The sequence below is a fragment of the Haloactinopolyspora sp. genome (assembly GCF_027324685.1).
Classification (GTDB): Bacteria; Actinomycetota; Actinomycetes; order Jiangellales; family Jiangellaceae; genus Haloactinopolyspora.
In genome coordinates, this window is record NZ_DAHVSH010000092.1 from 1 (window position 1) to 83,411 (window position 83,411).

The following is an 83,411-nucleotide window of genomic DNA, read 5'->3' on the forward strand; positions in this document are numbered from 1 at the left end:
TCGCCGGACCGTTCGACGCGTGGCTGGTGCTACGTGGGCTCAAGACGCTCGGCGTGCGTATGGACCGGCATTGCGACAACGCCGAACGGGTCGTGGCGCTGCTCCGAGAGCACCCGCGGGTGAGCCAGGTGCTGTACCCCGGCTTGGCCGAGCACCCTGGCCACGATGTTGCGGCCAAGCAGATGAGCCGGTTCGGCGGCATGGTCTCGTTCCGGGTCGACGGTGGCGAGCAGGCCGCGATCGACGTGTGCAACCGGGCACGGCTGTTCGTCTTGGGCGAATCGCTCGGTGGAGTCGAGTCGCTGATCGAGCACCCGGGCCGGATGACGCACGCCAGCGCGAGCGGCAGCCCGCTGGAGGTGCCGGGCGACCTGGTCCGGCTTTCGGTCGGTATCGAGACCGTCGACGACCTGCTCGCCGATCTGACCCAGGCCCTGTCCTCCGACTAGGCCGCCCACTCGCGCAGGGCGGGCAACACCTCGGCGCCGATGCGCTTGATGGTGCCGGTCGGGTCGGTGCTGGCGACCTGAATCGCGACGTAGTCCGCGCCGACGTCGTGCACCAACGGCCGATACGCCTCGGCGAGCTGCTCGAGATCACGCACGATCGTGTACTTGCCGAGAATCTCCGCACGGTCCATCTCGTCAGCGCGCTGACGCAGGACCATCGGGTCGGCGACCTCGAGCCGGCCGGGAGCGCGAAGACCGCGCATGGACGCCAAGGCTTCCCACGCTTCGTCGTCACTACCGGCCAGGACAACCCACCGGGTCGCCATCACGGTGGTCTTGGCGCCCCGTTCGGCGGCTGCCTGCCGGTACGGTTCGATGACGCGCTCGACGGTGTCCTGCGGGTCCTTCACGCTGGTGATGAGGCCCTCGGCATGTGTGCCGGCGAACGTGGCGGACTTGGGCCCGCCGGCGGCCATCCACACCGGAACCGTCCCGACCGGTGGGCTGTACAACTTGGCGGTGCGCGCTTGGTAGTACTCACCCTCGACGTCGATCTTGTCGCCGGCCAACAGGCCGTGCATGATCGTCATCGCTTCGGCCATGCGAGCGATGCGTTCGGCATAGCCGGGAAACTCGTAGCCCAGCGGCGCCTCGTTGATGGCTTCGCCGGTGCCGACGCCGAGGATGAACCGTCCACCGGACAGCCGGTCGACCGTGGCGGCGGCCTGGGCGATCAAGGCGGGGTGGTAGCGGAACAGCGGTGCCGTGACGCTGGTGGCGAGCTCGACGCGCGAAGTGGCCTGCGCGACCGCGCCGAACCAGGTCCACACGTAGCTGGCCGCGGCCTCGTCGTCGACCCACGGATGGAAGTGGTCGGCGCCGGTGACGACGTCGAAGCCAGCCCGCTCGGCGAGAACCGCGTGCTCGAGCAACGTTTCGGGCTGATAGGACTCATGACTGCACAACCAGGCGAGTTTCACGTCCCACACTCTACGAGTTGACAGTGACAGCGGCGTGAGCCCATCCGGGCGCAGGGTGACAGGATCAGCGGTGAGGGGCCGAATCTCACGAGGAGGATGGCGGGCGTGGTAGAGACCGTTTCGATGGCCGATGTGGACGCCGCGCGGGAGCTGTTGCGTGACGTCGTCCGGCCGACGCCGCTCGAAGACTCGCGTTGGCTGGCCCACCGCGTCGGCGGGCCGGTCCACTTGAAGTGCGAGAACCTGCAGCGCGCGGGGTCGTTCAAGATTCGTGGCGCCTACGTGCGTATCGCCGGGCTCTCGGCGGCTGAGCGGGCCAACGGGGTCGTCGCCGCGAGTGCGGGAAACCACGCGCAGGGGGTGGCCCTGGCGGCCAGCATGCTGGACACCCAGGCGACGGTGTTCATGCCCGAAGGTGCGGCCATCGTCAAGGAGCGAGCGACGCGCGCCTATGGCGCCGACGTGCGATTCGTGGGCTCCAGTCTCGACGAGGCGCTGCTGGCTGCCCGAGCGTTCGCCGCCGAGACCGGTGCCGTCCTCATCCACCCGTTCGACCATCCTGACGTCGTAGCTGGTCAAGCCACTGTGGGTACCGAGATCCTGGAGCAGTGCCCGGACGTGCGCACCATCGTCGTCGGTACCGGCGGCGGAGGCCTGACGGCGGGCATCGCGCTCGCCGTCCACCACAACCGCCCGGACGTGCGGGTCGTGGGTGTACAGGCTGAGCGGGCAGCGGCCTTCCCGGGCTCGCTCGAGGCCGGCCGGCCCGTGCCGTTGGAGCAGATGGCGACCATGGCCGACGGCATCGCCGTGGGCTGCCCCGGCGAGCTTCCGTTCGACATGATCCGCAAGTACGTGGACTCCGTCACCACGGTGTCCGAGGAGGCGCTGTCGCGGGCGCTGGTCCTGCTGCTCGAACGCGCGAAGCTGGTGGTCGAACCCGCCGGTGCGGCCGCGGTGGCCGCCGTGCTCGAAGATCCGGGGGCTTTCGAGCCACCGGTGGTCGCCGTTCTGTCCGGCGGGAACATCGACCCGCTGCTGCTGCTGCGGGTGATCCGCCACGGCATGGCGGCCGCGGGACGCTACCTGTCCCTGCGCGTGCGCGTGCCCGATGCGCCGGGCGGGCTGGCCGGGCTGCTCAGCGTGCTGGCAAGCGTCGACGCCAACGTGCTGGACGTCGTCCACGAACGAACGGGTGCGAGTCTGTCGATCGACGAGGTCGAGATCGCGTTGCAGGTCGAGACGAGGGGACCGGAGCACTGCGACCGGGTTCTGGGGACGCTGGGTGAATCCGGCTACGCGGTGACCATTATGGAAAACTGACTTATCGCTTCGTAAAACAGAGTTGACGTTTTGGTAAGTCGTGGCGCACCATGGAGCCATGACGACGCTCTCATCGCGTGAGATCCTCGAGCAGGTGGCCGCCGGGCAGCTCCATCCGGCCGAAGCGGCTCGCCTGCTCGACGAGATCGAAGCGGCCGAGTCGGCCCGGACCGATGCTGGCGCCACCCGGACGGGGTCCGGCGCCGGTGCGGCACGCGCTGACGTCGTGCCTCAGATCACCAGGGTCCAGGTCCGCGGAACGTCGAGGCGGGTCCGCATCGTCGGTGACCCCACTGTGGCCACCGTCGCCGTCGACGGCCAGCACACGGTACGCCGTGACGGCTCGACTCTGAACATCACCGGCGAGACCGAGGCCGTGCCCACAGAAGGCGCGTTCGTGCTGCTCGCCGGGGGACGCTGGCGAGAGGTCGCCGACCGGTTCCAAAACGTCGGGCAGGATCTCGAGCTGCGTGTCCGGGTCAATCCCGGGCTCACGGTCGGGGCTGAGGCGATCGCCGGCTCGTTGCGGGTCGACGACGTTCCGGCGCTCGATCACGTCCGGGTGACCGCGGGTTCGCTACGGGTGAGCGGCCTGCGCAGCCCGGTCGACCTCTTGGTGCAGGCCGGCTCAGCGCAGGTCGAGACGCTGCAGCTGGCCGGGCATTCGCGGATGCGCTGTGAGTCGGGGTCGATGCAGCTGACATTGCTCGAAGGTTCCGACGTAAGGGTGCGCTCAGACGTTCAGCTGGGCCGGTTCACCACCGAGCACGAACGGCCGAAGTCGCAGCGTGACCGCGACATCGTGCTGGGCACTGGTGCGGCCGAGATCGACGTCGAGGTCGTGATGGGGAACGTGACGGTGAAGCTTCCGGAACCGTCGAGTGGAGGGACCCGGTGATGGTTTCGGACCCGCACCGCCATCTGCATCAACCGCCAGGAGACTGCCCAGTGTGCGGTGCGGAGCTGCACGTCACGAGGCTGGGATGCGAGTCCTGCGGCACTGAGCTGTCCGGACGGTTCGCCTCGTGTGCCTACTGCTCCCTTGACGCGCAGGACCAGAAAATTCTTGGCACCTTCCTCGTCTCTCGCGGCAATATGAGAGAACTGGCGCGCGAGCTCGGTGTCAGCTACCCCACGGCGCGCCAACGATTCGCGGAATTGCTCCAGCGACTCGGATTGGAGGACACGGGGGACGCCGCGGCCGCGCCGGCCGAGGTCGATCGCGAAGCGGTGCTGCGCAAGCTCGCCGCTGGTGAGCTCGATCTCGACCAGGCCACCGCGTTGCTCAGCTGAGTTCGAAACCCACGGCGGAGTCGGCATCGCTCGCTGCGGCGACCTTGTCGGTGGCGTCTGACAAGCTCCAATCATCATCACAGAAGGGACACATCGTGAACGCGATCACTGCCGAAGGCCTAGCCAAGACCTTCGGCTCCGGGGAGAAGGCCGTCAAGGCCGTGGGGGGTGTCGACCTCGAGGTGCCCGAGGGCACTGTGGTCGGGCTGCTCGGCCCGAACGGCGCAGGTAAGACCACGGTGGTACGGATGCTGACCACTCTGCTGCGACCTGATGCCGGCCGCGCGGTCGTGGCCGGGCACGATGTCCTGTCAGAGCCGCAAGCCGTCCGGTCCAAGATCGGCCTGTCCGGGCAGTACGCCGCGGTCGACGAGACGCTCACGGGGCGGGAGAATCTCTGGCTCTTCGGCCGCCTCTACCAGCTGTCGAGCAAGCAGGCCAAGAAGCGAGCCGACGAATTGCTCGAGCAGTTCTCGCTGACCGATGCAGCAGACCGGATGCTCAAGACGTACTCCGGCGGCATGCGCCGGCGTCTCGACCTGGCCAGCAGCTTGATCGTCCAGCCCGAGGTCTTGTTCCTGGACGAGCCGACCACCGGCCTCGATCCGGCGAGCCGACTCGACCTGTGGGAGGTCATCCGCGAGCGCGTGGCCGGTGGCGCGACCATCCTGTTGACCACGCAGTACCTCGAAGAGGCTGATGCGCTGGCCGACAACATCATCGTCATCGACCTCGGCAGGGTGATCGCCCAAGGCACCGCCGACGAGCTCAAGACGCAGATCGGGGGTGAGCGCATCGAGGTGGTGGTCCACGATCCCGAGCAGGCCGGGCGCGCTGAGCAGATCCTGAACCTGAACAGCGGGGGACAGTGCGAGCATGACGAACACAACCGCAAGCTCACGGTGCCCACCCACACCGGTTCCAAGGGATTGATCCAGGTGATCCGCGACCTCGACGAGGCCGGCATCACCATCGACGACATCGCGCTGCGCCGGCCCACCCTTGACGACGTGTTCGTGAAGCTGACCGGCCGGCACGCCGAGGACGAGACCGAGAAGCCTGAGCTGGCCGGGAGGAGTGCATCGTGACCACGACCGATGTGAAGCGTGAGTCGCCGGCACGTCCCAACCGCGTAGGGCCCAAGCAAGCGGTCAACGACGCTTTGACCATCACGTGGCGCAACATCCGTGGCGGCTGGCGGGTGCCGGACAACCAGATCTACATGTTCATCCAGCCGATCATGTTCGTGCTGTTGTTCGCCTATGTGTTCGGCGGAGCCATCCCCATTCCGGGCATGGAGGGCGACCCGACGGCCTACAAGCGCTATCTGATGGCCGGTATCTTCGCCCAGACGATGGCCTTCGCCGTAGCTCCGGCGAGCGTCGGGCTGGCCGACGACATGGAGAAGGGCCTCATCGATCGGTTCCGGTCGCTGCCCATGGCGCGGTCCGCGGTCATCTCCGGACGGGTCATCGCCGACCTGGCCAATCAGGTCATCGTGCTGGCGATCATGATCCTGTGCGGGCTCCTCGTGGGTTGGAAGATCGAGAACGGCGCCCTTGGCTTCATCGGCGGGGTCGGGCTATTGCTGTTGTTCGCCTTCGCCATGTTGTGGGTCGGGGCGTTCATCGGACTGTCCGTCGGCAGCCCGCAGGTGGCAGCCTCAGCTGGGCTGATCTGGCTGTTCCCCCTGGTGTTCTTGTCCAATGCGTTCATCCCGACCCCGACCCTGCCGAACTGGCTGCAGCCGGTGGCGGAGTGGAACCCGGTGAGTGCGTTCGTGGCCGCCACGCGTGAGTTGTTCGGCAACCCGAACTTGTTCTCGACCGACAACTTCCCGGCGCAGCACCCGGTGCTGCTGTCGCTGATCTGGGTCGTGATCATCGTCGGCATCTTCGCCCCGCTGGCCATCCGCAAGTACAAGGCAGCCGCGACCAAGTAGGCGCCCCGTATCGGTCGCCGACGTAGTCGGCCCAGGCCGCAACAGTCCACGGCGGTGTGCCCCCTTCGAAGGGGGCGCACCGCCGTTTGGTTGCCTGGTGGGGCGCCGGCACAGTTGGCTTGCCCGAGGGCGCGCTTCCGCGTTTGGTTGCCTGGTGGCGCGCCGGCCCAGTTGGCTTGCTCTAGGGCGCGCTTCCGCGTTTGGTTCGCCGGGCGGTGGATCGCTGTTTGGTTCGCCGGGGGCGGTGCGCTGTTTGGCTCGCCTGCGGTGGATCGCTGTTTGGTTCGCTCGGCGGCGCACCAGCCGCGTTGGCTGCCTGGGCAGCGAACCGCTCTACCAGCCGGCGTGGCCGTCAGGGCGGCCGGCGTTGCCGGCGGGCTGCGGCGATGCACGCGGGGCGCGGTGGCCCGGTCACGGCCCGGCTCGGGCGCGCGCGGCCAGCATTGCAGTACGGCTGCCATTGCAGGTGCGGAGCACGAGGATTCTGACAGCTCCACGAGGCGTGTAAGCCTGTTGATGCAACAGATCACCTGGTGGTGTGTCTTCGTCGTCGTGCGTGAATCAGCCGCTCTAGTCGGCCCGAATCGGCACGACGATCTTCACGACTGGGTCGGTTTGCGCACGATGGTCTTCACGACCGAAGAAGCACAACGCGTCCAGGCAAGATCATGAGGCGCCCACGGCGCTCGAGCGCCGCAAACTGCTCATGATCGTCCACCCACGCGATCGCGGCGGCGAGGGCGATCTCCCTGGACGTCGGGAGAGCCCCGTTCACGGCGACAGGAGTTGCCCCTGTTCACGACGACCAAAGCGCGCCCGTTCACCACGACGGCCACGATCCCGTTCACGACGACCAAAGCGCGCCCGTTCACCACGACAGGCGCCTCTTCACGACGACGGACCGCCGCCGAAGTTCACGGCGACGGCCCGCTACGACGATGTTCAGGCGCCGTACGGCTTGGCGCCGACGATCTCCACGGTGATGGTCTTGCCGTTGGGCGCCTCGTACGAAGCGGTCTCTCCGACCTTCTTGCCGTTGATGGCCGAGCCCAGCGGTGACTGCAGCGAGTAGACGTCGAGCTCGACCGAGTCGTCCAGCGAGGCGAGTTCACGGGAGCCGAGCAGGAACTTCTCGACCTCGTCGTCGCCCTCGAACCGGATTTCCACGATCATGCCCGGTTCGACGACCCCGTCGTCCTGTGGAGTCTCGCCCACCTTCGCCCGCTGGAGGAGCTGCTGCAGCTGATTGATGCGGGCCTCTTGCTTGCCCTGCTCCTCTTTGGCGGCGTGGTATCCACCGTTCTCCGACAGGTCACCCTCGGCGCGAGCTTCCTCGATTCGCTTGGCGATGTCGAGGCGAGCGGGGCCCATCAGGTACTCGAGCTCCTGCTTGAGGCGGTCGTAGGCGTCCTGGGTGAGCCAGGCGACGTTATCGCTGGTCGCGGTCACGGCATCTGCTCCTTGAAGTATCTTTACGTCGGTCACACGCGTTGTAGGTGTGCTTGACCGCCGGGCCCTTCCGCCCGGAACACGTGATGACGGGGAATCTACGAGGATAGCAAGCTTCTCGCCTTCAAGGCGATATCCGCAGGTCAAGCAGGTGGTTCAGTTGGTGATGCGACATTCGCGCAACTCCGGCGCGATGCCATCACCCTTCAGCGGGATGTCAGCCGACATTCGGAAATGATCCTCGGGCCCGGCCGGAATCTCCAACTCCAACTGTCCTACCACTATCATCCGCTCGTCGAGGGCCACAAGGTCGCAGGTCGCGGCCACTCCGGGGTCGCGATCGATCTCGATGGTGGTGGTGAGAGCGGCGCCTTGCGGCTCGTCCCACGAATGCACCGCCACCCGCAGTGGATCGTCGACCGAGCGGAAGGCGAACCACCCGACGACCACGGTGAGCACGATGACGGCAGCGGTCACGGCGATGGTGACGCCGCGGTCGGACGAAGGCCGCCGACCGTAGCGCTCGGCGAGGTGATCGCTGTTCTCGGCCTGGTTGTCGGGCATGCGCGGGGTCCTGGGGTGGAGTCTTCGATGTCGGATGCGTACGGCACCATTATGTCTCGTCGGTGGCGACGCAGGCCGATCTTCTCATTGACGCGGTGCGGGAAGGGCCCAGGGCACAAGTTGTCGGCTGCAAGCGTTGTCCTAGGAGTATTCGGAACTGAAACGATGGGGTACCGGTGGCTGAAGCGTTGCGACTGATGCATGTCCACGCACATCCCGACGACGAGTCGAGCAAGGGTGCGGCGTCGACGGCTCGCTACGTCGCCGAAGGCGTCGAGGTGCTCGTGGTGACCTGCACCGGCGGTGAGCGGGGCTCCATTCTCAACCCGAAGATGGACCGTCCCGACGTCCTGGCCAACATCAGCGAGATCCGCCGGCAGGAGATGGCCGCCGCGCGTGACATCCTCGGGGTGCGTCAAGAGTGGCTCGGTTTCGTCGACTCCGGCTTCCCGGAGGGCGACCCGCCTCCGCCGTTGCCCGAGGGCTGCTTCGCGCTGATGCCCGTCGAGCAGGCGGCTGAACCGTTGGTCGAGATCATGCGCCGCTTCAAGCCTCATGTGGTGACCACGTACGACGAGCGTGGGGGCTATCCGCATCCTGACCACGTCATGTGCCACCGCATCAGTGTCGCCGCCTTCGAGGCGGCCGGCGATCCCGAGCGGTATCCGGAGGCGGGCCCGGCCTGGCAGCCGGCGAAGCTGTACTACCACCACACCTTCCACCGGCGTCGGATGGTCGCCCTGCACGAAGAGATGATCCGGCGTGGCCTGGAGTCGCCGTACGTCGAACGCCTGGCTGACTGGAAGCCCGATCCGGAGTGGGACGACCGCATCACCACCAAGGTGGAATGCGCGGAGTACTTCCCGGTGCGCGACCGCGCCCTGCTGGCTCACGCCACCCAGATCGATCCCGACGGGCCGTGGTTCGCGGTCCCGCTCGAGGTCCATCAAGCCGCTTGGCCCACCGAGGACTACGAACTCGTGCGCTCCCTGGTCGACCACAAGCCGCAGGAGGACGACCTGTTCGACGGATTGCGTGCCACGGTGGGAGACTGGACGGGGATGAGAGGCGCCTCGTGACACTGATCGCAGCGGTCTTCGCCGAGGGATCCACGAATGTGGTCCCCGGACCGGGGGTGCTCGGGTTCCTGGTCATCGTTTTTCTGGCCCTGGCGTTGGTGCTGCTGTACCGCAGCATGCGCAAGCAGATACGCAAGGTCGACTACAACGATCAGGGCGTCACCGACGAAGAGCGCATGCGCCGAACCGAGCGGACGGACCACAACGGGTCGGGCGGTGACTGACCCGACGGCTCGGCCGATCCCTCAACCGGCCCCGGCTGTTGGGCGGGCTCGGCGTGTCCGGGCGCCGGTGGGTTCGGCCGCGGTGGCTACCCTCGTCGCGGTGCGGCGAGCCCGGGACTACATCGACCGGCACTACGCCGAACCGCTCGAGCTCGATCAGGTCGCCGCAGCAGCGGGGTACTCCCGCTTCCATGTCGTTCGAGCGTTTCGTGCCGCGTACGGCGAGACGCCGGGGCGATACCTGACCAGGCGGCGGGTCGAGCGGGCGCAGGAGCTGCTGCGTTCGTCCGACCTGACGGTGACCGACATCTGCCATCGCGTCGGGTTCGCCAGCCTGGGCTCCTTCAGCACGCTGTTCAACGAGCTCGTCGGGGTGACCCCGTCGGCCTTCCGGCGCTCGGCTCGGAAGGTGGGTCCGTTGCCGATTCCTGCGTGCCATCTGTTCATGGAAGGCGGCCCGCGCCCGCGTTCGATGCAGCCGTCGAACCCAGCAATCTCGGAGAAGCCCACGCGGGTCGGCTGACCTTAGTGTCGGAGCATCCGACGAAAGGTAGGCACCATGATCACCAAGCTTGGCGTGGCGAGCGTCTACGTCGACGACCACGACAAAGCGCTGGCATTCTTCATCGACAAGTTGCACTTCGAACTGAGAACCGACGTCACGATGGAGAATGGCTACCGGTGGCTCACCGTGGGTCCGCCGGCCAGCCCGGAGTTCCAATTGGCGTTGAGCGTTCCCGGCCCGCCGATGCACGACGACGAAACCGCGGCGATGATTCGTAGTCTGCTGGCCAAAGGTGCCTTGAGCGCCGGGGCCTGGAATACCGACGACTGCCGGCGGACGTTCGCAGAGTACTCCGCCCGTGGCGTGGAGTTTCTGCAGGAGCCGACCGAGCGGCCGTATGGCGTGGAAGCCGTGTTCCGCGATGATTTCGGCAACTGGTACAGCCTCAACGAACTGAACGACAAGGCGTTCGATGCGCAGGCGATGGCCGACGCCTTCGAGCCTGGTGCCTGAGCCGCGCGGGCATTCGGAGTGTGAATGATAATTGAATTCTCGTCACGCTGATCGTCACATCTTCGACAACTTAGAACGTGCTTTGTGGCGTATTGACACTAATGCGGCCAGGGGTGCATGATCACCATGGTCGTCAACTGAATGAATGTTCTCTTCAGAAGGCGACGGGCCTTCGCTGGCGCATGCGAGTGAGGGCCCGGGGGGCAGCCGCCCTTCGGTGCCGAATCATCGGCACCGAAGGGCGACGAACCCGCATCTGACGCATCGCGCAGACGTCACCGATGGCCAGGCGCCACGAACGTGGCAGGCTGGAGAACGTGGCGAATCGACTGGCGAACTCCCTGAGCCCGTACCTGCGGCAGCACGCCGACAACCCGGTGGACTGGTGGCCCTGGGGTGACGACGCCTTCGCCGAGGCCGAGCGGCGCGACGTGCCGGTCCTGCTGAGTGTCGGCTACGCCGCGTGTCACTGGTGCCATGTGATGGCACACGAATCGTTCGAGGACCCCGACGTCGCGGCCTACATGAACGAGCATTTCGTCGCGGTGAAGGTCGACCGTGAGGAACGCCCGGACGTGGACGCGGTGTACATGGAGTCCGTGCAGGCGTTGACCGGGCAGGGCGGATGGCCGATGACCGCGTTCCTCACGCCCGCCGGCCGGCCGTTCTTCGCGGGCACGTACTATCCGCCGCAGCCGCTGCACGGGATGCCGTCGTTCACGCAGGTCCTGCAGGCCGTCGTGCAGGCGTGGACCGATCGTCGCGACGAGGTGACCGCGGCTGCGGGCCAGATCGCCGCCAGCCTGGGTACCGCCGGCCCGACGGGTGCTGCCCAGGCCCCCGACGCCGAGCGACTCGACGCGGCGGTATCGCGGCTGGCCGCCGAATTCGACCCCGCTGCCGGTGGCTTCGGTGGGGCGCCGAAGTTTCCGCCGTCGATGGTGCTCGAGTTCTTGCTGCGTCATCACGCGCGTACCGCGAACGAGAAGGCGTCGACCATGGTCGACGTGACCTGCGAACGCATGGCCCGGGGAGGCATCTACGACCAACTCGGCGGTGGCTTTGCTCGCTACAGCGTCGACTCCGGCTGGGTGGTCCCGCATTTCGAGAAGATGCTCTATGACAACGCCTTGCTGATGCGCGTGTACGCGCACTGGTGGCGGGCAACCGGTTCGCCGACGGCGGCTCGGGTCGTGCATGAGACCGCGCAGTTCCTGCTCGACGAACTCGGTACCGAGGACGGTGGGTTCGCCAGCGCCCTCGACGCCGATTCGCCGCACCCCGAGACCGGCGAATCACGCGAAGGCGCGTACTACGTGTGGACGCCCGACGAGCTTCGAGCGGTGCTCGGCCCGGATGACGGCGACTGGGCCGCGCAGCTGTTCGGGGTCACCGCAGCCGGTACGTTCGAGGACGGGGCATCGACCCTGCAACTACCGCACGATCCCGATGATGCGCAGCGCTGGCAGGAGGTACGTCAGCGGCTTCGCGCCGCGCGGTCGCGGCGGCCGCGGCCCGCGCGCGACGACAAGGTCGTGGCGGCATGGAACGGCCTGGCGATCGCGGCCCTGGCCGAGGCCGGAGCGCTGTTCGACGAACCGGCCTGGGTGACTGCGGCGGCGCGCTGTGCGGAGCTGCTGGTGCGGGTGCACCTCGGCGACGACGGCCGGTTGCGACGGATCTCGCGCGACGGCCGCGCCGGCGATCACCCGGGTGTGCTCGAGGATTACGGCGACGTCGCCGAGGGCTTCCTGACGCTGCTGGCGGTCACGGGCGATCCGGTGTGGCTCGCCCGGGCAGAGCAGCTCCTCGAGGTCGTGCTCGCCTCGTTCGCCGATGGCCACGGCGGGTTCTTCGACACCGCGGCCGACGAGACCGACGTACGACTCGCCGACTTGCGCCGCCCACAGGACCCGACCGACAACGCGGCCCCAGCCGGGTGGTCTGCGGCCGCTGGTGCGCTGTTGCGCTTCGCCGCCTACACCGGCTCGGCGAAGCATCGGGCCGCTGCGGAGAACGCGTTGGGCATCTACGACGCGCTGGCCGCTCGCGCGCCGAGATTCGCCGGCTGGGGGCTGGCTGTCGCCGAAGCCGTCCTCGCCGGACCGGTCGAGGTGGCCATCGTCGGACCCGCCGACGATCCGCGAACGACGGCGCTGCATCACACCGCCTTGCGCCATACGTCCCCCGGGGCGGTCGTGGTGTCAGCAGCACCGGAATCCGCAGTCGCCGATGAGCCGGCTGTCCCGCTGCTGCGTGGGCGTGGGCTGGTAGACGGGGCGCCGGCGGCGTACGTGTGCCGCGGATTCGTCTGCGACCGGCCGACCGGTGATGTCGACCAGCTCCGGGCTCAGATGTCCGCGTCCAGGTGACTCTGAACTCGTCCCGCCACCGTCATGTCGCCGCGACCGCACCCGCGCCGCCGAAGGCAGCGAGCCAGATGCCGACATGATGGCTGGCGAAGCCAGCGAGCGTGAAGGCGTGGAACACCTCATGGAAGCCGAACCAGCGCGGGGACGGGTTCGGCCTGCGCATCCCGTAGACGATGGCGCCGAGGGTGTACATCAGCCCACCGACGATGATGAGCGTGACCACGGCAGCGCCGCCATTGGCGGCGAACTGCGGGATCCAGAACACCGCAGCCCAGCCCAGCGCGATGTAGATGGGTACGTACAGCCAGCGCGGCGCGCCCACCCACAGCACGCGAAAACCGACCCCCAGCAGCGCGCCCACCCAGACCAGCGTGAGCAGGATCTGCGCCTGAAGCTGCGGTAGTAGGAGCAACGTGAACGGGGTGTAGGTGCCGGCGATGATCAGGAAGATGTTCGCGTGATCGAGGCGCCGCAAGACCGCTTGGGTGCGTGGTGTCCAGCGGCCGCGGTGATACACCGCGCTCACGCCGAACAACAGCGCCGCGGTCACGGTGTAGATCGCGGCGCTGATCCGGACTTGCAGTGAGGGTGCGACGACGACCAGCGCGATTCCGGCCACGACCGCCAGCGGGAAGGTGGCCATGTGCAGCCAGCCGCGAAGGCGGGGCTTGACCGCGGCGACGGCGTCGCGAAGGTGATCGTCGAGGGACACCCCATTCACGGTAGTGGAAAACACCGGCACCAACGACCCGGAGTCGGTCACGACGGCGCCACCGGAAGGGAATTCACGTCATCGGCCGTGGGTGGGAGTAGTCTCTGCGCCTAGAGCGGTACCGGAGGTATCGCCCATGGCGGCTGATATCCGTCCCGGTCGCCGATGCCCGCGCGAAGGCTGGAGGTGCTGCGGTCGATGGGTCTGAGCGACCTCGTCTACCGGCTCTACGAGCGGCGAATCCGCAAGAGCCTCGACCGCCAGCGCTTACCGGGGCATGTCGCTGTCTTGATGGACGGCAACCGGCGTTGGGCCCGCGCATTCGGCGCACCCACGTCCAGCGGGCATCAGGCGGGTGCGGCCAAGGCACGAGAGTTTCTGGGCTGGTGCGACGAACTCGATGTCGGCGTGGTCACGCTGTGGATGCTGTCGACGGACAACTTGAACCGGCCTGAAGACGAACTGGTGCCGCTGCTCGGCATCATCGAGAACCTCATCGACGACATCGCCGCCACCGGGCGGTGGCGGGTGCATCCGGTCGGCGCCCTGGACCTGCTGCCCGACCGCACCGCGACGGTGCTCAAGGATGCCGCCGACCGCACCCGTGGGTTGTCGGGTATGCACGTCAACGTCGCGGTCGGCTACGGCGGCCGGCGCGAGATCGCCGACGCCGTACGAGCGTTGCTGCACGAGCACGCCGCCAAAGGCGCCTCGCTGGAAGAGGTGGCTGAGATCATCACCGTCGAGGGCATCGCCGAGCACCTCTACACGAAAGGCCAGCCCGATCCCGACCTGGTCATTCGCGCCAGCGGTGAGCAGCGACTGTCCGGGTTCATGATGTGGCAGAGCGCCAACGCGGAGTTCTACTTCTGCGAAGCGTTGTGGCCGGACTTCCGCCAGGTCGACTTCCTGCGGGCGGTTCGCAGCTACACCGAGCGCGAACGACGGTTCGGGCGCTGAGCGGCCCTCAGCGGCCCATCGCGGTGTTGAGCAGGGCGAGGACGACGAAACCGACCGTCGCCCAGATCACCAGCTTGTACGCGGCCACCGCAGCCCGCGTGGAGGCTGTGGTCCGGTGATGCAGGCTCGGCGTCGACGCCGAGAGGTTACGGCGGGCGCCGTGGGCAGACGGGTCCTGGTGACTCGATGTCGTGGACATGACTTCCTCTACCGGTCGCGCTGCATGGATACAGCGTTGACGTAACCGAGATGGGTGACGAGCGTGGCGTGGACCGAGCAGGTGCTGCGCCGCCACCAACGCAGCAGGCCCTTGGGGCGGCAGATGGCGCACCGGCCGTGATCGTCGACGTCGTGACTGCGGTGCAGTGACACGACCGCGCCGAGCACGCGCAGCAGGCGCTCCGAGGCCGCCCGATCCAGTACGGCTTCGCCGGTGATCACGGTGTCGGCGACACCCTGGAGATCGTCGTCCACCAGACGGTGTTGCAGGACCGGGCCTGCGTGCGCAACAGCCTGTCGGTGAACGGACTCGACGCCTGTCGCCGCGTCCCCGGAACGCGGCGACAGGTCGCCGTCGTCGGCCCAGTCGAACTCGCCGTCTTTGACGCCGGCCGCAAAGGCCTCCATCTCGGCGCGGGTGTAGACGAGCGCGGGCCCCTCCGGATCGCGAGAGCTGCGGACGGCGACGTCGCCGCTCGGCAACTCCGCCACTTCGACGTAGGTGTCTTCCGTGTCGCTATACGAACTCTTGCGCCATGTCACGGGGGCGAATCGTCCCGCCAGCATGCCGTTGAAGATCGCGTTCACGAAACGTCACACCTTCCTGCACGTCCCAAGTGGGAGCTGCGTCTGCACATGCACCAAGATCCACTGAACCTAGCACGGGGACGCGCTTGTGTGAATGCACATGCAGAAATTCCTTGCAAGAGAAGGTGCAACCGGGCCGACCCATCCGGTGACCTATGGGTTGACATGCGAAAACGCAACGTCGGGCCGAGGCTGTCACAACAAGCAGCACCGGGTGCGTACCGATACATCGGTACGCACCCGGTGCTGTGTGCAGTGTTCCGTACCGAGTAGGCCGAGCCAATTCGGTATCGGTCTGCAGTGATGACGACCATTCGCCGCTTCCCAGGTTGCGACGAGTAGGCGGCCTCAGTTCGCCCAGTCGAACTCGCCGTCCTTGATGCCGGCGGCGAAAGCCTCCATCTCCGCGCGGGTGTAGACCAGCGCCGGGCCGTCAGGGTGACGGGAGTTCCGCAGGGCGAAGCTACCGCTGGGGAGGTGTGCCACCTCGACGCAGTTGCCCTGGGCGCCGCTGTACGAGCTCTTCCGCCACACCGCTCCGGGCACCTGCTCGGCAGGCATGCCGTTGAAGACTTCGTCCACGATGACCTCCATGTCTCTGACATCCCAAATGGGGGATGCGATTGCACGTGCATCTAGCTGTGCAACAGAACTTAGCACGAGCGAACGCAGGTGTGGATGCATATGCAGAAATCCGTGCACCCGAATGTGCGGAGAGATGTGCAGACGCACGAGACTCGGGGCATGACAAAGAGCAGGCGACAGCCGATGGCTGTCGCCTGATGAACTGTCAGCTCGCGGGCGAATAGCCCGGCATGGCTAAATTTCCGTACGCCTCTTCGAAATCAGCTGCCGACTCACTTCCGGAGTCTCGGCGTCGACGGCGAGCCGGTCGAGGGCGCGCCCGTACGCTTCGACGTCTTCCAGGCTGTCGAGGTACATGCCGCCGGTCAGGTGCTCCACGAACACCACGGTCGGCAGCTCGCTCTCGGCGAAGCGCAGCATGGAGAACGACCCCTCGGCGGCATAGCCGCTCTTGGCGTAGGTCAAGATCTGCAGCGAGACGTTGGGCTGGCTGCTGAGTTCGAGCAGAGCGTCGAGTTGCGCCTTCAAGACGCTGGGCCCACCGATGGGCCGATAGAGCACCGACTCGTCGATGACCGCCCACAGGCGCGGCGCGTCAGGACGGGTCAGGTTCTTCTGGCGGCGTAGCCGCAGATCCAGCCGTCGCTCGACGCTCTCGCCGGATTTCGCGCCGCCATGACCGACCACGGCTGCGGCGTAGTCCTCGGTCTGCAAGAGACCCGGAACGAACTGAAGCTCGTAGGTCTGGATCCGGGAGGCGGATTCCTCGAGCCCGACGTAGTTGTTGAACCAGCCGGGTATGACGTCTGAGTAGCGCTGCCACCAGCCGGGCTGGCTGGACTGCTTGACCATCTCGAGGAACGCCTCGCGCTCGGCGGGATCGTCCACGCCGTACATGGTCAGCAAGTCGGCGACGTCGCGCTCTTTGAAGCCGACGCGGCCGAGCTCGATGCGGCTCATCTTCGACTCGGAGCTGCGAATCCGATAGCCGGCGTCGGCTCGTGAGATACCGGCTGCCTCACGCAACCGGCGCAACTGCGCCCCAAGGACCATCCGCCGCGCTGTAGGCGCGCCGCCCAGACTGCCACCGGACGTGCTGTTGTCCGAAGGACCTACCGTCATCGCCGACCTTTCTTATGTCGCACTCTCGCTGGTCAACCACCCCGAGCTGGCCTCAGCACGGCGCCGAACTCGTGGTCCACCCTAGCGATCAGCCGAAAGTGCTACCGCCCACCCAACGAACGTACACGTTGTCGATCATCCGTCAAGACCTTTCGGCACGCTGATCATTTCGATGATCACCGCGCCGATCGCTAACGGTTACGCCTGAACGTCGCGCGATGTCAAGTGCGGTCTTGGCGATTCGCAGCATCGGTGTGTGCGCGTGTCCGGTCGCGTAGATCGCGTGTCGCGGTAGCCTTGTGCATGACGGTCGGGGTCCAAGCCGACCGTCCGGGAGGCCCGTCCTACGTGCTGCTACCTCGGCGCGAACGGAGGGCCGGCACCCGGCCCGGTGGGCCCGGTCCCGGTTCTCCGCGCGATATAGACGCCTGAGCCGTCAGGGTGCACTCAGGCGTGAGGGAGACGGACGTGGCCGCTTCCAAGAATCACACTCGCCGCCGTACCGCCAGCGCCGACACCGGCTGCCGCACCTACGTGCTCGACACGAGCGTGCTGCTGGCCGACCCGTGGTCGATCTTGCGCTTCGCCGAACACGAGGTCGTTCTGCCGATCGTCGTCGTCACCGAACTCGAAGCCAAACGCCACCATCCCGAGCTGGGATTCTTCGCGCGATCCGCCTTGCGGCTGCTCGACGAGCTACGCACCGAGCACGGTCGCCTGGACGTCCCGCTGCCGGTGGGCGACGAGGGCGGCACGGTACGCGTCGAGCTCAACCACACCGATCCCGACGTCCTGCCGGCCGGCTTCCGGCTCGGCGACAACGACTCGCGCATTCTCGCCGTCGCGCGCAACTTGGCCGCTGAGGGCGCTGATGTCACCTTGGTGTCCAAAGACCTGCCGATGCGGGTCAAAGCATCGGCGGTCGGGTTGCCGGCCGAAGAGTACCGCGCCGAGTCGGTGGTGGAGTCCGGCTGGACGGGCATGTCCGAGCTCGAAGTCGGTGGCGTCGTCATCGACGAGCTCTACCGCTCCGGCTTCGTCGACCTCGAGCCGGCGCGGGAACTGCCGTGCCACACCGGCTTGGTGCTGCACAGCGAGCGCGGTAGCGCGCTGGGCCGGGTCACGCCGGACAAGCACGTGCGCCTGGTGCGTGGCGACCGGGAGGCGTTCGGCTTGCACGGGCGGTCAGCCGAACAGCGCATCGCGCTCGACCTCCTTCTGGATGACGACATCGGGATCATCTCCCTCGGTGGGCGTGCTGGTACCGGCAAGTCCGCCCTGGCGTTGTGCGCGGGGCTCGAAGCGGTCCTGGAGCGCGGAGCGCACAAAAAAGTCGTCGTGTTCCGGCCGCTGTACGCCGTCGGCGGTCAGGAACTCGGCTACCTGCCCGGTAGCGAGGCCGAGAAGATGAATCCCTGGTCGCAGGCTGTTTACGACACGCTGGGCGCGTTGACCACCCAGGACGTCGTCGACGAGGTCGTCGAACGGGGCATGCTCGAGGTCCTGCCCCTGACACACATTCGAGGCCGGTCGTTGCACGACTCGTTCGTCGTGGTCGACGAAGCTCAGTCGCTCGAGCGCAACGTCTTGCTCACGGTGCTGTCGAGGATCGGATCCAACTCTCGGGTCGTTCTCACCCACGACATCGGTCAGCGCGACAACCTCCGGGTCGGGCGCCATGACGGCGTCGTCGCCGTGGTGGAGAAGATGAAGGGCCATCCCCTGTTCGCGCATGTGACGTTGACGCGGTCGGAACGCTCGCCGATCGCGGCATTGGTGACCGAGATGCTCGAGGATCTGCCGCGCTGAGCCATGTGGTCGCCGGGGCGGCGCCTTGATCCCCTACAGGATGCCGCCCCGGCGTGTCAAACGTCACGTTGTCACGATTTGGTATAGATCTTGCTTCTGTAGCACCGTGTTGGAGCCCTACGGAAAGGTTCCAACGACGTGCATAGACGACGCCGTGACTTCCGCCGGAAACTCACCGGCCTCGGATTCTTCTTCACCATCGTTGCCCTCGCGGCATTGGTGGCCAGTGCCACGAGTGACACCCCCAGGTCGGGAAAAACCACCGCCGACCTGGGGTCGACCATATATTCCGGGCCCGGCATCACCGGGCAGGACGACCGGACGACCCTCGCAGAGAAGCTGAAGGCCGGCGCTCAGCCGGAGGCCGAGCAGAAGGCCGAGGCCGAGGAACAGCGCAAGGCCAAGGCCGAGCAGAAGGCCAAGGCCGAGGAACAGCGCAAGGCCAAGGCCGAGCGCAAGGCCAAGGCCAAGGCCGAGCAGAAAGCCAAGGCCGACGCCCAGGCGCGGGCCGAAGCCGAACGCGAGGCTGCGGCCAGGTCCGCTGCCCGCTCCGTCGAGCGGGCGGTTTCCGACCCGCAGGCCGTGGCGCACGAGCTCATGGGCGACTACGGCTGGGGCGAGGAACAGTTCTCGTGCCTCCAGGATCTCTGGACGAACGAGTCGAACTGGGACTACACCGCCGAGAACCCGTCGTCCGGCGCCTACGGCATCCCGCAGTCGCTGCCGCCGGAGAAGATGGCCGAGTTCGGCGACGACTACCGCACCAACCCGATCACCCAGATCGAGTGGGGCCTGGCCTACATCGACGAGCGATACGGCACGCCCTGTTCGGCCTGGAGCTTCTGGCAGTCCCAGTCGCCGCACTGGTACTGATCCACACGCGCATGACCCACCCGCTCACGGGTGGGTCATGCGCAAGACGTCGAGCGCTTCGTCGAGCTGGGCCTCGGTGAGCGACCCGTTGGCCACCAGGCCTCGCTCGACGACGACCTCGCGGATCGTCTTGCGCTCGGCCAGCGCCTGCTTGGCCACCTTGGCCGCTTCCTCGTAGCCGATGTAGCGGTTGAGCGGCGTGACGATCGAGGGTGAGGACTCCGCGTACTCGCGGCAGCGCTGCTCGTTGGCTTCGATCCCGTTGACGCAACGGTCGGCGAACAGCCGCGAGATGTTGCTCAACAGCCGGATCGACTCCAGCACGTTGCGGGCGATGACCGGCAGCATCACGTTGAGCTCGAACGAGCCGGAGGCGCCGGCGAAGGTCACCGCGGCGTCGTTACCGACGACCTGGGCGCAGACCATGCACAGCGCCTCCGGGATGACCGGGTTGACCTTGCCGGGCATGATCGACGATCCGGGCTGCAGGTCCGGCAACGCGATCTCGGCCAGTCCGGCACGGGGTCCGGAGCCCATCCAGCGGATGTCGTTGGAGATCTTGGTCAGCGACACCGCGATGGTGCGCAGTTGCCCGGACAGCTCCACCAGGCCGTCGCGTGCACCCTGGGCCTCGAAATGGTTGCGCGCCTCGGTGAACGGCAACCCGGACTCGGCCGCGAGCCGCTCGACGACGGCGGCGGCGAAGCCGTGGGGGGTGTTGATGCCGGTGCCGACCGCGGTGCCGCCGAGCGGAACCTCGGCGACGCGGGGCAACGCCGCCTCCACGCGCTCGATGCCATAGGCCACCTGGGCGGCGTAGCCGCTGAACTCTTGGCCGAGAGTGACCGGGGTGGCGTCCATCAGGTGCGTGCGCCCGCTCTTGACCACCGCGCCGAACTCCGCGGCCTTGCGCGACAACTCGCGCTCGAGGTGCTGCAAGGCGGGTACGAGCTCGCGCACCACGGCCTTGGTGGCGGCGACGTGGATCGCGGTGGGGAAGACGTCGTTGCTCGACTGCGAGGCGTTGACGTCGTCGTTGGGGTGCACGGGGCGGCCGAGTCGCTCGCCGGCCAGCGTCGCCAGCACCTCGTTGGTGTTCATGTTGCTCGACGTGCCCGAGCCCGTCTGGAAGACGTCGACCGGGAAATGATCGTCGTAGCGGCCCTCGGCCACCTCGGCCGCGGCGTCGCGGATGGCCTTGGCGACGTCGGCGTCGAGTACTCCGAGCTCGGCGTTCACCGACGCCGCGACGCCCTTGATCGTGGCCAGGGCGTGGATCAGCGACGGCTCCAGCGGGGTGCCGGAGACCGGGAAGTTCTCCACGGCTCGTTGCGTCTGTGCGCGGTACTTCGCCGTCGCCGGTACCAGCACCTCGCCCATGGTGTCGTGCTCGACGCGGTACTCCTGCTCACTCGTTCCCACTGGCCGTACTCCTGTTCTCATCGCTCGGGCCTCCATCATGGCGCGTCTGGGCGCGAGCCTGGGCGGCGGCGTCGTCGTACACCTCACGCGCGGGCCGACCCAGCGCCCGGGCCGCCGCGCTCACGTCGTCGTACTCCGGGGCCAGGCGCACCACGGCGCCGTCGGCCTCGGCGATCTTCACCCGCACGGTGAAGCCGTCGACCACGGTCTGCGTCCACCGTCGCTCGAGCGGATGCTTGGTGACGTGGTGCCAGCGAACGCCGAACGTTCCGCTCTCGCGGGACAGGATCTCGCGAAGCTCGGCCAGGGCGCCCGGATCGGCCAGCGCGGTGAGCGTCCAGCCTTGCCGCCCCTTCTTCATCAGCGCCGGAACCGCCCAGGCATCGTGTGCGCCGTACTCGCGCAAGGTGTCGAGGACATACGGGACGAGCTCGGGGCTGAGGTCGTCGACGGTGGCCTCCACCACCACGGCCGCGGTGGCGGCTGCATCGTCGGCCTCGCCCACCAGCAGGGTCAGTGTGCTGGTCCCGCTGGCGCGGGGCGCGGCGGCGCCGGTGCCGGTACCGGTGAGCTGCATCGGCCCGAGCGGGGCGGGCGTGGTCAAGGCGGCGAGCAGGGCGGCCCCGGTGGGTGTGGCGAGCTCGCGCGGCTGGTCGCCCTGCACGACGGTGAAACCGGTGAGCAGGTGGCGTACCGCGGGAGGCGGCACGGCGAGGCGGCCGTGATCGGTGTTCACGCTGCCGGAGCCGACGGCCACCCGGCCGGCGGTGAGGCGCTGTAGCCCCAGGTCCTGCACTCCTGCGCACGCGCCGACGATGTCGGCCACGGTGTCGGGGTGCCCGAGCTCGTGGAAGTGCACGGCATCCAGTTCACTGCCGTGCGCTGCCGCCTCGGCGTGCGCGAGCGCCCGGAAGACCTCCATCGCCACGGTCAGGACGGGGGACGGCGTGCTGGCGGCGGAGAACACCGCCTCCACCTCGCGCATCGTCCGCAACCGGCGAACACTGTCCGGCACCCGGACCTCGACACGGGTGCCGGCCAGGCCGTGCTCGGTGACCGGCGTGGCCACCAGCTCGATGTCGCCGAGCCCCAGCCCGTCGACCGCCGCCTGCATCGTCTCGATGCGGGCGCCCGCGTCGACCAAGGCCCCGAGCCACATGTCGCCGGAGACGCCCTGCTCGCACAGCAGATGGCCGGCCTTCACGACCGCGGCCTTCGCGCCGTCAAGATGCGGCGGGCGACCATGGCCGCGCCGAAGCCGTTGTCGATGTTGACGACGCTGACGCCAGGCGCGCACGAGGCGAGCATGCTCAGCAGGGCGGCGAGGCCGCCGAACGTCGCGCCGTAGCCGACACTGCTGGGTACGGCGATGACCGGTTGGGTCACCAGTCCCGCCAGAACCGTCGGCAACGCGCCTTCCATCCCGGCCACCGCCACCACCACGTCGGTGTCGGTGAGCGTCCGGGTGGCGGTCAGCGTGCGGTGCACGCCGGTGACGCCGATGTCGGTGACGAACCGCACATCGACGCCGAACGCTTCGAGTACGGCGGCGCATTCGCGGGCGACCGGCATATCGCTCGTACCGGCGGTGACGACGGCCACCGTGCCGGGCGGAGCGTCCTCGGGACGGGCGCTACGCGCGACGACCAAGCGCGCCAGCTCGTCGTAGTGCGCCTGCGGCGCGACCTCGCGCACGGCTGCCGCGGCCTGCGCATCCGCCCGCGTGACCAGCACCGGAGCTTCGCCATGCAGGAGTTCGGCCACCGCCCGGGCGCATTGGTCCGGAGTCTTCGCCGCGGCGAGCACGACCTCCGGCTCACCGGTTCGATCAGGCCGTCCATGATCAGGCCAGATGTCCGTATTGCGGCCGAGCCACGCTTCGACGGTCGACGCCGCCGACTCGGCGCTCACTGTGCCGTCGGCGACCGACTTCAGCAGCAGTTCGAGGTCAGATGGCGATGGGTACACTGGCACGCGTCCGGCACTCCCAGCGAAGGGGAATCTGATCGACGATGCTGAGCATACCCAGCCCCGATCTGGGCGTCGCCCCAGGTCGGTTGGGCGTTCTGCGTGACATCGTCGCTGGTCTCGACTCCGTCGTCATGGGGTTGTCCGGGGGTGTCGACTCCAGCCTGCTGGCGCGGGTGTGCCGAGACGTCCTCGGTCCTGACCGCTCGCTGGCCGTCATCGCCCGCTCCCCGTCGCTGCCCGGCGGCGAGCTCGAGGCCGCGCTGGACGTCGCGCGGGCCATCGGTATCCAGGCGCAGGTCGTCGACACCGACGAAGTCACTGACAGCCGCTACGCCGCCAACCCGCGCAATCGCTGCTACTTCTGCCGCGACGAGCTATTCGGGCGGCTGGAACGAGTCGCCGAAGAGCGCGGGTTCGCCACCGTCGCGTACGGCGAGATCGTCGACGACGCCGGCGACCACCGGCCCGGCCGGGCTGCGGCCATCCAGCACGGCGTGCGCGCGCCGTTGCGAGAAGCTGGCCTGACCAAGGCCGACGTACGCGAGTTGGCTCGCGAGCTCGAGCTGCCGGTCTGGAACAAGCCCGCGATGGCGTGCCTGGCTTCCCGGATTCCCTACGGCGACCCGGTGACTCCGGAAAAGCTGCACCAGATCGACCTCGCCGAACGTGTGCTGACCGACCTGGGGTTCCAGCAGGTGCGGGTGCGCCACCACGGTGACTCCGCGCGCATCGAGGTCGCGCCCGACGACGTCGCCGCGGTGCTCGAACGCGGAGACGAGGTCAGCGCCGGCGTGCGCGCCGCGGGGTTCGAGCACGTGACGGTCGACCTCGACGGCTACCGACCGGGCAGCCTCAACACCAAGGGAGCGCGACGCTCCCTGCCCCTGGTCTGAGGGAAGCGGCCATGCAAACGCACAGGCAATCGAGCTCTGAACACCACAACGTTGCTGGGGGACCGGATGGCTGCTGACATCGTCGACGACGGTCCCGCGGCGGGGCCCGGCGAGCATCTCGCCGGCCGGCATGTCCTGCTGACTGGCGCGACCGGGTTCCTCGGCCAGGCCACGCTCGAGAAGCTGCTGTCCACCTACCCGGACACGCACGTTTCGGTGCTGATCCGTCCGCGCGGCAGCATGACCGGCGCCGAGCGGCTGACCAAGCTGCTGCGCAAACCGGTGTTCCGGAAGTGGCGCGAGGCCGTCGGCTCCGACGAGGTCGAGCGCGTCGCCGCGCAGCGGGTCACCGTCATCGAGGGCGACCTCGGCACCGTGGCCGAGCTGCCCGCCGATCTCGACGTCGTGATCCACGGCGCGTCCACCGTGTCGTTCGACCCGCCCATCGACGAAGCCTTCGACACCAACGTCGCCGGGGTCGTGCAGTTGTACGAGACGCTCGCGGCCAGTGGCGCCGACCCGCACGTGGTGCACGTGTCCACGGCCTACGTCGCCGGCGTGCGCAAGGGCGTGGTGACCGAAGCCAGCTTGACGCACGATGTCGACTGGCGAGCCGAGGCCGCGGCCGCGGCAGCCGCGCGCGCCCAGGTCGAGACCGCCTCGCGGCGCCCCGAGGTGCTGCGCAAGGTGATGGCCGAGGCGCGCAGCGAGCATCGTAAGGCCGGCCCGCAGGCCGTCGTGGAGTCCGCCGAACCGGCCCGCATCGAGTGGGTGAACAAGCGCCTGGTCGACTACGGCCGCACCCGCGCGCAAAGCCTCGGCTGGCCCGACGTGTACACGCTCACCAAAGCGCTGGGCGAACGTGCCGCTGAACAGATGTGGGCCCAGACCGGGCACCGGCTGTCCATCGTCCGCCCGGCCATCGTCGAGAGCTCGCTGCGCTACCCGTACCCGGGCTGGATCGACGGGTTCAAGATGGCCGACCCGCTGATCATCGCCTACGGCCGCGGCATCCTGCCGGAGTTTCCCGGCCTGCCCGACAGCGTGCTCGACCTGATCCCCGTCGACCTGGTCGTCAACGCCATCCTGGCGGTGGCCGCCGCACCACCGGAGCCGCGCGAGCCTGGGTATTACCACGTCAGCTCCGGTGCCCGTAACCCGCTGCCGTTCCGCGGCATGTACGAAAACGTGCACGCGTACTTCAGCCGGCACCCGATGCCGGACAGCGAACGTGGCCACATTCAGGTGCCGTCCTGGCAGTTCCCCGGCAGCACACAGGTCGAGCGGATGCTGAAGACCGGCGAACGCGCCGTCGAGTTGGCCCAGCGCACACTCATGCGGGTGCCGGCCTCGGACCGCACCCGCACGTGGATGCGCTCGCTGCACCGGCGCCAGCAGGATCTCGAGGTCCTGCGCACGTACGCCGACCTCTACCAGTCCTACACGCAAGCCGAGGTCATCTACGACGACAGCCGCACCCGGGCGCTGCACGAGTCGCTGCCGCCGCAGCGGCGGCTGGTGCACGGCTTCGACGCAGCCGAGATCGATTGGGAGCACTACCTGCAAGAGGTGCACTTCCCCGGGGTCACGGCCTCCATGCGGGCGTTCTCGTCGCGTCCCCGGGCCAAGTCCGGTGGCGACGCCGCACTGCCGCAACGCACTGATGTCGCCGCCGTGTTCGATCTCGAGGGCACGGTCGTCGCGTCCAACACCGTCGAGCAGTACATCTGGGTCCGTCTCGCCGCCATACCGCGTTCGCAGTGGCCGCGGGAGCTGACCGACCTGCTGCGCTCGTTGCCCCGGTACCTGCTGGCCGAACGCCGCGACCGTGGCGACTTCATCCGCACGTTCATGCGGCGCTACGAGGGCGTCGACGAAGAGCAGTTGCGAAAGCTCATCGACGAGACCCTGGGCGAGGCGTTGCTGCAGCGGGCGATGCCCGAGGCGATCCGGCGCATCCGGCAGCACCGCGCGGCCGGGCACCGCACCGTGCTCATCACCGGCACCATCGACGTGCTGGTGGAGCCGATCGCGCCGTTGTTCGACGAGGTCGTGGCCGGCCGGATGCACAGCCGCGACGGCGTCTGGACCGGCTACCTCGACAGCCCGCCGCTGGTGGACGAAGCCCGCGCGGCCTGGCTGCGCCGCTACGCCGAGTCCACCGGCGTCGATCTCGCCCAGTCCTACGCCTACGGCGACAGCTACTCCGACCGGGCCTGGCTCGAACTGGCCGGCAAGCCGAACGCGGTCAACCCGGATCCCGCCCTGTACCGGCACGCCAAGCGCAAGCACTGGCGCGTGCAGAACTGGGGCCAGCACACCCGCAGCCGGCTCGAGGCGCTGGCCGTCACCGGAAGCTCGGAGGTGAACCGGTGATCCTGTCGCTGGAGTACCGGCACTCGTCGGCTCGCTACCTCGCCTCCCGGACGGTCACGTCCACCAAGGCCGGCAGTCGGCTGTCGGCGATGGTCGCGGGCAACATGTCGCCGTTGCGGCTGATCAATCTCGCCGCGCCTGTCGTTCCTGGTGAAGGCTGGACGCGCGTCGCGCCCCGGCTGTCCGGCATCTGCGGATCCGACATCGGGTTGCTGACCGGACGCTCGTCGCCGTATTTCTCTTCGGTGTCGTCGATGCCGTTCGTCCCGGGACACGAGGTCGTGGGCGAAACCCTGGACGATCTGCCCGACCTGCCCGCGGGTTCGCGGGTGGTGCTCGATCCAGTGCTCTCGTGCGAGCCGCGCGACATCGAGTCGTGCCGGTGGTGCGCCGACGGTCGCGAGAGCCGCTGCGATCACGTGACGACCGGCCGGCTGGCCCCGGGCGTGCAGACCGGAAGCTGCTCGGAGACCGGCGGCGCGTGGAGCCGGCAGTTCGTGGCGCACCGCAGCCAGTTGCACGTCGTCCCTGACTCGCTGGACGACGAACGGGCCGTGCTCGTCGAGCCGCTGGCCTGCGCCGTGCATGCTGCTCGGCGGGTCGACATCGACCCGGGTGCGACGGTCGTCGTGGTCGGCGCCGGCACCGTCGGGCTCATGACCTTGCTGGCGTTGCGCGAAGTGGCGCCCACCGCGCCGATTCACGTCATCGCCAAACACCGTCACCAGCAGGAACGTGCACTCGCCCTGGGCGCCACCGCGGTACACGAGCCGTCGCACGCCGTGCGCGCCCTGCGGCGCTCGACGACCGCACGGATGCACAAGCCGGAATGGGGCCGTGAGTTCCTGCTCGGCGGGGTCGACGTGGTGTTCGAATGCACCGGAGGGGCGAGCGGACTCGACTCGGCCCTGCGCCTCGCCCGTGCCGGCGGTACGGTCGTGGTGTCCGGGATGCCTTCGGGCAGTGTCGATCTCGCGCCGTTGTGGCTGCGTGAACTACACCTGGTCGGTGCCTATGCGTCGGACTCCGGCGGCGGCAACGGGCAGCGGTCGGACTTCGCCGAAGCCATCGAGCTCGCCGGCGCGGCGCCGATCGACGGGTGGGTCGAGCCGCCCTACCCACTGCGCCGGTGGCGCGAAGCCATGGCACATGCCGTCGACGCCGGCAAGCTCGGCAGCGTCAAGATCGCGTTCGCTCCGGGCAAGGACTGAGGAGGAGACATCCATGAGCAGGCCAGGCTTCGTCCTCACCGTCGACGAGCGCACGCCGCCACTGCTGGTGCACCAGGGGGAGGGGTTCCGCCTCGAGCGGCTGCCGCTGGGTAGCCGGGTCATCTATCCGCCGGACTCGTTGAAAGGCGTACGCAACGTCGACGCCGAGATCCAGCATGCGCTGCTGAATCCGCTGGGCATCGAGCCGCTGCCGGAGCTGCTCTACCCGAACATGCGCCTGACCATCGTGTTCGACGACCTCTCGTTGCCGCTGCCGCAGATGCAGACCCCGGACATCCGGCAACGAGTCATCGAGCACGTCCTCGAACTGGCCGCGGCCAAGGGCGTCGACGACGTCGAGCTGATCGTCGCCAACGCGTTGCACCGGCGGATGACACCGGCAGAGATCAAACGCGTGGTGGGCGAACGGGTGTTCCGCTCGTTCTTCCCCGAGCATCTGCGCAACCACGACGCCGAAGACCGCGCCAATCTCGTCGAGATCGGCAAGACCAAGCACGGTGAGGTCGTCGAGCTGAACCGCCGGGCGATGGAAAGCGACCTGATCGTCTACGTCAACATCACCACGACGCCGATGAGCGGCGGTCCGAAGTCGGTGTCGGTGGGCCTGGCCAGTTACCGCAGCCTGCGTCACCACCACAACGTGCACACCCTGCGGCATTCGCGCTCGTTCAACGACCCGCCCAACTCGGCGATGCACCATTCCTACGAGCGGATGGCCGACCTGATCGGCGGGCACGTCAAGGTCTTCACCATCGAGACCTCGCTGAACAACGACACGTTCCCCACGGCCACGAGCTTCCTGAACAAGCGCGAGTGGGAGTGGAACGTCGCCGACCAGGCCAGCTACCTGGCGGTCAAGCGTGGCAACGAGCTGATGCCGGCTCGCGCGCGTCGCAAGGTGTGGCAGAAGAACGTCGCGCCGTACGCCGTCACCGGTGTCAACGCGGGCCTGCCGAGCGAGGTGCACCCGGTCACGCTGGACAACGTCCATCGCCAACAGGTCACCGAAGTGCAGGGGCAGGCGGACGTCGCCATCTTCGGGCTGCCCTACATCTGCCCGTACAACGTGAACTCGATCATGAACCCGATCCTGGTGATGTCGCTGGGCCTCGGGTACTTCTTCAACCTGTACAAGAACCGCCCGATCGTCCGGAAGGGCGGCGCGGCGATCTTCTATCACCCGGTGGAACACGAGTTCCACCCGGTGCACCACCCGAGCTACATCGACTTCTTCGACGAGGTGCTCACCCAGAGCACCGACCCGGTCGTGCTGGAGACGAAGTACGAAGAGCAGTTCGCGACCGACCCCTGGTACATCCAGCTGTACCGCAAGAGCTACGCCTACCACGGCGTGCACCCGTTCTACATGTGGTACTGGGGTGCGCACGCGCTGGAGCACCTCGGTGAGGTCATCTTCGTCGGCGGCAACCGTCGTACGACCGCCCGAATGGGGTTCAAGGCGGCTTCGACGCTGGCCGACGCGCTCGAGATCGCCTCGCACACCGTGGGGCGCAGCCCGTCGATCACGTACCAGCACGCACCGCCGCTGGTCGTGGCGGACGTTCGGTAGGTGAGACGATGACTGAGCGGACGAGCCTGCGCGACGAGTTGCGACTGTTGCGGCACGGCCGGGACTGGCGTGGGCGCTCGACCGTGCCCCGGTCGGCCGACCCGTGGATTCTGGACGGCAAGCCGCGTGATCTCAGCAATCAGTGGGCGCGCAGCCGCCCGGCCGTGGCCGCGCGGGCGATGCTGCGCGGCGGGCTGCTGCGCCCGGTGACGTGGAGCCAGACGCAGCCGGTGGTCGAAGGCAGCGACTACCTCGAGAACCTGCGCGGTCCGGTCGTGTTCGTGGCGAATCACTCCAGCCACCTCGATGCGCCGTTGATCGTCGGATCGCTGCCGAAACGGTTCGCCGACCGGTTGGCCGTGGGTGCCGCGGCGGACTACTTCTTCGACGCCCGGTGGCGCGCGGTGACCTCGGCCCTGTTCTTCAACACCTTCCCCGTCGAGCGGCATGGCGCCGGGCGCCAGCGCAGTCAGGCCGTCGAACTGCTGGAGCAGAAGTGGAGCCTGTTGCTGTTCCCGGAGGGCACCCGCTCCGAGGACGGCACGATGGGGGTGTTCAAGGCCGGGGTGGCGCAGCTGTGCGTGGCCAACCAGGTGCCGGTGGTGCCGGTTGCGCTGCGCGGTGCCTACATGGCGATGCCGCGGGGGCGCAACTGGCCGGTGCCGGGCCGGCCGCGGGTGGCCGTCCGGTACGGCCGGCCGCTGTACCCGGCCGAGGGCGAGGGATTCCGTGAGCTGCGCGACCGGATGATGCGGGCCGTGGCTCGGCTGGCCGCTGAAGAGGACCAGGGGTGGTACGGCGCGATGCGGGCAGAGATCGACGGCACGCTCGAGGTGCCGAGCCGTCGTGGCGACGTGCCGAAAGCCAGCCGGTGGCGTCGCACCTGGGAGTCGACGAGGCCGCTGGCCGATCGATCCAGGCGGCGCGTCTGGACGTGGTGATTCCGCTGTTCCTCAACGTGGTGGAACACCTGTGCTCAGGACGAATGTGCCTTGTATCACCTTGCTGTGAAACCTGCCCAGAAGGCATACTGATCGCATAGCGAATGATCCTTCTTTTTAGGCTGTAGGAAAGGGGGACGAGGTGAGCCGTCCGTCCGGACCTGCTCGTCTCGCGCTTCATGGCCTTCGACATCCGTGAGTACACACGCACGTCCGAGGGGGTCAAATGGCAGGATCTCCCGCTCGATGACTTTCACGACAACCCGCTGCCGCCTGACACGCTGCGCACGCTGCGCTACATGTGTGACGTCGAGTATCACACCGTGTGTTATCTGCGCGACATGCTGGTGACGCCGTCGCACCAGGATCCTGAAATCACCGCGTTCATGACCATGTGGAACGTGGAGGAGTTCTGGCACGGCGAGGCGCTGGCCGACGTCCTGGCCCGCCACGACGTCACCATCGACTTCGACCACCTCAAGTCGGTGCGCCTGAAGATGGGCTGGCGCGACAAGTTCGACCCCATCAAGCAGTCGATGCTGGCCAACCTGGTCGGTATCGACTTCGTCGCCGTCCACATGATCTGGGGCGCGGCCAACGAATGGTCGGCCATCACCGCCTACAACCGGCTGGCTGAGATCAACGAGCACCCGGTCCTGGCGGAACTGCTCAAGCGCATCGCCAGGCAGGAAGCCAAACACGTCGCCTTCTACGCCACCCAGGCTCGCGAGCGACTGGCGCGCAGTACCAAGGCACAGAAGCTGGCCCGTTTCGCGCTGCGCAGGTCCTGGGGTCCGGTCGGCACCGGAGTGATGGCCGAGTCCGAGGTCCGCCATGTGCTGAACCACTTGATGAGCGGCCCGGACGGGCGCAAGGCTGCGCGCGCCATCGACGGTCACATCTCGAAGATGCCGGGCCTGGCCGGCCTGCGCATCGTCGAGGATGCGCTCGACGCGCGCGGCATCCCCGCCTGACTTTCGTCAAATGATCATGTTCACTAGGCAAATCCCTGCCACACCACCCATACACGCCTGGTGATGCGCCACAACGCCTCGTGGTGTGAGCCTTCGCCGAGAGATCGGTCACGGCGGCCGGGACGACGGGAGCGGTCAGCTGATCCGAGTGCGGCAGTTGACACCACGAGGTGATCTGTCGCATCACCAGGCGTGTATGGGTGGTGGGGCAGGCAGTCACCAAGTGAACATGATCATTTCCGAACGGCGACGTAAATGTGGTAATCGACGTCGCGGCCCTCGCGACGAACTGTGCGCATGATGTGGTCGACCGGGCCGACGGTCGCGGACAAGGTCGACGACAGCGCCGGCGACGGCGTCGACGACCACACCGCCACGACCCCGCCGGGTCGCAGCGCCCGCGCCGCCGCGGAGGTCGCGTCAGCCTCGTAGACCTGCGCGTTCGCCGCGTGGATGAGGAAGTCCGGCCCGTTGTCGACGTCGAACAGGATGCCGTCGTACGTGCCGGGCTGCACGGTGGGCAGCATCGCCAGCACGTCGTCGGTCACCACCTGGACCCGCGGATCGGCCACGACCTCCTGGGCGTCCGGCACGATCCCGGCCCGGACCAGCCGGACCAATTCCGGCTCCAGCTCGACGACGTCGACGTGCTCGACCCGCGAGTCCGCCAACAGCTCACGCACGGTGAATCCGAAACCCAGCCCGGCCACCAGAACTCGCCGGGGTGAGCGGTGGTGCTGCAGCAGCGCCGCGGCCAGCAGTTGCTCCGTGGACGTCTCAGCGGTGTCCATCGCGAACGCGCCGTTGATGATGAGTTCGTAGACGACATCGTGGTCCGAGCGCCGACGGCGCACGACGAGCTCACCCCCGACGCCATCGACCCGAACGAGGGTCTCCGCTACATCGTGCACAACCCGAAGCCTAAACGAGGCCGATCTTCTGGTGCGCCCGTGCAGATGCGCGTAATCTGCGTCACATCGAGCGCTCCGATGTCGTAGCGGTCACTTGGGGCGCTTCAGGACGGCTCCTGGGAGGCTGTGCGTGGGCAGACGAAGCGCAACGTTGGCCGTGGCGAGCCTGATGGTGCTCGGCCTGGCAGCGTGCGGGGGCGGAGACGACGGCCCGCCGACGCTGACGTGGTACATCAACCCCGACGACGGCGGGCAGGCGGAGCTGGCCGCGCGCTGTACCGACAGCGCGGACGGCGCCTATCGCATCGAGACCTCGTTGCTGCCGCGCGAGGCATCCGCACAGCGCGAGCAACTGGCGCGACGGCTCGCGGCGAACGACTCGTCGATCGACCTCATCAGCCTGGACCCGCCGTTCATCCCCGAGTTCGCCGAGGCGGGCTTCCTCGCCGAGATCCCCGACGACGTCGCCGACGCCGTGACCGAGAACGTCGTGCAAGGCGCGATCGACGGCGCCACCTGGAAGGACGAGCTGGTCACGGTCCCGTTCTGGGCCAACACCCAGCTGCTGTGGTATCGCAAGTCCGTGGCCGAGGCGGCCGGGCTGGACCCGGAGAACGAACCGGTCACCTGGCAACAGATCATCGACGCCGCCGCACAGCAGGACAAGTACCTGGGCGTGCAGGGAATCCGGGCCGAAGCCCTGACCGTGTGGATCAATGCCCTGGTCGCCTCAGCCGGTGGCGAGATCATCACCAACCCGGAGGCCGATGTCGCCGACGTGCAGCTCGGTCTCGAATCCGAGGCCGGACAGCAGGCTGCGGAGATCATCGGAACCATCGGCCGCGAGGGCCTCGGCGGTCCCGGGTTCGCCAACGAGGACGAGAACGCGTCGATGCTGCTGTTCCAAGGCGACCAGGGTTCGTTCATGGTCAACTGGCCGTTCGTGTGGGCGGCCACCCTGGCTGGTGTCGAGGCCGGCAACCTCGACTCGGGGTTGGTCGACGACATCGGCTGGGCGATGTATCCCTCGGTGGCCGAAGGCGAGGAGGCGCGTCCGCCCTACGGCGGCATCAACCTCGGCATCGGTGCGTTCGGCGATCACGTCGACGAGGCCTTGGACGCCGCGCAATGCATCGTCAGCGTCGAGAACCAAGCCTTCTACATGGTCACCAACGGCAACCCGGCCTCCAACACCGAGGCCTACGACGACCCCGAGGTGCAAAAAGCGTTCCCGATGGCCGATCTGATCCGTGAGTCACTCGAGCAGGCCGGCCCGCGGCCACAGACGCCGTACTACAACGAGGTCTCCACCGGGCTGCAGAACACGTGGCATCCGCCGAGCTCGGTGCAACCGGACTCCACACCCGAGGCGGCCACCACCTTGATCACCGAGGTGCTGAAGGGGGAGAGGCTGCTATGACCACGACACGTGTGCCGGACAGCGCCGCTGAGCAGGAAGCCGTGGCGGCCGCGCTCAGCGATCGCGCCAGAGCGGAGCGGCGCCTGGGATGGTGGCTGGCCGGCCCGGCCTTCGTCGTCATGCTCCTGGTGACCGCCTACCCGATCGTCCAGGCGTTCTACGACTCGTTGTTCCAGTTCCGGCTCACCGACCCCGACGCCCGCGAGTTCAACTGGCTCGGCAACTACTGGGTGGTCTTGACCGACAGCGTGTGGTGGCAGGCCGTTGGGGTGACGGTCCTGATCACCGCCATCACCGTGGCCGTCGAAGCAGTGCTGGGCTTCGCGCTGGCCCTGGTGATGCACCGGGCGCTGCGAACGTTGCGCCCGGTGCTGCGTACCGCGATCTTGGTGCCGTACGCCATCATCACCGTCGTCTCGGCGTTCGCGTGGTTCTACGCGTTCGACATCAGCACCGGTTTCGTGAACTCGTGGTTCGACTGGCTGCCCGGCATCGGTGCCGACACCAACTGGTTCGGCGAGTTCTCCACGTCGGTCACGGTGATCATCGCGTCGGAGATCTGGAAGACGACGCCGTTCATCTCGCTGCTCCTGCTCGCCGGCCTGGCCCAGGTACCCGAGGACCTGCAGGAGGCAGCGAAGGTCGACGGCGCGACGTGGTGGCAGCGCATGTACAAGGTCACGATCCCGAACATGAAGGCTGCGATCATGGTCGCGCTGCTGTTCCGCACGCTGGATGCGTTCCGGATCTTCGACAACGTGTTCATCATGACCCAGGGCTCGAACAACACCGAGGTCGTGTCGTTCCTGGCCTACCGGCAGACGATCAGCCGGCTGGAGATCGGGCTGGGCTCTGCGGTGTCGGTGCTGCTGTTCCTGTGCGTGGTCCTCATCAGCTTCACGTTCATCAAGTTGTTCAAGGTCGACCTGGCCAGCGCGAGGGGTGAGCGGTGATGGACGAGAGGGATCTGCCGACCCGCGAGAAGGTCCTGTGGTGGATCGCCGGTGTCGTGGTGATCGTCTACGCGCTGTTCCCGGTCGTGTGGATCGTCGCGCTGTCCTTCAAGACCCCCAGCGACCTGGGCAGCAAGCGGTTCTGGCCGACGAGCTGGGTCTGGGAGAACTACGACAACATCCTCGCCGGTGACGCTCAAGAGCTGTTCTTGTCCGCGCTGCGCAACTCCATCGGGATCTCGCTGATCGCCACGTTCATCTCCGTCGTCCTGGCGACTTTCGCGGCGTACGCGATCGCCCGGCTGGATTTCCCGGGCAAGCGCGTGATCCTGACGACGGCGTTGGCCGTGGCGATCTTCCCGGTCATCTCGATCGTGACGCCGTTGTTCAACCTCTGGCGCAACATCGGCCTGTACGACACCTGGCCCGGATTGATCATCCCATACCTGTCGTTGACGCTGCCGATCTCGATCTGGACGTTGTCGGCGTTCTTCCGCCAGATCCCGTGGGAGCTCGAACAGGCGGCCCAGGTCGACGGCGCCACCACGTGGCAAGCCTTCCGCAAGGTCATCGTGCCGCTCGCGGCGCCGGGTGTGTTCACCACGGCGATCATCTCGTTCTTCATCGCGTGGAACGACTTCGTCTACGGCATCTCGCTGACCTCCACCGAGAGAGCACGTCCGGTGCCGGCGGCGTTGGCGTTCTTCACCGGAGCCTCGCAGTTCGAGGACCCGGCCGGGTCGATCGCCGCCGCGGCCGTCATCGTGACGATCCCGGTCGTGGTGCTGGTTCTGCTGTTCCAACGCCGGATCGTCTCCGGTCTCACCCAAGGCGCCGTCAAAGGCTGACGTCGTCGCGACACTGCTGAGGAGCAACCTCATGGCGGCTATCACGCTGAAGAACATCAACAAGCAGTACGGTGACGGCTACCGGGCGGTCAAAGACGTCAACCTCGACATCGCCGACGGCGAGTTCGTCATCCTGGTCGGCCCGTCGGGATGCGGCAAGTCGACCCTGCTGCGGATGATCGTCGGGCTGGAGGACATCACCAGCGGCGAGTTGCTGATCGGTGGCGAGCGGGTGAACGAGAAGGCCCCGCGTGATCGCAACCTGTCGATGGTGTTCCAGAACTACGCGCTCTACCCGCACCTGACGGTCTACGAGAACATCGCCTTCCCGTTGCGCCTGGCCAAGGCGCCGGACTCGGAGGTCGACGAGCGGGTCCGCCACGCCGCGGAGCTGCTGGAGCTGACCGAGCATCTGGACCGGAAGCCGGCCAACCTCTCCGGTGGTCAGCGCCAGCGGGTGGCGATGGGGCGCGCGATCGTGCGCGAGGCGCAGGCGTTCCTGTTCGACGAGCCGTTGTCCAACCTCGACGCGAAGCTGCGTGGGCAGATGCGCACCGAGATCTCGCGGCTGCAGAAACGACTGGGCATCACCACGGTGTACGTCACGCATGACCAAGTCGAAGCGATGACGCTGGGCGATCGGGTGGCGGTGCTGCGTAAGGGTGTCCTGCAGCAGGTCGCCTCGCCGCGCGAGCTCTACGAACGCCCGGTGAACCTGTTCGTCGCGGGCTTCATCGGCTCGCCGCCGATGAACTTCATCCCGGCCACCGTCGAACGCGACGAACTGCACACCCCGTTCGGGCAATGGCGGTTGCCGGAGGGCAAGCGGCCGGACCTGTCCGGACACGAGATCGTCCTGCTCGGCGCGCGTCCGGAGGCGTTCGAAGACGCGGCCGTGGTTTCGGAGACCATCCGCGACCACGGGGTGGAGTTCGAGGCCCACGTCGACGTCATCGAATGGCTGGGCAACGAACAGTACGCCTACGTCCCCTACGAGGCCCCGGACGACATCAGCGCCCAGCTCGCCGACTTGGAGCGTGAGCTGGACAGCGAAGCGATGCGCACCCAGTTGGTGGTCTCGCTCGACGCCACGAGCCGTATCCCCGAGGGCTCCACCGCCCAGCTCTGGCTCGACCTTCGCAAGGTGCACGTGTTCGATCCCGCGTCGGGCACCAACCTGACCGTCGCCCAGAGCTCCGGCAACGGGGCGGCGAAAGCACCGGCCGGTGATGCGTCCGCAGCGGCCGTGGACGAGTCCGCGGACGGCAGCGCGCAGGGCTGACCGGGCAGGTGCTCACGCAGTCCGCACGGGGGAGATGTCAGGGTTTTCTCCTCCCCCGGGATGGGTGAGTCGTTGCTAAGGTCGTCAGTTGTGGAGGAGACTCGAGACCAACGTGCGATGCGGGCGTCCGACGCCGATCGTGACCGCATCGCCGACGTGCTGCGCCAGGCCGCGTCGGACGGTCGGCTGAGCCTGGCCGAACTCCACGAACGTATCGACGCGTTGTACGCCGCCAAGACCTATGGCGAGCTCGAGCCGGTCGTGCGTGACCTGCCGGACGCATTGCCCGACGCGCCGGCCCCGGTGCACCCGCCTGCGGCTGCGCCGTCGGCGGATCCGGTGCCCAGCGGCCGGGTGGGAGGGCGGCCGGCCCGTCGCGAAGGCAAGGCCGTGTTCTCCGGCTTGCTTCGGCGTGGTCAGTGGGTGGTGCCGTCCGACTACCGGGTCAAGGCCGTGTTCGGTGGTGTCGAACTCGATCTTCGCGAGGCGCAGCTTGAGACGCGCGAGGTCCACATCCGGGCGAAGGCCGTGTTCGGCGGGGTCAACATCATCGTGCCTGACGACATCCGGGTGGACGTCGACGGCGACGGCGTGTTCGGCGGTTTCGCCGACAATGCCAGTACGCGGCAACCGCCCAGCCAAGCGCCGGTGCTGCGGGTGTCCGGCAAGGCGGTATTCGGTGGCGTCAATGTGCAGCGTAAGTCGATCGGAGAGAAATGAGCGAGGTGCCCGACCATCCGAAGCCGGCGCCGGACGTCTCGCCCAGCCCTCATCCCGGGGTGGAACTGCCCGACGTTCGCAGCGGCGCTGACCTGCGCTGTTCCGACGTCGACCGGGAGCGGGTGGCCGAGGCGCTGCGCCAGGCGGCGACCGACGGACGACTCACCTTGACCGAGCTAGAGGAGCGTCTCGACGCCACGTTCAAGGCCCGCACCTACGGCGATCTGCAACCCATCACCCGCGACCTGCCGCAGGGGCCCTACCCGATTCCCGGCGGGTCGAGCACCACGCAGTGGCAACCCAGCGCCTCTGATGGAGCGGCCGCACAGCAGGCGGGCTCGGCGTACCCGGCGCAGACCCAGGCATCGGCGGCGCCGGCGCGGCCGAGCGAGCGCATCACCGCGGTGCTGAGTACCGAGAAGCGCAAGGGCCGCTGGGAGGTTCCGGCGCGCATCGACGTCACGACCGTGCTCGGCGAGGTGGTCCTCGACTTCTCCGAGGCGATCGTGCGCTCGGGTGAAGTCGACATCTATGCCGGTGTGGTCCTGGGCAACGTGACGTTGATCGTGCCTGAAGGCATCGACGTACGGATGGAGCAAGGCGCGAACATCCTCGGTGACCGCAAGATGAAGCTTCGCTCCGAACCGACGCCGGGCGCGCCGGTGTATCGGGTGCGTGGCTTCGTTCTGCTGGGCGAGATCACGGTCCGCCCGCCGCGGCAGTCGCTGGGCTCGATGTTCGACCACTGACGTCGAATCACCGCGAATCTCCCGCATCTGCGGGTGTAATCTCGATTTCATGCCGCATTTTCGGGTATCCGAGGCAGCTCGCATCCTCGGTATCAGCGACGACTCGCTGCGCCGCTGGGCCGACACCGGGAAGGTGGAGCTGAGCCAGGACGACGCCGGCCGGATGGTCGTCGACGGTGTGGAGCTCGCCCGGGTCGCCCGAGAGATCGTGCCGAGTGAGTCGGCACTGCCGGTGCCGCGGGAGTCCGCGCGCAACCACTTTCCGGGCGTCGTCGTCGCTGTCCGCAAAGACACCGTGATGGCGCAAGTGGAGATCCAAGCCGGTCCACATCGGGTGGTCTCCCTGCTCAGCGCGGAGGCCGTCGACGAGTTGGGCTTGGCCGTGGGTGTGGCGGCCATCGCGTCGGTGAAGGCCACGAACGTCGTCATCGACCTGCCCGGTGATCACCGATGAGGGGTGTGCGGTTGGTGTCCGTCCTGGCAGCCGCGATCATCGTGACCGGCTGTGCCGACGACGAGCCGGAGCGGGGCGGCGAGGTGACGGTGCTGGCCGCGGCTTCGCTCACCGAGCCGTTCGAGGCGCTCGGCGAGCGATTGGCCGAGGACTACCCGGATCTCGACGTCACGTTCTCCTTCGGTCCCAGCTCCGGCCTGGTCGAGCAGGTGATCGCCGGTGCTCCGGCCGACGTGCTCGCCACGGCCAACACCGTGACCATGGACAACGCCACCGCGGCCGGGATGCTGGCTGCCGAGCCGCAGGTGTTCGCGCGCAACCAGCTGGCCCTGGCCGTCCCGGCGGGCAACCCCGGCGAGGTCACCGGTCTGGTCGATCTCGCCCGCGGCGAGTTGCGGATCGCGCTGTGCGAGCCACACGTTCCCTGCGGTGCCGCAACAGCGGCGTTGCTCGACGCCGCCGGCGTCGACGCCGCGGCGGACACCCTGACCACCGACGTCAAGGAAACCGTCGCGTTGCTGACCTTGGGTGAGGCCGACGCTGGGCTGATCTACCGGACCGACGCGGTAGCAGCCGACGATGCGGTGGAGATGGTCGAGGTCGCGGAGTCGGACAGTGTGGTCAACGATTACCCGATCGGTGTGCTGGCCGAGGCGCGCAACCCTGAAGGAGCACAGATGGTGGTGGATGCTGTCGTGGGTGAACTCGGCCGGGACGTGCTCGGCGAGGCTGGGTTTCTCGTCCCGTGAGACGAGTGCGGCGGCCCCGCGACGGACGGGTTCCGGTGGTGCTGCTGGTGCCGTCCCTGCTCGGTCTCGCGCTCCTCGTCCTGCCCATGGCCGGGTTGCTGGTACGGGCGCCGTGGGGACGTCTACCAGCGATTCTGTCGTCGGCCGACGTGCTCACCGCCGTGCGGCTGTCGCTGGTGACAGCCACGGTGGCCACGGTGGTGTGCCTGGTGTGTGGGGTACCCATCGCGTGGGTGCTCGCACGCACGGCGTGGCCCGGCCGGTCGTTGTTGCGCGGGGTGGTGACCGTCCCGTTGGTGCTGCCGCCGGTCATCGGGGGGATCGCGCTGCTCATGGCGTTCGGCCGACGCGGTGTCGTCGGCGGCTGGCTGGACGAGACGTTCGGCGTGAGTCTGCCGTTCACCACCGCCGGTGTGGTGATGGCCCAGGCCTTCGTGGCGATGCCGTTCCTGGTGGTCGCCGTCGAAGGCGCGTTGCGCACGTCGGATCGCCGCTACGACGACGTGGCAGCCACTCTGGGGGCGTCGGCGTGGACGACGTTTCGCCGGGTGACTCTTCCCTCGGTGGCACCGGGCGTCTTGGCCGGCGCGGTGCTGTGCTGGGCCCGCGCGCTGGGCGAGTTCGGCGCGACGGTGACCTTCGCCGGCAGTTTCCCCGGTACCACGCGCACGCTTCCGCTGGAGGCCTACGTGGCGATCGGCTCCGGTGACACCGACACGGCGATCGTGTTGAGCCTGCTCATGATCGTGGTCTCGGTGGGCATCCTGGTGGGTTTGCGCCGGCACTGGGTGGGCACCGCATGAGCCTGCATGCCGAGATCGAGCTCACGCGCGGTGATCTGGACGCGCAGGTCTCCCTCGAGGTGCCCGCCGGGCAGGTGGTTGCCCTGATCGGACCGAACGGGGCGGGCAAGTCGACCGTTCTTGACGTGCTCGCAGGTTTGCTGCGTCCTCAGGCCGGGCGAGTCGTGCTCGACGACATCGTGCTCGACGATGTCGCAGGCGATGTACATGTGCGTTCGCAGGACCGCCGAGTGGGCATCGTCGTCCAGGACTATCTGCTGTTTCCCCGCCTGAACGTCCTCGAGAACGTGGCCTTCGGCCTTCGGGCCAGGGGAGTCGCTCGCGCCGAGGCGCGAGCGCGGGCACGTGAGTGGCTGCGCCGGATGGACCTACTCGGCTATGAGCGTCGCCGCCCCGCGTCGTTGTCCGGTGGGCAGGCGCAACGGGTGGCGCTGGCCCGGGCACTGATCGTCGAGCCCCGGCTGCTCCTGCTGGACGAGCCGCTGGCGGCGCTCGACGCCGGCACCCGTCCGGCGGTGCGTGCGCAGCTACGCCGGCACCTCGCCGGCTACGACGGGTGCGCGGTCGTGGTCACCCACGACCCGCTGGAGGCGATGGTGCTCGGCGATCGCATGGTGGTGATCGAACGCGGCCGGGTCGTCCAAGAGGGCACCCCGGCCGAGGTCGCCGGACGGCCGCGCACGGAGTACGTCGCTCGGCTCGTGGGGCTGAATCTCCTGCGTGCCACCGCAACCGGCCGGGTGGCCGAGGTGAGCCGCTCCGGCGACGGCGCGGCGGACGGCACCGCGTCGGTGACCCTGGCCCACGACGCGCACGGCCCGGTCCACATCGCCTTCGCGCCGGCCGCGGTGACGCTGAGTCCGACACGTCCCGACGGATCGGCGCGTAACGTCTGGCCGGTCACCGTGCACGACGTGGAGGCACACGGCGACCTGGTCCGCGTGACGGCGACCGGCGCGGTCTCCGTGCTGGCCGACGTCACGCCGCTGGCGGTGGCCGACCTGGATCTCGCGCCGGGCGCGCAGGTGTGGGCGTCGGTGAAGGCCAGCGAGATCAGTGTCTACCCGGCATAGCGGGCCGGTGCCACCGGCGAACCGCCCACCTGGGACGATGGGCGGCGTGGCACGGTCGAGTCGAGGAAATTACGCGCTGGGCGACATCATCCGCAGTGTCGTCGTTCTGGCCGGCGTCCTGGCGGTGGGCGCCCTCCTGTTCAATCTGGTGAACGACGCCGAGCCGCACCTTCCCGAGCCCGTCGACTACGCCGCCGCGCTGGATGCCGCGCGCGCGGAGTACGACTACCCGGTTCTTGCTCCGGAGCCGTTGCCCGACGGGTGGCGCGCCACCAGCGTCGAGTTCGATCAGGGTCAGGGCGGAGACCGCTGGCGGCTGGGCTTCCTGACCGCCGAGGAGCAGTACGTCGGGCTGCACCAGTCCGACGGCGAGATCGAATCTTTCCAGGACGAACGGCTGGGCGAGTTCACCCCCGACGGGGAGTCGAACGTCGCCGGGCAGACCTGGCAGCGCTGGGTCGAGCAGGACGACGCGCCCGATCACGCCCTGAGCCGGGTCGACGAGGGCGCGGTGACCATCGTCATCGGCACGATGTCTTACGCCTCGCTCGAGGACTTCGTCGCGTCACTGCGCTGACGTCTCGCCCGGCTCTTGCCGGCTGGCTGCATCGAGGCGTTCGCGCGCCCCCTCGAGGTAGCGCTCGCACAGAGTGGCCAGTTCCTCGCCACGCTGCCACAACGCCAGGGACTCCTCGAGCGTCGTGCCGCCTGCCTCCAGTTTGGCCACGATCTGCACCAGCTCGTCGCGGGCCTGCTCGTACGTCGGCTCGGCGTCACTCATGGCTGCACCCTAACGCTTCGCCTCGCCTGAGCGTGCCTGGCCAAGCCAGCGAGCTGCCGCTGGCACCGGAACGCGGCAGGTCGGCCACTACGTGATGTTCTGTCGCTGCGTGCCCAGCTGTTCGATTCCCAGGTCGAGCACATCTCCGCTGCGCAGGTATGGGAAACGTCCGGACAGCGCCACGCCCTCGGGCGTACCGGTATTGATCACATCGCCGGGTTGTAGCGAGACGTACTGGGACAGGTACCAGACCAGGTATGACACCGAAAAGATCATGTCTGCCGTCATCGAGTCCTGGCGAGGCTCGCCGTTGACCGTCGACCACAGGCGAAGAGCTTGAACGTCATCCACCTCATCGGCCGGCACGAGAGACGGGCCGAGCGGGTTGAACGTGGGACACGATTTGCCTCTGGTCCATTGCTTGCCCGGATCGGAAAGCTGGTAGTCACGTTCCGAGACGTCGTTGCTCACGGTGTAGGCCGCGATGTGGTCCGCTGCGTCGGCTGGCGATTCGAGATGGCTCGCCTCGCGGCCGATGACGACGGCCAGCTCCACCTCCCAGTCGACCTTCTGCGCGCCCCGAGGGATCAGGACGTCGTCATTCGGTCCGACGACCGCGCCGGGATGTTTGAGGAACAGGATCGGTTCGGCCGGTGGCGTGGAGCCCGACTCGGCGGCGTGGGCCGCATAGTTCTGCCCGATGCACAGCACGGCCTGTGGTCGAGCGACCGGGGGTCCGATCCGGAGGCTCGCCGCATCGCGCACCTCGGGCAACTGCCCGGCGGCCAAGGCGGCACGTGTGCGCTCTATACCGTCAGCGGCCAGGAAGGCACCGTCGATGTCGCCGACCAGTGGCGAAAGGTCGTAGGTGGTCTCGTCCTGGCGCACAGCAGGACGTTCCTGGCCTGCCGGTCCCAGCCGTAGTAGTTCCACAGATGTTCCCTTCTTCAGTTGGTCGCAGCGGGCCTGCTGACGTAGCCGCGACGCGCGTCACCTGCGCTGTATGGTCTCCCACCTGCGCAGCGCCGTGTCGATGTCCGGATCGGCTTCGAGCTCGAGCAGCCGATTCCACTTGGCGGTGCGTTCTGAACGCGTCAGCGACCCCACTTTGAGCTGTCCTGCTTGCCACCTCACCGCCAAGTCGGTGAGCCAGACGTCTTCGGTGTCGCCGGAGCGGGCCGACACCACGGTGCGCACGCCATGCGCGTGCGCGGTCTCGACCACGGTGGCTGCGTCGGTGACCGTTCCCACCTGGTTCGGCTTGACCAGCACGGAATTCGCGGCCTGCTCGGCGATACCGCGTTCCAGACGGGCATGGTGGGTGACGAACAGGTCATCGCCGATGATCTGGATCCGGTCGCCGACCGCCTTGGTCAGTTCCGCCCACGATTCCCAGTCGTCGTCGCTGAACGGATCTTCCACCGAGCAGATCGGATATGCGTCGATCCATTCGAGCAGCACCGCCAGCCACTCCTGAGGGTCTAGACGACGGTCCTCGCAGCGCAACCAATACCCGTCGTCGTCGGCCAGTTGGGTGGCTGCGACGTCGATCGCCATGGCCACGTCGACTCCCGGCGCCAACCCACTGGCCTGAATGCCGTCGACGAGCAGGTTCAGTGCATCGCGGTTCTTCCTGAGGACCGGCCCGAGGCCGCCTTCGTCCGCGACCAGTCCTGCGGTGAGCCCGCGGGCGCTCGCGACCTCTTCGGTGGCTCGGCGCACCCGCCAGCCCCATTCCACGGCGTCGGCAACTGACTGGGCACCGATCGGAATGACGAGCAGATCTTGGACGTCGATTCCGCCCCGGGCGTGGGCACCGCCGGAAATGATGTTGAACATCGGTAGCGGCAGCCCCACCGGCTGGGTCGATTCTGAAATGGTTCCGTCCGAGGCCGCGCTCCAGACCGCCAACGACACGGCGAGCACTGCGTTGGCTCCCAGCCGCGACAAGGTGTCGGTCCCGTCCAGGTCGCGCAGGTACGTGTCGACGTCCCGCTGATCGGCTGCATCCCGGCCGATCACCGCCGGCCCCAGCACGGCATTGACGTTCGCCACGGCCTTGCGCACGCCGTACCCGCCGTAGCGAGGTCCTCCGTCGCGCAACTCCACCGCCTCGTAGGTGCCGGTGGACGCGCCGGAAGGAACGACGACCCGGCCGCAGCGGCCGTCGGCCAGTTCCACTGCACAGGCGACAGTCGGTCGCCCGCGGGAATCGAGTGCCTCCCAGGCGCGGACCGAGGTGACGACCGAAGCGTCGATCGCTTGATTCACGTGTGACCTCTCACCGATGGTTGCCTTGCCTGCTCGATCACCGCCACGAAGCAGGCGTCCAGGTCCGGGGACGTGCGCAGGAGGTGCCGGGCCAGGTGACGTACCGCGGCACGCAGGTTGTCGTCGAAATACTCGACCGGTGACTTGCCATCGACTCGCGCGAGCATCAAGGCCGGCAGGATGGTGCAGATCTCGTCGTCGGCGGCGCCGACCGTGCCACTGTGTGCGGCATACGCGGACAGCACCTCTCGTGCGGCCATGACGTACTCCGACGCCACTGCCGGACGGGCGAAGGCCTTCAGACACAGATGGTTGATCAGGAAGGCGATGTCGAAAGCGGGGTTACCCCAGTGTGCGACCTCGTGATCGATCACGAGGACGCTTCCGTCCGGGGCATTCAACACGTTCTTCGGGCTGGCGTCACCGTGGACCAAGCATCGTCCCGGCTGACCGAGCAGGTCGACAGTCGTCTGCACGGACGATGCCAGATCGGGATGCCGTTGCTGTATGACACGCAGGTAGGGGTCGATCCGCAGCGCCGTGAAATGGGAGGTGTCGGCGAACTCGTCCGCCAGGTCGGGCCGGGTGGCAGACCGGGCATGCAGCTTCCCGAACAGCCCACCGACCCGGCGGGCGACATCGACGTCGACGACCTGGTCGAGCAAGGGGTCTTTCCAGGTCCGCGAACCCTGCGGCGCGCATTCCATGACGAAGCTCCGGCTCGTCTCGTCGATGGCCAGAACCCGTGGACATGCGCCAGGCGCCAGCTCGTTGAGAACCTGAGCGAAGCGTGCCTCGGTCAACGCGCGACTGACGTCGGCGTACCACCCGTCACCGACTGTGAGTTCGGGTAGAGCGCGCTTGACGACCAGGCGGCGAACGCCGTCGTCGGCCAGGACGACGTCACTGGACACACCGCCGGTCAACGGCGTGAGGCGCACCTTGCCGGCATCGCAGAGCCCGTGCCGACTCAGCAGGGCAAGGACGTCCCCGCGATCCACGTCAGTCATTTCCCCGGTTCCGGGGTGCCCCCAGCGCAGCCGACGTCGACTCTGCTGCGGCGATCAGCACAGGCGCCAGTGAGATCGCATCCTGCAACGTGAACTGCATGGTCGGTGCGGATACGCTGAGCCCCCCGAAGACCTGGCCATGATGATCGAACACCGGAGCGCCGATACAGCGGACACCGTCTCGATCCTCTTCGTCGTCGATACAGAACCCTTGCGCACGAATGCGTTCCAACTCTGTCGCCATCCGCTCGGGGTCGGTGATGGTCTTGCGAGTATGTGCAACGAGCCGGTCGGGCGCTGTGAGTTCGGCAATGCGCCCGGGCGGCAGATGCGCCAAGATCGCCTTGCCGATCGCCGTGCAGTGCAACTTCAAGCTCATGCCCACCACCGAGGCCAGTCGGTAGGGGCGGCGTCCCTCGAGTTTGTCGACGTAGTGCGCCTGATCGCCGGAGAGTACGCCGAAGTGGATCGTCTCCGGCGTGTGTTCCTGCAGCTCGAGCATCGCCGCACGGGCATAGGTCGAGTAGTCCATCGCGGTGACCATCTGCCCGGCCAGCGACAGGATCCGAGATCCCGGCTGGTAGTAGCCGCCTTCCTCGGCGGTGGCGTAGCCCTCCTGGACGAGTGTCTGCACGATGCGGTACGTGGTCGATGGCGTGAGCCCGGCGGCCTTGGCGATGTCACCGAGAACGGCGCGTGGCGCCTTGGCGACGAGCACTTCCATGACGCGTAGTGCGCGTTGGACCGATTGGGTCATGAGTTCCTTCCGAAACGCCGGGCCAGCGCGGCGTACGCTGCGTAAACGCGCTCTGCCACGATCTGTTCCTCCTCGGGGGTGAGAAGTTCGGCGCTGATCCAGATGGCGTGTGTGCCGGCTGCGGCCACCTCGACCACGGGCTCGTCCGCCGCCAACGCTTCGATCATCTGGGTACTGGTGAAACCCAGCTGCGCGGGCCAGGCCAACCGCATCCGCGGCAGTGGGCGCCCTGCCTCTCCACACGGCTCGTACGTCGGGACCGCCCCCGGCAGTTCGGAGAATGCCTTGACCCAGGCCATCGTGGTCTGCTCGATGCGCGCGGCGACGGCCTCGTGATCCTGCTCCAGCCACAGTTCGACGGCGGCCAGCAGCCCCATCATCTCCTCTTTACCGACCTTGGCCGGGCGGCCGAACCGTTGATGCGGCGCAGCATGCAGCTCGCACCACGACACTGCCTCCTGGCTGCCCAGCACCAGCCCCGAGGCTTGTGGCCCGCGCAGTTCTTTGCCGCCGCTGAACACGACGAGGTCGGCGCCTTGCTCGGTGAACCGCCACAAGTTCTCCCGCGGTGGCAGCTGTGCCGCCGCGTCGACGATGACTGGCACTGCGCGCCCGTGTGCGACCTGGACGACCTCGTCCAGCGTGAGCGCGGCATTGGCGAGGTGTGCTCCCGCCACGTGGACGACCGCGGCAATGGAGTCATCCAACGCGGCTTCCAACTCCCATCGGTGGGTCTGAATGGCGTTGCCGATCTCCACGATCTGCATTCCGGCGAGGGTGAACACATTGTCGTAGGGAATGCGGTGCGCCCGATGCATGACGATTCGATGACGCGGCAGCGCTCGGGCGCCGTGCTCCAGGAGCCGGCCGAGAAGGAGATGGTCACGCCCCGTCATGGCGCCCAGCGCAGCGACCAGCAACCCTGCTGAAGCCCCGCATGTCACCAGTGCTGCTTCGTTCCGGGTGAGTTGGGCCAGCCGTGCGGAGACAGCGCGCTGCAACTCGAACATGTCGACGAACGACGTTGATGCCGCCCGCATGGCTTCCAGCACTGGCTGGGGCATCAACGACCCGCCTAGCGCCGTCAACGTCGCATTGGCATTGATCACCCGGCGCACGCCGAGGTCCGTGTACGTCGCGGTCATCGGTCACCGACCGCGGTCTGCATCATGCCGAACCCACCGGCTGTCAGCCCGCCGTCGACGACCAGCGACGTCCCGGTGATCCACGAAGCCTCGTCCGAGGCGAGAAAGCAGATCGCACTGGCGACGTCGTCGGCGCTGCCCACCCGGCCGAGCGGATACCACCGCGCCAGTTCATCGAAGATGTCCGGGTTCGCTTGGACTCGGCTGGTCCAGGCCGGAGTGGCGATGGTTCCGGGCACGACGGTGTTCGCCCGGATCCCGGCAGGTCCGTAACGCACGGCGATGCTACGGGTCAAGCTGTCGATGCCGGCCTTCGCCGCACTGTAGGGCTCCTGGCCGTACATGGCGATGCCATTGACCGAGCCGACGTTCACGATCACCCCGCCGCCGTGTTCGATCATCGCCGGCAGGACCGCCTTGGTGCAGCGGTATGCGCCACCGAGGGCGATATCGATCTCCCGGTTCCAGTCCTGCTCACTGATGTCGGCCAGCCCGTCGGCGACGGCGATCGCGGCGTTGTTGATCAAAGTGGTGATGGCGCCCCATCTGGCCGCTGTTCGCTCGACGCCGGACCGCACCTGCTCGGCGTCGCGGACATCGACGACTTCGGCGATGGCGTGGTGACCTGCCTCGACGATGCCGGCCGCCACAGAGTGCGCGGCTTCCTCGTCGGCATCGAAGATGGCGACCCGGGCACCCTCAGCGGCGAGGCGTTCGGCTGTACGCCGCCCGATGCCGGACGCGCCGCCTGTGATCACCACTACTGCTGCGTCGAAGCGCATACATCACCTGCCCAATCGCGGCACATCGTACCGTACTGCGAAATCAGTTCACCATATCCGGGCGTCCACTCTCACGATCGCGCGGCGACCTGGTTCGGATCAACGAGGTTGACATGCTCCGATCCAGCGATGACTCTAGGGACCGTTCACGCAATGTCGTTTCACAATGCGAAATAACGAGGAGTTTTTCAGTGCTGGATCTGATGGGTCGGCATGCTTGACCTGCTCTTGCGAGGCGGCACCGTCGTCGACGGCACCGGGGCACCAGCCCGCCGTGCCGATGTGGGAATTCGGGACGGTCGGCTGGTCACCGGGGGTGAGCTCACCGGAGAGCTGGCCGCCGATGTCCTTGACGTGAGCGGCTTGGTGGTGTGCCCGGGGTTCATCGACATGCACGCCCACGCTGACCTGGCGCTGCTGCGTGAACCCGCTGCCCCTGACGCTCTCTTGCAGGGGGTGACCTGCGAAGTCCTCGGGCAGGACGGTCTTGCCTACGCACCGATCGACGACACGATCGCTGCCGAGTTACATGCACGGATCCGCAGCTGGAACGGTCCGGAACCCCCCGGCGGCCTCACCTGGACCTCGGTGGCCGACTACCTCGACCGGGTCGACGGCGCTGGTGTCAACGTGGCCTACCTGGCTCCGCACGGCACGATCCGCATGCTTGCGATGGGGACCGAGGAACGCCGGGCGACGGCAGTCGAGATGACCACGATGCGCCGTCTCCTGGCCGAGGCGCTGACCGACGGTGCTGTCGGCATGTCCACCGGGCTGACCTACGTTCCCGCCACGTACGCCGACACCACCGAGCTGATCGACCTGTGCCGGGTGGTCGCCGCACACGGCGGATTCTTCGCGCCGCATCACCGCAGCTACGGCGCCGCAGCGATGGCGGCCTACGCCGAATGTGTCGAGATCGCTCGCGCATCCGGCGCGGCGTTGCACCTGACGCATGCGCATCTGAGCTTTCCGGTCAACCGCGGGCGCGCACGCGACCTGCTGACTCTGGTGGACCAAGCCAGGGCGGACGGAGTCGACGTCACGCTCGACTCGTATCCCTACCTCGCCGGGGCGAGCTACCTGCACGCTTTCCTGCCCAGCTGGATCCAGGCGGGCACCGTCGACCAGGTGATCGACCGCCTCGCCGACCCTCGGGTTCGGGCCCGGCTACACGACGACCTGGAGGTCAACGGCTGCGACGGATCACATGGCCTTCCGGTCGACTGGTCCACGGTGCTGGTCAGCGGGGTCGAACACGAGGCTGACGCGGGCGTGGTCGGATCGACCATCGCCGAGATCGCAGCTCGCCAGGGCGTGCCGCCGTTGGATGCCTACTGCGATCTGCTGATCAGCAACCGACTCGGCGCGATGTGCCTGGTGTTTGCCGGTGACGAGGACAACGTGCGAGCCATCCTCCAGCATCCGGCTCACATGGCCGGCAGCGACGGGCTTCTCGAGGGTGAACGGCCACATCCGCGTGCCTACGGGACGTTCGCGCGCTACCTGGCCTGGGCGGTACGCGACGAAGGCCTGGTGAGTATCGAAGAGATGGTGCGCAAGATGACCTCCGCCCCGGCGGGCAGGCTCGGCCTCGCCGACCGCGGCCGGATCCGTCCTGGCATGGCCGCCGACGTCGTCTGCTTGGACCCCGCGACGGTGCAAGATCGCGCAACGTATGAGAACCCGCGGCAGCCGCCCCAGGGCATCGCCCATGTGATCGTCAACGGCTCGGTCGCCGTACAGGACGGACAGTTGACCGGCGCATTGGCCGGACGATCGCTGCGCCGATCACCCGGGTCAGTTCGAACCCCGCCACAGGAACGGAGCGAATGATGGATGTCGGACTGAGCGGTAAGAGCGTCATCGTGACCGGAGCCGCGTCCGGAATCGGGCGAGCCACGGTGCACCTTCTGCTCGCCGAGGGCGCTCACGTGCTCGCCGTCGACCGTGACGGCGAAGGCATCGACAACCTCCGCCAGGACGGCCCCCAGTGCCGTCCCCTACATGCCGACGTCTCCGACGAGAATCAGGCGGACCGAATCGTCCACGCGGCTTTGGAGCTCACCGGCCGCGTCGACGTCTTGGTCAACAACGCAGGCGTGGGTCATCGCGCCGCGCTGGCCGACACCACGCTGGCGCAGTGGGACGCCACCTTCGACGTCAACGTCCGTGCGCCGTTCCTGCTGTGCCGGGCCGCCATCCCGCGCATGCTCACCCAAGGCGGCGGCACGATCGTCAACGTCGCCTCGGCCGCTGCGTTCGCTGCTGTGGGCGATCGCGCCGCGTACTGCGCCAGCAAGGCCGCGGTGATCGCCATGACCAAGTCGATCACCGTCGACTACGCAGCGGCCGGCATTCGCGCCAATGCCGTAGCGCCGGGGACCGTGGACACTCCCTGGATCGGACGCGTCACCGACGGTGCGACCGATCCGGCCGCGATGCGCGCGGCGATGGAACAACGCCAAGCCATCGGCCGGCTCGCACACCCCGAAGAGATCGCAGATGCGGTCGTGTACCTGGCTTCAGACAGATCCAGCTTCGCGTTCGGGTCGACGCTCGTCGTCGACGGCGGTTTCAGCGCCCAGTAACGGTGCACGAACTGTTGTTCATTCGCCGGAGACCGGTCGTCAGACCGGACGGAAAGGACACGCACATGGTGAACAGGAACAGCGTCTTGGTTCTCGCGCTCGCAGCGCCGCTGCTCATGACCGCATGCGGAGGAGGTGATGACGGACCGTCGGCTGAGGAGGGCGGCACGTTGACCATCGCGAACTGGCAGTGGCTGGAGCCGACTCGCGGTGAGGCGATCTGGGCGGCGGTCCAGGGGTATGAGGAGCAGAACCCGGAGGCCACGCTGCAGAAGCAGGAGATCACCCGGGCGGACTACGAGAACACGCTGCAGACGCAGATCGGCGCTGGCGAGGGCCCGGACCTCATGGTCGTTCCGAACACCTTCTTCCCGATGCTTGCCGAGGCGGGGGCTCTGGAACCGCTGGACGGTGTTCTTGACGACGATCAGCTGGCCCGGCTCAACAGCACCAATGAGGACGCCGAGGTTGACGGGGAACAGCTCGGCTTCACGTGGGAGGTGGTCAACTACGCCTTTTTCTGGAACCAGACGGTCCTCGACGAGGCCGGCGTCGCTGCACCGACCACCCCCGAGGAACTCGTGACCGCCGCTCAGCAGATCCAGCAGCGCACGGGCGTGACCGGCTTCGGTGTCCGGCACCTGATGAACGAACAAGCGGCCTGGTGGACCGACTTCGCCGCCTGGCCGTACGGCTTCGATGGTGGCTGGTCCGATGGCGAGAACCTGACCATCGACAGTGACGAGAACATTGCGGCGGTCCAGGCGTACAAGGCCGTCTATGACTCCGGTGCTTTCCCGATCGGGGACGACGCGTCGACGATGCGGTCGTCGTTCGCTCAGGGCCAGCTCGCGATGATGATCGACAACAGCGCCGCCGTGACCGCCATGATCGAAGGCAACGACGCCGTGGGTCACGACGAGATCGGCGTGTCCTCCTTGCCGTTCCCGGGAGAGGGCACGGTGCGGGACCACGCCTACATCGTGGTCAATGCCAACAGTGAGCACACGGAGCTGGCCAAGGACTTCATCCGGTGGCTCTACACCGAGGAAGTCCAGGAAGAGATCCATGCCGCCATGGGTGCCAGTGCGCTGGGGGCTGATTCCGAGCCGCCCGCGGACTACGTTGCCGAACGCCCGTGGGTGCCGATGTTCTTGGAGCAGACCGAGAACAGCAGGTCGGCGGTGATCGAGGGTTTCGAGACCCAGACCGCCGAGATCAGCACGATCGTTCTCAATCAGATCTCCCGGATCCTGACCGAGGACGTCCCGGTCGACGAGGCACTGGCCGAGGCACAGGCCAGCGCCGAGGAAGCGGTGCAGTAGCCGTGGCCGACACATGCTGGCTCGTCGGCGTACCCGCGATGGATCTCCGATCGTCCGTGAGCGTGTCGACATGGCCGTAGCAGCAGCCGATCGGCGCCGCAGCAACCGCCGATCGGTCCGGAAGAAGATCGAGTGGGCGCCGTATGTGTTCGCCAGTCCCGGGGCGTTGTATCTGCTGGCGTTGATGGCTGTGCCGTTGGGGCGTGGTGTGTGGCTGAGCTTCACCGACACCAAGCTGTTGAATCCCAACGGTGGCGACGTGGTCGGCGCGGAGAATTACGCTGAGCTGCTCGGCAGCGGGAAGCTGTATGACTCGATCTTGACCACCGTGTTGTACAGCGCGGGCACGGTTGTGGGTGCGTTGGTGCTGGGCACGGTGGCGGCGTTGTCGATCAACGACAGGTTCGCCGGGCGGCTGTTGGCGCGGACGCTGCTGACGTTGCCGTGGGCGGTTCCCACGGTTGCGGTGGCGTTGGTGTTCAGCTGGATCTACAACGTCGACAGCGGGGTGGCCAACCGGGGCCTGCGCTCGTTGGGTATCGGCGAGGTGGGGTGGTTGACCGATCCGAGTATGGGATTGGTCTCGGTGACCCTGGCCTCGGTGTGGAAGGTGTTTCCGTTCGTGACGCTGGTGGTACTGGCCGCGTTGCAGAGTGTGCCCGCCGAACTGCGTGAGGCCGCCAGTGTCGATGGCGCGAACAGTATGACGATCTTCCGCGCCGTGGTGTTGCCGCACATCTCTCCGACGATGCGGATCGTGGCGTTGTTGATGACGATCTGGTCGTTCCGCCGGTTCGAGATCATCTGGCTGTTGACCGGCGGTGGGCCGGCGAACAGCACCAACACGATCGTGATCAATGTGTACCGGGAGGCGTTTCAGAACTCCAACCTCGGCATGGCTGCTGCCATCGGCGTGATCGGCCTGGTGATGGCGATCGCGGTGACCGTGGTCTATTTCATCGCCGACCGGCGTCGGGAGATCGGGTGAGTGCCGTGCTCAAGAACCCTGGATCCACTCTGCTGCGCGCGGTGGTCGTGCTGGTCCTGTGTGTCTTCGCCGCGTTCCCGGTGTACTGGATGATCAACACCGCGACCAGCACGAACGAAGAGCTCTACGGCAGTGGGCAATCCGTCGGTCTCGACCTCGCCAGGCTGCCGCAGGTGTTCGAAGCGCTGACGATGGACGGTCCGCTGCGTTGGCTGGCCAACAGCGCGATCGTCGCGACCGGCACTACCGTGCTGAGTCTGTCCATGGCCGTGGTGGTCGGGTACTCCATCTCGCGGTTCCGTTACGCCGGACGTGGCGCACTCAGTTTCGCGCTGTTCACCACGCAGATGATGCCCGAAGCGCTGCTCGTCGTCCCGCTCTACGCCGTGTTCGTGGCACTAGGCCTGATCAACGGCCTGACCAGCCTCGTCTTGGCGAACACCGCGTTCGCCATGCCGGTGGCGGTGTGGATCGTGAAGAGCGCGCTGGACAAGGTGCCGTACGAGATCGAAGAGGCCGCCCGTGTCGACGGCTGTTCGCGCGGGAGGATCCTGTTCAGGATCCTGCTGCCGCTGGTGTTGCCGTCCATCGCCGCGGCAGGCGTCATCACCTTCTTCGAAGGCTGGAACGAATACCTGTTCGCCACCACGTTCATCCAGGACCAGCACCTGTGGCCGGCGTCGCGAGGTGTCGCCTCATTCATCGGCGAGTTCGTCACCCCACTGCCCGTGGTCTTCTCCGTCGCGCTGGTGTTCAGCATCCCGGCCGTCGTCTTCTTCCTGCTCGTGCAGCGCTGGATCGTCAGCGGCCTGACCGCCGGCTCAGTCAAAGGATGATCATCGACGAGTTGATCGACGTCGTCGCCTACGCGCCGTAACCGGCGGGTGCGCTCGGCCAGGTGCGTCAATGCTCCACCGGCGGTGGGTCGTCGATCGTCGCGGCGATCACGCCACCGGCGACCAGCAGCCGGACGTGCTCGCCGGGCTCCACGTCGTCCGGGCTGCGCACGACAGTGTCGTCGGCACGCTGGACGACGGCGTAACCGCGCTCGAGCGTCGCGGCCGGTGACAGCGCACGCACCCGGGCGCGGGTGTGGTCGATGTCGGAGGCCGCGCGGTCGAGCAGGTGGCGCATGGATCGCCGGGCACGGTCGACCAGATGGGTCAGCTCGTCGCGGCGCACGCGTAGCGCGTGGTGGGGGTCGGCGAGCGCCGGGCGGGAGCGGACCGAGTCCAGCCCGGCACGTTCATGGTCGAGGCGACGACGCAGGGCCGACCGGATCTGCTCGCGGGCCCGCGCGACCCGATCGAGTTCCTCACGAACGTCGGGGACGACCCGCTTGGCGGCGTCGGTCGGGGTGGAGGCCCGATAGTCGGCAACCAGGTCGACCAACGGCGTGTCACTTTCATGCCCGATGGCGCTGACGACTGGCGTGGTGGCCGCACTGACGGCGCGGACGAGCGCTTCGTCGGAGAAGGGCAGCAGATCTTCCACCGAGCCGCCACCACGAGCGATGATGATCACGTCGATGTCGGGGTCGCGGTCCAGGATGCGCAGGACCTCCAGGATCTGGCTGACCGCTGAGACGCCTTGGACGGCGACCGGTTCGACGCGGAAGCGTACGCCGGGCCAGCGGCGCCGCGCGTTCTCGAGCACGTCGTGTTCGGCCTTGGAATCACGTCCGCAGATCAGGCCGACCCCGCGCGGCAGGAACGGCAGAGACCGCTTGCGCTCGGCGTCGAACAGCCCCTCCGCCGCGAGTATCTTGCGCAGCCGCTCCAGCCGGGCGAGCAGGTCGCCCAGCCCGACCGGGCGGATGTCGTCAGCGGCCAGCGACAGGGTGCCCCGGGTGTAGTACCAGGACGGCTTGGCGTGGACGACGACGCGCACGCCGTCGGTCAGCGGCACCTCCATCGCGTCGAGCAGCCGGGTGGCGCAGGTGACGGTCACCGACACTTCGGCCGCCGGGTCGCGCAGGGTGAGAAAGGCGGTTTGCGTTCCCGGGCGGCGTGAGTACTGCGCGACCTGGCCTTCCACCCACACCGGGCCGAGCCGATGAATCCATTCGCCGATCAACTTCGAGATCACGCGAACCGGTGCCGGTTGCTGCGGGGATGTGTCCAAGGCCACGACCGGCACGCTACCGGGCGAAGCGCCTGGAGGCGATGCCGCCAGGGGTCGCACATACGATGGGCGGTATGGCTGCTGAGGGTCGTGTCCTGTTGGCGGCGCCGCGAGGTTACTGCGCGGGCGTCGATCGAGCCGTCGTCACCGTAGAGAAGGCTCTCGAGCATTACGGTTCGCCGGTGTACGTCCGCAAGCAGATCGTGCACAACAAGCACGTCGTGGAACAGCTCGAGCAGCGCGGTGCGATCTTCGTCGAAGAACTCGGCGAAGTGCCCGAGGGCGCCCTGGTGGTCTTTTCCGCGCACGGCGTGTCGCCGATGGTTCATGACGAAGCCGCCAAGCGCGAGCTGCGCACCATCGACGCGACCTGCCCGCTGGTGACCAAGGTGCACAACGAGGCCCGCCGCTTCGCCCGCGACGACCTCGACATCGTGCTCATCGGCCACGACGGGCACGAGGAGGTCGAGGGCACGGCGGGCGAGGCTCCTGACCATGTCCAGCTGGTCGAGGGGCCCGACGACGTCGACAAGGTGCAGGTGCGCGACCCGTCCCGGGTCGTGTGGCTCTCGCAGACCACGCTCTCGGTGGACGAGACGTACGAGACGGTCGAGCGGCTGCGTCAGCGCTTCCCCGACCTCATCAGCCCGCCCAGCGACGACATCTGCTACGCCACCCAGAACCGCCAGGTCGCGGTGAAGGAGATCGCGGCCGAATCGGAGCTGGTCATCGTCGTCGGCTCGGCGAATTCGTCCAACTCGGTCCGTCTGGTCGAGGTGGCCCTCGACGCCGGCGCGGATGCCGCCTACCGCGTGGACAACGCCGGTGAGATCGACGAAGCATGGCTGGACGGGGTACAAACCGTGGGCCTGACCAGCGGTGCGTCGGTCCCTGAGGACCTCGTCACCGAGGTCGTCGACTGGCTGGCCCAGCGCGGATTCCCGACGGTGGAAGAGCACCGCACCACCGAGGAATCGCTGATGTTCTCGTTGCCCCGTGAGCTGCGCCGCGACCTCAAGTCGTCCGCGTCCACCTGATCAGCCCTGGGTGCCGTCGAGCTCCGGCGCGTTGGCCCCGGCGTTCGCGTCGGTAGCGGCGTTGAGGCCGTAGCGCGGGTCGGTGCGGATGTCGTCGACCGCGCTGGATTCGTCGACCGAGACCGTCAACTCGGGCGCTTGCGTCCTGCGGGCCGCTCGTTCGACCTGCGCCGGAGCTTCGAGGTCGCCGTCGACAACTCGGAGCTCGCTCATCCGGCGCGCTGTCACCAGGACGCGGCTCTCCAGCGAACTGACGGTGTCGTTGTAGGACTTGACGGCGTTGTCGAGTTGGCGGCCCAGCCGGCTGATGTGGCCGCCCAGGGTCGACAACCGCGCATGCAGGTCTCGGCCCAGCGACAGCACCTCTTGGGCGTTGCGGGCCAGGGCTTCCTGCCGCCACGTGTAGCCGACCGTACGTAGCAAGGCGACCAACGTCGCTGGGGTGGCCATGACGATGTTGCGCTCGAAGGCATGCTCGAACAGCGTCGGGTCCTGCTCGAGTGCCGCGTTGAGGAAGACGTCGGAGGGCACGAACATGACGACGAACTCCGGGGACGGCTCGAACTGCGACCAATACTGCTTGCGGGCCAGCGAGTCGATGTGCGCCTTGAGGTGGCGGGCATGCGCCGCCAGCCGAGCCTGCCGCGTCGAGTCGTCCCGAGCCTCCTGGGCTTCCAGGTAGCCGTTGAAGGAGACCTTGGCATCGACGACGACGCGCTTGCCTCCGGCGAGGTTGACGACCATGTCAGGGCGGAGCTTGCCGTCGGCGGTCTGCGCGGAAGCCTGCTCGGCGAAGTCGACGTGCTCGACCATGCCGGCCATCTCGACCACCCGACGCAGCTGGAGCTCACCCCAGCGACCGCGTACCTGAGGTGCGCGCAACGCGGTGACCAGCTGCTGAGTCTCCAGCCGCAGCTTCTCTGAGTCCTTGCCCATCGCCTCGACCTGTGTTCGCAGCTCGGCGTAGGCCGTGGCGCGAGCGCGCTCGAGCTCGTTGGCGTGATCGGCGACCTTCGACAGTTGCTCGTTCAGCGGCTTCACCAGCGCCTCGACCGCGGCCCGGCGGTGCTCGAGCTCGGCGCGGGAGCGTTCTTCGGAGTTCTTCAACTGCTCGGTGGCCAGTTCGAGGAACTCGGCCCGGTTGCGCCGCAGGGCATCGGTGGACAGCCGCTCGAACTCGTGGGTCAACCGAGCCTGCTCGGCACGAATCAAGGCGAGTTTCTCGTCAGCGGCCACCCGCGCGTTCTCCAGCTGGGTCTCGAGCCGCGTGCGCTCGCTCTGCGCCTGCCGCAGAAGCTGCTCGGCCTCGTCGAGCTCGGCGTAGGACGCATCGCGCTCGGCCCGGACGGTGTCGCGTTCGGCCCGGGCGGCATCGCGTTCGGCCACGAGCGTGGCCGCTCGGACGCGCAACGTCAGGGCGCCGAAAGCGAAACCCACGAGCAGCGCGATCGACGTCGCGAGGATGCCGGTTGCGTTCATGGGTCCCACTGTGCCCGCCGCCTCCGACACAACGCGGCAGGCGCGGCGCTACGGCGTACCCTTGACGACCGTGAGTCTCACCATCGGAATCGTCGGTCTTCCCAACGTCGGCAAGTCGACCCTGTTCAACGCGTTGACCAAGAACAACGTCCTGGCGGCCAACTATCCGTTCGCCACCATCGAGCCGAATGTCGGCGTCGTCGGGGTTCCCGACTCCCGGCTGGCGACGTTGGCCGAGATCTTCGGCTCGGCCCGGCAGATTCCGGCCACGGTCAGCTTCGTGGACATCGCCGGCATCGTGAAGGGTGCCTCGGAGGGACAAGGCCTGGGCAACAAGTTCCTGGCCAACATCCGTGAAGCCGATGCGATCTGCCAGGTCATCAGGGTGTTCAACGACTCTGACGTCGTCCACGTCGACGGCACGATCAATCCGAAAGCCGACATCGAGACCATCAACACCGAGCTGGTTCTGGCCGACATCCAGACCATCGACAACGCGCTGCCGCGGCTGGTCAAAGAAGCGCGGATGATCAAGGACAAGCAGGAGCAGGTCGCCGCCGTCGAGCAGGCCCGAGCGGTACTCGACGAGGGCCGGACCATCTTCGCCGCCGGACTCGACCCCGAGCCGCTACGCGAACTGCACCTGTTGACGTCCAAGCCGTTCCTCTACGTGTTCAACATGGACGAGGAGGAGCTCGGTGACGACGCCCTGAAGGACGAGTTGCGCGCGCTCGTCGCCCCAGCCGAAGCGATCTTTCTCGACGCCCAGATCGAGGCCGAGCTCGCCGAACTGGACGACGCGGAAGCGCTCGAGCTCCTGCAGTCGATGGGGCAGGAGGAATCCGGCCTCGACATGCTGGCCCGCGTCGGTTTCGACACCCTGGGGCTGCAGACGTTCCTGACGGCCGGACCGAAGGAAGCCCGAGCTTGGACGATCCGCAAGGGCGCCACCGCCCCTGAGGCGGCGGGCGTCATTCACACCGACTTCCAGAAAGGCTTCATCAAGGCCGAGGTCGTGTCCTTCGACGACCTCGTGGCGGCCGGCTCGATGGCCGAAGCGAAGGCGCGGGGGCTGGTCCGTATCGAAGGCAAGGACTACGTGATGGCCGACGGCGACGTCGTCGAGTTCCGGTTCAACGTGTAGCGTCAGGCGACACGAAGTAGCCGCTTCGCTGATTGGTCCGACGCCCAGCCGCGTAGTTGGGCACCAGCCCTGGGTTATCCGGCATGGTCGATTGCCGTGAGGTGCGGTGCCATGAGGCAGATCACCCGCTTGTGCATTTCCGCGTCTGCGGCGGCGATCAGCCCCCGGCCGGTCTCCAATGGCCCATTGCTGGAGTGGGTCACGATGCATCCAGCGTTCCGGCACAGCGCGATGCCTGCGGCGAAGTGCACGTTGCCGACGAAGTGGCCATCGCTCGACGAGCCACCGCCCGCGAACTCCCCGGCGTGTGAGGACCTCTAGGCCGCGAACAGGTCGAGGGATGTGCTGTCCTGCACCGGCCAGCCCGCGTCGGCGAACTGTCGATCGATAGCAACGGGCGAGCGCCTTTGGCTCGGATGGTAGAAGGTGGTACCTTGGTACCCAAGATGGAGGGCAACGCTATGGCCGCTACTGCGCCGATCAAAATCGACGCCGCCACTGACGAACTCGTGTCGCAAGCAGCTCACTTCTTGTCCCGTTCGAAGAAGGACATCGTCGATGCTGCCGTGCGCGAGTACATCGCTGCCCATCGCGACGAGATCAATGCCGGTATCAAAGCTGCATTAAGCCAACTCAACGGCACCGACGCCGCTGCTGTGTCGCTCATGACCGGGCTCAGCGCCGAAGAGCTCGACGACCTCGGCGGCCTGCCGAGATAGCGGCACTTTACGTCCTCCCTGGCTGTCGGACGCGGCCGTTAGATTCGCCTGTATGGCATCGGAGAGATGAACCCCGGCCCGGGCGAGATCATCTGGTCGACACTCTTACCGGCCGAGGTCGCCAACGCGATCCTCGATCTGGACGTCGATGACGTACTGCCAGCCCGCAAATAGCCCGCCAGAAGTCCAGCCGAGATCGACGATGCCGACAATGCCCATCTCTCGGTCTATCCGTCGGTGGTTCAGGTATTCTGATCGCGGTTGCACGGCCACCGACAGCGCTTCCACGTGACGACCACGTGAATCATCGCGGAGAGGCCTGAGCATTCAGGACATGTCCGGATGGGGTGCGACGCCCTGGTGCGTCAACTTCATTCCGCCGATGCCCGGCATCGGCCGACGAAAGGACATGGCATGTCGTCGAAGGACGAGAAGAACCTGACCCAAGTCGTCGACAGGATCGCGACGATGGACGAGCCGCGGCGGTCGGTCATGCGGCGCGTGCACGACATCATCATGGAGGCGGCTCCCACCTCGAAGCCGCGCATCTGGTACGGGATGCCCGCCTACGCGAGGTCGGCGAGCACGCCCGCGCTCGTGACGTTGCGCAACGACGAACGGATGAATCTCGCGATCACCGAGAAGGTGGCCTTCCGGGCTGCAGGCGGCGGGGACGGGACGTTGATGCCGGCCGCATGGTATTTCGAGACCGTCGACGACGACACGGAGAAGCGCATCGCCGAGATCGTCCGGTCGGTGTTCGACTGAGCATCGAGTGAGCGCCCTTGCTCCGGATCGTGGGACGGTCATCGCTGGTTGGCGTCATCCGGGCAGCGGGATCGCGCCGAATTCCTCGACGAAGGGGCGCAGGATCGTGCCGATGGCAGGCAGCTCGCTCGGATCGCTCTCGCGTACGTAGACCGCCTGTGCGGCGACCATGAAAATGAACGAGTGCTCGTCGTACCATTCCTCGCCGCCCGGGGCGATGGTGGCGAGCTGATACGCCGGCGTGGTGAAGCGCTCATCATCGGAGCTCTCGTAGCGGATCGCTGCACGCGAGACGTCACGCTCGATCTCGGTCCAGGTCTCGCCCATGGCACGGGCGCGGTCGGCGATCCGCCGGGCCTCGAAGGTGGTGAGCAGGTCGAGGCGGGTGAGAAAGGCGTCGGTGATCAGGTGCTTCGGCGGCACCGGAGCGTTCGCCAGCGCGACGGCGAGATCCTCCACGGTCGGGCGTGGGTAGCGCTCCAGCAGCTCGACCGTGCGCAGATCGCGCTCGACGCGGTACTGCTTCAGCTGGTCAGAAGGGCGCGGCACGTCGTCACCGCCCGGCGCTTCCAGCAGGTAGACACGGTCGGGGGCGTCAGCATCGATGAGGCCGGGCAGCGGCATGTCGAGCGAGAGCTCGAAGGGGCTGTCCGCGGGCACCTTCATCGCGATTCGGGCGTCGTAGCTGCGCTGCCCGGGGCGATGTACCTCCACCTGCCAGTCACGCTCGACCTGGCCGAGGACGCTGTGGTCATCGACCGGATTCACGATGACGAACTCGGGACTCGCGAGCTCGGGGACGGCGAGATTCGCGAACGGGTGACGTTCGGCTGGTGCCGGCTCGACGGACGGTGCGTCATCGCGTTGCGGTTCGGGCCCTGCACCTCTGCGCGAGAACCATCCCATGGCGCTCAGGCTAACCGCCGTGGCGGCGACCGACCCAGCTGCACGGGCTCACGACTCGGTCTCAGCGGCGAGCACCGCGGTGAGGCCGTCTCGCAGGTCTTCGACGAAGAACTCCGGCACCTCCAGGGAGGGGAAATGTCCTCCCGCGTCAGGTGTTCTCCAGCGCACGATCCGCCGGAACCGTTCCTGCGCCCACACTCGCGGCCATTTTTCGATGTCGCGCGGATAGATGCTGATAGCCGACGGGATGTCGACCCGGAGGTCTGGGTCGAGTGAGTTGTGGCTCTCGTAGTAGATGCGCGCTGAGGATGCGCCGGTCCGCGTCAGCCAGTACAGGGTGACGTTGTCCAGAACACTGTCTCGAGAGATCGTCTCGAACGGGGTGTCCTCGGTATCGGTCCACTCGGCGAACTTGTCGAGGATCCAGGCGAGAAGTCCGACGGGTGAGTCGACGAGCGAGTAGCCGATGGTCTGCGGCCGGGCCGCCTGCTGCTTCGCGTAGGCCGCGCGGTGGTTCCAGAAGTCGCGGGAGTCGTCGACCCATTGCCGCTCTGCCGCTGTCAGCCCGTCGGTCGTCAGGCCCGGCGGCGGCTGAGCCACCGTGGTGTGGATGCCGATGACGTTCTCGGGGAACCTGCCGGCGAGGATCGCTGTGATCACGCCTCCCCAGTCCCCGCCGTGGGCGACGAATCTGGGGTAGCCCAGCGTGTCCATCAGCTGCACCCACGCTGCTGCGATCTTCTCGATTCCCCAGCCCGTCGTGACCGGCTTGTCGCTGAAACCGAAGCCCGGCAGTGAGGGCGCGACGACGTGGAATGCGGGCTTCGCCGGGTCGTTCGGGTCTGCCAGTTCGTCGACGACATGGGCGAACTCGGCGACGCTGCCGGGCCAGCCGTGCGTCAGGATCAAGGGTGTGGCATCGGCGCGGGGTGATCGGCGATGCAGGAAGTGGATTCCGAGCCCGTCGATGGTCGTGCGGAACTGACCGATCCGGTTGAGCCGGGTCTCGAAAGCGCGCCAGTCGTACTCGGTCTGCCAGTAGGCCACCACGTCTTCGAGGTCGGCGAGTGGAACCCCCTGCTCCCACCGGCGGTGGGGCGCGGCACCGCTGACGGTCTCGGCTTCCGGCAGTCGCGCGGCAGCCAGCCGTGAGCGTAGGTCGTCGAGGTCGGTGTCGGTTGCCTGAGCGTCGAATGCGAGCACGTCATGGTGCATGGGGCCTCCTGGTCATCGGGGCGGACCGGACCGGCGCACCAGGAGTGAACCGGCTACGACGGTTCTAACAGCGCTCCGGGCGGTCAGGTCAAGGGGACCGCTGGCTACGATCAAGCGACATGACGACGGAGGCTCAACTGCGCAAGGCAGCATCCGGTCTGCCCGAGGTGACCGAAGGCACCGACTTCGGGATGGTCGCCTTCAATGTCCGGGGCAAGGGTTTCGCCTCGGTCACCAAGGACGGCAAGGTTCAGTTGCAGGTGTCGGACGACGTCGTCGAGTCCACCCTCGCCGCCCATCCGAGCGCCGAGCGGTTGATCCGGATGGGCCAGCAGATCGGGGTGCGCATTCCGTTGGCCGACATCAACGGAAAGGATCTCAACGCGCTCGTGCGGGCGGCGTGGTCGCATCGTGCACCGAAGCGTCTCGCGGCGGCGCTGGCCGACGTCGACGCCGGCCAGGTGCCGGCGCACAGTGACCTGCCGCCGGCTATCGGCAAGCCGGCGACCCGCGCGCTGCTCGGGGCCGGGCTGGTGACATTGGACGACGTCGCGCAGCGGTCCGAAGCAGAGCTACTGGCTCTGCACGGCGTCGGTCCCAAGGCGGTGCGCATTCTCGCGGCGGCGCTGGCCGAGCGCGGCAAATCGCTAGGCTGGCGGCCATGACGACGTCGACGTTGCGTGCCGGACTTCGCCACCAGCTGACCACGGCGATGCGCGAGCGCGATCGCGTGGCGGCCAACGCTTTGCGTTCGGTGCTGGCCGCGCTGGACAACGCCGAGGCGGTCCCGGTGAGCGCTGATCTGCCGGTGGATTCCGACCACGTCGCAGGTGCGGTCGTCGGGTTGGGCGCGGGCGAGTCAGCGCGCCGGGAGCTCACCGACGCCGACGAACGACGCGTGGTCGAGCGCGAGATCGCCGAGATGCACGCTGAGGCGGACGACGCTGAGCGCCGTGGCGCCGCTGACCGCGCCGACGAGCTACGTCGTGCGGCGGCCGTCGTCAGCGGCGCTGCTGAGGTTTGACGTCAGGGCTTGCGCGCCACCGCGCCGAGCGCGATGTGGCCGGAGTCCGGCAACGGTTGCACCCGCGGTCCCTCCGGGTACCAGTCGGCCAGCAGGACCAAGCCCGGTTCGAGCAGCTCCAGGCCGTCGAAGAACGACATGATCTCCGCACGGGTACGGAAGCGGCCGGTGCCCATCGAGCTCTCCCGGAACGTCTTCTCGATACCCTTCGCGAGCTCGGTGTACTTGCCGCCGTCTTCGGGGTCGTAGAAGTGGGTGAGCCCCACGTACGAGCCCGGCGCGAGCGCGTTGATGTAGGTCTGCATGATGCCGTATGGATCGGCGTCGTCGTCGACGTGGTGGATCGTGGCGCACTGCATCAGGGCGATCGGCCGGCTGAAGTCGAGGTTGCGGGTGACGACCGGGTGGTTGAGCACCGTCTCGGGCTCGCGGAGGTCGGCTGCGATGAAGTGGGTGTGCTCGTTCTCCTCGAGCAGCGCGCGCCCGTGCGCGGCGACGATGGGGTCGTTGTCGACGTAGACGACCTCGGCCTCGGGGTTGATCCGCTGCGCCGCCTGGTGGGTGTTCTCAGCCGTCGGCAACCCGGAGCCGAGGTCGAGGAACTGGTCGATGTTCGCGCCGGCGGCCAGGAACCGCACCGCGCGGATGAGCCAGGTGCGGAAGTCTCGGGCCAGCTCCGGTGACTCCGGGGCGATGGTGAGGACCTGCTGGAACACCTGCCTGTCGACCTCGTAGTTGTCCTTGCCGCCGAGGAAGGCGTCGTAGACCCGCGCGATGCTGGCTTTGGTCGTATCGATGTGCGCAGGGGCGTCGTTCTGCGCCGGTGGCGTTTCAGTGCTCGACATCGGGGTCCTCACGGGGGAGTGGATCATGGAATGTGTTGGGCCATGTTACTCCCGTCACGTTTGACTTGGAAGCGGTCATGATCTTTTCCGTCGCCAGGTCTCACCTGGTGACATCGGAGGATCCGATTTCTCCGGGTTCGTCCGTCAGCGTGGGCACGGGCGAAAACTAGCGGCGCCCGGAGTCCCGCGCCGCTATCGTCGGCGCATGCCTGGCGCCAAGGACACCCTGAAGCTGTATCTGCAAACCTCCCGCGAAGCGCTGCTGTGGAAGCTGGACGGGCTCGGCGAACGCGATGCCCGACGGCCGTTGACGGCGAGCGGAACCAACCTGCTCGGGTTGGTCAAGCACGTGGGCAGCATGGAGTTCGAGTACTTCGGCCTCGTCTTCGACCGGCCGGCATCCGAGCCGCTGCCGTGGTTGGCCGATGACGCCGACGACAACGCCGACATGTGGGCCACCGAAGACGAATCGCTCGAGTGGGTCCTGGACTTCTACCGGCGGTCGTGGGCCCACGCCGACGCGACGATCGACGCTCTCGGACTCGACGATGCCGGCCGGGTGCCGTGGTGGCCGGCCGACCGTCGAGACGTCACGCTGCATCGAATCCTGGTGCACATGATCAACGAGACCGCTCGTCATACCGGACACGCCGACATCGTGCGTGAACAGATCGACGGGGCGATCGGGCTACGCCGCGAAAACACCAACCTTCCCGAGCACGACGCGCAGTGGTGGACCGGGTACGTCGACAAGCTCGAGCGGGTGGCGGACGCGGCCGAGCGCCGGTGGAGCTCACGATGACGGCCGACGACCGGCCCATCGCCGACGCCCTCGTCGTCGTCGACGTCCAGCATGCCTTCGTGTACGGCGCTCGCGCCGTTCCAGCAGCGCAGCAACTGCTCACCGTCGTCGACGACTTGCTGGTCCGGGCCCGATCGGCCGGCGTGACCGTTGTGCTCGTGCAGAACGACGGTCCCCCAGGCGCGCCGGAGGAGCCGGAGACCCCCGGGTGGGCCTTGGCGGTGGAACGAGGCGACGGCGACCTGCTGGTGCGCAAGGAGGCCGACGACGCGTTCGAAGGCACGAGTCTGCAGGCGGACCTGCGCGAGCGCGGGGTCACGTCGATCGCCGTGGCGGGCCTGCACTCGGAGATGTGTGTCGCGGCGACGGTGCGCGGTGCGTTGGCGGGCGGGTTCGGCGTGGTCTTGCCGCACGACGCGCACGCCACCCAGCCGGCGCCGGCCTGGGCGGGCGTCGCCGACGAGGTGCCGGCGGCGGTGGTGAGCCGGGTGGCCGAATGGTCGGTGGGTGATCAGGCCGTCCTGGTGCCGCATGCTGCCGACGTGCGCTTCGAGCGGAGCGGGGCGTCGTGACGTCATGGCCGTTGGCCGGCCGCGTCGCTGTGGTCACCGGCGTCAGCCGCAGGCGGGGCATCGGGTTCGCCATCGCCTCGCGGCTGGCGGGCATGGGGGCGAGCCTGTTCGTCCAGCATCTTGTCGCTCATGACGTGGATCAGCCCTACGGGGCGGACCGGATCGACGACGTCCTCGCCGCACTGCGGGAGCAGCTGGCCGACGACGCGCAGCTGGAGCACATGAGCCTCGACCTGGCCGCCCCTGATGCCGGCGAGACGTTGATCGACGCCGCGCGTTCGGTGTCGGGGCATCTGGACATTCTGGTGTGCAATCACGCCCGCAGCGGCGGTGACGGCGAGCTCGGTCAGCTCAGCGCTGACCTCCTGGATGGGTACTGGCAGGTCAACACCCGCTCCACCCTGTTGGCGACCAAGGCGTTCGCGGCCCAGCACGACGGACGGCCCGGCGGTCGCGTCGTCTGGATGACCTCCGGCCAGCAACTGGGCGCGATGCGTGACGAGATCGCCTACGCCACCTCCAAGGCCGCGCTGGCCGGGGTCACCGCCTCGGTCGCCGACGGTCTCATCGAGCAGGGGATCATTCTCAACACCGTCAATCCGGGCCCGGTCAACACCGGTTACCTGGACGAGGTCGGTGGTGATCGTCCGCTCGAGGTCATTCAGGCCGTTCAGCGACAGTTCCCCGCCGGCCGGTTCGGCGAGCCGGACGATCCGGCGCGGTTGATCGCCTGGCTGGTCAGCGATGAGGGACGTTGGGTCGTCGGCCAAGTGATCAACAGCGAAGGAGGGTTTCGCCGTTGGTGATGCGGCTGAACGTCCTCGGGGCCTCCGGCGCGTTTCCCGGCCCGGACCGCGCCTGCAGCGGCTACGTCGTCGAGCACGCGGGCACACGCGTCGTCGTCGACCTCGGCTGGGGAACGCTGCCGCGACTGTTCGCGCACCTGGGCGGGCACCACGGCGACGAGGTCGACGCCATCGCCGTCACGCACGAACACCCTGATCACACCGCCGACCTGTACGGGTTCTTCCGGGCGCGGTGGTACACGCGCCGCCAGGCGCCGCCGATCCCGTTGATCGCGCCCCGGCCGGTGGTGGACGCCCTGGTGGCTGCCGCGGGTGACGAGGACCCCATCCGGCAGGTGTTCGAGTGGGTCGAAGCTCCGGGGGAGTCGGTCGAGGTGGGGACGGTACGGCTCAGCACCGTGGAGCTGCCGCACTACGTCCTCAATGCCGGGGTCAGGGTCGAAGCGGACGAGGTCGCCGTGGCGTTCACCGGCGACACCGGGCCGTCACCGTCCTTGGCGGAGTTGGGCCGCGAGGCGGCCATGTACGTCGTGGACGCCACCGATCGGCACCAGCAGCCGGGCGTCGAGCCCGCGCCGCCCGGAACACCGCAGTTCAATCTGACCGCAGCAGACGCCGGGGCCGCTGCGAGCGCGGCGGGGGCTCATGCGCTGATGCTGACGCACCACTGGCCCGGCAACGACCTGGACCGGTCGCGCGCTGATGCCGCCGCGCACTACGCGGGCCCGATCTTCGTGGCCAGCGACGGCCTCGCCATCGACCTGCCCGTGACCGACCGGCACGAGCGCCGGCGCCCCGTGTCGTCGTCGGCCCTGGCCTCGGCGGGATACGACGAGCGGACGAAGACGCTGGAGATCGAGTTCGTCTCCGGCGAGATCTACCGCTATCTCGACGTCGACGCAGCTACGGCGGAGGCGCTGTTTCGTGCCGAGAGCATGGGCGCGTTCGTCAACCAGCACATCAAGCCGGCCCACCGGTACGTGTACCTCGGGCCCAGCTGAGGCGCCAGAGGCCGCGGCTAGGCTGGCGGTGTGGCTGAGTTGACGCGTTGGGTGAGCGATACGAAGGACGGCCACTCGCAGTGGTACGTCGAGCGATTCCGTCGGATGGCCGCCGAAGGCGAGGATCTGGCCGGTGAGGCCCGGCTGGTCGACGCCATGGTGCCGCGTGGGGCGCGCATCCTCGATGCCGGCTGCGGGCCGGGCCGGGTCGGTGCGGAGTTGCACGCTCGCGGCCACACCGTCGTCGGCGTGGACGTCGACCCGGTTCTCATCGACGCCGCCCGCGAGGACCACCCTGGGCCGCAGTGGCTGGTCGGCGATCTCGCCGAGCTGGATCTGCCCGCCGCCGGCATCACCGAGCCGTTCGACGCCGCGGTGGTGGCCGGCAACGTCATGGTGTTCGTGGCCCCGCGGACCGAGACGGAGGTGCTGCGGCGCATCGGAGCCCACGTCCGCCCGGACGGGTTCGTCATCGTGGGTTTCCACGTCAACCGGCACCTGGCGCTCGATGACTTCGACGCCAGCGTGCGCGAGGCTGGCCTGCACATCGAGCACCGGTTCGCGACGTGGGATCTCAAGGCGTGGCACGACGACGCGGATTTCGCCGTCACCGTACTGCGGCACCCGGGCTGAGGTCGTAGTAGTCACCGATCGCGAGTCGAACGGCAGCGTCGGCGCCTTCTCGGGGCAATGACGTGAGAACCGCGTCGGCCACCGCGAGGCCGGCATCGTTGAGAAGCCCGTCATGCACCCCGATGACGGTGCCGGGCTCGACCCTCCGCACGAAGTCGATCAGGTCCACCGCCCGCAGCCAGGGAGCGTCGACAGGGGTGACGAGCACATCCACCGCAGCGTCGACGTGCGGGTGTTCGTCACCGGTGATGAGAATCCGGCCGTCGATCATGTAACCCAGGTTCTCCGGGCCAGGGTGCTCCGGATGCACCGCGGCGTGCCGGCCGCCGACGACGTCGACGGAGAAACCGCCGATCAGGTGATGTTCACCTGGTCGCAGCACCGTCATGTACGCCGCGAGAGCCTGCGAGCCGACGGTGGCGCCGAGGTCGGCCGGACCGAAGACCGGGATCTCGGCTTTGACAGCTTGTTCGAGGAGCGGGACATCCGCGTGGTCGTAGTGACCATGGGAGATCAGCACGCCGCCGCACCCGTCCAACGATGGCGGCTGGCCCAGTGCGCCCGGATCCACCACGATACGGTCCGGGCCGCGCTGCACTTCGACACATGCGTGCGTGTGCTTGAGCACGCGCGGCGGGGGCGGCGTCAATGGCTGCTCCCGTCAGGACGTGGCGTGCTGGGTGATCACGCGGTCGATGGCGTGCGCCAGGTCGATGTCGGCCTGCGTCACGCCGCCGGCCGAGTGCGTCGACAGGGTGAAGGTCACTTTGCGCCAGCGGATGTCGATGTCGGGGTGGTGATCGGCGGCTTCGGCCGCCTCGGCGACGTCGTCGACGATGGCGATGGCGGTCGGGAAGTCCGCCGCCTCGACGGTGCGGCTGATGCCGGAGGTGTCTCCGGACCAGTCGGGCAGCTCGCCGAGGGCGGCGGTCAGGTCGTCCGCGTTGTAGAGCGTCATCGCGGCCTCCAGCCGGGGGACATCACTAGGACTTCTGCTACTTCACCATGCTTGTACGGGTGGTGGGGTAGGGAATTGCCTAGTGAACATGATCATTTGGAAGATGATCAGTCCTGGGGGAGGGTCGGGGTCTGCGACTCCGGCAGCTGGTCGCGGCGGAAGATCTTGCGGCCGAGCCAGGTGACGGGGTCGAACGACCGGTCGACGACGCGCTCCTTGACCGGGATGATGGCGTTGTCGGTGATCTTGATGCCCTCGGGGCACACCTCGGTGCAGCACTTGGTGATGTTGCACAGCCCGATGCCCGCACGCTCCTGAGCCAGCTTGCGGTGATCGTTGGTGTCCAGCGGGTGCATCTCGAGCTCGGCGTAGCGCAGGAAGAAGCGCGGGCCGGAGAACGCCTGCTTGTTCTCCTCGTGGTCGCGGATGACGTGGCAGACGTCCTGGCACAGGAAGCACTCGATGCACTTGCGGAACTCCTGGCCCCGCTCGACGTCTTCCTGCTGCATCCGGTACGTGCCGTCGTCGCGTCGCTTCTCCGGTGCGAAGGCCGGGATGGTCTCGGCGACCTTGAAGTTGTACGACACGTCGGTGACGAGGTCGCGGATGATCGGGAAGGTCCGCATCGGCGTGACGGTGACCGTCTCGCCCCGTTCGAAGGTCGACAGCCTGGTCATGCAGGTCAGCCGCGGCTTGCCGTTGATCTCGGCGCTGCACGAGCCGCACTTGCCGGCCTTGCAGTTCCAGCGCACCGCCAGGTCGCCGGACTGCGTGGCCTGGATGCGGTGCAAAGCGTCGAGGACGACCTCGCCCTCTTCGACTGGAACGGTGTACGGGACCAACTCGCCTCCCGTGGCGTCACCGCGCCAGACCTTCATATTGAGGTCGTACCCCATTCACGCCTCCTCGGGCGGTGTTTCGTATCGGCTCACTTCTCGTCGAACAGGGCGCGCAACTCGTCCGGCATGGACGGCAGCGGGACCTGTCGGACGTTCACGGAGTCACCGTCGAGCCTGCAGAGCAGGTTGATGGTGCCCCACGTGTCGTCGGTGGCGGGGTAGTCGTCCCGGGTGTGGCCACCGCGACTCTCGGTACGTTCCAGTGCGGCTCGGGCGATGCACTCCGAGACCAGCAGCATGTTGTGGAGGTCCAGCGCGAGGTGCCATCCGGGGTTGTATTGGCGGTGACCCTCGACGCTCATCCGTGCGGTCCGTTTGCGCAGCTCAGTGAGCTTGTCCAGAGCCTGCTGCATCTCCTCGGCGGTACGGATGATGCCGACCAGGGAGTGCATGACCTCCTGCAGGTCGTGCTGGACGCTGTACGGGTTCTCGTCCCCGGTGCTGGAGAACGGTGCCAGAGCATGCTCGGCGGCCGCGCGGACGTCGTCATCGCTCACACTGGCCCGCTCGCGCTTGCGCGCTGCGGCATACGCCGCGTTCAAGCCGGCGCGGCGGCCGAAGACCAGCAGGTCGGACAGCGAGTTGCCGCCCAACCGGTTGGAGCCGTGCATCCCGCCGGCCACCTCGCCGGCTGCGTACAACCCGGGGACGTCGGACTCGCCGGTGTCGGGGTCGACCGCGACACCACCCATGACGTAGTGGCAGGTCGGCCCGACCTCCATCGGCTCGGCCGTGATGTCGACGTCGGCCAGCTCTTTGAACTGGTGGTACATCGACGGCAGCCGGCGCTTGATGTACTCGGCCGGGTGTCGGCTGGCGATGTCGAGGTAGACACCACCGTGCGGCGTGCCCCGTCCGGCCTTCACCTCGGCGTTGATCGCTCGGGCGACCTCATCGCGCGGCAACAGCTCCGGCGGACGACGGTTGTTGGTCTTGTCGTTGTACCAGCGGTCGGCCTCTTCCTCGGTGTCGGCCGTCTCAGCCTTGAAGAACTCCGGGATGTAGTCGAACATGAACCGCCGGCCCTCGCTGTTGCGCAGCACACCGCCGTCGCCGCGGACCGATTCGGTGACCAGGATCCCCTTGACCGACGGTGGCCAGACCATGCCCGTCGGGTGGAACTGGACGAACTCCATGTTGACCAGGTCGGCGCCGGCGGCCAGGGCCAGCGCGTGCCCGTCGCCGGTGTACTCCCACGAGTTCGACGTGACCTTGTAGGACTTGCCGATCCCGCCGGTGGCCAGCACGACGGAGGGCGCTTCGAAGACGATGAACCGCCCTGACTCCCGCCAGTAGCCGAACGCTCCGCTGACCCGTTCGCCGTCGCTGAACAACTTGGTGATGGTGCATTCCATGAACACCGAGATGCCCAGGGCCACGGCGCGCTGCTGCAGCGTCCGGATGAGCTCCAGACCGGTGCGGTCGCCGACGTGGGCCAGCCGGGCGTAGCGGTGACCGCCGAAGTCGCGCTGAGAGATCAGGCCGTCGGGGGTGCGGTCGAACAGCGCCCCCCACTCCTCGAGCTCGTGAACGCGCTCGGGCGCCTCCTGGGCGTGCAGCTGAGCCATCCGCCAGTGGTTGAGCATCTTCCCGCCACGCATGGTGTCGCGGAAGTGCACCTTCCAGTTGTCTTCGGACCACACGTTGCCCATGGCCGCGGCGATGCCGCCCTCGGCCATCACGGTGTGCGCCTTGCCCAGCAGCGACTTGCACACCAGTGCGACCTTGGCGCCGGCGTCGTGCGCCGCGATGGCCGCGCGCAAGCCGGCGCCGCCGGCACCGACGACGACGACGTCGAAGGTGTGCCGTTCGATGCTGCTCGGGTCGGTCATGACTCCCTCACGCGTGTTTCTCCGGATCGAGGTGATCGAATGGTTACAGGAATCGCAGGTCGGACCAGGTCCCCGAGGCGAGCATCCAGATGTAGAAGTCGGTCAGCGCCAGGGTGCCCAGAGTGATCCACGCGAACTGCATGTGCCGGGTGTTGAGCTTGGAGACGAACGTCCACCACCGGTACCTGATCGGGTGCCGCGAGAAGCTGCGCAGCCGTCCGCCGGTGATGTGCCGGCACGAGTGGCACGACAGCGTGTAGCACCACAGCATGATGACGTTACCCACCAGGATGATGTTGCCCAGCCCGATGCCGAACCCGTCCTCGCCGTTGAACGCCAGGATCGCGTCCCACGTGTTGATCAACGTGATGACCAAGGCCAGGTAGAACGTGTAGCGGTGGAAGTTCTGCAGGATCAGCGGCAGCCGGGTCTCGCCGGTGTACTTGCGGTGCGGCTCGGCGACGGCGCAGGCCGGTGGGGACAGCCAGAAGCTGCGGTAGTAGGCGCGCCGGTAGTAGTAGCAGGTCAACCGGAACAGCAGCAGGAACGGCAGGCTGAACGCCGCGTACGGGATCAGCGCATGATCCGGCAGGATCGTGCCGAAGTGCGCGGCCTCGGGCGTGCAGGCCACGGAGACACACGGCGAGTAGAAGGGCGTCAAGTAGTGGAACTCCGCCACCCAGTAGTGGTCCTGCTGGAACACTCGGGCCGTGGCGTAGGCGACCCACGCCGTGAGACCGATGAACGTGACCAGCGGCGCCAGCCACCAGCGGTCAGTGCGCAGCGTCCGCTCGGCGATGCGCGCGCGCGACGGCGACTGGATTCCGGTTGGTGCGGCCATCACCGTGCGCACCCCACGATTGCGCCGGTGGCTTCGGCCACCGCAGCACGGCTGACGGACACGCCCATCACGCACCTTTCTCGCGAGCAACGAGTTCTGCGACAGACCGCAGCCTGGCACGGTCGTGGCCCTGAATCCAGTTCAACCCCCCAACGGTGGCCCATATCACGTGCCCCGATCTGCCCGGGGCCATGCTGGTGAGAGCGCTGTCCGACCAGACCTCCCGTCAGACGGCCGTCAGGCGGGAGGAATTGCGGGATATTCCGTGTCCGATCCGTTGTGATTTCGTCATTCGCCGAGGGGATTGGGTTTCAGGTCCGTAACAGCGTGCGCTGGTGTCTTGTGTGCTCGACAGCGGCGATGGTGTGGTTAGGCCACTCTCGACATGGGATCAATCCGATCCCGATCACAGCTGAGGAGTCACACCTTGACGACCAAGCGCAGGGGCGCGGCATTGTTCGCGGTGCTGACGGCGGGGGCACTTGCGCTCACCGCCTGCGGCAGCGATGACGGCGGAACCGAAGAAGAGCCTGGTGCCAACCGCACCGAGGAGCCGGCCGACGACGAAGGCACCCAACCGGGAACCATCACCGTGGCCGTCGACTCGGAGTACACCGCGTACAACGACCTCACCGCGGCGGGCAACGGCACGTGGAACGAATACGTGCACAACGGGACCAAGGGGTCGTTCTGGTCCTACGGTGAAGACGGCAGCGTCGTGCGCAACGAAGAGTTCGGCACGTACGAGAAGACCAGCGACGACCCGCTGACCGTCGAGTACACCTACGCCGACGACGCCGTCTGGTCCGACGGCGAGCCGATCGACTGTGATGACTTCCTGCTCGAGTGGGCGGCGATGTCCGGCAAGATGGTCGACGGTGAGGGTGCGAACATCTTCGATCCGTCGTCGACCAACGGCTACGCCCTCGTCGAGAAGCCGGAGTGTGCGCACGGCGACAAGACCATCACCGTCGTCTACACCGAGCCGTACATCGACTGGGAACTGATCTTCGAAGGTGGCGAGGTTCCGGCGCACATCGTCGCGCAGGAGAACGGGCTGACCTCCGAAGAGCTCGTCACGGCCATCGCCGAGGACGACATCGCCACGCTGCAGCCGGCGGCCGAGTTCTGGAATACGTTCTGGCAGTTCAACCCGGGTGAGCTCCCGCCGCCGGAGATGATTCCGTCGTCGGGTCCCTACATCCACGACTCGTGGGTGGCCGGCCAGTCGCTGACGGTGAAGGCGAACCCGGAGTGGTGGGGCACCCCGCCGAAGACCGAGACCATCGTCTTGCGTCTGCTCGACTCCGACCAGCAGGTGGCTGCGCTGCAGAACGGCGAGGTCGACCTCATCAACCCGTCGAACCCCACGCCTGACGTGGCCGCCCAGCTCAACCAGCTGGCCGAGGGCGGGCCGTACACCGTGGAGTCCGGCGGCAACCTGACCTGGAGCCACATCGACCTGCAGCAGGGCGAGGGCCGCGTGTTCGAGCCGCTGGAGGTCCGCCAGGCCTTCGCCAAGTGCGTGCCCAGGCAGCTGATCGTGGACAACCTGGTCAAGCCGGCCAACCCGGACGCGGTGGTCCAGGACCTGCGTGAGTTCTTCCCGGTGGACGAGGACTACGAGGACGCGCGCGCCCAGGCCTTCCCTGAGGACATGTACGGCGAGCTGGACATCGAGGGTGCTCAGCAGCTGCTTCAGCAGGCCGGCGTCGAGACTCCGGTCAAGGTCACGCTGATGCATGCCGACGACCCGGTGCGCAACGAGCTCGCCGCGCTGGTGAAGAGCGAGTGCGACAAGGCCGGCTTCGAGGTCACCGACTTCACCCCGCCGGACTGGGGCGAGCGGTTGACCGGCCAGCCCGGCTCGTACGACGCGACGATGTTCGGCTGGGCCGGTTCGGGCAACATCGCCTCGGGCCAGTCCCTGTACGTCAGTACCGGCGACCAGAACCCGTACGGCTACGCCAACGAAGAGGTCGACAAGCTCTGGGACGAGGTCGTCACCAGCGCCGACCGCGAGGCAGCCCGGGTGAAGCTGGCCGAGATCGAGGCGCTGCTGTGGGAGGACGTGTTCAACATCCCGCTGTACACCAACGCCAACATCTACGCCTACTCCAGCGAGATCGAGGGCGTCGTCGTCAACGCCGCGCAGACCGGGGCGACGTTCAACATGGACGAATGGTCGCGTACGTCCGGCTGAGGTAGGACGTAGCCCATGTTCATCCGATGAGTGAGGGGCCGGCGAGGGGCCTACCGCGCCGGCCCCTCACTCATGCTCTCGCGAACAGTCTGACGGTTAAGGAGCAGGTGCGCCCGTGCTCGCTTTCATCGTGCGCCGCGTGATCGCCGCGTTCGGCATTTTGCTGGCAGGGACTTTCATCGCGTATGTGCTGGTCGCCTTGTCCGGCGACCCGCTGCAACGACTGCGCGAAGACAACTCGCCCGGTCGTGAGGAACGCATCGCGTCGATGACCGAGCGTCTCGACCTCGACACACCGGTGCCGCTGCGTTACGTCAAGTGGCTCGGTGGCGCCTCGCAATGCGTGTTGCCGTTCCTCGGCAAGTGCGATCTCGGTCAGTCGGTGCGCGGGCAGGACGTGTCCAGCCTGCTCGGCAACGCGATGACGTCGACATTGCAACTGATCACGGTCGCCACGATCACCGCGGCGATCATCGGCGTCATGGTCGGCATCATCACCGCCCTGCGGCAGTACTCCCGGCTGGACTACACCGCGACACTGGCCTCGTTCCTGTTCGTCTCGCTGCCGCTGTTCTGGTTCGCGGTCCTGCTCAAGCAATACATCGCGATCGACTTGAACGACTGGCTCGCCGATCCGGCCGTCTCACTACCGACGGCGGCGATCGTCGGTGTGGTCAGCGGCCTGGTCTGGGCCTCGATCATCGGTGGTGACCGACGGCGGGTGTGGACGTCGTTCGCCGGCGCGTTCGTCGTCAGCGCAGGCGGCCTGCTGGTGCTCGCCGAGACCGGATGGTTCCGCAGCCCCGGTCTCGGCCCGATCGTGGTGGCGGTGGTCGGCCTGGTCGCTGCGGTGGGGTTGACCGCCCTGCTGGCCGGGTTCCGCTACCGCAACGTGCTTTACGCCGCGCTGGCCACTGCGGTGGCGGGAATCGTCGCCAACCTGGCCCTGGACTCGGTGCTGTTCAACCCGAGCTGGGGCGTGCTGTTCCTTCTTCTGCTGCTGGCCGTCGGTATCGCTGTGGGCATCGGATACGCCATCGGCGGGATGCAGCGCCGGCAGGCGATCACCACGTCGGTGTGGGTGACCATCGTCATGGGAACGACCATCGTCGCCGACCGCATGCTCACCGCTTGGGACAATTACTTCGAGTTCGTCGACGGCCGCGTCATCGCCACGTTCGGCTCCGAGACCCCCAACTACGACGGCGGCACGTGGGGGAACCTCCTGGACACCGTGACCCACCTGGCACTGCCCACGGTCGCGCTGATTCTGGTGTCGGTGGCCACCTACAGCCGGTACACGCGGGCGAGCATGCTCGAGGTGATGAACCAGGACTACGTTCGTACCGCCCGGTCGAAGGGGTTGACCGACCGCACTGTGGTGGTCCGCCACGCGCTGCGCAACGGACTCATCCCGATCACCACATTGATGGCCTTCGACCTCGCCGGGCTCATCGGCGGCGCGGTCATCACCGAGACCGTCTTCGGCTGGCAAGGGATGGGCTTCATGTTCGTCGACGCGCTGCGCAACGTCGACCCGAACCCAGCCATGGCGTTCTTCCTGGTGACGGGCATCGTGGCGGTCCTGTTCAACATGCTGGCCGACATCGCCTACGCCTACCTCGACCCACGGATCCGGCTCGGATGAGCACCGATACGAGTAGCTCGAGCGCAGGAGGACACTCGTGAGCACACCCGTCGATCCCCGCCCCGTGGCGAGCGCCGAGGCCGAGGGGATGGCGATCGTCGCGCGCACTCAGGCCCAACTGGTGCGTCGGCGATTCTTCCGGCACCGCCTGGCCATGGCGTCGCTGGTGGTCTTCATGGCAGTCCTGCTGCTGTCGTTCAGCGCGACCGGTATCGGGCCGATACCGGGGTGGTGGAAGCACGATTACACGACGGTCGCCACGGTGGTCGACGGCGGACGGCCCACGCTGTCGGTCGTGCCGACGTTCCTCGGCGGCGACGGCGTCCACCTGGGCGAGCATCCGTTCGGCCAGGACAACAAGGGCATCGACTACTTTGCCCTGACCATGCGCGGCACGCAGATCTCGGTGATGATCGCGTTCATCGTCGGCACGCTCGGCTCGTTCATCGGGGTGCTCATCGGGGCTGCGGCAGGATTCTTCCGCGGCTGGACCGAGACGATCCTGATGCGCTTCACCGACATCATCATCATCATGCCGCTGCTGGCCATCTGCGCGGTGATCGCCAACCAGGCCGGCAACGCCGGCCCGTTCTGGCTGGCAGTGGTCATCTCGTTGTTCACCTGGACCGGGCTGGCCCGAATCGTGCGCGGTGAGTTCCTGTCGCTGCGCGAGAAGGAGTTCGTCGAGGCTGCTCGGGCCGCCGGCACGCCGGCGTGGCGGATCATCCGCAAGCACATCCTGCCCAACACGTTGGGCGTGATCCTGGTCAGCGCGACGCTGAGCCTGGCCGGGGCGGTGATCCTCGAGACGTCGCTGTCGTTCCTCGGCTTCGGGGTGAAGCCGCCGGACACGTCGCTGGGCCGGCTGATCAGTGACTATCAGAGCGCCTTCGTCACCCGCCCATGGCTGTTCATCTGGCCCGGGGTGTTCATCGTGACCATCGCCTTGACCGTGAACTTCATCGGTGACGGCCTTCGTGACGCGTTCGACCCCCGGCAGAACAAGGTGCGGAGTTAGACCATGACCCAGCCGAACCAGCCATCGCAGCCATCGTCCGACGACCCGTTCGTCGACCACCGATCCATGGGTGCGGCCGGCCCCGACCCGCTCGGCCTCGCAGAGGCTGCCGCCGGGCAGGTCAGCTCGGCCGACCGGGCGCACCTCGGCCAGCTCGGGACCTCCGCGGTCGGCACCGAGGAACTCCTGCGCGTCGACAACCTGTCGGTCGATTTCCCCACCGACGACGGTGTGGTGCACGCCGTACGCGGCGTGTCGTACAGCCTGCGTTCCGGCGAGGTTCTCGGCATCGTCGGCGAATCCGGATCGGGCAAGTCGGTGTCGTCGATGGCGGTCATGGGTCTGTTGCCGCGGTCGGCGCGTATCAACGGAAGCATCTCGTTCCGCGGCGAGAGTGTGCTGGACATGCCGCCGGCGGTTCAGCGCAGCCTGCGGGGGCGCAAGATCGCGATGATCTTCCAGGACCCGATGACGGCGATGAATCCGGTCCACACGGTCGGCGACCAGCTGGCCGAGGCGGTGCTCTCGCACGAGCTGATGCCCAAGCGCAAGGCGATGGCGCGCGCCGAGGAGGCGCTGGCGATGGTCGGCATCCCGCAGCCGAAGCAGCGCCTGCGCAACTACCCGCACGAGTTCTCCGGCGGGATGCGCCAGCGCGCGATGATCGCGATGGCCATCATCAACGACCCCGACGTCATCATCGCCGACGAGCCCACCACCGCCCTCGACGTCACGGTGCAAGCGCAGATCCTCGAGAAGCTGGTGGAGGTCAAGGACGCCATCGGCGCCGCGATCGTGCTCATCACGCACGACCTCGGTGTCGTGGCCGGGATGACCCACCGCGTCCTGGTGATGTATGCCGGCCGGGCGGTCGAGGTCGGTGAGACCGACGACATCTTCTATCGCACCCGGATGCCCTACACCGCCGGACTGCTGGGGTCGATACCGGGCTTGGACAGCGAGTCGGACGGGCGGTTACGCCCGATCCACGGCAGTCCGCCGTCCCTGATCAATCTTCCGTCGGGCTGCCCGTTCTCGCCTCGCTGCCCGCTGGCCAGCGAGCTCTGTCGCCAGGAGGAGCCTGATCTGATGGCCACGGACGTCATGGGCCACGTCGCCGCCTGCCATCACTGGCAGCGACTCGCCGAGGCCGACGACCCGACGGCGTTCTTCCGGACTGAGAGCGAGGTGTCGAAGTGACGGTCACCGACGATCGGCCGGCGGCGTCGGCCCCCGGCGGCAGCGGCGCCCATCTGCTCGAGGTCGACGACTTGGTCATGGAGTTCCCGGTCAAGGGAACCGGCTTGTTACGTAAAGTCGTCGGCCACGTGCATGCTGTCAGCGGAGTGTCGCTGCACGTCGATGCGGGCGAGACCCTCGGTCTGGTGGGGGAGTCCGGCTGCGGGAAGTCCACCACCGGGCGCGCGATCCTCCAATTGCACAAGCCCACCAGCGGCTCGGTCCGGTTCGAGGGCCAGGAGCTGACCACGCTGACGTCCAAGCAGATGCGGGCGAAGCGACGTGACCTGCAGATCGTCTTCCAGGACCCGTTCGCGTCGTTGAACCCGAAGATGCCGGTCAACGACATCGTCGCCGAGCCGATGAAGGTGCACGGCAGCTGGGGAGCCGACGGCCTCGACCGTGTCGGCGAGTTGTTGCGGCTGGTGGGGCTCAACCCCGAACACGGCAACCGCTACCCGCACGAGTTCTCCGGCGGGCAGCGCCAGCGCGTCGGGATCGCCCGTGCCTTGGCGCTGGAGCCGAAGTTGCTCGTGCTCGACGAGCCGGTCTCGGCCCTGGACGTGTCGGTGCAGGCCGGCGTGGTGAATCTGCTCGAGGACCTGCAGGACGAGCTCGGGCTGGCGTACCTGTTCATCGCGCACGACCTGTCGGTGGTCCGGCACATCTCCGACCGGGTGGCCGTGATGTACCTCGGCAAGATCGTCGAAACCGGCACGAAAGAGGAGATCTACGCCAGGCCGTCACATCCGTACAGTCAAGCGCTGCTGTCGGCGGCACCAGCTGCCGACCCGCGTGAGGAGCGGCAGCGCGAACGGATCATTCTCGCCGGCGACGTGCCCAGTCCGATCGACCCGCCGAGCGGCTGCCGGTTCCGCACCCGCTGCTGGAAAGCACAGGACATCTGTGCCGAGGAGGAACCGGCGTTGATCGATCGTGGCCAGGGCCACCCCACGGCCTGCCACTTCGCGGAGGTCATGCCCGCCGTGCGTGGTTGAGCATCACATCGGCCGGTGTGTGCCGGCCATCGTGGGGTACGCACTCATGCGATCCGACGAGCGACCCAGCCCAGCATGGTTCCGCCTGCCGACTTGACCGGCGGGCCGTGTTTTGGTCACCGTAGTGCGCGCCTCGCCACAGCGGGTGTCTGCGCGGCGAGGGCATGAGGTCGCTGAAGAAGGGATATTGATGAGTCCGCATACCGAGGATCCACCACGAGAACCGGCGCCTCCGCCGCAGAGCAATCGAGCTATCGAGGAGCAGCTGCGGTCGCACGGCGTGCGTCTCGGGCGGGGCGGTGTCGCAACCGCGGTCTTCTATCCGGCCTTCGCCATCGTGCTCGGCGTCACGCTCGTCGCCATCATCGCCCCGGAGCGCACCGGTGACGTGCTGGGTTCCATCCAGGACGGTATCGTCAGCAGGCTGGGCTGGTACTACACCCTGACCGTCGCCGGATTCGTCATCTTCGCCATCTTCGTGGGCGTGAGCCGCTTCGGCGACATCACCTTGGGGCGCGACGACGAGGAACCGGAGTTCGGCCTCCTGTCGTGGTTCTCGATGCTCTTCGCCGCCGGCATGGGTATCGGCCTGGTCTTCTACGGCGCCGCGGAGCCGTTGACCTTCGCCACCTCCGACCCCAAGCCCGGAACCACCGGGGATGCCGCCGACGTGGCCCAACTCGGGATGGCCCAGACGTTCGTGCACTGGGGGTTCCATCCGTGGGCCGTCTATGCCGTCATCGGGCTCGCCCTGGCCTACGCGATTCACCGTCGCGGCCGGCCGGTGTCCATCCGGTGGGCGCTGGAGCCGCTGTTCGGCGACCGGGTCAAGGGCAGGCTCGGCGACGTGATCGACATCCTAGCGGTCGTCGGCACCGTGTTCGGCGTCGCGACGTCGTTGGGTCTAGGGGTCCAGCAGATCAGCGCCGGTCTGGTCCACATAGGCGTGCTCGACACCGCGGACAACACCATCCTGGTCGTCCTCATCATCGTCATCACGTTCCTCGCCACCGCTTCGGTGGTCAGTGGTGTGGGCCGGGGCATCCGGTGGCTGTCGAACTTCAACCTCTCCATGGCCGGGGTCTTCCTGATCTCGGTCCTGCTGCTCGGCCCCACGCTGTTCCTGATGCGCGATTTCGTGCAGTCGCTGGGTGTGTACCTCACCGAGGTGCTGGACATCACGTTCGACGCCTCGGCCTACACCGGGGACGAGGGCCAGACCTGGCAGGGCAACTGGACCATCTTCTACTGGGGTTGGTGGATCTCGTGGGCACCGTTCGTCGGCGTGTTCATCGCCCGGATCTCCCGCGGCCGCACCGTCCGGCAGTTCGTCGCAGGCGTGCTGTTGGTGCCGACCATCGTGGGCTTCTTCTGGTTCGCGGTCATGGGTGGCACGGCGATTCACCAAGAGCTGTTCGGCGACGGCGGCCTGGTCGACCCCGACGAGGGTGTGGTCGCCGAGAACGCGCTGTTCGACATGCTCAACAACCTCCCGCTGGGGTCTGTGCTGTCGGTCATCGCCATCGTCCTCGTCGCGGTGTTCTTCATCACCTCGTCCGACTCCGGCTCGCTGGTCGTGGACATGCTGGCCTCCGGCGGCCACCCTGATCCGCCGACGTGGAGCCGCGTGCTGTGGGCCTTGCTCGAAGGCGCGGTGGCCATCGCGCTGCTGCTGGCAGGCGGGCTGGTCGCGCTGCAGGCCGGAGCCATCGCCACGGCGTTGCCGTTCAGCGTCGTGCTCATCCTGATGTGCGTGGCCGTCTACAAGGCCTTCAACCGCGAGCACCAGATCATCCTGGCCATCGAGCGTCGTGCCCGACGGCGTGAAATGGCGCAGGAAGTCACCGGTCAGCTGAGCGAGAACTTCGACGAGCACTTCGGTGAGCAGGTGGACGAGCGCATCGACTACGCGTTGACCAGCACGAAGGGCATCTGGGCCCGGGAACGCGCGCCAGTCAGTACGCTCAGCAAGGTGCGCCGTCGGCGCAAGGGTGACGGCAAAGGCGCCGACAGCTCGGACTGAACAACGGACTGAACATTCGCTCCTGGCCGGGGCAAGTAAGATGGACCGTCTGCTTTCCCCGGCCAGGAACGAGATCCTTGCATGCGCACGCGCAGCCGCGCCGACCTTCGCAACGTCGCCATCGTCGCTCATGTCGACCACGGCAAGACCACTCTCGTCGACGCCTTGCTGTGGCAGTCCGGCGTTTTCCGCACCAATCAGGACGTGGCCGACCGCGTCCTGGACTCCAGCGACCTGGAACGTGAGAAGGGCATCACGATCCTGGCGAAGAACACCGCCGTGCGATGGGGTTCGACCACCGTCAACATCATCGACACCCCCGGGCACGCCGACTTCGGCGGTGAGGTCGAGCGTGGGCTGTCCATGGTCGACGGCGTCGTGCTGCTCGTCGACGCCAGTGAGGGGCCGCTGCCGCAAACGCGTTTCGTGCTGCGTAAGGCGCTGGCGGCACGCAAGCCCATCGTCGTGGTGATCAACAAGACCGATCGCGCCGACGCCCGCATCGGCGAAGTCGTCGACGAAACGTACGAGCTGTTCCTCGACCTGCTGGATGAGACCGCCGACGACGCCGCTCTCGACTTCCCGATCGTCTACGCCTGCGCCCGTGAGGGCAAGGCCTCGCTCGAGCGGCCCGCCGACGGCGCCGTCCCCGACGGCGACGATCTGCGGCCGCTGGTGGAAACGGTGCTGGCCACCGTGCCGGCGCCGGTCTACACCGACGGTGCGCCGTTGCAGGCGCAGGTGACCAACCTCGATGCCTCGCCGTTCCTGGGCCGGCTGGCCCTGTGCCGCGTGCACGAGGGCACCATCACCAAGGGTTCACAGGTCGCGTGGTGTCGTCGCGACGGCACCGTGGAACAGGTGAAGATCACCGAGCTGTTGGTGACCGAAGCGCTCGACCGGGTGCCCGCGGAGTCCGCGAGCGCCGGCGACATCATCGCCGTCGCTGGTATCCCCGACATCACGATCGGCGAAACGCTCGCCGATCCAGACGACCCGCGCGCACTGCCGCTCATCACCGTCGACGAGCCGGCGCTGTCCATGACCGTCGGAGCGAACACGTCGCCGCTGGCCGGGCGGTCCGGCGGGTCCAAAGTGACCGCACGGCTGGTGCGCGAGCGGCTGGAGGCCGAGCTCGTCGGCAACGTCTCGCTGCGGGTGCTGCCCACCGAGCGGCCCGATGCGTGGGAGGTGCAGGGACGCGGCGAGCTGGCGCTGGCGATCCTGGTCGAGACGATGCGACGCGAGGGTTTCGAGCTCACGGTCGGCAAGCCGCAGGTCGTCACGCGTGAGGTCGACGGCAAGACGCACGAACCGTTCGAGCGGCTGACCATCGACTGTCCGGACGAGTACCTCGGGGCGGTGACCCAGCTGCTGGCCGGGCGCAAGGGCCGGATGGAACAGATGACCAATCACGGCACGGGCTGGGTCCGGATGGAATTCGTCGTGCCCGCACGTGGACTCATCGGGTTCCGGACCGAGTTCCTGACCGAGACCCGGGGCACCGGCCTGGCGCACCACGTGTTCGAGAGTTACGGGCCGTGGGCCGGTGAGCTGCGCACGAGGGCGACGGGCTCGCTGGTGGCCGATCGTGCCGGTGTGGCGACGTCGTATGCGATGTTCAACCTGCAAGAGCGCGGCTCGCTGTTCGTCGAGCCCGGTACCCAGGTGTACGAGGGCATGATCGTCGGCGAGAATTCCCGGGCCGACGACATGGACGTGAACATCACCAAAGAGAAGAAGCTCACCAACATCCGGTCGTCCACTGCGGACGAGCTGGAACGCCTGATACCGCCGCGGACACTTTCTCTCGAACAGGCACTCGAATTCTGCCGCGACGACGAATGCGTGGAAGTGAGCCCCGATGCCGTGCGTATCCGCAAAGTGGTCCTCGATGCGGCCACCCGCGGCCGTGCCGCTGCCCGACGTAAACACGCCGAGCCTGCCGGACGCTGAGCGCGCACGGAAGATTTTCGGCTATCGACACTGGTCGGCGAAGGATCACAGCAGTCCGCCGGGGAGGTCACATTCTGATTGCGGAGTGGGATCGCCTCGGGGTAAAGGCTTGCCGCTCGGGTCGACCGACACATAGAAAGAATGTCGCGTCGGTGTATTCAAGCCTGGC

Annotated in this window: 83 protein-coding genes and 1 pseudogene; 54 read left to right on the plus strand and 30 right to left on the minus strand. The window is 67.6% G+C overall.

What is annotated here, in order from left to right; genetic code table 11:
- On the plus strand, positions 1-449 hold a 449-nt coding region (locus tag M6444_RS10020), incomplete at its 5' end, for a PLP-dependent transferase (protein WP_298326354.1).
- On the opposite strand, the gene M6444_RS10025 is transcribed toward M6444_RS10020, so the two are convergent.
- Positions 446-1,429, minus strand: coding sequence for a TIGR03557 family F420-dependent LLM class oxidoreductase (locus tag M6444_RS10025; protein WP_298326356.1), 984 nt, complete (start codon positions 1,427-1,429; stop codon positions 446-448). The two genes, M6444_RS10020 and M6444_RS10025, sit on opposite strands and share 4 nt — an antisense overlap.
- Positions 1,430-1,525: 96 nt before the next feature.
- Between M6444_RS10025 and ilvA the strand changes: the two genes are divergently transcribed.
- From ilvA to M6444_RS10050, 5 genes are all read left to right on the plus strand, one after another.
- Positions 1,526-2,752 carry a threonine ammonia-lyase gene (gene ilvA, locus M6444_RS10030; RefSeq protein ID WP_363326313.1) on the plus strand — a complete coding sequence of 409 codons (1,227 nt, stop codon included), beginning with the start codon at positions 1,526-1,528 and terminating at the stop codon, positions 2,750-2,752.
- A 58-nt stretch (positions 2,753-2,810) separates the two neighbouring features.
- Positions 2,811-3,650 carry a hypothetical protein gene (locus M6444_RS10035; protein ID WP_298326361.1) on the plus strand — a complete coding sequence of 280 codons (840 nt, stop codon included), beginning with the start codon at positions 2,811-2,813 and terminating at the stop codon, positions 3,648-3,650.
- Positions 3,650-4,045: a DUF2089 domain-containing protein gene (locus M6444_RS10040; RefSeq protein ID WP_298326569.1), complete on the plus strand. Its 396-nt coding sequence runs from the start codon at positions 3,650-3,652 to the stop codon at positions 4,043-4,045. The genes M6444_RS10035 and M6444_RS10040 overlap by 1 nt, the downstream gene beginning before the upstream one ends.
- Positions 4,046-4,137: 92 nt before the next feature.
- On the plus strand, positions 4,138-5,133 hold the full coding sequence (locus M6444_RS10045) for an ATP-binding cassette domain-containing protein (RefSeq protein ID WP_363326317.1): 996 nt from the start codon (positions 4,138-4,140) through the stop codon (positions 5,131-5,133).
- Positions 5,130-5,987, plus strand: coding sequence for an ABC transporter permease (locus M6444_RS10050; protein ID WP_298326367.1), 858 nt, complete (start codon positions 5,130-5,132; stop codon positions 5,985-5,987). Before M6444_RS10045 ends, M6444_RS10050 begins: the two co-directional genes overlap by 4 nt.
- Before the next feature lie 942 nt (positions 5,988-6,929).
- Here the strand turns inward: M6444_RS10050 and greA are convergent.
- Entirely contained in the window at positions 6,930-7,436 is a 507-nt protein-coding gene (gene greA / locus M6444_RS10055) for a transcription elongation factor GreA (RefSeq protein ID WP_298326370.1), read from the minus strand.
- Positions 7,437-7,592: 156 nt separating this feature from the next.
- Positions 7,593-8,000, minus strand: coding sequence for a DUF4307 domain-containing protein (locus M6444_RS10060; RefSeq protein WP_138978161.1), 408 nt, complete (start codon positions 7,998-8,000; stop codon positions 7,593-7,595).
- 197 nt (positions 8,001-8,197) lie between these two features.
- On the opposite strand from M6444_RS10060, the gene mca reads away from it, so the two are divergent.
- The 5 genes from mca to M6444_RS10085 all read left to right on the plus strand — a co-directional run bounded on the left by mca (position 8,198) and on the right by M6444_RS10085 (position 12,693).
- The gene (mca, locus tag M6444_RS10065; protein WP_298326376.1) at positions 8,198-9,079 is read left to right on the plus strand and encodes a mycothiol conjugate amidase Mca; all 882 of its coding nucleotides are present in this window, start codon (positions 8,198-8,200) and stop codon (positions 9,077-9,079) included.
- Positions 9,076-9,303 carry a hypothetical protein gene (locus M6444_RS10070; RefSeq protein WP_298326379.1) on the plus strand — a complete coding sequence of 76 codons (228 nt, stop codon included), beginning with the start codon at positions 9,076-9,078 and terminating at the stop codon, positions 9,301-9,303. Before mca ends, M6444_RS10070 begins: the two co-directional genes overlap by 4 nt.
- A gap of 100 nt (positions 9,304-9,403) precedes the next feature.
- Entirely contained in the window at positions 9,404-9,826 is a 423-nt protein-coding gene (locus M6444_RS10075; protein ID WP_298326381.1) for an AraC family transcriptional regulator, read from the plus strand.
- A gap of 36 nt (positions 9,827-9,862) precedes the next feature.
- On the plus strand, positions 9,863-10,321 hold the full coding sequence (locus M6444_RS10080; protein ID WP_298326383.1) for a VOC family protein: 459 nt from the start codon (positions 9,863-9,865) through the stop codon (positions 10,319-10,321).
- Positions 10,322-10,638: 317 nt separating this feature from the next.
- Complete coding sequence (locus M6444_RS10085; RefSeq protein ID WP_298326385.1) at positions 10,639-12,693, plus strand: thioredoxin domain-containing protein; 2,055 nt, start codon at positions 10,639-10,641, stop codon at positions 12,691-12,693.
- Positions 12,694-12,715: 22 nt separating this feature from the next.
- On the opposite strand, the gene M6444_RS10090 is transcribed toward M6444_RS10085, so the two are convergent.
- Complete coding sequence (locus M6444_RS10090) at positions 12,716-13,405, minus strand: hemolysin III family protein (protein WP_298326387.1); 690 nt, start codon at positions 13,403-13,405, stop codon at positions 12,716-12,718.
- Between the two features lie 198 nt (positions 13,406-13,603).
- Between M6444_RS10090 and M6444_RS10095 the strand changes: the two genes are divergently transcribed.
- A complete protein-coding gene (locus tag M6444_RS10095; RefSeq protein ID WP_298326388.1) occupies positions 13,604-14,365 on the plus strand; it encodes an isoprenyl transferase in 762 nt (253 codons plus the stop codon).
- A gap of 7 nt (positions 14,366-14,372) precedes the next feature.
- On the opposite strand, the gene M6444_RS10100 is transcribed toward M6444_RS10095, so the two are convergent.
- The 4 genes and pseudogenes from M6444_RS10100 to M6444_RS10115 all read right to left on the minus strand — a co-directional run bounded on the left by M6444_RS10100 (position 14,373) and on the right by M6444_RS10115 (position 16,879).
- Entirely contained in the window at positions 14,373-14,564 is a 192-nt protein-coding gene (locus M6444_RS10100) for a hypothetical protein (RefSeq protein ID WP_298326390.1), read from the minus strand.
- Between the two features lie 386 nt (positions 14,565-14,950).
- Positions 14,951-15,151: pseudogene (locus tag M6444_RS22975) on the minus strand (DUF397 domain-containing protein); the annotation flags it as partial.
- Between the two features lie 369 nt (positions 15,152-15,520).
- Positions 15,521-15,766, minus strand: coding sequence for a DUF397 domain-containing protein (locus M6444_RS10110; protein ID WP_363326314.1), 246 nt, complete (start codon positions 15,764-15,766; stop codon positions 15,521-15,523).
- 225 nt (positions 15,767-15,991) lie between these two features.
- On the minus strand, positions 15,992-16,879 hold the full coding sequence (locus M6444_RS10115) for a helix-turn-helix transcriptional regulator (RefSeq protein WP_298326398.1): 888 nt from the start codon (positions 16,877-16,879) through the stop codon (positions 15,992-15,994).
- Between the two features lie 468 nt (positions 16,880-17,347).
- Between M6444_RS10115 and M6444_RS10120 the strand changes: the two genes are divergently transcribed.
- Both M6444_RS10120 and M6444_RS10125 read left to right on the plus strand, forming a co-directional pair.
- Positions 17,348-18,688 carry a PhoH family protein gene (locus M6444_RS10120; protein WP_298326401.1) on the plus strand — a complete coding sequence of 447 codons (1,341 nt, stop codon included), beginning with the start codon at positions 17,348-17,350 and terminating at the stop codon, positions 18,686-18,688.
- A gap of 138 nt (positions 18,689-18,826) precedes the next feature.
- The gene (locus tag M6444_RS10125; protein WP_298326404.1) at positions 18,827-19,561 is read left to right on the plus strand and encodes a hypothetical protein; all 735 of its coding nucleotides are present in this window, start codon (positions 18,827-18,829) and stop codon (positions 19,559-19,561) included.
- Positions 19,562-19,585: 24 nt separating this feature from the next.
- Here M6444_RS10125 and M6444_RS10130 read toward each other — a convergent pair whose 3' ends face one another.
- Genes M6444_RS10130 through larB form a run of 3 tightly spaced genes read right to left on the minus strand, consistent with a single transcriptional unit; the run spans position 19,586 to position 22,957 of the window.
- Positions 19,586-20,983: a class II fumarate hydratase gene (locus M6444_RS10130; protein WP_298326406.1), complete on the minus strand. Its 1,398-nt coding sequence runs from the start codon at positions 20,981-20,983 to the stop codon at positions 19,586-19,588.
- Positions 20,970-22,187 (minus strand): nickel pincer cofactor biosynthesis protein LarC, encoded by a 1,218-nt coding sequence (larC, locus tag M6444_RS10135; RefSeq protein ID WP_298326409.1) that lies wholly within the window; start codon positions 22,185-22,187, stop codon positions 20,970-20,972. Before larC ends, M6444_RS10130 begins: the two co-directional genes overlap by 14 nt.
- Complete coding sequence (gene larB / locus M6444_RS10140) at positions 22,184-22,957, minus strand: nickel pincer cofactor biosynthesis protein LarB (RefSeq protein WP_298326414.1); 774 nt, start codon at positions 22,955-22,957, stop codon at positions 22,184-22,186. The genes larC and larB overlap by 4 nt, the downstream gene beginning before the upstream one ends.
- A 38-nt stretch (positions 22,958-22,995) precedes the next feature.
- On the opposite strand from larB, the gene larE reads away from it, so the two are divergent.
- The 6 genes from larE to M6444_RS10170 all read left to right on the plus strand — a co-directional run bounded on the left by larE (position 22,996) and on the right by M6444_RS10170 (position 30,940).
- Positions 22,996-23,847, plus strand: coding sequence for an ATP-dependent sacrificial sulfur transferase LarE (gene larE, locus M6444_RS10145; protein ID WP_298326417.1), 852 nt, complete (start codon positions 22,996-22,998; stop codon positions 23,845-23,847).
- A 66-nt stretch (positions 23,848-23,913) separates the two neighbouring features.
- Positions 23,914-26,223 carry an HAD-IB family hydrolase gene (locus tag M6444_RS10150; protein WP_298326420.1) on the plus strand — a complete coding sequence of 770 codons (2,310 nt, stop codon included), beginning with the start codon at positions 23,914-23,916 and terminating at the stop codon, positions 26,221-26,223.
- The gene (locus M6444_RS10155) at positions 26,220-27,434 is read left to right on the plus strand and encodes a zinc-binding dehydrogenase (RefSeq protein ID WP_298326422.1); all 1,215 of its coding nucleotides are present in this window, start codon (positions 26,220-26,222) and stop codon (positions 27,432-27,434) included. The genes M6444_RS10150 and M6444_RS10155 overlap by 4 nt, the downstream gene beginning before the upstream one ends.
- Before the next feature lie 13 nt (positions 27,435-27,447).
- Positions 27,448-29,025 (plus strand): lactate racemase domain-containing protein, encoded by a 1,578-nt coding sequence (locus M6444_RS10160; protein WP_298326424.1) that lies wholly within the window; start codon positions 27,448-27,450, stop codon positions 29,023-29,025.
- An 8-nt stretch (positions 29,026-29,033) separates the two neighbouring features.
- Positions 29,034-29,966, plus strand: a complete 933-nt coding sequence (locus tag M6444_RS10165; protein WP_298326429.1) for a lysophospholipid acyltransferase family protein — start codon at positions 29,034-29,036, stop codon at positions 29,964-29,966.
- 179 nt (positions 29,967-30,145) lie between these two features.
- Entirely contained in the window at positions 30,146-30,940 is a 795-nt protein-coding gene (locus M6444_RS10170; protein WP_298326430.1) for a ferritin-like domain-containing protein, read from the plus strand.
- Positions 30,941-31,173: 233 nt separating this feature from the next.
- On the opposite strand, the gene M6444_RS10175 is transcribed toward M6444_RS10170, so the two are convergent.
- Entirely contained in the window at positions 31,174-31,851 is a 678-nt protein-coding gene (locus M6444_RS10175) for a hypothetical protein (RefSeq protein WP_298326432.1), read from the minus strand.
- Between the two features lie 130 nt (positions 31,852-31,981).
- Between M6444_RS10175 and M6444_RS10180 the strand changes: the two genes are divergently transcribed.
- The 11 genes from M6444_RS10180 (at position 31,982) to M6444_RS10230 (ending at position 41,479) form a co-directional block, all read left to right on the plus strand.
- Positions 31,982-33,271 (plus strand): extracellular solute-binding protein, encoded by a 1,290-nt coding sequence (locus M6444_RS10180; RefSeq protein ID WP_298326435.1) that lies wholly within the window; start codon positions 31,982-31,984, stop codon positions 33,269-33,271.
- A complete protein-coding gene (locus M6444_RS10185) occupies positions 33,268-34,224 on the plus strand; it encodes a sugar ABC transporter permease (RefSeq protein WP_298326437.1) in 957 nt (318 codons plus the stop codon). The genes M6444_RS10180 and M6444_RS10185 overlap by 4 nt, the downstream gene beginning before the upstream one ends.
- Entirely contained in the window at positions 34,224-35,072 is an 849-nt protein-coding gene (locus M6444_RS10190; RefSeq protein ID WP_298326438.1) for a carbohydrate ABC transporter permease, read from the plus strand. Before M6444_RS10185 ends, M6444_RS10190 begins: the two co-directional genes overlap by 1 nt.
- A 31-nt stretch (positions 35,073-35,103) precedes the next feature.
- Positions 35,104-36,354 carry a sn-glycerol-3-phosphate ABC transporter ATP-binding protein UgpC gene (gene ugpC / locus M6444_RS10195; protein ID WP_298326440.1) on the plus strand — a complete coding sequence of 417 codons (1,251 nt, stop codon included), beginning with the start codon at positions 35,104-35,106 and terminating at the stop codon, positions 36,352-36,354.
- A gap of 90 nt (positions 36,355-36,444) precedes the next feature.
- The gene (locus tag M6444_RS10200) at positions 36,445-37,074 is read left to right on the plus strand and encodes a DUF1707 domain-containing protein (protein ID WP_298326443.1); all 630 of its coding nucleotides are present in this window, start codon (positions 36,445-36,447) and stop codon (positions 37,072-37,074) included.
- Complete coding sequence (locus tag M6444_RS10205) at positions 37,071-37,823, plus strand: DUF1707 domain-containing protein (protein WP_298326446.1); 753 nt, start codon at positions 37,071-37,073, stop codon at positions 37,821-37,823. Before M6444_RS10200 ends, M6444_RS10205 begins: the two co-directional genes overlap by 4 nt.
- A 49-nt stretch (positions 37,824-37,872) precedes the next feature.
- Complete coding sequence (locus M6444_RS10210) at positions 37,873-38,277, plus strand: TOBE domain-containing protein (protein WP_298326449.1); 405 nt, start codon at positions 37,873-37,875, stop codon at positions 38,275-38,277.
- A gap of 14 nt (positions 38,278-38,291) precedes the next feature.
- Positions 38,292-39,026: a molybdate ABC transporter substrate-binding protein gene (modA, locus tag M6444_RS10215; RefSeq protein WP_298326451.1), complete on the plus strand. Its 735-nt coding sequence runs from the start codon at positions 38,292-38,294 to the stop codon at positions 39,024-39,026.
- On the plus strand, positions 39,023-39,829 hold the full coding sequence (locus M6444_RS10220; protein WP_298326454.1) for an ABC transporter permease: 807 nt from the start codon (positions 39,023-39,025) through the stop codon (positions 39,827-39,829). The genes modA and M6444_RS10220 overlap by 4 nt, the downstream gene beginning before the upstream one ends.
- Positions 39,826-40,902, plus strand: a complete 1,077-nt coding sequence (locus M6444_RS10225) for an ATP-binding cassette domain-containing protein (protein ID WP_298326457.1) — start codon at positions 39,826-39,828, stop codon at positions 40,900-40,902. The genes M6444_RS10220 and M6444_RS10225 overlap by 4 nt, the downstream gene beginning before the upstream one ends.
- A 46-nt stretch (positions 40,903-40,948) precedes the next feature.
- On the plus strand, positions 40,949-41,479 hold the full coding sequence (locus tag M6444_RS10230; protein WP_298326460.1) for a DUF4245 domain-containing protein: 531 nt from the start codon (positions 40,949-40,951) through the stop codon (positions 41,477-41,479).
- Here M6444_RS10230 and M6444_RS10235 read toward each other — a convergent pair.
- From M6444_RS10235 to M6444_RS10265, 7 genes are all read right to left on the minus strand, one after another.
- Positions 41,468-41,683 carry an exodeoxyribonuclease VII small subunit gene (locus M6444_RS10235; RefSeq protein WP_298326463.1) on the minus strand — a complete coding sequence of 72 codons (216 nt, stop codon included), beginning with the start codon at positions 41,681-41,683 and terminating at the stop codon, positions 41,468-41,470. The two genes, M6444_RS10230 and M6444_RS10235, sit on opposite strands and share 12 nt — an antisense overlap.
- Before the next feature lie 87 nt (positions 41,684-41,770).
- A complete protein-coding gene (locus M6444_RS10240; RefSeq protein WP_363326315.1) occupies positions 41,771-42,616 on the minus strand; it encodes a fumarylacetoacetate hydrolase family protein in 846 nt (281 codons plus the stop codon).
- A 57-nt stretch (positions 42,617-42,673) separates the two neighbouring features.
- Entirely contained in the window at positions 42,674-43,954 is a 1,281-nt protein-coding gene (eno, locus tag M6444_RS10245; RefSeq protein WP_298326468.1) for a phosphopyruvate hydratase, read from the minus strand.
- Positions 43,951-44,964 carry an aminoglycoside phosphotransferase family protein gene (locus M6444_RS10250; RefSeq protein WP_298326471.1) on the minus strand — a complete coding sequence of 338 codons (1,014 nt, stop codon included), beginning with the start codon at positions 44,962-44,964 and terminating at the stop codon, positions 43,951-43,953. Before M6444_RS10250 ends, eno begins: the two co-directional genes overlap by 4 nt.
- The gene (locus tag M6444_RS10255) at positions 44,957-45,721 is read right to left on the minus strand and encodes an IclR family transcriptional regulator (protein ID WP_298326474.1); all 765 of its coding nucleotides are present in this window, start codon (positions 45,719-45,721) and stop codon (positions 44,957-44,959) included. Before M6444_RS10255 ends, M6444_RS10250 begins: the two co-directional genes overlap by 8 nt.
- On the minus strand, positions 45,718-46,866 hold the full coding sequence (locus M6444_RS10260; RefSeq protein ID WP_298326478.1) for an aminotransferase class V-fold PLP-dependent enzyme: 1,149 nt from the start codon (positions 46,864-46,866) through the stop codon (positions 45,718-45,720). Before M6444_RS10260 ends, M6444_RS10255 begins: the two co-directional genes overlap by 4 nt.
- Positions 46,863-47,648, minus strand: a complete 786-nt coding sequence (locus M6444_RS10265) for a glucose 1-dehydrogenase (protein WP_298326480.1) — start codon at positions 47,646-47,648, stop codon at positions 46,863-46,865. The genes M6444_RS10260 and M6444_RS10265 overlap by 4 nt, the downstream gene beginning before the upstream one ends.
- Before the next feature lie 213 nt (positions 47,649-47,861).
- Between M6444_RS10265 and M6444_RS10270 the strand changes: the two genes are divergently transcribed.
- From M6444_RS10270 to M6444_RS10290, 5 genes are all read left to right on the plus strand, one after another.
- On the plus strand, positions 47,862-49,484 hold the full coding sequence (locus tag M6444_RS10270) for a D-aminoacylase (RefSeq protein WP_298326483.1): 1,623 nt from the start codon (positions 47,862-47,864) through the stop codon (positions 49,482-49,484).
- Complete coding sequence (locus M6444_RS10275; protein WP_298326485.1) at positions 49,484-50,239, plus strand: SDR family oxidoreductase; 756 nt, start codon at positions 49,484-49,486, stop codon at positions 50,237-50,239. Before M6444_RS10270 ends, M6444_RS10275 begins: the two co-directional genes overlap by 1 nt.
- Positions 50,240-50,304: 65 nt before the next feature.
- A complete protein-coding gene (locus M6444_RS10280; RefSeq protein ID WP_298326488.1) occupies positions 50,305-51,564 on the plus strand; it encodes a sugar ABC transporter substrate-binding protein in 1,260 nt (419 codons plus the stop codon).
- A gap of 70 nt (positions 51,565-51,634) precedes the next feature.
- The gene (locus M6444_RS10285) at positions 51,635-52,552 is read left to right on the plus strand and encodes a sugar ABC transporter permease (protein WP_298326491.1); all 918 of its coding nucleotides are present in this window, start codon (positions 51,635-51,637) and stop codon (positions 52,550-52,552) included.
- The gene (locus M6444_RS10290; protein WP_298326495.1) at positions 52,549-53,388 is read left to right on the plus strand and encodes a carbohydrate ABC transporter permease; all 840 of its coding nucleotides are present in this window, start codon (positions 52,549-52,551) and stop codon (positions 53,386-53,388) included. Before M6444_RS10285 ends, M6444_RS10290 begins: the two co-directional genes overlap by 4 nt.
- A gap of 67 nt (positions 53,389-53,455) precedes the next feature.
- On the opposite strand, the gene xseA is transcribed toward M6444_RS10290, so the two are convergent.
- Positions 53,456-54,682, minus strand: a complete 1,227-nt coding sequence (gene xseA, locus M6444_RS10295) for an exodeoxyribonuclease VII large subunit (protein WP_298326498.1) — start codon at positions 54,680-54,682, stop codon at positions 53,456-53,458.
- A gap of 59 nt (positions 54,683-54,741) precedes the next feature.
- Between xseA and M6444_RS10300 the strand changes: the two genes are divergently transcribed.
- The gene (locus tag M6444_RS10300; RefSeq protein ID WP_363326316.1) at positions 54,742-55,713 is read left to right on the plus strand and encodes a 4-hydroxy-3-methylbut-2-enyl diphosphate reductase; all 972 of its coding nucleotides are present in this window, start codon (positions 54,742-54,744) and stop codon (positions 55,711-55,713) included.
- Here the strand turns inward: M6444_RS10300 and rmuC are convergent, their stop codons facing one another.
- The gene (gene rmuC, locus M6444_RS10305; RefSeq protein WP_298326504.1) at positions 55,714-57,192 is read right to left on the minus strand and encodes a DNA recombination protein RmuC; all 1,479 of its coding nucleotides are present in this window, start codon (positions 57,190-57,192) and stop codon (positions 55,714-55,716) included. It lies immediately after the preceding gene.
- Between the two features lie 70 nt (positions 57,193-57,262).
- Here rmuC and ychF point away from each other — a divergent pair, with 70 nt between their 5' ends.
- Both ychF and M6444_RS10315 read left to right on the plus strand, forming a co-directional pair.
- On the plus strand, positions 57,263-58,336 hold the full coding sequence (gene ychF / locus M6444_RS10310; RefSeq protein ID WP_298326507.1) for a redox-regulated ATPase YchF: 1,074 nt from the start codon (positions 57,263-57,265) through the stop codon (positions 58,334-58,336).
- Positions 58,337-58,770: 434 nt separating this feature from the next.
- Positions 58,771-59,055 carry a hypothetical protein gene (locus M6444_RS10315; RefSeq protein WP_298326509.1) on the plus strand — a complete coding sequence of 95 codons (285 nt, stop codon included), beginning with the start codon at positions 58,771-58,773 and terminating at the stop codon, positions 59,053-59,055.
- A gap of 105 nt (positions 59,056-59,160) precedes the next feature.
- Here M6444_RS10315 and M6444_RS10320 read toward each other — a convergent pair whose 3' ends face one another.
- Complete coding sequence (locus M6444_RS10320; protein ID WP_298326511.1) at positions 59,161-59,343, minus strand: hypothetical protein; 183 nt, start codon at positions 59,341-59,343, stop codon at positions 59,161-59,163.
- A gap of 126 nt (positions 59,344-59,469) precedes the next feature.
- On the opposite strand from M6444_RS10320, the gene M6444_RS10325 reads away from it, so the two are divergent.
- Positions 59,470-59,823, plus strand: coding sequence for a DUF1801 domain-containing protein (locus tag M6444_RS10325; RefSeq protein WP_298326513.1), 354 nt, complete (start codon positions 59,470-59,472; stop codon positions 59,821-59,823).
- 54 nt (positions 59,824-59,877) lie between these two features.
- Here M6444_RS10325 and M6444_RS10330 read toward each other — a convergent pair whose 3' ends face one another.
- The gene (locus M6444_RS10330; protein ID WP_298326516.1) at positions 59,878-60,729 is read right to left on the minus strand and encodes a hypothetical protein; all 852 of its coding nucleotides are present in this window, start codon (positions 60,727-60,729) and stop codon (positions 59,878-59,880) included.
- A gap of 48 nt (positions 60,730-60,777) precedes the next feature.
- Positions 60,778-61,944 (minus strand): epoxide hydrolase, encoded by a 1,167-nt coding sequence (locus tag M6444_RS10335; RefSeq protein WP_298326518.1) that lies wholly within the window; start codon positions 61,942-61,944, stop codon positions 60,778-60,780.
- Positions 61,945-62,063: 119 nt separating this feature from the next.
- On the opposite strand from M6444_RS10335, the gene M6444_RS10340 reads away from it, so the two are divergent.
- Positions 62,064-62,609: an MmcQ/YjbR family DNA-binding protein gene (locus M6444_RS10340; protein WP_298326521.1), complete on the plus strand. Its 546-nt coding sequence runs from the start codon at positions 62,064-62,066 to the stop codon at positions 62,607-62,609.
- The gene (locus M6444_RS10345) at positions 62,606-62,968 is read left to right on the plus strand and encodes a hypothetical protein (protein WP_298326524.1); all 363 of its coding nucleotides are present in this window, start codon (positions 62,606-62,608) and stop codon (positions 62,966-62,968) included. The genes M6444_RS10340 and M6444_RS10345 overlap by 4 nt, the downstream gene beginning before the upstream one ends.
- Before the next feature lie 2 nt (positions 62,969-62,970).
- On the opposite strand, the gene M6444_RS10350 is transcribed toward M6444_RS10345, so the two are convergent.
- Positions 62,971-63,813 carry an SAM-dependent methyltransferase gene (locus M6444_RS10350; RefSeq protein WP_298326525.1) on the minus strand — a complete coding sequence of 281 codons (843 nt, stop codon included), beginning with the start codon at positions 63,811-63,813 and terminating at the stop codon, positions 62,971-62,973.
- A gap of 205 nt (positions 63,814-64,018) precedes the next feature.
- Between M6444_RS10350 and M6444_RS10355 the strand changes: the two genes are divergently transcribed.
- Genes M6444_RS10355 through M6444_RS10375 form a run of 5 tightly spaced genes read left to right on the plus strand, consistent with a single transcriptional unit; the run spans position 64,019 to position 67,627 of the window.
- The gene (locus M6444_RS10355) at positions 64,019-64,615 is read left to right on the plus strand and encodes a DinB family protein (RefSeq protein WP_298326528.1); all 597 of its coding nucleotides are present in this window, start codon (positions 64,019-64,021) and stop codon (positions 64,613-64,615) included.
- Complete coding sequence (locus tag M6444_RS10360; protein ID WP_298326530.1) at positions 64,612-65,187, plus strand: isochorismatase family protein; 576 nt, start codon at positions 64,612-64,614, stop codon at positions 65,185-65,187. The genes M6444_RS10355 and M6444_RS10360 overlap by 4 nt, the downstream gene beginning before the upstream one ends.
- Complete coding sequence (locus M6444_RS10365) at positions 65,184-65,993, plus strand: SDR family oxidoreductase (RefSeq protein ID WP_298326532.1); 810 nt, start codon at positions 65,184-65,186, stop codon at positions 65,991-65,993. The genes M6444_RS10360 and M6444_RS10365 overlap by 4 nt, the downstream gene beginning before the upstream one ends.
- The gene (locus M6444_RS10370) at positions 65,993-66,994 is read left to right on the plus strand and encodes a KTSC domain-containing protein (protein WP_298326572.1); all 1,002 of its coding nucleotides are present in this window, start codon (positions 65,993-65,995) and stop codon (positions 66,992-66,994) included. The genes M6444_RS10365 and M6444_RS10370 overlap by 1 nt, the downstream gene beginning before the upstream one ends.
- Before the next feature lie 30 nt (positions 66,995-67,024).
- Positions 67,025-67,627, plus strand: a complete 603-nt coding sequence (locus M6444_RS10375) for a class I SAM-dependent methyltransferase (protein WP_298326534.1) — start codon at positions 67,025-67,027, stop codon at positions 67,625-67,627.
- Here the strand turns inward: M6444_RS10375 and M6444_RS10380 are convergent.
- From M6444_RS10380 to M6444_RS10400, 5 genes are all read right to left on the minus strand, one after another.
- On the minus strand, positions 67,602-68,255 hold the full coding sequence (locus tag M6444_RS10380; protein ID WP_298326575.1) for an MBL fold metallo-hydrolase: 654 nt from the start codon (positions 68,253-68,255) through the stop codon (positions 67,602-67,604). The two genes, M6444_RS10375 and M6444_RS10380, sit on opposite strands and share 26 nt — an antisense overlap.
- A 33-nt stretch (positions 68,256-68,288) precedes the next feature.
- Positions 68,289-68,585, minus strand: a complete 297-nt coding sequence (locus M6444_RS10385; RefSeq protein ID WP_298326536.1) for a 4a-hydroxytetrahydrobiopterin dehydratase — start codon at positions 68,583-68,585, stop codon at positions 68,289-68,291.
- Positions 68,586-68,692: 107 nt separating this feature from the next.
- Positions 68,693-69,481, minus strand: a complete 789-nt coding sequence (locus tag M6444_RS10390; RefSeq protein ID WP_298326538.1) for a succinate dehydrogenase/fumarate reductase iron-sulfur subunit — start codon at positions 69,479-69,481, stop codon at positions 68,693-68,695.
- 32 nt (positions 69,482-69,513) lie between these two features.
- Complete coding sequence (locus M6444_RS10395; RefSeq protein ID WP_298326541.1) at positions 69,514-71,316, minus strand: fumarate reductase/succinate dehydrogenase flavoprotein subunit; 1,803 nt, start codon at positions 71,314-71,316, stop codon at positions 69,514-69,516.
- Positions 71,317-71,359: 43 nt separating this feature from the next.
- Positions 71,360-72,157 carry a hypothetical protein gene (locus M6444_RS10400; protein ID WP_363326318.1) on the minus strand — a complete coding sequence of 266 codons (798 nt, stop codon included), beginning with the start codon at positions 72,155-72,157 and terminating at the stop codon, positions 71,360-71,362.
- A 427-nt stretch (positions 72,158-72,584) separates the two neighbouring features.
- On the opposite strand from M6444_RS10400, the gene M6444_RS10405 reads away from it, so the two are divergent.
- The 7 genes from M6444_RS10405 to typA all read left to right on the plus strand — a co-directional run bounded on the left by M6444_RS10405 (position 72,585) and on the right by typA (position 83,242).
- Positions 72,585-74,360 (plus strand): ABC transporter family substrate-binding protein, encoded by a 1,776-nt coding sequence (locus tag M6444_RS10405; protein ID WP_298326550.1) that lies wholly within the window; start codon positions 72,585-72,587, stop codon positions 74,358-74,360.
- 115 nt (positions 74,361-74,475) lie between these two features.
- On the plus strand, positions 74,476-76,008 hold the full coding sequence (locus tag M6444_RS10410; protein ID WP_298326552.1) for an ABC transporter permease: 1,533 nt from the start codon (positions 74,476-74,478) through the stop codon (positions 76,006-76,008).
- A gap of 88 nt (positions 76,009-76,096) precedes the next feature.
- Positions 76,097-77,026 carry an ABC transporter permease gene (locus M6444_RS10415; RefSeq protein ID WP_363326319.1) on the plus strand — a complete coding sequence of 310 codons (930 nt, stop codon included), beginning with the start codon at positions 76,097-76,099 and terminating at the stop codon, positions 77,024-77,026.
- 3 nt (positions 77,027-77,029) lie between these two features.
- Complete coding sequence (locus M6444_RS10420; RefSeq protein WP_298326557.1) at positions 77,030-78,226, plus strand: ABC transporter ATP-binding protein; 1,197 nt, start codon at positions 77,030-77,032, stop codon at positions 78,224-78,226.
- Entirely contained in the window at positions 78,223-79,263 is a 1,041-nt protein-coding gene (locus M6444_RS10425) for an oligopeptide/dipeptide ABC transporter ATP-binding protein (protein WP_298326560.1), read from the plus strand. The genes M6444_RS10420 and M6444_RS10425 overlap by 4 nt, the downstream gene beginning before the upstream one ends.
- A gap of 190 nt (positions 79,264-79,453) precedes the next feature.
- Positions 79,454-81,286 (plus strand): BCCT family transporter, encoded by a 1,833-nt coding sequence (locus M6444_RS10430; protein ID WP_298326564.1) that lies wholly within the window; start codon positions 79,454-79,456, stop codon positions 81,284-81,286.
- 81 nt (positions 81,287-81,367) lie between these two features.
- Complete coding sequence (gene typA, locus M6444_RS10435) at positions 81,368-83,242, plus strand: translational GTPase TypA (RefSeq protein WP_298326567.1); 1,875 nt, start codon at positions 81,368-81,370, stop codon at positions 83,240-83,242.
- The last annotated feature ends 169 nt before the right edge of the window (positions 83,243-83,411 follow it).

Coding starts and splice junctions, on each gene's coding strand:
- M6444_RS10270 (WP_298326483.1), top strand. CDS start 47,862: ATGCTTGACCTGCTCTTGCGAGGCGGCACCGTCGTCGACGGCACCGGG.
- M6444_RS10350 (WP_298326525.1), bottom strand. CDS start 63,813: ATGTCGAGCACTGAAACGCCACCGGCGCAGAACGACGCCCCTGCGCAC.
- M6444_RS10110 (WP_363326314.1), bottom strand. CDS start 15,766: ATGGAGGTCATCGTGGACGAAGTCTTCAACGGCATGCCTGCCGAGCAG.
- M6444_RS10165 (WP_298326429.1), top strand. CDS start 29,034: ATGACTGAGCGGACGAGCCTGCGCGACGAGTTGCGACTGTTGCGGCAC.
- M6444_RS10430 (WP_298326564.1), top strand. CDS start 79,454: ATGAGTCCGCATACCGAGGATCCACCACGAGAACCGGCGCCTCCGCCG.
- M6444_RS10285 (WP_298326491.1), top strand. CDS start 51,635: ATGGCCGTAGCAGCAGCCGATCGGCGCCGCAGCAACCGCCGATCGGTC.
- M6444_RS10260 (WP_298326478.1), bottom strand. CDS start 46,866: ATGACCGCGACGTACACGGACCTCGGCGTGCGCCGGGTGATCAATGCC.
- M6444_RS10335 (WP_298326518.1), bottom strand. CDS start 61,944: ATGCACCATGACGTGCTCGCATTCGACGCTCAGGCAACCGACACCGAC.
- M6444_RS10330 (WP_298326516.1), bottom strand. CDS start 60,729: ATGGGATGGTTCTCGCGCAGAGGTGCAGGGCCCGAACCGCAACGCGAT.
- M6444_RS10225 (WP_298326457.1), top strand. CDS start 39,826: ATGAGCCTGCATGCCGAGATCGAGCTCACGCGCGGTGATCTGGACGCG.
- M6444_RS10280 (WP_298326488.1), top strand. CDS start 50,305: ATGGTGAACAGGAACAGCGTCTTGGTTCTCGCGCTCGCAGCGCCGCTG.
- M6444_RS10390 (WP_298326538.1), bottom strand. CDS start 69,481: ATGGGGTACGACCTCAATATGAAGGTCTGGCGCGGTGACGCCACGGGA.
- M6444_RS10395 (WP_298326541.1), bottom strand. CDS start 71,316: ATGACCGACCCGAGCAGCATCGAACGGCACACCTTCGACGTCGTCGTC.
- M6444_RS10340 (WP_298326521.1), top strand. CDS start 62,064: ATGACGACGGAGGCTCAACTGCGCAAGGCAGCATCCGGTCTGCCCGAG.
- M6444_RS10360 (WP_298326530.1), top strand. CDS start 64,612: ATGACGGCCGACGACCGGCCCATCGCCGACGCCCTCGTCGTCGTCGAC.
- M6444_RS10115 (WP_298326398.1), bottom strand. CDS start 16,879: ATGACGGTAGGTCCTTCGGACAACAGCACGTCCGGTGGCAGTCTGGGC.
- M6444_RS10370 (WP_298326572.1), top strand. CDS start 65,993: ATGCGGCTGAACGTCCTCGGGGCCTCCGGCGCGTTTCCCGGCCCGGAC.
- M6444_RS10385 (WP_298326536.1), bottom strand. CDS start 68,585: ATGACGCTCTACAACGCGGACGACCTGACCGCCGCCCTCGGCGAGCTG.
- M6444_RS10210 (WP_298326449.1), top strand. CDS start 37,873: ATGCCGCATTTTCGGGTATCCGAGGCAGCTCGCATCCTCGGTATCAGC.
- M6444_RS10185 (WP_298326437.1), top strand. CDS start 33,268: ATGACCACGACACGTGTGCCGGACAGCGCCGCTGAGCAGGAAGCCGTG.
- M6444_RS10170 (WP_298326430.1), top strand. CDS start 30,146: ATGGCCTTCGACATCCGTGAGTACACACGCACGTCCGAGGGGGTCAAA.
- mca (WP_298326376.1), top strand. CDS start 8,198: ATGCATGTCCACGCACATCCCGACGACGAGTCGAGCAAGGGTGCGGCG.
- M6444_RS10325 (WP_298326513.1), top strand. CDS start 59,470: ATGTCGTCGAAGGACGAGAAGAACCTGACCCAAGTCGTCGACAGGATC.
- rmuC (WP_298326504.1), bottom strand. CDS start 57,192: ATGAACGCAACCGGCATCCTCGCGACGTCGATCGCGCTGCTCGTGGGT.
- larE (WP_298326417.1), top strand. CDS start 22,996: ATGCTGAGCATACCCAGCCCCGATCTGGGCGTCGCCCCAGGTCGGTTG.
- M6444_RS10160 (WP_298326424.1), top strand. CDS start 27,448: ATGAGCAGGCCAGGCTTCGTCCTCACCGTCGACGAGCGCACGCCGCCA.
- M6444_RS10400 (WP_363326318.1), bottom strand. CDS start 72,157: ATGGCCGCACCAACCGGAATCCAGTCGCCGTCGCGCGCGCGCATCGCC.
- M6444_RS10235 (WP_298326463.1), bottom strand. CDS start 41,683: ATGAGTGACGCCGAGCCGACGTACGAGCAGGCCCGCGACGAGCTGGTG.
- M6444_RS10250 (WP_298326471.1), bottom strand. CDS start 44,964: ATGACTGACGTGGATCGCGGGGACGTCCTTGCCCTGCTGAGTCGGCAC.
- M6444_RS10100 (WP_298326390.1), bottom strand. CDS start 14,564: ATGTCCACGACATCGAGTCACCAGGACCCGTCTGCCCACGGCGCCCGC.
- M6444_RS10095 (WP_298326388.1), top strand. CDS start 13,604: ATGGGTCTGAGCGACCTCGTCTACCGGCTCTACGAGCGGCGAATCCGC.
- M6444_RS10190 (WP_298326438.1), top strand. CDS start 34,224: ATGGACGAGAGGGATCTGCCGACCCGCGAGAAGGTCCTGTGGTGGATC.
- M6444_RS10035 (WP_298326361.1), top strand. CDS start 2,811: ATGACGACGCTCTCATCGCGTGAGATCCTCGAGCAGGTGGCCGCCGGG.
- M6444_RS10420 (WP_298326557.1), top strand. CDS start 77,030: ATGACCCAGCCGAACCAGCCATCGCAGCCATCGTCCGACGACCCGTTC.
- M6444_RS10300 (WP_363326316.1), top strand. CDS start 54,742: ATGGGCGGTATGGCTGCTGAGGGTCGTGTCCTGTTGGCGGCGCCGCGA.
- M6444_RS10205 (WP_298326446.1), top strand. CDS start 37,071: ATGAGCGAGGTGCCCGACCATCCGAAGCCGGCGCCGGACGTCTCGCCC.
- M6444_RS10355 (WP_298326528.1), top strand. CDS start 64,019: ATGCCTGGCGCCAAGGACACCCTGAAGCTGTATCTGCAAACCTCCCGC.
- M6444_RS10415 (WP_363326319.1), top strand. CDS start 76,097: ATGGCGATCGTCGCGCGCACTCAGGCCCAACTGGTGCGTCGGCGATTC.
- typA (WP_298326567.1), top strand. CDS start 81,368: ATGCGCACGCGCAGCCGCGCCGACCTTCGCAACGTCGCCATCGTCGCT.
- M6444_RS10040 (WP_298326569.1), top strand. CDS start 3,650: ATGGTTTCGGACCCGCACCGCCATCTGCATCAACCGCCAGGAGACTGC.
- M6444_RS10265 (WP_298326480.1), bottom strand. CDS start 47,648: ATGCGCTTCGACGCAGCAGTAGTGGTGATCACAGGCGGCGCGTCCGGC.
- ilvA (WP_363326313.1), top strand. CDS start 1,526: ATGGCGGGCGTGGTAGAGACCGTTTCGATGGCCGATGTGGACGCCGCG.
- M6444_RS10080 (WP_298326383.1), top strand. CDS start 9,863: ATGATCACCAAGCTTGGCGTGGCGAGCGTCTACGTCGACGACCACGAC.
- M6444_RS10275 (WP_298326485.1), top strand. CDS start 49,484: ATGGATGTCGGACTGAGCGGTAAGAGCGTCATCGTGACCGGAGCCGCG.
- ugpC (WP_298326440.1), top strand. CDS start 35,104: ATGGCGGCTATCACGCTGAAGAACATCAACAAGCAGTACGGTGACGGC.
- M6444_RS10060 (WP_138978161.1), bottom strand. CDS start 8,000: ATGCCCGACAACCAGGCCGAGAACAGCGATCACCTCGCCGAGCGCTAC.
- M6444_RS10255 (WP_298326474.1), bottom strand. CDS start 45,721: ATGACCCAATCGGTCCAACGCGCACTACGCGTCATGGAAGTGCTCGTC.
- M6444_RS10345 (WP_298326524.1), top strand. CDS start 62,606: ATGACGACGTCGACGTTGCGTGCCGGACTTCGCCACCAGCTGACCACG.
- M6444_RS10150 (WP_298326420.1), top strand. CDS start 23,914: ATGGCTGCTGACATCGTCGACGACGGTCCCGCGGCGGGGCCCGGCGAG.